The sequence below is a fragment of the Bradyrhizobium sp. JYMT SZCCT0180 genome (assembly GCF_018130165.1).
In the GTDB taxonomy this organism is placed as follows: domain Bacteria; phylum Pseudomonadota; class Alphaproteobacteria; order Rhizobiales; family Xanthobacteraceae; genus Bradyrhizobium.
The window spans coordinates 115,028-230,370 of sequence record NZ_JAFCLZ010000006.1; the positions used below are offsets into that span (position 1 = coordinate 115,028).

The 115,343-nt window shown below is 59.7% G+C and carries 98 protein-coding genes, 1 tRNA gene and 4 pseudogenes (1 of these 103 cut by a window edge); 48 read left to right on the forward strand and 55 right to left on the reverse strand.

Annotation, left to right across the window (positions count from 1 at the left end):
• Positions 1 to 64: 64 nt before the first annotated feature.
• A complete protein-coding gene (locus JQ641_RS10645) occupies positions 65 to 1,141 on the reverse strand; it encodes a LysR family transcriptional regulator (RefSeq protein ID WP_211995924.1) in 1,077 nt (358 codons plus the stop codon).
• Between the two features lie 48 nt (positions 1,142 to 1,189).
• On the opposite strand from JQ641_RS10645, the gene JQ641_RS10650 reads away from it, so the two are divergent.
• The gene (locus tag JQ641_RS10650; protein ID WP_211995925.1) at positions 1,190 to 2,167 is read left to right on the forward strand and encodes a Bug family tripartite tricarboxylate transporter substrate binding protein; all 978 of its coding nucleotides are present in this window, start codon (positions 1,190 to 1,192) and stop codon (positions 2,165 to 2,167) included.
• Between the two features lie 178 nt (positions 2,168 to 2,345).
• Here JQ641_RS10650 and JQ641_RS10655 read toward each other — a convergent pair whose 3' ends face one another.
• Both JQ641_RS10655 and JQ641_RS10660 read right to left on the reverse strand, forming a co-directional pair.
• Positions 2,346 to 3,329: an ABC transporter substrate-binding protein gene (locus tag JQ641_RS10655; RefSeq protein WP_211995926.1), complete on the reverse strand. Its 984-nt coding sequence runs from the start codon at positions 3,327 to 3,329 to the stop codon at positions 2,346 to 2,348.
• A gap of 375 nt (positions 3,330 to 3,704) precedes the next feature.
• Positions 3,705 to 5,186: an FAD-dependent monooxygenase gene (locus tag JQ641_RS10660; RefSeq protein ID WP_211995927.1), complete on the reverse strand. Its 1,482-nt coding sequence runs from the start codon at positions 5,184 to 5,186 to the stop codon at positions 3,705 to 3,707.
• 63 nt (positions 5,187 to 5,249) lie between these two features.
• Here JQ641_RS10660 and JQ641_RS10665 point away from each other — a divergent pair, with 63 nt between their 5' ends.
• Complete coding sequence (locus tag JQ641_RS10665; protein WP_312012349.1) at positions 5,250 to 5,903, forward strand: TetR/AcrR family transcriptional regulator C-terminal domain-containing protein; 654 nt, start codon at positions 5,250 to 5,252, stop codon at positions 5,901 to 5,903.
• 255 nt (positions 5,904 to 6,158) lie between these two features.
• On the opposite strand, the gene JQ641_RS10670 is transcribed toward JQ641_RS10665, so the two are convergent.
• The 3 genes from JQ641_RS10670 to pdxR all read right to left on the reverse strand — a co-directional run bounded on the left by JQ641_RS10670 (position 6,159) and on the right by pdxR (position 8,975).
• Complete coding sequence (locus tag JQ641_RS10670; RefSeq protein ID WP_211995928.1) at positions 6,159 to 6,479, reverse strand: DMT family transporter; 321 nt, start codon at positions 6,477 to 6,479, stop codon at positions 6,159 to 6,161.
• Positions 6,480 to 6,670: 191 nt separating this feature from the next.
• Positions 6,671 to 7,153 carry a carboxymuconolactone decarboxylase family protein gene (locus tag JQ641_RS10675; protein ID WP_211995929.1) on the reverse strand — a complete coding sequence of 161 codons (483 nt, stop codon included), beginning with the start codon at positions 7,151 to 7,153 and terminating at the stop codon, positions 6,671 to 6,673.
• A 403-nt stretch (positions 7,154 to 7,556) separates the two neighbouring features.
• A complete protein-coding gene (gene pdxR / locus JQ641_RS10680) occupies positions 7,557 to 8,975 on the reverse strand; it encodes a MocR-like pyridoxine biosynthesis transcription factor PdxR (protein ID WP_211995930.1) in 1,419 nt (472 codons plus the stop codon).
• Between the two features lie 183 nt (positions 8,976 to 9,158).
• On the opposite strand from pdxR, the gene JQ641_RS10685 reads away from it, so the two are divergent.
• Positions 9,159 to 9,524, forward strand: coding sequence for an SDR family oxidoreductase (locus tag JQ641_RS10685; protein ID WP_211995931.1), 366 nt, complete (start codon positions 9,159 to 9,161; stop codon positions 9,522 to 9,524).
• Positions 9,443 to 9,952 (forward strand): SDR family oxidoreductase, encoded by a 510-nt coding sequence (locus JQ641_RS10690; RefSeq protein ID WP_249150358.1) that lies wholly within the window; start codon positions 9,443 to 9,445, stop codon positions 9,950 to 9,952. Before JQ641_RS10685 ends, JQ641_RS10690 begins: the two co-directional genes overlap by 82 nt.
• Positions 9,953 to 10,246: 294 nt before the next feature.
• On the opposite strand, the gene JQ641_RS10695 is transcribed toward JQ641_RS10690, so the two are convergent.
• The 10 genes from JQ641_RS10695 to JQ641_RS10740 all read right to left on the reverse strand — a co-directional run bounded on the left by JQ641_RS10695 (position 10,247) and on the right by JQ641_RS10740 (position 20,289).
• On the reverse strand, positions 10,247 to 11,482 hold the full coding sequence (locus JQ641_RS10695; protein WP_211995932.1) for an MFS transporter: 1,236 nt from the start codon (positions 11,480 to 11,482) through the stop codon (positions 10,247 to 10,249).
• A 481-nt stretch (positions 11,483 to 11,963) separates the two neighbouring features.
• Positions 11,964 to 12,485 (reverse strand): cupin domain-containing protein, encoded by a 522-nt coding sequence (locus JQ641_RS10700; RefSeq protein ID WP_211995933.1) that lies wholly within the window; start codon positions 12,483 to 12,485, stop codon positions 11,964 to 11,966.
• 122 nt (positions 12,486 to 12,607) lie between these two features.
• Positions 12,608 to 13,216, reverse strand: coding sequence for an FMN-dependent NADH-azoreductase (locus tag JQ641_RS10705; protein ID WP_211995934.1), 609 nt, complete (start codon positions 13,214 to 13,216; stop codon positions 12,608 to 12,610).
• Between the two features lie 923 nt (positions 13,217 to 14,139).
• Entirely contained in the window at positions 14,140 to 15,402 is a 1,263-nt protein-coding gene (locus JQ641_RS10710) for an aminotransferase class I/II-fold pyridoxal phosphate-dependent enzyme (protein WP_211995935.1), read from the reverse strand.
• Positions 15,403 to 15,432: 30 nt separating this feature from the next.
• Positions 15,433 to 16,428: a threonine ammonia-lyase gene (locus tag JQ641_RS10715; RefSeq protein ID WP_211995936.1), complete on the reverse strand. Its 996-nt coding sequence runs from the start codon at positions 16,426 to 16,428 to the stop codon at positions 15,433 to 15,435.
• Positions 16,429 to 16,441: 13 nt separating this feature from the next.
• Positions 16,442 to 17,170, reverse strand: a complete 729-nt coding sequence (locus JQ641_RS10720) for an amino acid ABC transporter ATP-binding protein (protein ID WP_211996118.1) — start codon at positions 17,168 to 17,170, stop codon at positions 16,442 to 16,444.
• Between the two features lie 95 nt (positions 17,171 to 17,265).
• On the reverse strand, positions 17,266 to 17,925 hold the full coding sequence (locus tag JQ641_RS10725) for an amino acid ABC transporter permease (RefSeq protein WP_211995937.1): 660 nt from the start codon (positions 17,923 to 17,925) through the stop codon (positions 17,266 to 17,268).
• Positions 17,922 to 18,641: an amino acid ABC transporter permease gene (locus tag JQ641_RS10730; protein WP_211995938.1), complete on the reverse strand. Its 720-nt coding sequence runs from the start codon at positions 18,639 to 18,641 to the stop codon at positions 17,922 to 17,924. The genes JQ641_RS10725 and JQ641_RS10730 overlap by 4 nt, the downstream gene beginning before the upstream one ends.
• 26 nt (positions 18,642 to 18,667) lie before the next feature.
• The gene (locus JQ641_RS10735; RefSeq protein ID WP_211995939.1) at positions 18,668 to 19,531 is read right to left on the reverse strand and encodes an amino acid ABC transporter substrate-binding protein; all 864 of its coding nucleotides are present in this window, start codon (positions 19,529 to 19,531) and stop codon (positions 18,668 to 18,670) included.
• Positions 19,532 to 19,560: 29 nt separating this feature from the next.
• Positions 19,561 to 20,289, reverse strand: coding sequence for an HAD-IA family hydrolase (locus tag JQ641_RS10740; RefSeq protein ID WP_211995940.1), 729 nt, complete (start codon positions 20,287 to 20,289; stop codon positions 19,561 to 19,563).
• Positions 20,290 to 20,465: 176 nt separating this feature from the next.
• Between JQ641_RS10740 and JQ641_RS10745 the strand changes: the two genes are divergently transcribed.
• Positions 20,466 to 21,146, forward strand: a complete 681-nt coding sequence (locus JQ641_RS10745) for a GntR family transcriptional regulator (protein WP_312012351.1) — start codon at positions 20,466 to 20,468, stop codon at positions 21,144 to 21,146.
• Positions 21,147 to 21,194: 48 nt separating this feature from the next.
• Here JQ641_RS10745 and JQ641_RS10750 read toward each other — a convergent pair whose 3' ends face one another.
• Both JQ641_RS10750 and JQ641_RS10755 read right to left on the reverse strand, forming a co-directional pair.
• Positions 21,195 to 21,509, reverse strand: coding sequence for a DMT family transporter (locus JQ641_RS10750; protein WP_211996120.1), 315 nt, complete (start codon positions 21,507 to 21,509; stop codon positions 21,195 to 21,197).
• Positions 21,510 to 21,966: 457 nt separating this feature from the next.
• Positions 21,967 to 22,269, reverse strand: coding sequence for a hypothetical protein (locus JQ641_RS10755; protein WP_211995941.1), 303 nt, complete (start codon positions 22,267 to 22,269; stop codon positions 21,967 to 21,969).
• A gap of 383 nt (positions 22,270 to 22,652) precedes the next feature.
• Between JQ641_RS10755 and JQ641_RS10760 the strand changes: the two are divergent.
• A pseudogene (locus JQ641_RS10760) lies at positions 22,653 to 23,293 on the forward strand (HD domain-containing protein).
• Positions 23,294 to 23,944: 651 nt separating this feature from the next.
• Here the strand turns inward: JQ641_RS10760 and JQ641_RS10765 are convergent.
• A complete protein-coding gene (locus JQ641_RS10765) occupies positions 23,945 to 24,505 on the reverse strand; it encodes a hypothetical protein (RefSeq protein ID WP_211995942.1) in 561 nt (186 codons plus the stop codon).
• An 11-nt stretch (positions 24,506 to 24,516) separates the two neighbouring features.
• A complete protein-coding gene (locus tag JQ641_RS10770) occupies positions 24,517 to 25,782 on the reverse strand; it encodes an acetamidase/formamidase family protein (protein WP_249134926.1) in 1,266 nt (421 codons plus the stop codon).
• A 412-nt stretch (positions 25,783 to 26,194) separates the two neighbouring features.
• On the opposite strand from JQ641_RS10770, the gene JQ641_RS10775 reads away from it, so the two are divergent.
• Positions 26,195 to 26,620, forward strand: coding sequence for an OsmC family protein (locus JQ641_RS10775; protein ID WP_211995944.1), 426 nt, complete (start codon positions 26,195 to 26,197; stop codon positions 26,618 to 26,620).
• Positions 26,621 to 26,741: 121 nt separating this feature from the next.
• Here JQ641_RS10775 and JQ641_RS10780 read toward each other — a convergent pair whose 3' ends face one another.
• Entirely contained in the window at positions 26,742 to 28,145 is a 1,404-nt protein-coding gene (locus tag JQ641_RS10780; RefSeq protein WP_211995945.1) for an aldehyde dehydrogenase family protein, read from the reverse strand.
• Positions 28,146 to 28,529: 384 nt separating this feature from the next.
• Here JQ641_RS10780 and JQ641_RS10785 point away from each other — a divergent pair, with 384 nt between their 5' ends.
• Entirely contained in the window at positions 28,530 to 28,997 is a 468-nt protein-coding gene (locus JQ641_RS10785; RefSeq protein WP_211995946.1) for a carboxymuconolactone decarboxylase family protein, read from the forward strand.
• A gap of 38 nt (positions 28,998 to 29,035) precedes the next feature.
• A complete protein-coding gene (locus tag JQ641_RS10790; protein ID WP_211995947.1) occupies positions 29,036 to 29,683 on the forward strand; it encodes a cysteine hydrolase family protein in 648 nt (215 codons plus the stop codon).
• Positions 29,684 to 29,939: 256 nt separating this feature from the next.
• Here JQ641_RS10790 and JQ641_RS10795 read toward each other — a convergent pair whose 3' ends face one another.
• Together JQ641_RS10795 and JQ641_RS10800 are read right to left on the reverse strand one after the other, a co-directional pair.
• Complete coding sequence (locus tag JQ641_RS10795) at positions 29,940 to 30,668, reverse strand: helix-turn-helix domain-containing protein (protein WP_211995948.1); 729 nt, start codon at positions 30,666 to 30,668, stop codon at positions 29,940 to 29,942.
• A 396-nt stretch (positions 30,669 to 31,064) separates the two neighbouring features.
• Positions 31,065 to 31,838: a histidine kinase dimerization/phosphoacceptor domain -containing protein gene (locus tag JQ641_RS10800; RefSeq protein ID WP_211995949.1), complete on the reverse strand. Its 774-nt coding sequence runs from the start codon at positions 31,836 to 31,838 to the stop codon at positions 31,065 to 31,067.
• A 372-nt stretch (positions 31,839 to 32,210) separates the two neighbouring features.
• Here JQ641_RS10800 and JQ641_RS10805 point away from each other — a divergent pair, with 372 nt between their 5' ends.
• Positions 32,211 to 32,636 (forward strand): response regulator, encoded by a 426-nt coding sequence (locus JQ641_RS10805; RefSeq protein WP_211995950.1) that lies wholly within the window; start codon positions 32,211 to 32,213, stop codon positions 32,634 to 32,636.
• 79 nt (positions 32,637 to 32,715) lie between these two features.
• Positions 32,716 to 33,339: a response regulator transcription factor gene (locus tag JQ641_RS10810; protein WP_211995951.1), complete on the forward strand. Its 624-nt coding sequence runs from the start codon at positions 32,716 to 32,718 to the stop codon at positions 33,337 to 33,339.
• Positions 33,340 to 33,676: 337 nt separating this feature from the next.
• On the opposite strand, the gene JQ641_RS10815 is transcribed toward JQ641_RS10810, so the two are convergent.
• Positions 33,677 to 36,469 carry a PAS domain S-box protein gene (locus JQ641_RS10815; protein ID WP_211995952.1) on the reverse strand — a complete coding sequence of 931 codons (2,793 nt, stop codon included), beginning with the start codon at positions 36,467 to 36,469 and terminating at the stop codon, positions 33,677 to 33,679.
• Between the two features lie 434 nt (positions 36,470 to 36,903).
• Between JQ641_RS10815 and JQ641_RS10820 the strand changes: the two genes are divergently transcribed.
• Positions 36,904 to 38,508, forward strand: coding sequence for a GMC family oxidoreductase (locus JQ641_RS10820; RefSeq protein ID WP_211996121.1), 1,605 nt, complete (start codon positions 36,904 to 36,906; stop codon positions 38,506 to 38,508).
• 159 nt (positions 38,509 to 38,667) lie between these two features.
• Here the strand turns inward: JQ641_RS10820 and JQ641_RS10825 are convergent, their stop codons facing one another.
• From JQ641_RS10825 to JQ641_RS10835, 3 genes are all read right to left on the reverse strand, one after another.
• Complete coding sequence (locus JQ641_RS10825) at positions 38,668 to 39,603, reverse strand: HlyD family secretion protein (protein WP_502754949.1); 936 nt, start codon at positions 39,601 to 39,603, stop codon at positions 38,668 to 38,670.
• 255 nt (positions 39,604 to 39,858) lie between these two features.
• Entirely contained in the window at positions 39,859 to 40,062 is a 204-nt protein-coding gene (locus tag JQ641_RS10830; RefSeq protein WP_211995953.1) for a DUF1656 domain-containing protein, read from the reverse strand.
• Positions 40,059 to 42,011, reverse strand: a complete 1,953-nt coding sequence (locus tag JQ641_RS10835; protein ID WP_211995954.1) for an FUSC family protein — start codon at positions 42,009 to 42,011, stop codon at positions 40,059 to 40,061. Before JQ641_RS10835 ends, JQ641_RS10830 begins: the two co-directional genes overlap by 4 nt.
• 237 nt (positions 42,012 to 42,248) lie before the next feature.
• On the opposite strand from JQ641_RS10835, the pseudogene JQ641_RS37805 reads away from it, so the two are divergent.
• From JQ641_RS37805 to JQ641_RS10850, 3 genes and pseudogenes are all read left to right on the forward strand, one after another.
• A pseudogene (locus JQ641_RS37805) lies at positions 42,249 to 42,680 on the forward strand (DUF983 domain-containing protein); the annotation flags it as partial.
• 179 nt (positions 42,681 to 42,859) lie between these two features.
• Complete coding sequence (locus tag JQ641_RS10845) at positions 42,860 to 43,504, forward strand: flavodoxin family protein (RefSeq protein ID WP_211995955.1); 645 nt, start codon at positions 42,860 to 42,862, stop codon at positions 43,502 to 43,504.
• 365 nt (positions 43,505 to 43,869) lie between these two features.
• Positions 43,870 to 44,478, forward strand: coding sequence for an isochorismatase family protein (locus JQ641_RS10850; protein ID WP_211995956.1), 609 nt, complete (start codon positions 43,870 to 43,872; stop codon positions 44,476 to 44,478).
• Between the two features lie 112 nt (positions 44,479 to 44,590).
• Here the strand turns inward: JQ641_RS10850 and JQ641_RS10855 are convergent, their stop codons facing one another.
• On the reverse strand, positions 44,591 to 46,339 hold the full coding sequence (locus tag JQ641_RS10855; RefSeq protein WP_211995957.1) for a PAS domain-containing sensor histidine kinase: 1,749 nt from the start codon (positions 46,337 to 46,339) through the stop codon (positions 44,591 to 44,593).
• Between the two features lie 329 nt (positions 46,340 to 46,668).
• Here JQ641_RS10855 and JQ641_RS10860 point away from each other — a divergent pair, with 329 nt between their 5' ends.
• The 8 genes from JQ641_RS10860 (at position 46,669) to JQ641_RS10895 (ending at position 56,509) form a co-directional block, all read left to right on the forward strand.
• Positions 46,669 to 49,530, forward strand: coding sequence for an ATP-binding protein (locus tag JQ641_RS10860; protein WP_211995958.1), 2,862 nt, complete (start codon positions 46,669 to 46,671; stop codon positions 49,528 to 49,530).
• Between the two features lie 339 nt (positions 49,531 to 49,869).
• Positions 49,870 to 50,346, forward strand: coding sequence for a hypothetical protein (locus tag JQ641_RS10865; RefSeq protein ID WP_211995959.1), 477 nt, complete (start codon positions 49,870 to 49,872; stop codon positions 50,344 to 50,346).
• A 91-nt stretch (positions 50,347 to 50,437) separates the two neighbouring features.
• Entirely contained in the window at positions 50,438 to 51,895 is a 1,458-nt protein-coding gene (locus JQ641_RS10870; RefSeq protein WP_211995960.1) for a site-specific DNA-methyltransferase, read from the forward strand.
• The gene (locus tag JQ641_RS10875) at positions 51,892 to 52,305 is read left to right on the forward strand and encodes a DUF5681 domain-containing protein (protein WP_211995961.1); all 414 of its coding nucleotides are present in this window, start codon (positions 51,892 to 51,894) and stop codon (positions 52,303 to 52,305) included. Before JQ641_RS10870 ends, JQ641_RS10875 begins: the two co-directional genes overlap by 4 nt.
• A complete protein-coding gene (gene terL / locus JQ641_RS10880; protein ID WP_211995962.1) occupies positions 52,302 to 53,750 on the forward strand; it encodes a phage terminase large subunit in 1,449 nt (482 codons plus the stop codon). The genes JQ641_RS10875 and terL overlap by 4 nt, the downstream gene beginning before the upstream one ends.
• Before the next feature lie 464 nt (positions 53,751 to 54,214).
• Positions 54,215 to 54,556: a DUF3489 domain-containing protein gene (locus tag JQ641_RS10885; RefSeq protein ID WP_211995963.1), complete on the forward strand. Its 342-nt coding sequence runs from the start codon at positions 54,215 to 54,217 to the stop codon at positions 54,554 to 54,556.
• Positions 54,553 to 55,038 (forward strand): DUF2924 domain-containing protein, encoded by a 486-nt coding sequence (locus tag JQ641_RS10890; RefSeq protein ID WP_349628530.1) that lies wholly within the window; start codon positions 54,553 to 54,555, stop codon positions 55,036 to 55,038. The genes JQ641_RS10885 and JQ641_RS10890 overlap by 4 nt, the downstream gene beginning before the upstream one ends.
• The gene (locus JQ641_RS10895) at positions 55,028 to 56,509 is read left to right on the forward strand and encodes a recombinase family protein (protein WP_211995964.1); all 1,482 of its coding nucleotides are present in this window, start codon (positions 55,028 to 55,030) and stop codon (positions 56,507 to 56,509) included. Before JQ641_RS10890 ends, JQ641_RS10895 begins: the two co-directional genes overlap by 11 nt.
• 38 nt (positions 56,510 to 56,547) lie before the next feature.
• Here the strand turns inward: JQ641_RS10895 and JQ641_RS10900 are convergent, their stop codons facing one another.
• Positions 56,548 to 59,652 (reverse strand): helicase-related protein, encoded by a 3,105-nt coding sequence (locus JQ641_RS10900; protein WP_211996125.1) that lies wholly within the window; start codon positions 59,650 to 59,652, stop codon positions 56,548 to 56,550.
• A gap of 1,653 nt (positions 59,653 to 61,305) precedes the next feature.
• On the opposite strand from JQ641_RS10900, the gene JQ641_RS10905 reads away from it, so the two are divergent.
• The 4 genes from JQ641_RS10905 to JQ641_RS10920 all read left to right on the forward strand — a co-directional run bounded on the left by JQ641_RS10905 (position 61,306) and on the right by JQ641_RS10920 (position 64,057).
• The gene (locus JQ641_RS10905; protein WP_349628531.1) at positions 61,306 to 61,878 is read left to right on the forward strand and encodes an ATP-dependent DNA ligase; all 573 of its coding nucleotides are present in this window, start codon (positions 61,306 to 61,308) and stop codon (positions 61,876 to 61,878) included.
• A 602-nt stretch (positions 61,879 to 62,480) separates the two neighbouring features.
• Positions 62,481 to 62,744: a hypothetical protein gene (locus JQ641_RS10910; RefSeq protein ID WP_211995965.1), complete on the forward strand. Its 264-nt coding sequence runs from the start codon at positions 62,481 to 62,483 to the stop codon at positions 62,742 to 62,744.
• Positions 62,745 to 63,379: 635 nt separating this feature from the next.
• On the forward strand, positions 63,380 to 63,703 hold the full coding sequence (locus JQ641_RS10915) for a hypothetical protein (protein WP_211995966.1): 324 nt from the start codon (positions 63,380 to 63,382) through the stop codon (positions 63,701 to 63,703).
• A 150-nt stretch (positions 63,704 to 63,853) separates the two neighbouring features.
• Positions 63,854 to 64,057, forward strand: coding sequence for a hypothetical protein (locus tag JQ641_RS10920; RefSeq protein WP_211995967.1), 204 nt, complete (start codon positions 63,854 to 63,856; stop codon positions 64,055 to 64,057).
• Positions 64,058 to 64,735: 678 nt separating this feature from the next.
• Here JQ641_RS10920 and JQ641_RS10925 read toward each other — a convergent pair.
• The gene (locus JQ641_RS10925; RefSeq protein WP_211996141.1) at positions 64,736 to 64,945 is read right to left on the reverse strand and encodes a hypothetical protein; all 210 of its coding nucleotides are present in this window, start codon (positions 64,943 to 64,945) and stop codon (positions 64,736 to 64,738) included.
• A 1,485-nt stretch (positions 64,946 to 66,430) separates the two neighbouring features.
• Here JQ641_RS10925 and JQ641_RS10930 point away from each other — a divergent pair.
• From JQ641_RS10930 to JQ641_RS10940, 3 genes and pseudogenes are all read left to right on the forward strand, one after another.
• Positions 66,431 to 66,820, forward strand: a complete 390-nt coding sequence (locus JQ641_RS10930; RefSeq protein WP_211995968.1) for a hypothetical protein — start codon at positions 66,431 to 66,433, stop codon at positions 66,818 to 66,820.
• Positions 66,821 to 67,313: 493 nt separating this feature from the next.
• Positions 67,314 to 67,496, forward strand: a pseudogene (locus JQ641_RS38835) (hypothetical protein); the annotation flags it as partial.
• 653 nt (positions 67,497 to 68,149) lie between these two features.
• Positions 68,150 to 68,344 (forward strand): hypothetical protein, encoded by a 195-nt coding sequence (locus JQ641_RS10940; protein WP_211995969.1) that lies wholly within the window; start codon positions 68,150 to 68,152, stop codon positions 68,342 to 68,344.
• A gap of 661 nt (positions 68,345 to 69,005) precedes the next feature.
• On the opposite strand, the gene JQ641_RS10945 is transcribed toward JQ641_RS10940, so the two are convergent.
• The 12 genes and pseudogenes from JQ641_RS10945 to JQ641_RS10995 all read right to left on the reverse strand — a co-directional run bounded on the left by JQ641_RS10945 (position 69,006) and on the right by JQ641_RS10995 (position 79,069).
• Positions 69,006 to 69,668 (reverse strand): hypothetical protein, encoded by a 663-nt coding sequence (locus JQ641_RS10945; RefSeq protein ID WP_211995970.1) that lies wholly within the window; start codon positions 69,666 to 69,668, stop codon positions 69,006 to 69,008.
• A 95-nt stretch (positions 69,669 to 69,763) separates the two neighbouring features.
• Positions 69,764 to 70,099, reverse strand: a complete 336-nt coding sequence (locus JQ641_RS10950; protein WP_211995971.1) for a hypothetical protein — start codon at positions 70,097 to 70,099, stop codon at positions 69,764 to 69,766.
• Positions 70,099 to 70,296: a hypothetical protein gene (locus tag JQ641_RS10955; RefSeq protein WP_211995972.1), complete on the reverse strand. Its 198-nt coding sequence runs from the start codon at positions 70,294 to 70,296 to the stop codon at positions 70,099 to 70,101. The genes JQ641_RS10950 and JQ641_RS10955 overlap by 1 nt, the downstream gene beginning before the upstream one ends.
• A 95-nt stretch (positions 70,297 to 70,391) precedes the next feature.
• Positions 70,392 to 71,600 carry a terminase large subunit domain-containing protein gene (locus tag JQ641_RS10960; protein WP_211995973.1) on the reverse strand — a complete coding sequence of 403 codons (1,209 nt, stop codon included), beginning with the start codon at positions 71,598 to 71,600 and terminating at the stop codon, positions 70,392 to 70,394.
• Positions 71,597 to 71,944: a hypothetical protein gene (locus tag JQ641_RS10965; protein ID WP_211995974.1), complete on the reverse strand. Its 348-nt coding sequence runs from the start codon at positions 71,942 to 71,944 to the stop codon at positions 71,597 to 71,599. The genes JQ641_RS10960 and JQ641_RS10965 overlap by 4 nt, the downstream gene beginning before the upstream one ends.
• A 702-nt stretch (positions 71,945 to 72,646) precedes the next feature.
• A complete protein-coding gene (locus JQ641_RS38660; protein WP_349628540.1) occupies positions 72,647 to 72,913 on the reverse strand; it encodes a recombinase family protein in 267 nt (88 codons plus the stop codon).
• Positions 72,914 to 72,919: 6 nt separating this feature from the next.
• Positions 72,920 to 73,293, reverse strand: a pseudogene (locus JQ641_RS38665) (recombinase family protein); the annotation flags it as partial.
• 261 nt (positions 73,294 to 73,554) lie between these two features.
• Positions 73,555 to 74,700 carry a sugar ABC transporter substrate-binding protein gene (locus JQ641_RS10975; protein ID WP_249150338.1) on the reverse strand — a complete coding sequence of 382 codons (1,146 nt, stop codon included), beginning with the start codon at positions 74,698 to 74,700 and terminating at the stop codon, positions 73,555 to 73,557.
• A 5-nt stretch (positions 74,701 to 74,705) separates the two neighbouring features.
• Positions 74,706 to 76,199 (reverse strand): sensor histidine kinase, encoded by a 1,494-nt coding sequence (locus JQ641_RS10980; protein WP_211995975.1) that lies wholly within the window; start codon positions 76,197 to 76,199, stop codon positions 74,706 to 74,708.
• Between the two features lie 96 nt (positions 76,200 to 76,295).
• Positions 76,296 to 76,676, reverse strand: a complete 381-nt coding sequence (locus JQ641_RS10985) for a response regulator (protein ID WP_349628533.1) — start codon at positions 76,674 to 76,676, stop codon at positions 76,296 to 76,298.
• A complete protein-coding gene (locus JQ641_RS10990) occupies positions 76,673 to 78,493 on the reverse strand; it encodes a PAS domain S-box protein (RefSeq protein WP_211995976.1) in 1,821 nt (606 codons plus the stop codon). Before JQ641_RS10990 ends, JQ641_RS10985 begins: the two co-directional genes overlap by 4 nt.
• A 501-nt stretch (positions 78,494 to 78,994) precedes the next feature.
• A tRNA-Gln gene (locus JQ641_RS10995) sits at positions 78,995 to 79,069 on the reverse strand.
• Positions 79,070 to 79,451: 382 nt separating this feature from the next.
• Here JQ641_RS10995 and JQ641_RS11000 point away from each other — a divergent pair.
• The gene (locus JQ641_RS11000; RefSeq protein ID WP_211995977.1) at positions 79,452 to 81,233 is read left to right on the forward strand and encodes an acyl-CoA dehydrogenase family protein; all 1,782 of its coding nucleotides are present in this window, start codon (positions 79,452 to 79,454) and stop codon (positions 81,231 to 81,233) included.
• 68 nt (positions 81,234 to 81,301) lie between these two features.
• Entirely contained in the window at positions 81,302 to 82,483 is a 1,182-nt protein-coding gene (locus JQ641_RS11005) for a MalY/PatB family protein (protein WP_211995978.1), read from the forward strand.
• Positions 82,484 to 82,498: 15 nt separating this feature from the next.
• Here JQ641_RS11005 and JQ641_RS11010 read toward each other — a convergent pair whose 3' ends face one another.
• The 5 genes from JQ641_RS11010 to paoA all read right to left on the reverse strand — a co-directional run bounded on the left by JQ641_RS11010 (position 82,499) and on the right by paoA (position 88,659).
• Entirely contained in the window at positions 82,499 to 83,572 is a 1,074-nt protein-coding gene (locus tag JQ641_RS11010) for a hypothetical protein (protein ID WP_211995979.1), read from the reverse strand.
• 228 nt (positions 83,573 to 83,800) lie between these two features.
• A complete protein-coding gene (locus JQ641_RS11015) occupies positions 83,801 to 84,793 on the reverse strand; it encodes an aldo/keto reductase (protein WP_211995980.1) in 993 nt (330 codons plus the stop codon).
• Positions 84,794 to 84,841: 48 nt separating this feature from the next.
• Complete coding sequence (gene paoC / locus JQ641_RS11020) at positions 84,842 to 87,046, reverse strand: aldehyde oxidoreductase molybdenum-binding subunit PaoC (RefSeq protein ID WP_211995981.1); 2,205 nt, start codon at positions 87,044 to 87,046, stop codon at positions 84,842 to 84,844.
• Positions 87,047 to 87,049: 3 nt separating this feature from the next.
• A complete protein-coding gene (locus JQ641_RS11025; RefSeq protein WP_211995982.1) occupies positions 87,050 to 88,000 on the reverse strand; it encodes an FAD binding domain-containing protein in 951 nt (316 codons plus the stop codon).
• The gene (gene paoA / locus JQ641_RS11030) at positions 87,997 to 88,659 is read right to left on the reverse strand and encodes an aldehyde dehydrogenase iron-sulfur subunit PaoA (protein ID WP_211995983.1); all 663 of its coding nucleotides are present in this window, start codon (positions 88,657 to 88,659) and stop codon (positions 87,997 to 87,999) included. The genes JQ641_RS11025 and paoA overlap by 4 nt, the downstream gene beginning before the upstream one ends.
• A 185-nt stretch (positions 88,660 to 88,844) precedes the next feature.
• On the opposite strand from paoA, the gene JQ641_RS11035 reads away from it, so the two are divergent.
• The 3 genes from JQ641_RS11035 to JQ641_RS11045 all read left to right on the forward strand — a co-directional run bounded on the left by JQ641_RS11035 (position 88,845) and on the right by JQ641_RS11045 (position 92,792).
• Entirely contained in the window at positions 88,845 to 89,738 is an 894-nt protein-coding gene (locus JQ641_RS11035; protein WP_211995984.1) for a LysR family transcriptional regulator, read from the forward strand.
• Between the two features lie 109 nt (positions 89,739 to 89,847).
• Positions 89,848 to 92,205, forward strand: a complete 2,358-nt coding sequence (locus JQ641_RS11040) for an Orn/Lys/Arg family decarboxylase (protein WP_211995985.1) — start codon at positions 89,848 to 89,850, stop codon at positions 92,203 to 92,205.
• Complete coding sequence (locus tag JQ641_RS11045) at positions 92,202 to 92,792, forward strand: GNAT family N-acetyltransferase (protein WP_211995986.1); 591 nt, start codon at positions 92,202 to 92,204, stop codon at positions 92,790 to 92,792. The genes JQ641_RS11040 and JQ641_RS11045 overlap by 4 nt, the downstream gene beginning before the upstream one ends.
• Here JQ641_RS11045 and JQ641_RS11050 read toward each other — a convergent pair.
• Complete coding sequence (locus JQ641_RS11050) at positions 92,754 to 93,143, reverse strand: TfoX/Sxy family protein (RefSeq protein ID WP_211995987.1); 390 nt, start codon at positions 93,141 to 93,143, stop codon at positions 92,754 to 92,756. The two genes, JQ641_RS11045 and JQ641_RS11050, sit on opposite strands and share 39 nt — an antisense overlap.
• 4 nt (positions 93,144 to 93,147) lie before the next feature.
• Positions 93,148 to 94,146 (reverse strand): aldo/keto reductase, encoded by a 999-nt coding sequence (locus JQ641_RS11055; RefSeq protein ID WP_211995988.1) that lies wholly within the window; start codon positions 94,144 to 94,146, stop codon positions 93,148 to 93,150.
• Between the two features lie 167 nt (positions 94,147 to 94,313).
• Between JQ641_RS11055 and JQ641_RS11060 the strand changes: the two genes are divergently transcribed.
• Both JQ641_RS11060 and JQ641_RS11065 read left to right on the forward strand, forming a co-directional pair.
• Entirely contained in the window at positions 94,314 to 94,628 is a 315-nt protein-coding gene (locus JQ641_RS11060) for an EthD family reductase (protein WP_192735105.1), read from the forward strand.
• 438 nt (positions 94,629 to 95,066) lie between these two features.
• Positions 95,067 to 95,783, forward strand: coding sequence for a type 1 glutamine amidotransferase (locus tag JQ641_RS11065; protein ID WP_211995989.1), 717 nt, complete (start codon positions 95,067 to 95,069; stop codon positions 95,781 to 95,783).
• 431 nt (positions 95,784 to 96,214) lie between these two features.
• On the opposite strand, the gene JQ641_RS11070 is transcribed toward JQ641_RS11065, so the two are convergent.
• On the reverse strand, positions 96,215 to 96,907 hold the full coding sequence (locus tag JQ641_RS11070; protein ID WP_211995990.1) for a hypothetical protein: 693 nt from the start codon (positions 96,905 to 96,907) through the stop codon (positions 96,215 to 96,217).
• A 912-nt stretch (positions 96,908 to 97,819) separates the two neighbouring features.
• On the reverse strand, positions 97,820 to 98,497 hold the full coding sequence (locus JQ641_RS11075) for a DUF599 domain-containing protein (protein WP_211995991.1): 678 nt from the start codon (positions 98,495 to 98,497) through the stop codon (positions 97,820 to 97,822).
• Between the two features lie 161 nt (positions 98,498 to 98,658).
• Here JQ641_RS11075 and JQ641_RS11080 point away from each other — a divergent pair, with 161 nt between their 5' ends.
• From JQ641_RS11080 to JQ641_RS11095, 4 genes are all read left to right on the forward strand, one after another.
• Positions 98,659 to 99,315 (forward strand): glutathione S-transferase family protein, encoded by a 657-nt coding sequence (locus tag JQ641_RS11080; protein ID WP_211995992.1) that lies wholly within the window; start codon positions 98,659 to 98,661, stop codon positions 99,313 to 99,315.
• A 275-nt stretch (positions 99,316 to 99,590) separates the two neighbouring features.
• Positions 99,591 to 99,794: a hypothetical protein gene (locus JQ641_RS11085; RefSeq protein ID WP_192733742.1), complete on the forward strand. Its 204-nt coding sequence runs from the start codon at positions 99,591 to 99,593 to the stop codon at positions 99,792 to 99,794.
• 184 nt (positions 99,795 to 99,978) lie between these two features.
• Positions 99,979 to 101,016: a hypothetical protein gene (locus tag JQ641_RS11090; protein WP_211995993.1), complete on the forward strand. Its 1,038-nt coding sequence runs from the start codon at positions 99,979 to 99,981 to the stop codon at positions 101,014 to 101,016.
• Between the two features lie 39 nt (positions 101,017 to 101,055).
• Entirely contained in the window at positions 101,056 to 101,493 is a 438-nt protein-coding gene (locus JQ641_RS11095) for a DUF1489 family protein (RefSeq protein ID WP_211995994.1), read from the forward strand.
• A gap of 33 nt (positions 101,494 to 101,526) precedes the next feature.
• Here JQ641_RS11095 and JQ641_RS11100 read toward each other — a convergent pair whose 3' ends face one another.
• Positions 101,527 to 102,300, reverse strand: coding sequence for a hypothetical protein (locus tag JQ641_RS11100; protein WP_211995995.1), 774 nt, complete (start codon positions 102,298 to 102,300; stop codon positions 101,527 to 101,529).
• Between the two features lie 79 nt (positions 102,301 to 102,379).
• Positions 102,380 to 103,231 (reverse strand): pantoate--beta-alanine ligase, encoded by an 852-nt coding sequence (gene panC / locus JQ641_RS11105; RefSeq protein ID WP_211995996.1) that lies wholly within the window; start codon positions 103,229 to 103,231, stop codon positions 102,380 to 102,382.
• Positions 103,232 to 103,560: 329 nt separating this feature from the next.
• On the opposite strand from panC, the gene JQ641_RS11110 reads away from it, so the two are divergent.
• From JQ641_RS11110 to JQ641_RS11125, 4 genes are all read left to right on the forward strand, one after another.
• On the forward strand, positions 103,561 to 104,484 hold the full coding sequence (locus JQ641_RS11110; RefSeq protein WP_211995997.1) for a division plane positioning ATPase MipZ: 924 nt from the start codon (positions 103,561 to 103,563) through the stop codon (positions 104,482 to 104,484).
• A 575-nt stretch (positions 104,485 to 105,059) separates the two neighbouring features.
• Positions 105,060 to 105,944, forward strand: a complete 885-nt coding sequence (locus tag JQ641_RS11115; RefSeq protein ID WP_211995998.1) for an alpha/beta fold hydrolase — start codon at positions 105,060 to 105,062, stop codon at positions 105,942 to 105,944.
• Between the two features lie 109 nt (positions 105,945 to 106,053).
• Positions 106,054 to 106,818: a VWA domain-containing protein gene (locus JQ641_RS11120; RefSeq protein ID WP_192733734.1), complete on the forward strand. Its 765-nt coding sequence runs from the start codon at positions 106,054 to 106,056 to the stop codon at positions 106,816 to 106,818.
• Positions 106,819 to 106,885: 67 nt separating this feature from the next.
• A complete protein-coding gene (locus JQ641_RS11125; protein WP_211995999.1) occupies positions 106,886 to 107,614 on the forward strand; it encodes a DnaJ domain-containing protein in 729 nt (242 codons plus the stop codon).
• A 252-nt stretch (positions 107,615 to 107,866) separates the two neighbouring features.
• Here JQ641_RS11125 and JQ641_RS11130 read toward each other — a convergent pair whose 3' ends face one another.
• Positions 107,867 to 109,711 (reverse strand): D-alanyl-D-alanine carboxypeptidase, encoded by a 1,845-nt coding sequence (locus JQ641_RS11130; RefSeq protein WP_211996000.1) that lies wholly within the window; start codon positions 109,709 to 109,711, stop codon positions 107,867 to 107,869.
• A 397-nt stretch (positions 109,712 to 110,108) separates the two neighbouring features.
• On the opposite strand from JQ641_RS11130, the gene JQ641_RS11135 reads away from it, so the two are divergent.
• Positions 110,109 to 110,447, forward strand: a complete 339-nt coding sequence (locus JQ641_RS11135) for a phasin family protein (RefSeq protein ID WP_192733731.1) — start codon at positions 110,109 to 110,111, stop codon at positions 110,445 to 110,447.
• Between the two features lie 88 nt (positions 110,448 to 110,535).
• On the opposite strand, the gene JQ641_RS11140 is transcribed toward JQ641_RS11135, so the two are convergent.
• Positions 110,536 to 111,894, reverse strand: coding sequence for a TadE/TadG family type IV pilus assembly protein (locus JQ641_RS11140; RefSeq protein WP_211996001.1), 1,359 nt, complete (start codon positions 111,892 to 111,894; stop codon positions 110,536 to 110,538).
• 510 nt (positions 111,895 to 112,404) lie between these two features.
• On the opposite strand from JQ641_RS11140, the gene clpS reads away from it, so the two are divergent.
• A complete protein-coding gene (gene clpS, locus JQ641_RS11145) occupies positions 112,405 to 112,737 on the forward strand; it encodes an ATP-dependent Clp protease adapter ClpS (protein ID WP_192733729.1) in 333 nt (110 codons plus the stop codon).
• Positions 112,738 to 113,008: 271 nt separating this feature from the next.
• Positions 113,009 to 115,343 carry the 5' portion of an ATP-dependent Clp protease ATP-binding subunit ClpA gene (gene clpA / locus JQ641_RS11150; RefSeq protein WP_211996002.1) on the forward strand. The gene runs 80 nt beyond the window's last position, so only the first 2,335 of its 2,415 coding nucleotides appear in the window; the start codon lies at positions 113,009 to 113,011; its stop codon lies beyond the right edge, outside the window.

The window sequence follows — 115,343 nt, forward strand, 5'->3', positions numbered from 1 at the left end:
GCGTCAGCAGAACCCCAGAAAGTTGTCAAATTGCTGCGGTGCAGCCGGACATGCGGACCTGGGACTATTCTTTCTTCGCTGCTTCTCTAACCAGATTCAAGAAATGTCGAACCACGGCTGAAGGGTCGCCGCGGCGCGATGCGAGGTTCAGAATGGCCTTCGGTTGGTTGGGACCCTTAAGACGACAATAGACGACGCCGTCCATATGCACATGCTGCAGGGAGGCCGGAACGAGAGAAATGCCGAGTCCGACAGCGACGAGGTTAAGCGACGACGTCATGCGAGGCGCTTCCTGCCCGACGCGAGGACTGAAACCTGCCGCGCGGCATGCCGCCATCGTCAAGTCATGAAATGCCGTCCCCGGCGGGCCGTAAACAATGAAAGTTTCGCGCGCAAGGCGCTTCAACGCAAGTCCTGGCTCATTGCCGCCGCTGCCCCGAGCCAGCGGATGCGCGCGGGGTAACGCCACCAGCATCGGTTCCTCCACCAACGGCGTGACGGCAAGCCCTTCTGGATCGGCAAGGGGCGTTCGGATGAAAGCCACATCAATCCGTTCATTTCGAAGCTGTTCGATCAGTTCATTGCCGAGCCTTTCCTCCAGTCGTAAGAAAACCAGCGGATAAGCTTCGCGAAACGCGCGAATGATACGTGGCACAAACGGATGAAACGGACTCGTCGGCGTAACACCTACGCGGATTCTGCCTTGCTCGCCTCGCGCCGTACGCCGTGTTGCATCAAATGTGTGGTCGAGGTGCGCGAGCGTCGCGCGGGCATTATCGAGGAAGGCACGCCCGGCATCGGTCAGCTCAACACCGCGCGCCTTGCGGCGAAATAATTGCACATCAAGCTCGCGTTCGATGGCCTTAATCCGCTGACTAAGCGGCGGTTGCTGCATGCCAAGCCGCTCAGCGGCCCTCGTAATGTGCCCTTCCTCCGCAACGGCGATGAAATACCGAAGGTGTCTCAGCTCCATATTCATATCCCCGCTGATATGAATTTTGCCATGGCCATATAATAGATGGACTTTCTCGAAAGTGCTATACAGCAGCGTGTTCAGAGCCTCGACATCGAAGCGGCGCCTCTTCCCTAAAGAACGCAAGAGGGGAGCGAAGGTGCCGAGTTCTCGGGGGCAGAGCAGCATCCCCTAGGCCAACTGCAAGCGGTTCGATTTCAATTGGGAGGACAGCACATGAAACTTCCACGCCGTCATTTTCTGCATCTGGCAGCGAGTGCTGCTACTCTTTCGGTCTTATCGCCCATCGCATGGGCACAAACCTATCCGACGCGGCCCGTGCGGTGGATCGTGGGCTATCCTCCCGGCGGGGCAACTGACATCATTGCACGTCTGATTGCCCAATGGCTGTCTGAGCGGTTAGGCCAGCCATTTGTCATAGAGAATCGTCCGGGGGCCAGTGGAAATATCGGCACCGAGGCGGTCGTTAGGGCGGCGCCCGACGGCCATACACTCCTGCTGGTGAATGCCGGCAACACGATCAACGAGACGTTCTACGATAAGCTCAGTTTCGTGTTTCTTCGTGACATCACGGCCGTTGCAGGTATCGTCCGGGTGCCCCTAGTGATGCTGGTGAATCCCTCGGATCCAATCAAAACGGTTCCCGAATTCATAGCCTATGCCAAGACTCATCCGGGCAAGCTCAATATGGCTTCGCCCGGCAATGGAACTCCGCATCATGTTTCCGGTGAGCTATTCAAGATGATGGCTGGTATCGACATGACCCATGTCCCCTACCGTGGGTCGGCGCCTGCACTGAGCGACCTGATGGGCGGTCAGGTGCAAGTCGCGTTTGATACTACGACCGCGTCGATCGAGTACATCAGGGCTGGCAAGCTGCGGGCACTGGCGGTGACCACTGCCGCGCGCTCGGAAACGCTGCCAGATATTCCGACTATGGGCGATTTCGTACCGGGCTATGAGGCTAACGGATGGTACGGCGTCGGCGCGCCAAAGAGCACCCCACCCGAGATAGTCGACAAGCTCAACAAGGAGATCAACACGGCTCTCGCTGATCCCAATGTGAAGGCTCGCCTCGGCAACCTGGGCGCAACGGTAGTCGCGGGCTCACCTGCCGAGTTTGCAAGATTCATGGCCGAAGAAACCGAAAAATGGGCAAAGGTAGCGAAGTTCTTGCGCGCAAAGGCCGAATAATTTGTGGCTCGGCGGCTATTCCGCAGCATCGGTGAGTGCGGCCAGCCGCCGAGGTCCGCTTCGGGTCAAAAGCGTCGTTTTCACCGTCCGCCGAAGACTTCCGATGTACCCCGGTGAACGGACATCGTCAGGGCCGGTCGGCATGTCTCAAAAGTGCCAACAGCAGAAGTCCGCCGCGTCACTCAATGACTTCGTCGGCCGTGGCCAGCAGCGAAGGCGGAACGGAGAGGCCGAGGGCTTTGGCGGTCTTGAGGTTGATTACCAATTTGAAGCGCGTGGGTTGTTGGATCGGCAGATCGCCGGGCTTTGCGCCTTTCAGGATCTTGTCGACATAGCCGACCGCGCGGCGGAAATGATCGAGAAAATCCGGTCCGTAGGACAGCAGCAGGCCGTAAGGGACCTGTTCAGCATTCCCTGTAATGGTCGGCACCTTGTGCGCTATAGTTGATGCGCCCACTTGCACCCGTTCATTGTACAGTGGCGGTCCAACCACGTATGCGGCATCGAAGCCGTCACGGGCAATGTCCGAAAACGCCTTTTCGATTTCATCAGGTGTCGTGACATCGAATGTTTGGATCAAAATCCCAGCAGCTTTCGCCGCTCTTCCGTTAGCGATGACGGCAGACTTGGAAATAGCATCTCGGGGATCGAGTACGAAGGCCACGCGGGCCAGTTTCGGAACGATTTCCTTCAATAGCGCGAACCGCTTGCCTGCAAGGTCAGTGACCATCAGCGAGAGGCCTGTGACGTTGCCACCAGGGTGCGCCAGACTCTCGACAAGTCCGTTACCAACCGGGTCATTATCGGCGACAATGACAATGGGAATGGTGGCGGTGGCTCGTTTAGCCTCTTTCGCGCCAAGTCCGGTCACAGCCACGATCACATCGACTTTGCTTTCGGCAAGTTCCTCCGCCAGCGCGCGAAACCGCTCAGGTCGTTCAGCAGGAAAACGGTGGTGCAGCTCGATGTTCTTGCCTTCGAAATAACCAAGCTCCTGAAACGCCTTGGTCAGCGCGCCCAGATATTCCGCTTCCTCCTTGGCGTTGGCGGCGTGCCACAGCACGCCGACGCGCGGCATTGCTTTGCGATGTTGCGCGCGCGAGGGAAGCGGCCACGCCGCAGCGGTGCCGCCGAGAAGCATGATGAATTCGCGCCGTCTCATTGGGCCTCCAATGGAGAACGCCTCGTTCGTGTCGAAGTCTAGCACTTCAAGACGGGACGGCGAGTGAGAAAGGGAAGGGCAACAAGTTCCAGAACTGCGACCCGATGTCCGCTTTGGGTCAAACTGAGACCTCAATCCGCCAGTGCGGCATGTCCGTTCTACCCCCAGGAGCAGACATTCCTCCGAACGGCAGCTTTGCGCCAAGACCGGTCGGCCGCGGGCTGCCTTTTTGGACCTGCCAGAAAGGGTTTTGTGGCAACTACAAGCGTGGTAAGCGTCGATGATGCGTGTGTCGCATATCGATTGCACGGGCGCCGTCCTGCTGTCGCTCGGGCAGAGGCGTTTGTGATCCTGAACACGGGCTAGCGCGGGCAGTCAGGCGGCGAACTCGATGCCGCCTGCGTCGTCTACGGTGCGTACGTGGGCGACGTAGCCGTCCGGACGGACAAGCATTGAAGCGAAGTTGCCGAGCAGGCCGTCGTTGGCGCCAGGTGCCAGGCTGACGAGGTTGATTGCGTCCCTGACGGGCGTTGCGTCGCTCTCCGTAGCGACTTGCAACAGGACCCAGCGACCTTCTTGGAAATAGCGGTAGAGCGTCGTTCGCGAGCCGTCCCTCAACACAAGATCGCCGTCGGAAAGACGATGCCCGCTCACACCTTTCAGATGGTCCCAATTGTGCTCCGCCTTAAACAGCGGTTCTGGATAGGCGACACCAAAGCCGGAGAGTTGGTCCGCGAGTTGGCGGTTGACCTCCGGCACACGAAGAAAGCCGCTGAGCATACGCCGCAGAGCCAATGCCGGAGGATCAAATGCGGAGAACAGCGCGAATTGCGCAAGCGTGTCGTTCTGAAGCGCCTCGCCGATCGGTCTACGTTCCGACTGATAGCTATCGAGTATCTCATCAGACGCGGTACCGTGTATAACACTCGCCAGTTTCCAGCCGAGATTCATGGCGTCCTGGATGCCGACGTTCATGCCCTGACCGCCCATCGGCGGGTTAATGTGAGCGGCATCGCCAGCTAGGAAAATCCGCCCTTTCCGATAGCACTCGGCGAGGCGCGATTCATCTGTGAAGCGCGATATCCAAACAGGATCGCGCGGACGGAGATCCCTGCCGTAAATGCGGGCCGCGCAAGCCGCGACCTCGGCGAGCGATACCGGCGCGGAGGGTTCCAAATAAGGTGCCGATGCATCAATAACGCCAATTCTGTGATGAACGCCATCGCCACGTGGCGCGAGAACCAAACCACCAGCCTCGTTGACGAGCGTCAGGACCGGTTTCTCTGGGGGCGCATCAAGCGCGACGTCTGCCAATGTCATTGCATGCCGTGCCGGATGACCGACAAAATCGATGGCTAAGGCTTGCCTTACCATACTGCGAGCGCCATCGGCGCCAGCGGCGTAGTGAGCGGCAAAGCCGAATGGTGTCTCGCCGTTCCGGCCCCGTACGATGACGCTTTCGGCATTCTGCTCAACCTGTTCCACAAGGTGGCCACGCCTGATGTCCACACCCAACTCCAGTGCACGCTCCTCGATGAGCTTTTCAGTCGTCGCTTGCGGCAGGAACAGCGTGAAAGGAAAGCGCGATTCCAATGTCGAGAAATCAAGCAGCGTATCCAGCCCTCCGAAGAAAAACCCAGGGTTCGGACGACCTTGTGAGAGGAAGCGTTCCGCGATCCCACGCAGGGCGAACACCTCCAGAGTTCGACCGTGGAGCGTCAATGCGCGGGATTGGGTGACGCGTTCGGCGCGCCGTTCCAGAACGAGGACTTTCACTCTTGCCAGCGCCAGCTCACACGCAAGCCACAGTCCCACCGGTCCGCCGCCAATTACGACGACGTCAAATTCATTGATCATGATCATCTCACCACATATCTTACGATGTTAGACATAATCTAACGATGTTAGGGAGTTCAAGCGGTGGCAGCCGGTGTGGGCATTCAACAAGAGGTGATCGTACGGGCGGCGCTAACCTTGCTTGATGAGGTTGGGCTGGAGGGCCTCACGATGCGGCGGCTCGCCGCTGCCTTGAAGATTCAGGCGCCTTCGCTGTATTGGCATTTTCCCAACAAGCAGGCGTTGCTGGACGGCATGGCGGATGCCATCTTTGGCGCAGTGTCGCTGCCGCGGAATCTCAAGGGGAAGACCTGGGATGTGCGGCTGAAGGTGGTTTTCCGTGCCATCCGGAGGGCTTTTCTCGCCCACCGGGACGGTGCTCGTGTCTTCGCTGGCACGTATGTTCCTACCGACAACGTGCTTCGAATCGTCGAAGCCATGATGGCACTAATGCAGGAAGCTGGCGCTTCGCCAAAGCTTTCATCCGACGCAGCCTTCAGCCTCGTCTATTACGTGCTAGGTTTCACGATGGAGGAACAGGGACTGGATCCGCGAACAGGCGGCCCGCTCGATCTCGCGAACCGGCAAGCGGAGTTCGCGAACCTTGCGGCAATGAAGTACCCAAGCATCCACGCGGCTTTGCACCGTATGTTCGACAACGATCTTGACGATCGCTTCGAAGCAGGACTCGATCTGCTGATCAGCGGGTTAAAGGCCCGGATCGATACTCGATCGTAATTCCGTTCTCGCGGACCGACTGGCCATAGCTGTGCACCCCATGTTTTAGCCGGGCGCCTTCTTGCACACAAACCCAGCCGCGATAGCCGCACGGTGCACCGCTGCATGCAGGTGCGCCAGAAGCGGCTATTACCCCAAGTCAGCTTTTGCCCGTGTCGGGCATTGGGCCTACCGCCGCAGTGGGATGCCGACCAGCGGGTTTCGCGATGTTCAATGACAGAATGGGATTCCGTGTGGCTCGACCGGCAATTACCCTCAGTTTCCCGAGACCAGCCTGAGCCCGATGACGCCTCCCAAAATGAGAACAATGCAGAAAACCCTCAGCGGCGCAGCGGAGTCGCCCAGAACTGCGATTCCCAGTATCGCGGTGCCCGCCGCGCCGATACCGGTCCAGACCGCATAGCCAGTCCCGACCGGCAGCGTACGGAGCGAGAGTGAAAGAAGAAAAACACTCGACAAGCCGGTGACGACTGTAAGCAGCGCAGGTATCAATCGCGTGAAGCCTTGAGACCACTTCATGCAGAACGCGAATGCGATTTCGAGAAAGCCAGCGAGGCTCAGTAGTGTCCATGCCATGTTTGAAGATCCGTTGTTTCTTCGCCAGCCGGCACGACCGGGGCGAGGTTTGACGAGAGCTTTATTGTCAGCGAGGGACCGACGTCCAGTTCGATGCGGCGACTCGAATGCGGGACAGAACAGCTGCGAAGCCGGGCGCGCGTTTAGGAAGTGAACGTTGACGAACTGATTTCCGTGCGCAAAGCACTCGCTTATCGTGATTTCAGGCCCTGGTTCCAGCAGCGGGGAGCGTGCGGAACGCAATTCCAAATCGATTGAAGGCGTTCATCAAATCGATTGAAGGCGTTCATCAATCCGATCGCATAGGTCAGATCAGCGAGTTCTTCGTCGCCAAATTCGGCGGCAGCGGCTTCATAGTCCGCGTCAGGAACGTGGGTTTCGGCAACGCATGTTATGGTTTCCGCCCAAGCGAGCGCGACGCGTTCGCAGAATACTTCACCCGCTTCGCGCCAAACCGGAACCAGTACGAGTTTGTTGACCGCAACATCGAGCTTGAGCAGATCGCGAGAATGCATGTCGATGCAATATGCACAGCCATTTATCTGCGAAACCCGCAGATAGACGAGATAGGTCAGCTCTTTTGGAACGCTGCAGTTTTGAAGATAGAGGTGCACCCCTCCGAAAGCCTCGAAACCTGCAGACGACGCCTTGTCGTAGTCGATACGATTGCTCATGATGAGTCCTTCAGCGGCTGGAGGACTCTATGTGCTGCATGTTGGCCTACCTTAGAAGGTCCATGATCTGCCTTGTGCACTGGGCCATGACCCTTATCTCGGCGCAAAGGCCTCAACGACCGAGCGAAAAATTCAGGCCGTCCGATCTCAAGGAGGGGTACAACGCTTTGTCGCGAGGATCTCAGCTATGCAGGAATCGATTATTTGTTAGGTCCTTAGAATGCGTTCGATATTCCGGTCGCGTCTCCCGCAGGGTTCTCTACATTTCTGGGCAAGTCCTGCTGATCAACAGCGCTTGCTCGGTAACACAAACTGGAGGCGTGCCAGAAAGGTCCATCATCCGTCCGAAGTACTAGGCCATGATCGTTCCAGCTTAGTTAGAAACGGTGAGCTATCGCCACCGTTATATCAGCCTCAGGATACGCCTTCCGAGAATCTCGGCGGTGCGCTGAGAGACAATATTTGTGAAATTGAGAAGCAGGGCAGAGGCTCCATCACCACCCATCGTCCAATCCGTTAATGCTTCTCCGTACAGCCCCTCTTCCTGCATGCGCGAAACAAGCCGGCGATCTGAGCGTCGGGCTTGCGGCCGCAAGACCAAGTGCATTCCGCCCGGCTGTGAATCAATTCGCATGTGTTTCCCCAGCACGCTATCCAGACCTGCTGCTGTCGCTTCCCTACGCTCGGCATAAAGTTTCCGCATCCGCTGGATATGGCGCGCGAAGTGCCCTTCCCTGATGAAGGCAGTGACGAGAGCTTGCGTAAGCTCGGGACTGCCACCTGCAAGGGCTTGAGTGATCTGTTCAAACCGCTCGATCTCGGTTTCCGGCACGACGAGATATGCAAGCCGAATGCTCGGTAAAAGCACCTTGCTGAAGGTCCCAGCGTAGAGCACGCGCCCATCGCGATCCAGGCTCTTCAAAGCAGGCAGAGGGCGACTGACATACCGGTACTCGCCGTCGTAATCGTCCTCAATGACCCATGCGTTGTTTCGCGCGGCCCAGTCCAACAGCGCCAGGCGGCGGGCCAGGGATAAAGACACGCATAGCGGACTCTGATGCGCAGGCGTAACCACAGCTGCACGCGCGCGCAGCGCCAGCTTAATTCCATCGGAAACGTCGATGCCCTCCCGATCAACCGGCACGGGAACGGCTGCAATATTCATGTGTCCCAGCAGTTCTCGCGTCGGCGGATATCCAGGGTTTTCAAGCCAAACGCGATCTCCCGCCTTCAACAGTGCATGACCGATCAACTCGATGGTGTGGCGATATCCCGATGTGACGAATATCTGAGATGGGGAGCAGTTGATCCCGCGCGAAACCTGGAGATATGCGGCGATCTCGGCACGCAGTGCTGGCAAGCCGTATACAGAGGGATGCACCATGTCCGATGGTTGCATCGCACGCACACACCGCGCGCCCAGGCGTGCCCAGATCTTTCGGGGAAACATATCCAGGGCAGGCAAACCCATTTGGAACGGCAAAATCGAATCTGGACGAAAACTGGCCGCAGCAATGCCGCTTCTGGACTGGGGCGTCGGAATTGCAACAGGCGCTCGCGGCTTGAGGCCCGGCGTCACGATGGTCCCTGCCTGACCGCGGGCTAGAATGTACCCCTCGGCAGCCAACAAGGAATAAGCTGCTTCAATCGTGCCCCTTGCCAGACCCAATTCCTTGGTCAGCGCACGTGCCGAGGGTATGCGGTCACCTGGCTTCAACAATCCGCTCGCAATAGCGCCGCGAAACCGATCGTAGATCTGGCGATAAAAAGGTTCAGCAGCCGTTGGATCCAACGGCGAAATCTTGCTGGCCGCGACGGTCATGGTCTAGCCCACTCTGCCGGTGAGCCGAAAGTGATTATACCATAATGTCCCAGAGCGGCAGTCACTTTTGATCAACCGTTTGTGTGTGCTGCAACGCCCCGAGGTTGAAGAGTCACCACCGCAATAATGGACCAATTGCAATTTCCATTCATGGACCATGGATGTCTGTCATGAGGTTTGTAAATGATTGCTCACCGAGACGTCGAAAGTATCAAGGAACGGAAGGTTGATCATGAATTTGAATCTGAGCGGCAAGAGAGTGCTGGTGACGGGCGGCTCAAAGGCATCGGGATGGGCATCGCCACGGCGTTCGCCGCCGAGGGCGCGGAACTGATCCTTGTCTCGCGCGACATCGACGAGGGCGAGGCGAGTAAGAAGGTCGGTCGCCCGATCACGGCCGTCAATCTCGACCTGTCGCAGCAAGGTGCGGCGGAGCAGCTAGGTGGGCGTTTTCCCGAATCGACATCCTGGTCAACAACGCTGGCGCGGTTCCCAGCGGGTCGCTGTTCGACGTCGACGAAGCGCGGTGGCGCTCTGGGTGGGACCTAAAGGTGTTCGGCTACATTAACATGTGCCGCACCTTTTACCCGCTGATGGTCGGTCGCGGCGGCGGGACGATCGTCAACATCGCCGGAATCGGCGCGATAGTCAAAAGCCCGGCGGCGATCTGTATCGCGGCCGGCACTGCGGCCATCATCGTCATGAGCCAAACGCTCGGCAGTGGGAGCCACCGGGACAATATACGCGAGGTCGCGGTGAACCCCGGCCCCGTCGCAACCGAGCGGCTCAAGGCGGCCGCCAGCGTCCAGGACACTCAGAAGTTTAATGCGGCCGCGTTGCTGCCCTGGGCACGCCCCGCAAGCGTGGAGGAGATCGGCGCGACAGTCGCGTTCCTCGCCTCTCCAATGTCGTCCTACACCAGCGGTTCAGTGGTCACTGTCGACGGCGGACTGTCCGCGTCCGCCCCGGGCCTCTAACGCGTTTCTTAGAGGAGGATGCCTGCCATGGCTCTCGTCCGCTATCCCTATCCCGCGACGATGTCCGAGGGCGCGCGTTGCATCATGGCGATGGCGCCGCAAGCAAAATCCAGATACCGACCTACTCGCGGGAGATGCTAGTTGCCCCGTATCGAAACCCGGGTTTGCTCGGTGGCTGGCGCTGCGCATATGCCGCCACCCCTTAAATTGTTAGGTAGCGGACTTCTTCAATGAGATCCAAACGAACGTCCGGTTTGCGCCAGAAGCGACCCTACAGCCAGCGGTGCTGTTCAACTAAAGAACCGGTCTGTACGCGGCCGTGTGGTGGCGCTTTCGCGCGACCAGCACACTGATGATGAGCACATTGAGAATGTTGGCACCGATGCCGACGGCGAACGCGGGCTCATAATGACCGAGACGATCGTAGAGCAGGCCGGCGAGCCAGCTGCCGGCGGCCATGCCTCCGCCGCTGAACAGCAATAGTGTCGGGATTCTCCAGGAGGCTTCCGATGCTGGAAAAAGTTCACGCACTGCCAGGACATAAGCCGGTATGATGCCGGAAAAGCCGAGCCCGAAAGCGGCGGCCACCGTGAAAAGGCCGGCTTCGTTCTGTGTCAGCAGAAAGGCCGTCATCGATGCGGCCTGCCAGGCTGATCCGGTCAGGACGGTGGCGAGCCCGCCTATACGATCGGAGATCACGCCCCAGATTTGCCGGCTCAGAAACGCGGTGCCGAGCAATACCGACAGCATCAGGGCGCCCATCGATCGACTGATCCCGAGATCGCTGCAAAAGGCGACCAGGTGGCCCTGCGGCATCGCCATGGGAATGCAGCACAGTATGGCGGCGCAGCACATCAACGCGAAAACGGCATTGGGCGGCCATCCGAGGACGCGCGCCTTGTTTGAACCGGCGCCGGACGCCGCCGCCGGTAGAACCACTTCGGGTGGCGTCCGGAAGTAAATTGCGGCCAGCGGAGCGACGACAACTATCTCGAGGAGCGCATACCACAGCATCGCCTGCCGCCAGCCGTAATTGGCAATCACTTGCTCGAATATCGGCGGCCAGAACGCTCCGGCGACATAGGTGCCGCTCGAGATCAGTGCCAGCGCCGAACCGCGCCGGCGGTCGAACCAGCGGCTGACGTAAATGTACAAGGGAGCGTTGATGCCGCCCAATCCGATCAGACCGATAAACAGTCCGTGGCCGATCCACAGCGGCCAGGGCGGCCCAAAGGTCGAGATGGAGAGGCCAAGGCCGATCATTAGCGAACCGAAGATCACCGTCGGGCGCGTGCCAACCCGCTCGGCTATTCGCGACATCAGGATGCCGCCGATTCCGGATCCGAGCCACGCCAGCGCGCCGGCAAGCGCTGGAACGGAACGCGACCCGTCAACCTCGCTGGCGATGTCCTTGAGCGCCACCGCGGTGATCCATCCCGCGCCGAACGACATACCAAGGATCGCCAGCGCTACCGAGGCGACGGCCCACGAGGCCTTGGTTTCAACCGAATCTGAGGGCGATGGCAACATCAGGCAGGAAATCCGATTGGCGAATCCTTTTACAGGCCGCACAAAAAATCACCACCCATGTCCACGTGGGGTCTGCTCTACATGTTGCATTGCAGTCATGATGTGCGCGCCGAAAAAGACAGGCGTCCCAACTCGTCATGACGGCCTTTGGCAGACATGTTCTTGAACGCGTTATTGAAGGTCCGCCGCGCCTCGACGCCAGAGATTTCGTTCCTCGAAGGTTGCGGCGACCGGGACGCCGTTCAGCTTGCGGAGGCGGTGGTCAGCGCCCTCGACATCCGCCTGCGCCGAGCCGGTTCCGCCAGCGAACGCGACGCTGATGCAGGCCACCCCACATTGTGCCGCACGAAGGCGTCCGGTCCGGAACAGGTCGGAGCGGCCACTGCCGTCGTTGGTAGATTGGTGCTGCCGCCGGCGAGCGCCCAGCCAGCTCTATTGCGAGGTCAACTTCACAGGCTGCCCGCGCTTTACTTTTCAAGACCTAGAGTGGGTATTGCGGCATCACTGTGCGTATCTCATCCGCAGTTAGGAACCGTAATCCATACTGCTCAAACATCTTGATGGTCTCCGTGAGGTCCGCATTCGCATAGGTCGCGGTATCGGCATCAGACGGCACCTCCATCTTCAATGCTGGAACGTCCATCTTGCCGACTGCCTCGAAGAAACCGCCAGGAGTGATAAAGCAGACCCAGTGGCCCTCATCAGAGGTTATAGAGAACGCATGAGCTTTTCCGCGAGGAAGAAACATGTATTCTCCGGCGGTCAATTGGAAGACTTCGCTCTCGACATACACAGTCATCTCACCCGACAAGATGTAGAACAGCTCGTCTTCCCGCGAATGGACATGCGGTGGCGGCTCGGTGCCTCGTCTCATCTTGATGACACTAACGTCAAACTCTCGGTTATTATCGGAAGCGCCCGCCATCTTGCTAGTAAGAATACCTTTGTACCACGTCGAATTGGCTAACGCAGGCGACCTCTTGTAGGCGTTCGGTGTACTCAAGTGTTGTCCTTCCGGTTATGTGGCCTGGCCGCCCAAGGAGCGATCCAGCTTTTTAAATTGGAGCCGCAGGTTTATGAGCCAGCCTTAGCTGGCCTGCTTCGCTTGACACTCCGACGTCTGAGCTAGACGGCGCGAAGCGCAGCCGCGGCCTGCAAGGCGCCTTCGATCGATTTTTCGCGGTTCTCCGGACCTAGGCGGGTGCCTTCGGCAACGATAAATTCGGGGTTGGCGATGCCCATGTAGCCGAATATCCAACTCAGATAGGCTACGAGATGCTCGCCGGGAGCGTTCGGTGTGCCGCTGCCGTACAGAAGACCGCGTGCCACCGCGATGATTACGCGCTTGTTGGCTGCGAGACCTTCGAGACCCTTTTCGCCGTATTGGAATGTCTTGCCGACGACCAGAATGCGGTCGATCCAGGCCTTGAGCTGGCTTGCGATGGTGAAATTGTACATCGCCGCGCCTAACACAACGACGTCGGCGGCGAGAAATTCGTTCAATGAGGTTTGCCCGGCGGCGAGATCATGCGTAGTCGCCGCGTCAGACTCGACGTCCTGTGCTGCGGCGAGATGAGAACCTGATAGGTGCCCCAGTGGATTGGCGGCAAGGTCGCGATAGGTGATCTCGAGGCCCGGCGTCACAGTCTTCAGGCGCTGAACGATGGCAGCGGACAGCTGCCGGCTAACCGAATGCGGTCCGAGCAGGCTGGAATCGAGATGGAGCAGTTTCATTGACGTCATCCTCGTCGGCTAGCAACGGCATTTGTGCAGAGAATTTACAAATCGCCCGACACACGATCACTAAGTCACTATCAATCTCATGATTTCATCATAGGTCCATGAATGGAAATTTCCACTGGGTCATGATTGCGCTCGACCCGCCGCTACTTCACTGAAGCTGACTAGCGGGCTGCTTACCCGGCGGAAGATCGCAGAAATTCGACAACTGCTCGTGTTTCACGACCGAGGACTGGTGCTGGAGGACGAGCTTGCTCCCCGCTTCGCGCGCATGCCGCTGATCCCAGCGGCTGTTTCTGATCCCCCGTCACAGCGGCGTCCAAAGGTAAGCCGGCGCAGCTCGCCGATCAGGCATCGCGGCCGTTGATCCTCGCGCCTTCTCCTAACATAATGCGTACCGCGCTCGATCGCATTCGCGACAGCAACGCTCTCGCCGAACGTCGTGCTCGAAGCGGACGTTGTAGCAAACATCATTGCCGGCGTCGGCGGCTCGGTGCTTCCGAAGGGCGAATCTTTCCGACATGTCGGGCTACAATCTCAGCGAGCTCGACGCGATCGAGCCGCCAGTCTATCTGACCTGCTCGATGATCTCGTCCGGACATTTTTTCCTTAGCCAACCGGCAGAGGCGGTGCGCGATTACCCAGCTCGCCGAGAACACCACCAAACGCAGGCGCCAAGCTCGAATGGACCGACGCCACGCGAGCGCAATTGCGGAACCCTACCCGCACTCGCGGCGGTACTTTTTCGGTTGCCGGCTATGTGCCCTCTCCAAACTGCTTCTGGAGCGACCTACTCGTTAAGCGACGTAGGGCGCCTAACAGGGAACCGCCAGGATATATCAGAGGGTTCTCCAGATCTCTTTCGGTGACGCGTATTTGGCCACGACCACAAAGAAGGGTAGCCCCGCGGCTCTTGGTCATGCCGCCCGCTCCGGAAGGCCGTGGCGCCGCGCTAGCCTGTCGAGAACCCCAACCATCCGGTCGAGCGCGAGCGCCCACTCCGCTTCGTCGCGCGCATAGCACAGGCGGAAGTGCCCGCCGGAAGAGGGTCCAAATTGATAGCCAGGGCTCACCAGCACGCCAGCCTCGCACAATAGCGCCTCGGCGATGATGGGACCGGAAAGACCGAGTGCGGAAACATCCGGCCAGACATAGGCGGTGGCGGCCTGCGGCTGCAGCTTCAGCCAAGGAAGGCGACGAAGACTTTCGACCGTTAACGTCCTGAGCGCGGTGAATTCCGTCAATCGCTGAGCAAGCCAGTCTTGGTCATCCCGTAGCCAAGGTAGTAGAACATGCTGGGCGTAAGCGGGCGCGCGTAGCGCCATGATCGAGAGGACGTTTTCCACGCGGCTGATGATTTCTGAGGATGCCACGACGACCCCCAGCCTGTAACCGCTCAGCGATTCTGTCTTGCTTGGTCCGAGCAGCGTCACGGTGCGACCGAACATTTCGGGTTCGGCCGCGAGGTGCGGAAAGGTTCGCCCGTCATGAATGAGCCGAGCATAGAGTTCGTCGACGAGAACGGTGATGTCATAAGTATTCGCAAGCCGGGCGATCCGCGCAATGACTTCGGCCGAGAACACCGCTCCGGTTGGATTGTTCGGGTGCGAGAAAACCAGATGGCGCGCGCCTTTGCGCTTGAACTCCATCTCCAACACATCGAAATCCGGGCACGGTCCGTCCGCCGTGAAGCGCAGTGGGACATGCCCGATATCGGCCCCGAAAAAGCGCAAGATGCGTGCACTAAACAGATAATCTGGGTCAATCAGGGCGACGCGATCGCCCTCCTCGATCAGGGAAGCCAGACTCGCAAACAGACCTGCCTGGGTGCCCGGCGTCAGGATCAGATGTTGTTGAGAGTCCAGCGGCAGATCGAGAAGGCCGCCGACGGATTCAGCAAGCACAGTGAGCACTTTGCTGTTGCCGCGATAGCCGGTATAGGCCAATGCACCGTCGGCGGCGGCACGGGCGAACTGCTCGACGGCCCATGGCGGCGGCGGAAAACGCACGGTGTCGAAATGCGTGGTGTCGAGAAAATCGGGCGGCGCCTTTGCGAGCAGCGCGATGTCCGCGCGCCTAGCGCTGGTTCCGGCAATCGGAACGCGCTCGGGCAGTTCGAGACGCTGTAAGCGCGCCGGAGCCTGCGTGGATTTCGAAAAGCGAGACTGTGACATTTCCATCCTTACTTTTAAGGGTTGTGCGTATGAGACTCAGGCCGCGACACGATTGCCGGCGGATTGCAGCGCCCGCATGAACAGGCCGGTATCGACGTTGCCGCCGGACGCGACCACGACGGCAGTGCGGCCGCGCAGCGCCTCAGGGTTTGCCAGCAGTGCGGCAAGGCCGACGGCGCCACCCGGCTCCACCACCACCCGCAGTTCCTCATAGGCAAACCGCATCGCCTCCAGCACCTGCCGATCATCGGCGACCAGTACACGGGCCAATCGCTCTCGATTGATCGCGAAAGGAAGAACCGCTGGCGTCGGCGCCAGCAATGCGTCGCAGATCGAGCCGTCGAGCCGCGGGTTTTTCTCGCGTTGCCCGGAAGCGAGAGAGCGCTTCGTATCATTGAAGGCGAGCGGCTCGGCCGCCCAGACCTCCGCTCTTGAGCGGAACGCCTCGACCGCAAGGCAAGTGCCTGCGGCAAGACCGCCGCCACCGCAGGGCACCAGCACGACGTCCACATTCGTTCCCGATAGCGCCTGCAGCGCTTCGCCGGCCGCGGTGCCCTGTCCGGCAATCACGAAGGGATCGTCGCCGGGCGGGATGATCGCCACCGGGTTTGCACCGGCGATACGCGCCGCAATCTTTTCGCGTTGCTCGGTGTGCCGGTCGTAAAGTACCACCTGCGCGCCCTGCGCCCGCGCTTTTGCAATTTTCACCGAAGGCGCATCATACGGCATGACGATGGTCGAGGTTATGCCGAGCATGCGCCCAACGGTCGCGACCGCCTGTCCGTGATTCCCGGTCGAATAGGCGACCACGCCTCCCGGATAGGCCTGGCGGTCCAGCCTCGACAGGCAATTATAGGCGCCGCGAAACTTGAACGCGCCGGAACGCTGCAGGTTTTCGCATTTGACAAAGACCTTGCCGCCTGCGCGGGCATCGAGTTCGTCTGAACGAAGCAACGGCGTGCGAATGGCGATGCCCTCCAGACGTTCGTGCGCGTCGAGAACGTCTGCCGGTTCGGGGCGTCTCAAATTCATAATCGGCTCTCTTTCATTGCGAGAGAATGCGGGAGAGGAAGAGCTTTGCGCGCTCCGCCCGCGGCTCATCAAAGAACTGCTGCGTCGGCGCGGTTTCGACGATCGCCCCCTTATCCATGAAGACCACCCGATCAGCGGCCTTGCGCGCAAACCCCATTTCATGAGTGACGACGATCATGGTCATGCCGTCCCGCGCCAATTCGAGCATGACGGCAAGCACCTCCCCGATCATTTCCGGATCGAGCGCGGAAGTCGGTTCGTCGAACAGCATCGCCACCGGATCCATCGCCAGCGCCCGCGCGATTGCGACGCGTTGCTGCTGCCCACCGGAAAGCTGTGCGGGATAAGCGCCCTCCTTGTCCGGAAGACCAACCCGAGCGAGAAGCGCGCGCGCCTTGGCTTGCGCCTCCACCTTGCTACGCTTCAGAACATGAACCTGTGCGAGGCAGATGTTCTGCAACACGGTGAGATGCGGGTACAGTTCGAAATGCTGGGACACCATGCCGATGCGCGCCCGCAAACTCGTCATGTCGGAGGCGCGCTCGCCGACTCTGACCCCATCGACCACCAGCGCTCCGCGATCGAACCGCTCAAGGCCATTTACGCATTTGATCAGGGTGCTCTTGCCGGAGCCAGACGGTCCGCAAATCACCACGACCTCGCCGCGCTCCACAACGAGATCGCAGCCCTTGAGTACCTCGATTGGTCCGTAACTCTTGTAGAGCTTCGATATCTCGACCATCGGTTTGCGACCTTGGGAAATCGGAACGACGCGAACCGAGGCTGGCATTTCAACGATTTCTGCAGGCGTGCGAGAGGCTTGAATGTGCGCTTTGGTCATGCAGGCCTCCATCGTGCGCTCAGCCTGCTTGCGGATGCCGCGCCGATTGAGCAAATGACGAAATAGACAAGAGCGGCGACCAGGTAGGTTTCGATCAACCGGTTATCGCGGTTGGCGACAATGCTCGCGGAAGTCATGAAGTCGCGCAGCGAAATCACGTAGACGAGCGAGGTATCCTGGAACAGCACAACCGCCTGCGTGATCATCAGCGGCAGCATATTGCGTAGCGCCTGCGGCAGAACAACAAGTCGCAGCGTCTGGAAATAGCCGAGGCCGCAAGCATAGGCTGCCTGCCACTGACCAGGCCGGATACTTTGCAGACCGGCCCGGAATATTTCAGAGTAATAGGCGGCCTCGAACAACACGAAGGCGATGACGACCGATTGCAGCGCGCTTACGGATCGGCCGAGCGCCAGCGGCACCAGAAAGTAGAACCAGAAGATCACGAGCACGAGCGGGATGGCCCGGAAGCCGTTGACGTAGCCGGCAGCAAGGATGGATAGCGCCTTCCAGCGCGACAGGCGTATTACGGCGAGCCCGAGCCCGAGTATGACGCCACCAAGCATCGCGACAGCAGTCAGAAAGAAGCTGAGGGCAAGGCCTTCGAGCAGGAATGGCAACGCACGTTGAATGACGCCGAAATCAAGCCCCGTCATGACGCGGCTCCCATGGTATCCGGCAAGGCTACCCGTCGTTCCAACGTGCGCATGAAGAAGGTCACTAGGAGTGCGATCACGAGATAGACGATCGTTGCGGCGGTGAAGGCTTCAAATCCCTGAAACGTGAAACTCTCGATTTGCCGGGTTTGCGCGGTCAGTTCGAAGACCCCGATTGTCAGCGCCAGCGCCGAATTCTTGAAAACGGTGAGAAAATCCGACGTCAGCGGCGGCAGCACGATCCGGAAGGCCTGCGGCAACAGCACCAGCCGATAAGCTTGCGCTGGGCTCATGCCGCTGGCGACTGCCGCCATCCGTTGGCCGCTAGACACCGCCGTGATGCCAGATCCGACCTGAACCGCGACGCGGGCAGAGGTGAACAGGCCGAGCGCCAGCATCGATGTCCATAACTCTGGAAACGGCAGATCGCGCTTCAGCCAAAAGCCCCATCCGCTGGGCAGCAGTTCTGGGACGACAAAAAACCACAGAAAGAGCTGAAGCAGCAGGGGAATATTGCGAAACATGCCGACATAGGTTGCAGCCAGCATCCGTGGAATACGATGGGGCAATGTTCCGACGACCCCAACCAGGGTGCCGGCGATCAAGGCCAGGATCCATGCCGAGATCGAGATCACGAGCGTCAACTCCAGGCCGGAGGCAAGCCAGCCAAGGTAAGGCGGTTGGATCAGGATCGACCAGTTCCAGGAATAGTTCATGGCATGCACTCCGATGAACAAGGCTGCTATTCTGGTGTGGCCCCAAGCTTGAAGGCGGCGGCTAGATCCGGCGCCAGTTCCACCGAAAGCGGCGTGAACCATTTTGCATACAGCGCCTGCATCTCGCCCGAACGGATCAACCGCGCGATCGTCGCGTTGACGGTGCTGAGAAACACGGTGCTGTTCTTCTGCACCATGAGACCATAGGGATCGAATGACAGCGGGCGGCCGACCACTTCGTAGTCGGACGGATTGGGCGCGGAATTGCGCAGGCCAAACAACAAAATGTCGTCGGTGGAAAAGGCATCGGCGCGCCCGGTGGACAACGCGAGGAAGCCTTCCGAATTGTCGCGCACCGGCACGATCTTCACTTTCAGCTTCTTCTCTTCGATCAATCTCTTGATCAGCCGTTCCGGCGTAGTGTTGATCGGCAATGCAATCGCCTTGCCGTCGATATCCTCTACCTCCTGAAGGCCGGAACTTGTTTTCACCAGAAGGCGCGTGGCGGAGATGAAATGCGCTGTGCTAAAATCGGCCTGTGACTGCCTGGAGATAGTATTGACGGTCGAACCGCATTCGATATCGACCGTGCCATTTGCGACGAGAGCAATCCGGTTCTGCGGATTCACTGCAATGTAGTTGACCGCGAGATCAGGCAGTTCGAGCTTCTGCTTCACGGCGTCGACGACCTTTGTGCAGATGTCGAGCGCATATCCTACGGGCTTGCGTTCATCGTTCAGGAACGAGAACGGAATGGAGGCTTCGCGGTAACCGATCGAAATTTGCTTTTTCTGCTTGATGCGATTGAGAATAGGGTCGCTGGATTGGGCTTGCGCAGCGGTGATATTCGCCGCGAGCAGGGCCGCTGCCATCCAAAATATCTTGCGCATGATTTGCCTCCGCAGAGTTTATGGCGCGATCAGGCGACCGCCCGACCGTTCGCCGTGATGGCTGTAACGAGTTCCTGAAGACTTGAGACGGTCAGGTCCGGTTTTGCTTCGGCGGCGCCGTCACCAGAGAGGCCGAGCAGCCGGCCTGGACGATTGATCCAGGCGCATTTCAAACCCAATCGATTGGCGGGGGTGATGTCTGCCCGCAGGCTTTGTCCGACGTGGAGAATGCGTTCGCGGGGAATACCGATTGCTGCGAGATCTGCGATGCCGACCTCAAAGTGCGGCATGTCCGGCTTGTAAGCCCCGACGCGTTCAGCCGTCACGATGACATCGAAGCGGAAGCCGAGTGCGCGGCATGAACTTTCGAGCGACGCATTGTCGATGTTGCTCAACGCCCCGACCCGGGCTTGCGCCTGCAGAGCCTTCAGGCCGGCATGACTGTCGGGATAGGCCGGCCATTGATGCGGCGTGGCAGCAAAGGCCTCACGCTCCCGCGAATCAACAGCTACGCCGAAGGCAGCAGAAATACGGTCGAAACAGCGGCGCAGCACGTCGGGATAAAGGTGCGCGGGACGCTCCTTCTGGATCTCTGCTCGCGCCAAGTCGAACGCCATGAGCAGATCCTGCGCGCGCGGGGAAATGGAGTTTCGGTCCGCCCAATCGCGCAGAAAGCCGATAATGGCGGGCTCCCAATCGATCAAGGTCCCGTAAACGTCGAAGGTCACTGCGTCGAAATCAGAGAGGCTCAGCGTCATGTTTTCCTCAAATCCACGATTGCAGTATTAGCGATAATCGCTTATCGTTAGTGTGTCAATGATACCTTGATATCGGTTCCGCCAGCCGCAACTGACGCTGTCGTGCTGTTCGGCGAGAGGCCATAAGATCGGGAACGGCGCGCCGAGAATCAGTGCCCGACTGCCAGAGGAAAACCGTGCTGCGATCACCATCGAAACCAGCCTCAGACGAAGCCGTCGAAAGCCGATCCGCATCGGCGGTCGTGACCGCCGCGCTCCGCGAAGGGATCCTTCACGGCACCCTGCCGGGAGGCGAGCGCCTGCGGCAGGACGCGATCGCTACCCGTTTCGGTGTTAGTCAAATGATCGTGCGGGAGGCGTTCAGGCAGTTGGTCACCGAGGGCTTCCTAAGGGCAGAGCCACGCCGTGGCGTCAGCGTCGCCCATTTGACGGCTGACGAGGCTGAAGAAATGACCGAGCTGCGCAGCCTAATCGAAGCCAAAGCGCTTGCATGGGCCATTCCGCAGATGTCGAAATCCGATCTGGAGACGGCAGCGCGCATCCTTTCCGAGCTCGACAAGGCCAAATCGACCGACCGCATCATTGCGCTGAACGCTCGTTTCCACGAAACGCTCTACGCCCCTGCCCGCAAGGACCGGACGCTGGCAATGATTGCCAATCTGCGATTGAACTTCGAACGCTATCTGCGGTTCACATGGCAGGAAACGCACCACCTCGATCAATCGCAAAGGGAACACCGGCAGATTCTGGACTTGTGCACCGCGCGCGATGTCGAGGGGGCATGCAAGCTGCTAAACCAGCATATTCTGGGGACCGGAAATCTACTGGTCGAACGGCTGCAATCGCATCGGCTGTAAAAAGACGGGATCACGAGCATTCAATGTCAACATCGTGCGGTCTCCGTATCAGGAGACCAGTCTAAGTCCGATCACGCCTGCCAAAATGAGACCGATGCAGAGTATCCTCGTCGGCGCTACTGGGTCTCCCAGCAAGACCATTCCTAGAATCGCGGTCCCAGCGGCACCGATACCGGTCCACACCGCATAGCCAGTTCCCACCGGCAACGTGCGGAGTGAGACGGAAAGAAGAAAGACGCTCGACAGACCGGCGGCGACCGTAAGCAGTCCAGGCATCAATCTCGTAAAACCTTCAGACCACTTCATGCAGAGGGCGAAGGCAATTTCGAGAATGCCTGCGATGCCAAGTAGAGCCCATGTCATGTAATTGGTCCGTTGGTTAGCCGGACGTTTTAGCCAGGCGAGATTTGGTGATGAGCGTAAGACGACCACCGTCAACTATCTTTCAAATGTCGACTAGTATTGCAAAATCGAACACAAAGATCCGCTCAAACACCACCAATGCTCAATCATCGAAGCAAGTTCGTGATCGCGAGATTGAACGAGTGACCGTTTCCATTTTCTGTGGATCCCACCATTACGTGCAGGGGAACGGTTCGAACGAAGCTGCCTGGCGTCACGATACCTGACTATCGATACAGAAGCTCGATTAGGGGCTCGTGCCCGTTTGCTCCTCAGCATTTCGCTCTACTTTGATACGGTTGGCATCACCCAAGCAGAGAGTGGCATGAGCGCGGCCACCAAAAGTGCGACCGAACGCACGAGCAGTTCCAAGTGAAAATGCAATGGGCAGAACTGCCACACGGTTCATCTTATCCGGTCACTGCCAGAGATCACTAGAAGCAACACGATTGAGGTCCGCCAAACGCCGGTCCGCGTTAGCTCGTAGATCGAGACTTGTTAGTAGCTTCAAGAGGCAATCATAGGCGCGGTCTGCCACCGCAACTGGTAACGGTTCTTCGTCAAACTCCTGGACATAGTTATCAAGGAGCCGGTTCAGCAGACCGAACAAAGCTTTCTGCTCCGGTTCATCCTTGCACAGCTCTGCAAGCCTGAGCTGGAACGCTCGGAACGTGTGCAACCCGTGGTGCTGGCCCGAAAGCCACCTGAGCAATTCATCCATTTTTGGCCTCTCCAAGTACGATTGAAGAAGCTAGTGACGTATGTAGCCGACAAGGAGAGCCAATACTACAAGCGCGCTTCGACCGCAAAGTCCTCCGGCGAAAGTGAAAACGTCGTGCGCCCACGAAAGATTTTCTCCGCTGGATTTGTCATCCTGACTTTCGTTCAACCACTGAAGGACTTTGAGCTTCCCACGAAGACTTGATCGGGCTCGTATTGTTTCCCCCGGACAACCGAGCCCCGGGGCCGTCCCATTCCCTGTCCCTCGGACGGCCCCCCTTTATCTCGATATCCGAGGGGAATCTGCGAGTCTCTCCGTCCAGTTTCCATCTTCCATGCAGCCCATGGCGGCTCTTCGCAGGCTTCGTAAAAGAGAGCTTTGAAATGACCCAAATCATCGCTGGAATTCCAGTGCCCGACAGCGCCATCGTCAGGGCCGCCACCGAACTTGTCCGAGATACGGAGGATGACTTGCTCTATAATCACAGCCGTCGGGTGTTTTTCTGGGCAGCATTGACCGGCGAGCGACGTGGCCTGAAATACGACCCCGACTGCTTTACATGGGCGCAATGTTCCATGACATGGGTTTGACCGAGCGCTATTCAAGCACCGATCAGCGCTTCGAGGTCGACGGCGCCAACACCGCGCGCGATTTTCTCAAATCCTATGGCGTGCCCGAGCGCGATATCGAAGACGTATGGATCGCAATCGCGCTCCACACCACACCAGGCATTCCTCAGCATATGCGCCCCACCATCGCACTGGTGACAGCCGGCGTTGAGATGGACGTGCTCGGCATCGCATACGACGATTTTTCCCAGGAACATCGCCATCAGGTCTGCGCATGTCATCCGCGCGAGGCGCATTTCAAAGAAAACATAATCGATCACTTCGCCAACGGTATCATACGAAAGCCCTTGACGACCTTCGGAAACGTCAAGGCCGACGTGCTTGCCCTCAAAGATCCGACATACAGAAGGATGAATTTTTGCAGCATCATTCTTGGATCACAATGGCCCGATTAGATAGGCCAGAAGGGCGATGACGATGTCTGCTCAGCAAAGGAATGTCGATAAGCATCCACCCTCCGCAACGCAGCGCGCGGCCTCCAACAGCAAGCAGGTTTCCGCGGAGGACTATTGGCTCGACGTTGCCCTACAAGACAGCTTTCCGTGTAGCGACCCCAGTTCGTCGAGGCGGTCCGATTAAGTCGCTACGCCCTTCTTGATAGCCAAGTTTGGCGGCCCTCCGTCACCACAGCACGAGCACCCTTTGCCGCAAGTGCCTTGATCCGATCCGAGATCGGCGGCTGCTCGATATTTCCGCGACAAGCGCGCAGCAGACGGCCACCATCACGATACCCCAGATGACCGTGCGCAGTTTCACAACATCCCCTCGCCGTTCCACGTGTCTGGCGTCTCCACATGTGGCACCACTCAAACCTGTTGTTCGACAAAATGAGGTGATTTTGGTAAGGTGCCCAAAGTGGTCCTGCAGAGTTCCATCTGTTCTGGTCCAATCAGAACGCCATCACGTTCTACAATCTCATGACTTACATCAGTAGTTGCGACGCTGGACCCCATCTTCCACCAAGGTGGCCATTTTTTCCGGCATGCACGGCCAGAAATTTGGACGGGCGTAAAGGTTTGCGGCACGCTGACACCATGACTATGTCATCAATCATTGGGCGCCCCTTCGCCGGCGAAGAACGCGTACGATCCTCGGTGAGCCGGAACAATTCCGTCAGGGGCACCTGCGGGTGCGGGCAACGCGTCCTTTTGCTCAGCTAGCGTCTGCGCGAGGAGATAGGCATGGCCGGCCAGGAAATCCGGCCGGCACACCAGGACGTGGCTCCCGAATGAGACAATGAGCCTTAACGGGACGTTACGGATATCATCGAAGGGCGGCTTGGCGAGAAAGAGGGCCTCGGCGCTCTCCGCTGTCATGATAGCGACGTCCTGTTGCTGCGTGCCAATGAGCACGCCAACGCGTCGGGTGTCCACTGCGCGGGCCAGCTGGGCGCGTGAGGTGGGCAGAGAGCGAGCCAGCACATCGACAACCGCCCTGGCGAAGGCATTGGCGATTTCATCGTCGCGCTGGCCGACAATCAGAAGGCGATAGCGCCGATAGATCGACCACATACCGTCCGGCTCTAGATCGGCGATAGCCGGACTTTGCCCGGCGAGAAAAAACGCCGCGGCACTCACGCCAAATGTTAGCAGGTCACGTCGCTTCATTGTCGCCTCCGTTACTGTTCCGGCTTGAATACGTCGCGATTCAGGATCGCGGTGACACCGACGTTCGGAAAATTAACAACTTGCGAGATGTTGAGATCGACGGCCACACTGACTAGCACGTAGGCCTGCTCGCGGGTCAGCCCCTTCGTCTTGACCAGAAAATCGATCATATTGATGGTGGCGTTTCGAGCCGCCAGGGTGAGGTCTTCAGAGAGGTTAGCGAGCGGGGCAATTTTCTGTCCGCCAAGGTAGGTCGAATACAACGGCACCTCGCCTTCGGGCTTGAGCGGAAGTCCCGTGACCGCGTAAAAACTCGACGGGGCGAGCTTCTTGAGCTGCGAGCCGCCTTCGAAGTGCATGGTTGAGATGAGTGGAGCCCCACCCGGGATCACCCTGGCCTGAAGCGTCACCTTGGCGCCCGTCTCGATGGTCGTGCCGGCCACCTCGCCGCCTCCCATGGCGTAATGCACATCACCGGCGAAGAGCCCGCATCCATCAATGAAGCAAGGCAACAGCACCGTAGTACCGACGACGGTCTCCTTGGCGTCGACGTTACCGCCATTCTCACGCGGCGGAACGGTCCGCACGCATTCGGCCTTCGCTGTGCCATCGACGCCGCAAAGGTCCAATGGCAGGGCGTCCACCGGCTGGGGCGTCAGCACCGCGCCACCCGCATCAGCCAGCGCTTGCTCCCGCTTCAGCCATTTGTCGAGCTCTGATTTGTCCGGGAGCACTCCAATGGTGCCCATAAAGGCGTTGTTGGGAATCGCAATTCCCGGCATGTCTTTCGAGCGAGCTTCAAGCCGATTCAGCTCCCAGCGGACGATGTAAGGATCGGGAAACAAATCTCGCAGGAACCCAAATCCCGGCACGATAGTGGTGGAACCAAACTCGTCGGGCGCGATGTCCACCACGGTTATCGCAATGGCGTCACCACGCTTCGTCCCTTCGATGTAAACTGGCCCGGTCAGTGGATGACAAAGATTCAAATTGATCGCCGCCACATCCGCCGACGTCGAATTGAAGTCGAGCTCCGAATCCAAACCATCGCGCGTCTCGAGTATGAATTTCTGACCGGGCTTCACGCGAGCGACTGGCTTGACCGCATAATGAATCCGGTTAAAGCAATTTGGATCATCTTTGCAGTGCTTGCCGGATTTTGCCACAATCACCGGCGCTGGGCCCTTGACGTCGCTGGTATCAGCGAGTGCGATGTTTGCGCTCCCGATGAGGTACGCGGCGACCACGGGCATAATCTGAGCAAATTTTGAGTCCATTGGGTGTCTTCCTTCATAATCAAGCCGGCGTGTTAGACGCAGAATGACACCCATGACGCGCTGCATCTTTCGAAAGAGGCAGATGCTTTTCCGGAATGCACGGCTGTCAAAGCTGAAAGTCAGCGGATCCGCCGCATGGTGTCACTGCAGAGGGACGATCTACGTCTTCGATTTGTTTGAGACCGCACGGCGTGGTTTCCTACGACGGTGATCCGCAACCCAATTCCAAGAGCAATAGGAACTGTGCCTCAGTAGCAAGCGCACCAATTATGCCCGCGTGCGATTACGCAAGGGGGGGCAGATTAGAAAGACGGCGCCTATGGCTGAATGGGAATGATCTGAAACTTAGTGAAAAACATCTCTTCAAGCGTCATGAACAGTAGCGTTAATAGACAAAAGGTAGGAGAATCTGATGAAAACGCAGGGCACAGCAAGCTGGAACGGCGGCATTAAGGACGGCAAGGGCGCTATCTCGACCAAGAGCGGCGCGCTGACAAGATACCCTTACGGCTTCGGCAGTCGATTTGAAGGGAAGCCCGGCACCAACCCGGAAGAACTGATTGGGGCGGCCCACGCCGGTTGCTTTACCATGGCACTTTCGCTGATCCTGGGTGAGGCAAATTTTGTAGCAGACCAGATGGATACCACGGCCGAGGTCACGCTCGAAAAAGTCGCCGATGGTTTCGCTATCACCGCAGTACATTTGACATTGAAGGCCAAAATTCCCGGCATCGACCAAAGCACCTTCGAAGATCTCTCCGGCAAGGCAAAGATCGGTTGTCCTGTGTCAAAGCTGCTCAATGCCACAATAACACTAGATGCGACGCTTCAATCATGAACGATGATTTCGCCGCGATCGGCTCTGTCCAGCTTGCCCTCGCCCCCGACTCTCAACCCTGATCGACTCTCCCATTTGCGGCACGTGCGAAGGTTAAACCTTCCCACGTGCCAAGCGCCCGCTACTTCAGCATCGTGATGGTCTTGACCTGGGTGAATTCTTCAAGCCCTTCCGGACCCAGCTGGGTGCCGATACCCGATTGCTTGGCGGCACCAAAGGAAATATCGGGCGACACATCAAGAAACGTGTTGATCCAGACAATGCCTGAATCAATCCTGGCTGCGACGCGGAACGCCCGATCGAGATCCTTTGCCCATACCGTTCCACCGAGCCCATATTCCGAGTCGTTGGCACGCGCGATCGCGTCGTCGATGTCAGAATAGCGCAGCACCGGAACAACAGGGCCAAACTGTTCCTCGCTCACCAGCCGCGCATCGTCGGGGATATCCCGGACAATCGTTGGCCGGATGAAGTAGCCCTTGCGGTTGAGCACCTCGCCCCCCGCCACGATCTTGCCGTTCCGCCTTGCATCCTCGAGAAAGCCCTTAACCTTCTCGAACTGCGCCTTGTTCTGCAGCGGACCCATCTGCGTCCCCTGCTTCAGCCCATCATCGACCACTGACTCGCGCGCCAGGCGTCCCAGTTCATCGCAAATCTGCTCGTACTGCGAATCGTGCACGTAGATCCGCTTGGCCCCGAGGCAGATTTGTCCGGCGTTCATCATGGCGGCGCCGAACACCTTGGGGGCCACCTCGATCGGATCGACGTCATCGAGCACAATCGCGGCGTCGTTACCGCCCAGTTCCAGGGTAAGCCGCTTTAACGTGCCAGTCACACTGCCCATCACCTTCTTGCCGGTCGCGGTCGAGCCAGTGAAGGTGACCTTGGCCACGTCAACGTGGCTCGAGAGCGCATCACCCAGATCATTTTGGTCGACGATGACGTTAAACACGCCGGCGGGCAAGATCTCGCCGCAGACCTCCCCGAACAGCAGCGTCGTTAGAGGTGTCGTTGGCGCCGGTTTCGCGACCAGGGTGTCGCCGGCCAGCAGCGCCGGCGCCACCTTGATGACGAGAAGGAGCATCGGGAAATTCCACGGCACTATCGCCGCAACCACGCCAAGCGGGGTGTGCTGCCGTACGATTTTCCTCGTAGCGTCGTCCTTCAAGACTTCGAACGGCAGGTCGAGCGTTGCGTGGTAACGAATAATACCGACGGTAAAGCCGATCTCCCAGTGCGCCTCAGAAAGCGGCTTACCTTGCTCTTGAGTCAACAACCGCGCGAACTCATCCTTTCTTGCTTCGAGCGCGTCGGCTAACCTGACCAACAGCGCACCACGCTCGCGAACCGGCTTGGCCGACCAGGCGGGGAACGCTGTCTTGGCGGCCGCGACCGCTTCGTCAAGCTGCGCACGATCGGCGCGCGGGGCCTCCGCCAGCACTTCCTCGGTCGCGGGATTGATGACATCAAGCCTTGCGGCGCCCGACACCAGTTTGCCGTCGATAAGTAGCTTGAATTCTCTCATGGCTCTCTCCTTGCTGCACCAGGATCAAGCAGCCGCGAACATGGTCGGCGTGGCTGCGATGCGGGCTCGCGAGAGCCCGTTATCCTCGCACCCTGATGACAGCAAATTCGAGACCGCTCTATCAGACCTAGGTGTCGCCGATACCTTGGGATCGGTTTGCGCGAACCAATTCAGCGCCGCTAATCCGTACAGGTGAGGCCAGCCGGCAAGAGCGCCATCCGCGAAGATGCTCGATGCTGCCGGCGCTCCGACACCAAAGGACAATGGACGTCTCGTGATGGACGACCATTTCCTTTGAAGCGCCAGAGCGAACGCCTTCTGCGCTTGCAGTCGTCGTCAAAGACCGTTCAGGCGCTATCGAAACCGTCAATCCAGGGAGTCATCATGAGCAATCGCATCGACTACGCCAAGGCTTCGCCCGCAGGATACAAAGCTTTCGGCGGCGTGTACGTTCATCTTCAAAACAGCAGCCTCGAGAAAGAACTCGTCAATCTCGTCTACCTGCGGGTTTCGCATATAAACGGCTGCGCATTCTGCATCGACATGCATTCCCGCGACCTCCTCAAGCTCGGCGTTACCGTAGACAAGCTCGTACTCGTACCGGTTTGGCGGGACGCCGGCGCGCTTTTCAGTGCCCGCGAATGCGCCGCGCTTGCTTGGGCGGAAACCGTAACCCGCGTGGCCGAAACCAACATTCCCGATGCTGACTACCAAGCGGCCAAGGCCGTATTCCGCGACAAAGATCTTGCAGATCTAACATACGCAATCAGCTTGATTAACGTGTTCAATCGCTTGTCGATTGCGTTCCGTACGCCGCCCGCTGCTGCCGTCAAGGCGGAGAATGCCGCATAGGCGAAGTTACCTTTGTTTGGTTAAGCAAGGAGAGTTCGATGACGGCCACTTACGACCCGAAGATTACCGCGCTGCTGTGCATCGACTTCTACAACGACTTCCTGAGCGCAGGCGGGAAACTCTGGCCGTGGGTCAAGGACATCGCTGAGGAGGTCAACCTGCTCGACAATCTTCGCACGATCGTACGGGCAGCCCGCGAGGCGGAAATCGCAATTTATCACGTTCCGCATCATCGCTGGGAACCAGGCGACTATGTGGACTGGAAATACCCCTCTCCCTATCAGCTCGGCGCCGCAGAGCGCCAGGCCTTTGCGAAGGACACTTGGGGTGGGACGTTGCATGACGACTTCCAGGTTCAGCCGGGCGACATCATTGCCACCGAACACTGGGCATCAAGCGGTTTTCCGAATACAGACCTCGAACACAAGCTCAAGCGGTACGGCAAGGAAAAGATCATCTGCACAGGCCTGCTTGCGAACACCTGCCTTGAAGCCACAGCACGCGTCGGAATGGAACTCGGCTTCCACGTCACGCTGGTTCGAGACGGCACAGCGGCCCGCTCGCATGAAGCCCTGCATGCTGCACTCAACATCGACGGCCCGACCTTTGCTCATGAGATTTTGACGACGGCCGAGCTGGTATCGGCAATCAGACGCTCCGTGCCTGCCGACAAATCCGCGGCCTAAGCCGGTCAGTCCGAACGCCAGTTCCGATCGGAGGAGGTGGACGGAGGCCTGGCACGATTTGCGCGCCGGCCCACAAATTCCGGCGCCATCACCCGGCTATGCCAAACCGCAGACTATTGCGCCCACGTTGCGTGGGTACTCCGGCAATAGCACAGGCGATACGCGTCCCCGAGGAAATAGATAAGATGCTGCACCTAGCCATTGCCCCGCGGGTGTAGGCCACTCGGCGGGGGTCGATACTCAAATCCGAAATCATTCAGACGCCGGACCAAGATGGAGAGCACGTGGCACTTTGGGGCCGCCCCGGTTCTTCCCGGGACACGGGCGCGGCGGGAATTTGGCGTTCGCTCCTAACAACAAGCCGCCAGCGCGCTGGGCTTTGGCCAGTGAGGCGTTTGAAGACGGTCGAGAAATGAGATTGAGCCTGGAAACCGACCGTAAGCGCCACCTCTGCCAGCCCCATATCCGTGCCTAATAGTATGGACTTCGCGCGTTCGATGCGTTGATGGAGCAGATAATCGTGGGGACGCAATCCGGTCGCGGCTCGAAACTGTCCAGCGAAATACATCCGCGACAATCCAGCAACCGCGGCAAGATCCGCGAGAGTCAAGGCCTTGTCAGAGTGCGCCTCAACATAGTCCTGCACGCGCTTCAGTCGCCACTTGGGTAGCACATTTGTCGTTGGCGGCGACAATTCCATTCGAGCTATATGCATTACAAGCGTTTGGCCTACGCTATCAACATAACACTCATCGCTCGTATTGTTGTCCTCGACCAACGTGCGGCCCAGCAAATCCGCTAGGGGATCGCGAATAATAAGGTCATTCGGGTTCGACGTCGCCTTTGTTGGCTCAACCCCCGCTGCATTTTGGCGGTCTCGAAGATAGCCGCTCAATACGTGGAAATGGATGAAGTCGCATGGCTCAAAAAACTCGGCGGTCAATAACTGACCCGGACCGGTGACGTGCAGCGTCCCGGCAGGCATAATGCCGTCATATATAGTATGTGGACCTCTCATGAACTTGAGACGCGTTGTCTTCAACGCAACGCCAATAACATACCGCTCGGTGGGCGACACCGCATTCTCGCAACGACGAAGGCTCCTGCGATCGATCCAGCGCGATATCAGAATGTCCTGTTCGCGCGGCCGTTCGTCGATAGCACCCGGGCAACGCCAAACTCGCTCCTCATAAAGGCCTCGACGCGTTATGTGATGCCCTTCCGCAGCCTGTAACGCGCGATGGGTTGCGGCTCGCTGGATATCAGGTCTGACCCTAACCGTCTGGCAGGACATCTTTTTCTTCCATCGAATTGCGGCGTGAGCTGCGCGGCCCATTACCGGCTGCCCGCGCGTCTGATTGCCGAAACGCCCCCCCGAGAATCATTTAGTACTGGCTGTATCTGAAACTTGTTTCGCAGACGCAGTGGCGCCGGCTGCCTCGGCGTTTGCAGCAATCCAATCACAGCCATCCAACTGCAGATCGCTGCGCGTCTGCAGAGTGTTATCGTCGATCGGAAATATAAGTACTGAAGTGGCGCCCTCCGCCCCAAATCGATGAACGATCTCTCCATTCAACCCGCTCGCTAGGGCCGCCATGATTTTCAATCCTTGACCCGGGGTAGATGAATGCCTTGACGACCCATTGTCCATGAAGCTGCATTGCGCAAATGGTCCGAAGCTCGACAATTCGATTCTAATTGTTCCTCCTCGGTCGCCGAAAGCGTGCCGAGCAGAGTTTGTGATCAACTCGGAGATCATCATACCAAGCTTCCAGCATTTCTCGGCGTCCAGATGGAGAGCAGACTCGGACAGCACCATCTCGATCCCTCGTCGATCCAGGACGGCACGCTTGATCGATTGGCAAAGTGTACGGATGTACTTGGATGCATCGACACCTGAACTGTATGTCGGAATTTGAAGGGCCCGATGCATGTCGGCATAATTATGCAAGAGATTTATCACTTCGAGCAACGCCGCCTTCACCTCATCGCTGCTCGAGCGCGAGGCCATCCTTGACGAAACTCCAATAAGGGAGGCGTACTCATTGTTGATTCGATGTGCGAGCTCGCGAACCAGGAGATACTCGCTCGTCTTCATCGGCTCACTGGACGCAACAACGTCCGCGACTTCATTTTGTAATCGGATCGCCCGCATAGCGTAATCCTGAATAATTTGTGGGTTTGTGCGATTAGCCTGAATCTTGAACTGAACTGACCTTTTCTCACCTTGATCGACTTTCGCTTGCGATCGCACGATGCGGGAAGCGCACACGCGAATCTATTACACCATGGTGTCGTCGATACTTTTCGGTAGTCCGTGCTGTGCCGGCATCCCTGCGCTTGGAGAACGTACCCAGCCCAATCGCCGGCGTTCCTTCGAGACGGTTACCGAGGCAGCGGAGGCGGTCCCGCTACGAGTTCTCCGGTCTGAGGACCTGGAATGCGATTGGGGGCCTTCAATGAAGCCCCCCCAAACCGACACCAAGGTATGATCGACCTTGACCCGTAGATTGGCGCAGAGTCCGTGATGGTGACCGGCAACGATGGCGGCAGATACGCAGTGCGTTATGAGGAACTCGTGATTACCAAGCGCCCGCTTGTATCGGTCGTCGACGACGACGAGTCGGTCCGCGAGTCGTTGCCAGATCTGCTGAAGGAATTCGGCCTCTCCGTGCAGACGTTCTCTTCGGGCGAAGAGTTCCTCGCGTCTCAATACGTCTCCGAGACGGCGTGCCTGATCCTGGACATCGCAATGCCCGGCATGAGCGGGCCTGCCGTGCAACAGGAGTTACTGCAACGTCAGAAGAAAATACCGATCGTCTTCATTACCGCCCAGGAATGCGAAGCCATCCGTCCGCAATTACTCGAGCGAGGCGCCACCGAATGCTTGTCCAAGCCCTTCAGCGACACGGCTCTCCGGGAGGCAATCAACGCCGCGCTTGGAACGAAATAGCGGCAGGGCATACTATTGCACGGGAGGGAATCTAATGAAATTATTCAGTGCGCCTGGCCATAGCTCGGGGTCGGTACTCATGTCACTCGCCACGCCAATTGTGTTCGTTGTCGACGATGACATATCCGTTCGCGAATCGTTGGAAGCATTGATTCGATTTGCGGGTTGGGAGCCGGAGACATTCGTATCGGCGCAGGAGTTTCTGTCGCGCGCCCCGGCTGTCGTCCCGAACTGCCTGGTGCTGGACGTCAGCCTTCCGGGCCTCAACGGCCTCGACCTGCAAAAGCGCATCGCTGCCGACCGGATTGATATGCCAATCATTTTCATTACGGGTCACGGCGACGTGCCCATGACCGTCCAGGCAATGAAGGCGGGAGCGGTTGAGTTCCTGATGAAGCCATTCAGCGACGAGGTGCTGCTGAACGCTATTCGACACGCGCTCGAGCGCAGCCGCGGCGTCCTTGATCACGGCGCGAAGGTGCGAATGATCCGGGACCGTTACGCGTCACTTAGCCGCCGAGAGCGGGAGGTCATGGCCTTGGTCGTGACTGGACAATTAAACAAGCAGGTCGCGTTTGAGCTCGGCATCAGCGAGATCACGGTGAAAGCCCATCGAGGCAGGGTAATGCAAAAGATGAAGGCCGACTCTCTCGTCGACTTGGCGGCGATGGCCGCGACACTCCATCTTGCGCCGGGAGAATAATTAGGAGCGGCCGCGGCATTTCCGCCTTCAATATTTCATCGGTTGCTTCACGTAGACCGCCACCTGAGTAAGAGCCGTCAACTCGCCAATGCAAACGGCATCGTGTCTTTTTGTAAATTGCGAGAGTCGCGCGAAATACGCCATCGTCTGGATCCGATAGAAGAAGACGTCATGGAGAGATTACCGATCGGCCCCTCGCCGTCCTGGGCCTCTCCATGGACGCCTCCCCCTGAACTGGCCCGATGACTGAACAGTCATCGGGCTTTTTTTGTCCAGGCAACGACTGGTCACAATCAGCAATCAACGACCAGAAATTGCCTTCAAACGCCTCTCATGCTCAGCTTCTTATCGGGAGTGTCCGACTTGTGCTCGTTTCCTGATTGTGGTTGCTCTCTAATCCAAGCGGAATGGAAAACGAAAATGAAACGCCATGAGTTTCGTTCGGCGTCACCCAAAGGCGGCCACGATGATTCTCGACAATGGAGCGGCTAACCGACAAGCCGATCCCCATGCCGCCAGCCTTGGTCGTGTAAAAAGCATCGAACAGCCTGTTGGTATCCTGAGGATTGAATCCTGCTCCTGCGTCTTGCACAGTCACACGAACCTGATCATCAGGATCTCGCTCGGTTCTGACAACCAGCTTCCTCGGACGATCTTCAACATCTCTCATCGCGTCTGACGCATTTCGGATCAGATTCAGGATAACCTGCTGCAGCTGAACTCGATCGCCCATGACAAGCGGAAGCTCATTTGCAAATTCGGCCTGAATGTAGACGCGGTCCTTTTGAAGTTCGCCCAACAACAGCGCAATCACCTCCTGCGCGGCTTCACTCACGTCAACCGATTCGAATACGAACTTCCTCTTGCCAAAGAGCGCACGCAACCGAACGATGACATCGGATGCGCGGTTGCCGTCCCGAATCGTGCGCCGCGCGGTTTCGCGCGCTCCTTCGACATTGGGGGGCTCGGCGGCCAGCATCCGAAGGCAGGTACTGGCATTGGTGAGGATACCCGACAGAGGTTGGTTAACTTCGTGCGCGATCGACGCCGTCAATGCACCAAGGCTTGCGACCCTCACGACGTGAGCCAGCTCTGATCTGACTTCGCCGAGCGCCATTTCCGCGAGGTGGCGCTTCGTAATATCCTGGACAGCACCAATGTACTCCAGCTGGTCATGCTGGTTTCGAGTCGCGTGAGCGACCAAGTGCAGGTACTTTACCGAATGGTCCGGCATCTGGAGTCTGTGTTCGTACTCGAAACCGTCAGCTGCACTGTTCGCCCGGGCCATCATGTCGCGCAGCAAGTGCATGTCATCCGGGTGAACGCGAGTGGCAATCAGTTCGACCGTTACAGGAACCGCCTGATCAAACTCGAAGATGCGATAGACCTGATCAGACCACATGATGTCGCCTGTCGCCAAACACCATGAGAAGCTACCCGTACGACTGAGGCGCTGCCCTTCGCTGAGAAATGCCTCGCTTTGCCGTAGTTCTTCCTCCCATTGTTTTCGTTCCATAATGTCGCGCAGGTAGCCTGTGAACGATGGCGGCCCGTCCAGCGGGATACGAGAGATCGTCAACTCAACCGGAAACTCGCTTCCATCAGCGCGCACCGCGACCGTCTCAAGGCGCTTTCCGATTAACCTGGACTCACCTGTCGCCAAATGACGGGCTAGTCCCAGCTGGTGTTTCTCCCGCATTGAGGGAGGGACGATAACTTCGGCCAATTGCTTGCCAACGACGGCATTTCTTCGATAGCCAAAAGTCCGTTCCGCGGCTGGGTTGAACTCGGTAATGGATCCCTCATGATCGATGGTAATGATGCAGTCGATCGCTGAATTGAGGATCGCCGTCTTCCGTGCCTCACTTCGCTTCAGCGCCGCGTCACTCTGCGAACGTTCGATGGCGATGCTGGCGATGTGCGTAAATCGCTCAATAAGTGACTGATGTTCCACCGTGGGTGATCGCGGCTCGCGATAATAGAGCGCAAAGGTCCCCAGAGTCTTTCCGGTCAAGGACACGATCGGCGTCGACCAACACGAGATCAGACCGTGGCGTTTCGCGAGATCGCGCCATCCATTGCGCCAGCGGGTGTCGGTCGCAACGTCCGACATGATTACCTGTATCTTTTCCCGCGCGGCCGTTACGCATGGGCCGCCCCTATCCTGCAAGGACCAGCCGCGCGCTGCCTCGTTGAATTCAGCCGCGAGGCTCGGCGCTATCGCTTCCTCGAACTTGTTACCAGTGGCATCGACCAACAGGATACTGCAGTAGCAGCCATCCATGGTGTCTTCGGCCAACTGGCAGAGCACTTCAAGTATCTCCGACAATGATTGGCGTCCTGCCACCATCTCAAGAAGCCGCTTCTCGCTGGCGAGCAGCGCCTCAGCTCGCTTTCGGTCATCTATATCGGTTTGCAGCACATACCAACGAACGATATGACCGCGCGCATCCCTAAGAGGCAATCCGCGGACATGGAACCACCGATAGACGCCGTCCGCCCGTCGTATTCGATGCTCGATTTCGTAAGTTTCCCCGGTGGCTATCGCGCGTTCCCAGGCACCTGTCACAAAGCGAAGATCGTCCTGATGAACCAGATCACTCGTTTTCCATTCATTCAGAGTTTGGGGCGTTGCATCTGCACCGACGTATTCCAGATAATGGCGGTTGACATCCTCTATCTCGCCAGCCGGCGTCAAGAACGTCATCAAGGCGGGGATTGTGTCGGTGACATTGCGGTGTTGCTCATGGCGCGGTCCCAAGGGGTCTGCTGATTGTCTTTGGTCTTCAATATCGAAACCTAATCCGCACCATTTGGTTACCGTTCCAGACGCATCGACCACGGCACGCATTCGGAAAACGAACCAGCGATACTCCCCATCACGGCTACGGAGCCGCGCTTCCATTGTCCTCGGTTCGGCAACCGACAGGCCGGGTTTCCACCACGCGATCAGTTTAGGCACATCTTCGGGGTGGCTTGCCGCGCACCACCCCGTTCTGAGCAGATCATCAATGCTGAGTCCTGTGAACTCACGCCAAGACTCGCTGAGGAAATCAACATGCCCGTCAGGCAGTGTCGTCCACACCAATCCGGGAAGCGTGTGAAGAGCGGGACCAAGATCGTCTTTCATGTCGACCCTTTCTCGACGATCGCCATGATACGATAGTGTTCTAAATTGCGAAAAGAGGTCGATGATACCTTGGTGTCGGTTGAGCAGTTGACATTCTGCCAGCATACTCCGCCCAACGACCGAGCCACAACCGATTTTCACCCGACATATCCAGCACTTATGGGCAGCGTCGGACGCTCGCTGATGGACGCGAGCGGGATGATCGCTCATCCAGAAACACCGGATGCAAATCCCCACAACACCTAGGTGCAATGGATTCACGTTCGATCCTGCGTAATCACAGGTCAGCAATTTCGGTGCTTCCATTCCATGCGAGGCGGTTTCGCAACGGCATCGAAGCTCGGCAGTCCCAAGCAGCGGTCGTCGGTGAAACCGCGCGTTGGGACAGCCGATCTCTCATTGAAGAACGCATCTTATCTCGACGGGAGCGCGCCATGGACCATTGTGAATTTGACTACATCGTCGTTGGCGCCGGTTCGGCCGGGTGCGTATTGGCCTCTCGCCTGACGGAGGATCCAAACGTTACGGTCTGCCTGTTGGAAGCCGGCGGGCGGGATTCCAGCGTCTTGATTCATGCGCCGGCTGGCTTCGTCGCGATGGTGCCAACCAAAATCAATAACTATGCATATCAGACGGTACCTCAGTCCGGCCTGAATGGCCGCCGCGGATATCAACCGCGCGGCAAGACGCTTGGAGGCTCGAGCTCGATCAATGCGATGTTCTATGTGCGAGGAAACAGGTGGGATTACGACCACTGGGCATCGCTCGGCAATCCGGGCTGGTCTTATGACGAGGTATTGCCGCTGTTCAAGCGCGCTGAAAACAACGAAGAATTCAAAGATGACTTCCACGGACAGGGTGGTCCACTGAACGTTACCTATCCGCGACACCAGAGTCCGCTCACCAACCTGTTTCTAGAGGCCGCTGCCCTGCACCAGATTCGGCCAAACCCCGATTACAATGGAGCCGAACAAGAGGGCGCCTTCAAATATCAGGTCACTCACAAGGGCGGCGAGCGCTGGAGCGCTGCCAAGGCGTACATAACCCCCAACCTCTCGCGAAAAAATCTCAGGGTTTTGACCCATGCCATCTCGGCGAAGGTATTGCTTGAAAATCGCCGTGCATGTGGCGTGATGTACTACCAAGGAGGCGGATTGAAAGAAGTGCGAGCCCGACGAGAAGTGATCCTGGCGGGCGGGACCTTTGGCTCACCGCAGCTACTGCAGCTTTCCGGCATTGGGCCCGGCGAAGAGCTGAAAAAGCTCGACATTCCAGTCGAGAATGACGTGCCTGGCGTCGGCAAGAATCTACAGGACCACATTGACTACGTTCAATCGTGGCGCGTGCCGAACGATACTGAAACAGTTGGCATTTCGCACCGAGGCGCGTTGAAGCTGACACGCGCGATCTTCGAATGGCGCAAGGCGCGCACAGGCCTCGTGACGACGACCTATGGCACTTCCGGCGCATTCATCCGTTCGTCGCCCGATGCCCCAGCTCCCGATCTGCAGTTGATCTTCGTCATCGCGATAGTTGACGATCACGGACGCAAACTCCACATGGGTCATGGCATCTCCTGCCATGTGGACGTCTTGCGCCCGTACAGTCGGGGCACCGTTGGACTTGACAGCACCGACCCGCGCGATGCTCCCCGAATTGATCCCAAATTCCTTTCAGATGAGCGCGATCTGAAACTGCTGGTCAAGGGAGCCCAGATCCAGCAACGCATCATCGAATCCCGACCTTTCGATCGGCTCCGCGGCAAGATGCTGTACCCGACGCGATCCAACGATCCCGCCGGCTTGGAGAAGGATATTCGCTGCCGCGCTGACACGCAGTATCACCCGATCGGCACCTGTAAAATGGGCCCGGAAAGCGATTCGACGGCCGTGGTTGATGCAAAGCTGTGCGTGCGGGGTGTTGGCGCGTTGCGCGTGGTTGATGCGTCGATCATGCCAACCATAGTCGGCGGCAACACCAATGCCGCGACAATCATGATTGCCGAAAAGGCCTCCGACTTGATTCGAGAAAGCGCCTGACTTCGCTAGAACGTCATAGCGGAACACGGAAACGGACCCTGACTTCATACGCGAACTATCGCGATAGGCTGGTGTGACTTCCTTGGACTGTCTTCCTTGGACAAGGCATTAGCTTTCCTGTTCACTGAAGCAAGAAGGGTTGCGATCGCGCAGTTCTTGTCACCTACCGCGGGGTGCGCAGTCGGGTGAACCCTGCGGACCGTGAATGACGTTACTCAAGCGATTCGTAAGGTTATGAAAGTGCCGGTGAAGCCAGCCACCACTGTCACTCGCCCGCTCGTCGAGGATCGTCACCGTAACAGTCATTCCCGAAACGAGCGGAACCCCGGCCGGTACATTGGTGATCTTGAGGCGCACCGGCACTCGTTGCGCCAGTCGCACCCAGGTGTAGACCGGATCGACGCTGGGCAGCCCCTGGGTGCTCGGTGCGGCGTTGGAGACGCTGATGCCGCGGGTCACACTCTCGACCAGCCCCAGGATCGGGTCGCGATATCCCATCAGTGCCGCTTCGGCATGCATGCCGACGCAGACATGAGCCATCTTGGTTTCCTCGAAGTAGCCGTCAATCCAGTAACTATCCGCATCGATGACCGAAATGTTGGTCGCGCCAGCGTGAGCATAGTCTCCGACCCGCATCAGTAGATTGGTGACATAGCCATTGACGGGACTGCGCACCTGCGTCCGCTTGAGATTAATGTCGGCTTGTGCAACTTGCTGCTGGGCAGCGTCGAAGGCCGCCTGCGCCTGGTTAGCATTGCCGGCAAACACTTGCTGCTCTTCGGGTGTCGTGGCGAGGTCGGAGAGCCGCATTCGCCGTTCCGATTGGATTCGCTTGACCTGCAAATCGGTGGCTTTCTGACGCAATATCGCTTGGCTCGTGTCGAGCGCCACCTTGAAGTCGAACGTATCGATCACATAGAGCACGTCACCTTCGCGAACGAACTGGTTGTCGACGACTCGGATTTCCGTAATTTGCCCCGACACCTGAGGCGCAATGCTCGCTACCTGCACGCGGATGCGGCCGTCTCGCGTCCACGGCGCGTTGACATAAACGTCCCAGATGAGGAGAGCGGCTAACCCGGCGAGCGCAAGGATGGCCGCCGTCGTCGCGCGCTTGAACACCTCCCGAGCAAAGCGAGCCGTAGGGCCTCGAACCCCAGTCACCTGCCCTTTCAAAACGGGCCTTTCGACGCTCAGATTCCGTTCAAGGGTAACGCCAGGCTGATCTCCGCCCGGCGCGAGGCCGCCATTACTCACAGAGCGCTCAGCCACCGTGGCGCGGGTATCGGCTGTGTTATCCTTCGTCCGGTCGTCTGTGATGGTATCGTGCAGCTGCAAGACCTTCTCCCTCTAGAACACCGCAATCAAAAGCGCGAGAACCAAGACGTAGAGGCTCAACTCCGCCGCCGGCGGATTACTGAAGGCGCGTTCGAACGATACGAGGTACAGCAAGGGACGCAGCACAGCGAAGATTGCAAGGGCGGCACCTGCATAGAGGACGAAAGGCGAGACGAGCACCCCGTCGAGGACCAATTCAGAGAAGGTATGCATCATGAGGCAAAAGACCCATGCGGATGGAAGCCGAGGGCGGCGGTGGGGTCGATCAGGGAAGCAGCCCAGATCAGATCCAGGCGGGCCGCGCGAGCGAGGGCCAGGTCATCACGACTGAACCCAGCGGTCGCGCCTGCGAGATCGTCGGCAATTCGGCGAAGGCGAAGGGGATCACAGGCAGCCAGAGCCGCATTGGTCTCGACCATCAACCGTGAGCCCGTTCGAGCAACTAGTTCGGTCAGCGTTGTCCGAACCCGGCGCACAGCCGCCGCACGTCCGAACAACTCCATAGCCTGACGGAGGTCATCCCGGTGTCCATCTGACGAAGGTTGCAGCGCTGCGAGTTGCCTAATGCGGTCCGCGTCTCGGAACAGGGCCTCTTCATTTGGGCGCCGAGAGTAGCCATCGGTAAGGAGTCCGCGCATCTCTGCTTGCGCCGACATCAGGTACCAGTGCCGCCGAAGCGCATCGGACGTTGGAAGGATAACCCGGAGAAGGACGAACAGCAGGATAACCGATGCGATCGCAATAAGGCTGGAGAACAGGTAGGGTTCGGGGTCGTAACGCTGCGGATTCGTTGGCGAGAGCATCACGGGAAGGACAACCAGCACAAGGAACGCGGTCACGGCCAGTCTCGGGTTGGGCGCCGTGCATAGGAGGGCGGTGGCAATGACGCTTGGTGCTATACCGATCGCCAAGAGAGGAAACTGGTCGACCCCGTCCAGAATAAAAAATTCGGTTACACCCGCAAGCATCACAGCGATCGGTACAGCGATAACAGCTGCTGTGGCGAAAGCGCCCGAGTTCGGAACGTTGGCACTCAGGGCAATGATCACTCCTGTCAAAGCGATGCCTAGCGATGCGAACGGCCAGCCGCCAAGGGACAATAAGGCCGCGATCGTCAGCGCTACCAGAAACGCGCGCAGCCCGTTTCGTGCCGCCACTCGGCTCGAACGGTAGATGGGCGCATCAAACTCATGTGTAGGGCGACGGCCTGCTTGGAGAGCTCCAATAGCGTCTTTAGCTCTTTGGTTCTCGACCAGCAATTCTAGAGCGTAACGGACGAAAATCGCCTCGTACGGGTCGAAGTTATCGGAATTCGCATGCTGTTGCAGGCGTCCAGGCAAAACACGGTTCTCTTCCGCCAGGCCATTGTCGAGTGCCTCCCCTAGCCCGGTTCGGAGAGATCGCAACGTCGTCGGGGGGAGTGATGCCAATGCGCCTACGGCGCTGACTACACCGACCAATGCTACGGCCGCGTTACGGGCTGCCGCGCGCCGCGCCGACCCACGACCCGATTCGACCGCAAGGGCCGAGATGTCGGGACGAAGCGCTGTGATCTCACGCAGCAGATTAGCCGACCGGATCGGGTCGGCGCTCTTGCCACCGAGGATAGCAAGTGCAACGGCAATTATTCGCCGATGGATGGTTGTGAGCTTGGACAACAGACTCGCATCCAAGTTCGGAGCACCGAATACTTCGCCGATCAGAGCGAGCGCGGCGACTCCGACCACAATAGCCGCACCGCGGTTAAAGCCGGCCAGGACGATGTTCTGAGGCGAGTCGATCTGGACCACAGCCACCAGAGCAACCGTATAACCGGATAACACGGCGCCGTAGGCCCTGCTGTCCTCCAAAAGCCCGCCGACGTAAACGCAGAGTCCGAGCCAAGCCGCGAAGACGATTATGAACAGCTCACGAGTTTGCGCGAACAATCCAGCAATCACAATAGACGCGATAATCCCGATGATAGTGGCGAGAACTCGGTATAGCGCCCTTTGATAGACCTGCCCCCGCGTCTGTAAGGCGAGAATGCTGACGGTAACCGCGGCGGACGACGCGCTGTCGAGCTGCAGCCAGAAAGCCGCATACAGGGCCGTCACCATGGCGGCCCACGTCCGGAACGCAAATGCCCACGCAGAGAGGGGAAACCCGGCAATCATACGAAACATAGTCTGTCCGAGCCCCTCAATCCATTCAGAATAGCTCTCGTGAGGCCGGGGAATACCGGGACCGTGAGATAAAGGATGATGTTAAGCGAAGCGCGAATCTATTGGACCAAGGTGTCGTCAAGACTTCAGTGCCATCGGCCGACTGACCTGCGAATGTAAAAAAACAGTTCAAGGCAGGAAGAATAAATTCGATCAGAAGGCGAGGATATGGGTGCTGCCAATGAGGAGGGCATCGAGATGACGCAAACAATCCCTGTGGCGCGGGCGACAATCAGTCCAGCGCCCGCCCGCCCTGAAGAAACGACCTCGCTTTACCAGGCGATGATGCGTGGATTTCGTTGCAGATGCCCGAACTGTGGCAAAGGTCATCTGTTCGGCAAATATCTGAAGGTTGCTGATCAATGCGAAGAATGCGGCGAAGAATTTCATCACCACCGTGCCGATGACTTGCCAGCCTATCTCGTCATCATCGTGGTTGGCCATGTTATCGTTCCGGCCGTTCTGGCCGTCGAAGTTGCCTACTCGCCACCTTACTGGCTACACGCGCTGATCTGGCTACCACTAACTCTCGTGAGTTCGCTCGGCCTTCTGCAACCTACGAAGGGCGCAATCGTCGGTCTGCAGTGGCAGACAGGCATGCATGGTTTCGAAGCGGCCAGGACGCGCAGGCTGGAGCAACTTGCCATCACCGCTTCGGTAACATCCGAGCCGGCGTTGATCGGTCCAGCACAGCAGGTCGTGCATTCTCGACATTGGTCGGACAACATGAAAGACGATCGCGCATTGTTCGGACTAAGCACTGACCGAGCCCAAAAGGGGACAGAACACATTTCCGATCGGTGTCAACCATGAACCACGAAGTACCAGCCATTCCAATAACGGTTGCCGTGCTATTTCACAGCGGCTTTGGCCACACTGCTCGGCAGGCAGAAGCCGTGCGGCGTGGTGTCGAACGGGTCGCGGGCGCATCTGTCCTCTTTTTGACATCAGACGAGGCTCAGGGCCGCTTGGATGACCTTAAACTTGCAGACGCAATCATCTTCGGCGCCCCGACCTACATGGGAAGCGTGTCCGGACGGTTCAAAACCTTCATGGATTCGACGTCAAAACCCTACGCTACGGGCGCGTGGAAGGACAAGATCGCGGCAGGCTTCACAAACTCGGGGTCAAAGTCGGGTGACAAGCTCGCTACACTGACCCAATTCGCCATCTTCGCGGCGCAACACCGCATGCATTGGGTCAATCTCGGTCTTCCGTCCGGCAACAACAGTACGTACGGCTCAGATCACGACCTCAATCGGCTTGGCTTCTGGCTAGGCGCCGCGGCACAGTCGAACAACGATCAAGGGCCTGACTTTGCCCCACCCGAATCCGATCTTCTGACCGCCGAATACCTCGGCGAGCGCGTGGCAAGGGTCACGCAGCAATTTGTGCGCGGTCGTTTGCCTGCAGTCGAAGGCTTGTTGCCAGACATCCTCGAGAGCACATCATGATCGAGTCCGGCTTCGTTGGCGAGCTCCCCGCCGAAACTGAAATATCGTGCACGCATCAAAGATTTGCTTCACTAGGTTCATCATACTGCGTTCCGTACATCTCCCGCTTTCTTCGGCGCGAACCGGAGTTGCTGCATAGGCTCATCGTCGTGCCACAAGCCGACGTCGCATTCGTATCGCGACCTAGTGTGGTGCGATCGAGATGGCTTTCAACGGAAGCCTTTTTGTAAACCAGTCTTGAAAACGAAATTTGCGGGGAAAAACGTGATGCATCGATCGTGTGTTCCGCGTCATAAGCGGACTTGGCCGATAAGCCTCAGGACGTCTGCTTCGGCCACTCGACCCAAACGAAACCGGAGAATAATATGTCAAAGGCACTCAAGGCCCAGGATTGTGCCCTTATCCTGATCGATCATCAGATCATCTCGATGTCCATGATCAAAACCCAAGCCCTTGAAATCGCCAAGCACAACAACATCGCCCTGGTGAAGGCGGCTAAAATCCTCGGCATTCCCAGTGTCTGGACCAGCAGCAACGAGGACGCCAACAAGGACTGGTGGATGCCAGGTCTGGAAGAGATCAACCGCGATGCCTATGCGCGCCGGATCAAGCGCACCGGCATTGTCGATTCCTGGAACGATCCGGACTTTGTCCGTGCCGTCGAGGCAACGGGACGCCATAGCTTGATCATGGCTGGGACCACCAATGACGGCTGCCTGCTCTATACCGCCCTCAGCGCTCGGCGGGCTGGCTACGAAGTTCACGCGGTCCTCGATGCTGGCGGCTCGCCTTTTCAGATTTCCGAAGATGCCGCTCGTTTGCGCATGATGCAGGGAGGCATCGTCGTGACGGCAACTAATACCCTTCTGGGCGAGCTCGCGGATAACTGGGCACTCCCGCACGGCCAGCAAATTCGACTTGTTCTGGCCGAAACATTCCAGCACACGCTCGGCTCTTTCGGCTTGTCCACTTAGGCAAACCAACGAAACCGGTGTCGAAGGGGCTCCGTCTAAGTAGGCCCGGGCCATTGTTGCACCCGCAACAAGCAAACGAACGGACATCACGGACCCCTCACGACCTACTCCCTCACCTGAGGTCAGTAAGGCCGTCCTTCTCAAGTTTCACTGGAATCGAAAATGAAAAAGAAGCACCGTGATTCTCATTCGCAGTCGCCCACAACCGGCCACGGTGACTATCAATAATGGAACGGCTTACGGATAGGCCGATCCCCATACCGCCAGCCTTGGTGGTATAGAATGCATCAAATAGCTTGCCGGCATCCTGCGATCTAAAACCCACACCGGCATCCTGCACAGTCACGCAGATATGATCGTCACGGTCTCGCATGGTTCGGACGAACAATTGCCTCGGTCGATCCTCTATTGCGCTCATTGCATCTGACGCATTTCGGAGCAGGTTCAGGATGACCTGCTGAAGCTGTACGCGATCGCCCATAACTAGCGGAAGGCCTTCAACAAGCTCCGTCTGAAGCCTAACTCGATTTCTCTGAAGCTCGACCAACAACAGCGCAATCACTTCTCGCGTCGCATCATTCAGATCTATTGATTCGATCGCAAATCTTTTCTTGCCGAATAGCGCTCGCAATCGAACGATCACATCCGACGCTCGTTTTCCATCGCGAATCGTCCGACGCACAGTTTCGCGCGCTCCCTCAACGTTGGGAGGGTCGGCAGCCAACATTCGCAGGCAGGTGCTGGCATTGGTGAGGATACCCGACAGAGGTTGGTTAACTTCATGCGCGATCGACGCCGTCAATGCACCAAGGCTTGCGACCCTCACGACGTGAGCCAGCTCTGATCTGACTTCGCCGAGCGCCATTTCCGCGAGGCGTCGCTTCGTGATATCCTGAACAGCACCAATGTATTCTAACTGATCATGTTGGTTTCGGGTCGCGTGAGCGACGAGGTGCAGATACTTCACCGAATGGTCCGGCATCTGGAGTCTGTGTTCGTACTCGAAACCGTCAGCTGCACTGTTCGCCCGGTTCATCATGTCGCGCAACAGGTGCACGTCTTCTGGGTGAACGCGAGTGGCAATCAGTTCGGGCGTTACAGGAACCGCCTGATCAAATTCGAAAATACGATAAACTTGATCAGACCACATAATGTCGCCTGTCGCCAAACACCATGAGAAACTGCCCGTACGACTGAGGCGTTGCCCTTCGCTGAGAAACGCCTCACTTCGCCGCAGTTCTTCTTCCCATTGTTTTCGCTCGGTGATGTCACGCAGATAGCCCGTAAATGACGGCGGGCCGTCCAGCGGGATACGGGAGATTGCTAACTCCACGGGAAACTCGCTGCCGTTGGCGCGGATCGCTGTCATCTCGACGCGCCTTCCGAGGACTTTCGCCTCACCGGTCACCAAGTGGCGGGTTAACCCATGCTGGTGTTTCTCCCGCATTGAAGGCGGGACGATAATGGCGGCCAGATCTTTGCCAAGGACGTCGTCCCGGCGATAGCCGAAGGTTTGCTCGGCAGCCGGGTTGAACTCAGTGATAGATCCCTCGTGATCGATCGTAATGATACAGTCGAGCGCTGAATTCAGGATCGCTGTCTTTCGCGCCTCACTTTGCTTAACCGCGCTAATGCGCTGCCCAAGTAGCCACTGGTATGGCGGCAGACCAGTAGAAATCCGAAACGCGCGAGAGAATTGGCTGACCGAGAGGCCAAACTCGGCCGCGATCTTTCGCAATGAAAGTTTCCCGTTGAGCTCGGACTCAATCCTTTCGCAGGCGCGCTTCACCTGCCTTGGGGCGAGACCGCCTCGGGCGGGGCCGAGGATGGGCGACTTGATGTTCGCATCGGATCCAACCATGTCTTACTCCCCACAGAGAGAAGCCCGTTTATCTGTTCGCCTGCAGCCAATCCTTGGGCAGGGGCTTAAGAATTCTTAAGCGAAGCGGCCGCCTCAGAACGGCGGTGCACGGGGAACCGGCACAGCGCCTTGCACCGCCGCCTGTTGTCAGCAAAGCTGCTAAGCATTCAATCTCGGGGGCGAAATGCGCGGACGGGTCCGCAATCTGGCCGACACGGGCTAGTCGTGGCAACCGTCGACACGGGTGGGAGCTTGGCTTAACGGTGTTTTGATACCGCTTTCGAGCTTCAATTGTACGCGGCGTGAGCAGTCCCCACCAAGAGTTCAGGATGTCCGGAGTAGTTCCAAATCTGATCTACGCCTGCAAGCCATGGGAGGTCGATCTCGGCCGACGTGAGCTTCGGTCGTGCCGTGCGCCCATAGCCCTCGGCAACCGTGCGTTTGAGATCGTCGAGGTCCTGATCCGGGCGGGCGGTCAGCTCGTCACCAAAGATGATCTGATGGAGCGCATCTGGCCAGGCGCCATCGTCGGGGACAATACGCTTCAAGTTCACATATCCGCTGTCCGCAAGGCGCTCGGCAGGGATCGTGGCATGTTGAAGACGTCACACGGTCGGGGGTACCGACTGGTCGGAGATTGGACCGTTCGGCACGGCGAGACGACCGAGGCGACGCCCCTGCCCCGCCCCCAATCCGCAGAGCGCCCGTCCACCAAATTCCCAGTGATCGTCAGCCAGCTCGTCGGCCGGTCGACGGCGGTGCAGCACGTGCGTGACCTCGTCTCCGCCTATCGCGTGGTGACCTTGACCGGACCGGGGGGGATCGGAAAGACGGTGCTTGCTGTTAAGGCCGCCCGCGGTTTGCTCACCGACTTCGAGAATGGCGCGTGGCTCGTCGAACTGGCGTCGCTTTCCGACGCCGCTCTCGCGCCGTCCGCGGTGGCCGGCGTGCTGGAACTGAAGCTCGGCGGCGAGCGGGTCACGGCGGAGTCGCTCGCGCACGGCATCGGCGACAGGCAACTCTTACTCGTGCTCGATAATTGCGAGCATCTGATCGACGCGGTGGCCAACCTGGTAGAGGCCATGGTGCGCTTGTGCCCGCGCGTCACGGTTCTGACGACCAGCCGCGAAGTCATGCGGATCCAAGGTGAGGCCGTCTACCGCGTGCCGGCGCTCGACGTGCCCGCGCTTGACCAAGAGGCACCCGACATCATCTTCGGCCACAGTGCCGTGGAGCTGTTCATCACCCGGGCAAAGGCACTGGACACCGATTTTTCGCCACAGCCAGAGGATCTTCTGTCGATCGCCGAGATCTGCCGACACCTCGACGGCATTCCGCTCGCCATCGAGTTTGCTGCGGCGCGCGCAGCCTTTGTCGGAACCGAACAGGTGGCTGCCGGCCTGCGCAATCGCTTTGCGCTGCTGACCAGTGGACGTCGCACCGCGATCCCGCGGCATCGAACCTTGCGCGCCGCGCTTGACTGGAGCTACGAGCTACTCTCGGAGGAAGAGCAACGCCTGCTGCGTCGCCTTGCAGTCTTCCCAGCGGGATTTACGTTCGAGGCCGCCGAGGCCGTGGGCGTTATAGGCCGATCCGGTCAGTCGATCGTCGAGGAGTTGTCCAGCCTTGTGTCCAAGTCGCTCTGCGAGCGCGTCAATTCGACGCCGCCAATGCGATGGCGCCTGCTCGAGACGATACGCGCGTACGCGCTGGAGAAGCTCACCCAACATGGTGAGTATCCGGGCGCCGCGCGGTGCCATGCCGAATATCTCCAGGATCTCGTTTCTCCAATAGCGGCCGGCGCGAAAGCGTGGCTCAGTCGCGATGATGTAGCGCGCTGCTGTCGCGAACTCGACAATGTCCGCGCTGCGCTCGACTGGACGTTCTCGCCCGGTGGCGATGCCGAAATCGGCGCGAAGCTTACAGCTGCGTTCGCGCCCATCTGGCAGATGTTGTCGCTGATGGGAGAGTGTCGCGACCGTGTCGAAAGCATGCTGGCGACGCGGTCGCCTGGCCTCCAGTTGAGCCAGGCGACGGAGTTTCGCATGTGGATTGCCTACGAAGAGGCGCTCACAATGACATTTGCGCCGGTCGAGCGCACTCGCGCTGCGCTCATGAAGGCGATAGATCTCGCTGCGGACATCGATGACCTGGATTTACAGGCAGGCCTACTCTACTTGCAATGGTCCCTCGAGTTCACGTCTGGCCACCATAAAGCCGCACTGACTGCCGCTCAGCACCTTGCCGCCGTCACAACACGCGGCGGCGATACCATGAAGTTAGTAGGCGACCGCATTTTCGGCGCCTCTCTGCTCTTTGCAGGCAAGTTGACCGACGCACAAGACTACCTCCAGCGCGTGGTCGACTTCTATGTCGCTCCCTCGGACGGGCATCACTCGATGCTGTTCCGCCGCGACCCGCAAGTGTTAGCGCGCGTGAGACTAGCGCGCGTGCTCAGCCTTCGTGGCTACATAGATCGAGCCTACGCGGAGGCCCGGTCCAGCTTCGAGATGGCTCAATCGTCCGGTGCGGGAATCACCGTCTGCTGGGTCGTGCACGATGCGTTGTGCCCGATCGCGCTGATGACGGGTGATCTTGCAGCCGCCGAACGCGCTATCGCGGCGATGAGCGACTGGGCGGCACGCCTCGATGCAACTCTGTGGAAGATGATGGCGACCTGCTGGAAAGGACAGCTGCTGATCGAACGTGGTGAATTCGGTCGAGGCGTTGAGTTGATATCGCAGACATTGGAAGCCTGCGAGCGGTCAGGTTGGCAGATGCACTATGTCCAGTTCCTCAGTTGTCTTGCAGAAGGCTTGGCCGGGCTTGGTCGTCTTGAGGAGGCTGGCTCGACTTTGCAGCGTGCAATCGCGTGGGCAGGCAAAAACGAAGAGGGTTGGTACAAGGCGGAGCTTATGCGTATGAAGGGCGAATTAATGCTGCGGTCGAAAACTTCGCCCGCTATCGAGGCGGAAGAGTGCTTTCGGATAGCAAACGAAATCGCTCGTGAGCAGGGCGCCTTGTTTTGGGAGCTGCGGATTGCCCTTAGCCGTGCCCAGTTATGCGCGGCCGAGGGTCACCATGACGAGGTGAGGCGCACTTTGGCGCGAGTCTATAATCGCTTTACCGAAGGGTTCGATGCGCCAGATTTGCGCGCGGCAAGAGCGCTGCTAAATGGGCCATCGGCATAGCGTGGTCCTGCCGCACCGACCTTGTCAGGTTCGAGCTACGTGCACCGTTCCGTGCTTATCGTCAGCATTCCGCCAGCAACCCCGCGGCAGGGGTTATACGCCAGGTAAGTCAGCTTCGCAGCCAACTACGGACGGTAGAATCCGGCTTCGTCCAAAACTCACCCGGGTTCTCGAAACTAGGATGTCTTGTGTATTTGGCCACTCTTACCTGGGTACGTTTAGAAGACTAGGGAGTTGACGAACCGTCGCCTACGGCAGCCAACAGTTCCATAACCGCTCATTACGCGAATTTGCGGGTCCAACTTTCGACCCTATATTTGGGAGAAAGGAGACCAACCGATGCCCACGAAATCTCGCGTGAATCACGGCGTCACTTCAAAGGAGCGGATTGCTTTAAGCATCATCTCCCATTGGATGGGCGAGACTTTCGCCAACCGCTCCTCGGAAGAGTACGTACGCATTGCTGGGCGGCTGCCAAAACTGGATGCGCTGCATGCGTACGTCAACGAGACGTTGGCGGATATGGCAAGGCGCCAAGTTCCGGTTTACGAGATTTGCTATTTCAGAGCTGGTGATCGCTCAATTTGGTACGAGGAGTTTCCAACCTCTCTCTCAAAAGAGACGGTTCGGAGCGCCTTGGTTAAGTCCGGCTTCTGGCAGTTGCGCCGGCAATCCCGCGACCATTTAGCTGTGAGCACCAGCCCGATCTGGGGAGCGCGCCGCAATGTAGTGGCGCTAATGAGATTCCGGATTGCTCGACTCGGTGTGGGATATCTAACTGGGAAGCCGACATTGGACTCGGAAGCCGGTCACTAACTCACTGATATTGCTAAACTTGTTCGACTCTTGATGCGCCAGGCCAAATCTTGATGCTTATTCAGGGCTCCGTTTTCAACAGGAGCCTCAGATGCCAGGCCCAAAGTCAATCAAAGCGTCAAGCGTCGGCCTTCACAAGCGTCGCCAAGCGCGTACGTCGCCTTTGACGAAACACGCTCTCGAAGCTGAGCCGATTGCAATCGCGGCACGGCAATCGTCCGCGGCGCCCAACCTGCCTTGGTCACTGCAACACGTCCGGATTGATCGGCTGAGGCCCGCCGCGCGCCGGACGCGCAGACATTCCAAGAAAAAAATCGCGCAGCTCACCAAGAACATCCGGGAATTCAGCTTCGTTGAACCTATCATCACCGACGAAAATCTGCGGGTTCTAGGCGGACACGCGCGACTTGAAGCAGCAAAAGCGGCAGAGATGACCCGAGTTCCAGTCATCGTTCTGACCGGGCTGTCCGATACCAAAAAGCGTGTCCTAGCACTCGCTCTCAACAAGCTGGCGGAGACTGCCGCTTGGGACCGCCCCTTATTAGCGCTCGAGCTCCTGGAACTCCAGACAATACTGCCAGAGATTGATCTCTCCATTGAGCTCACGGGGTTTGAGGTTCCTGAAATTGATATCCTAATGGGCGAACTTGTGGATCCGGACGAGGATCCTGTCGACGATGCCGTCGCCGCGGAAGATTTCGCCATCAGCACCAAAGGAGACGTTTGGCGCTGCGGCGCGCATCGCATTGTTTGCGGCGATGCCACCAACTTCGGCGACTTCGAGCGACTGATGCATGACCAGGTAGCAAGCATGGTCATCACGGACCCGCCGTTCAACACGAAGATACGCAACGTCGTCGGCCGCGGAAAAACCAAGCACCGCGAATTTAAAGAAGCCTCGGGCGAAAAGTCGCGAGCATCATTCACCAAATTCCTGCAGGATTTCATGATGCACGCCGCGACATTCTCGGCCCGCGGCTCAATCCATTTTGTATTTATGGATTGGCGTCACACGATCGAGGTGGTGACCGCCGGCGAAGCCGTGTTCGGAGAGCAAAAGAACCTCATCGTCTGGACAAAGAGCAACGCCGGTCAGGGCAGCCTTTATCGCTCCCAACACGAACTGATCTTCGTCTTCAAGAACGGCGACGGTGCCCACATCAACAATGTCGAGCTTGGGAAACATGGCCGCAACCGCTCGAACGTCTGGACCTACGCCGGCGTAAACTCCTTCCGGACGGGCCGGATGGACGACCTTTCCGTCCATCCCACAGTCAAGCCCGTCGCACTCGTTGCGGATGCCATGCGCGACTGTTCGCGGCGGGGCGACATCGTGCTGGACCCGTTCATGGGCTCAGGAACTACCCTCCTCGCCGCTGAGAAGGTCAGCCGGCGCGCCTTCGGTATCGAGATTGATCCGCTGTACGTCGATGTCGCCATTCGCCGCTGGCAACAGTTTACGAAACAGGACGCAGTCCTTGAGCGTACCGGTGAGACCTTCGACGAGGTCGCAGCCCGAGTCGGCTACGCTCGACGGAGGACGTCGTGAGTGCCGATCCGAGCCCCCGCGGCCGCAAGAGGAAGGATCTGAGTGTTGGATACGGCCGGCCGCCACAACAGCACCGATTCAAGCCGGGTCAATCTGGAAATCCAAAGGGGCGGCCACGCGGTTCCAAGAACGAGTCGACCCTGGTGCGCGAGATTCTTGAGCGCAAGATCGAAAGCCGCTCGAACGGGCGGACGCGCAAGATCTCCGTGTTGGAAGGCATCATCTTGAAAATGGTTGAAGAGGCCCTCAAGGGCAACACCAAGACCGCGGCATTCGTACTCAATCGTTACGCGGCCATGGTCTCGGGCGACCTGCCACCGCAAGACCTCGGCGACGATGATCGCGCCGTCCTCGAGGCGTTTGCCGCAAGGCTGAACACTGCCGATAAGCAAAACGGAGAACCGGAATGAAACGCAAGGATCAGGATTTCTTGAACGCAGCTATGCGAACCAATTTCATGGTCTTCCTGCACCGCTGCTTTCTCACGCTAAATCCAGGTGCCGAATTCAAGCCGAACTGGCACCTTGAAGCGATCGCCCATCGTCTGAACCGTGTTCTAAGAGGTGAGGTGACACGGCTCATCATTAACATGCCGCCCCGCTCGCTAAAATCGATGAGCGTGACGGTCGCCTTCATGGCGTTTTTATTAGGTCACTTTCCACACCGCAAGACGTTTGCGATCTCTTACGGCGAAGAACTAGCTGCCGAACACGCTGCTCAATTTCGAGCTATCGTGGAATCACAATGGTATCGTCAGCTGTTCCCTGGAATGCGAGTCGCACGTGCGGCGAACTCAGACATCTACACGACGAAGCGAGGGTTCCGAAAAGCGACATCGATTGGAGCCACCCTTACAGGCTTGGGCGGGGACACTTTCGTCATCGACGATCCGCTAAAGCCAACGGATGCCTTGTCGGACTTGCAGCGAAACAAAGCCAACGAGTGGTTCCCCTCGACACTGATGTCGCGGCTGGACGACAAAAGGACCGGCGTGATCATAGTGGTGATGCAGCGGGTCCACATGCAAGACCTCACAGGATATCTGCTGGACAATTTCAATGATTGGGATGTTTTGAAGCTTCCGGCGATCGCGGACAGCGACGAACACGTGCCCATCGGCGTCGATCGCTTCCACGTTAGAAAAGCCGGCGAGGCTCTCCATCCGGAACGTGAACCACTAGAATTCCTCGAGCAGTTTCGCCATCGCATTGGATTAGATGTCTTCGCCGCTCAGTACCAGCAGACGCCGGTCCCCCCCGGTGGATCAATGATTCAGACACCATGGCTACGTTATTACGACAGCCTTCCTGATATACCTGGCCGTCCCGACATCATTCAATCATGGGACACAGCCAGCAAGACCGGCATCATGAACTCCTACAGTGTTTGCACCACATGGCTACGGCTAGGGCCGCAACACTATCTGGTCGACATGGTTCGGAGCCGCTTCGAATTTCCTGAGTTGCGCAAACAAGCTATCGAGCTTGCCAACAAGTACAACCCAAAGAGAATCCTGGTCGAAGATACTTCCACGGGCACGTCGCTGGTCCAAGAACTGCAGGCCTTTGGTATTAATAGTGCTCGAGCAATCAAACCCCGGGGCGATAAGGTCGAGCGGCTGTACGTCCAACAGGACAAATTTGCGCAGGGGTTAGTTCTATTGCCAAGGGCCGCACCTTACCTGCCTGAACTCAGGACCGAGCTGCTGAGCTTCCCGCAGGCAAAAACAGACGACATTGTCGACTCCATCACCCAGGCGCTGGCCTATCAATTCGATGACAACGAGTACGACAGTACAATGTCCTGGGTCGGTGACACAGACGTGCCCTATCGCCGTTGGTTGGCCCAGTTATAAGATGATCGATATACCGCCAAAGACGCGATCAGATTGCTCGCTTTCCACTCGACTCCGCCGGCAGTATGGGCGCCCACATGGTCACAAGCTCGAGCAAAAGGACCACCGATAAAAGCAGTCCGGCGCTCGAGTGGAAGCCCGACCAGACTTAAGTGGCTGGAGGGGTATAAGAACGCGTCGTATTCGCGAGCCGTTCTGGCAACCAGATAGGAAAAGCACCGACTTTGGTGCTTTTTTTGGGCCTCGGCTGCGCATCTTGTTATCGTTTAGCCCGCAAAAGAGCGAGAATATTGCTCGCGAATTCGCTGGACTTCAGCGTTCATTGGAGCGGTACTGTGCGCCGCTTAGGAGAACGGACACTTTTGCGAAGGTTGGTTTAGCGCAACTCGGCTCCCTGCCCCGCTCTTTGCGGGGCTCGTGTCAGTGGCAGCACTGTAATGCTGTCTCTGTAAACGGAGAGCCAGATGGCCAAGGCCAAATCCAAACCGAAAACTTTAAAGATGGCGGCGAAGAAGAAGTCCATTCTTGCCCGCACCGCCGCTGGCAAGACTCAGGGCGCGAAGCGCAACTCCAAAGCCCCTCCGAAAGGCGGTCCCCAGTCCAAGCAGGAAAAGGTTCTTGCGCTGCTTCGGCTGCCCAAGGGTACCACCATTGATGCCATCACTAAGGCCACCGGATGGCAGCCGCACTCGGTGCGCGGCTTCTTCTCCGGTGTCGTGAAGAAGAAGCTGAAGCTGAACCTCACCTCAGAGAAAGTGGACGGCAAGCGCCTCTATCGGATCGTCAAGGCGAGCGCCGCATCGTGAAATCCGCAATCCGAACGATGGGAGCCGATCCAGCCGTGGAGGCAGAGCTGGCTCAGCTGCCGACAACGTCAATAGCCGAACTGCGGACGCGCTACCGGGAGCTATTCCGGTCCGAACCACCAAAGGCGTTCGGTCCGGATCTCCTGCGCCGCAGCATCGCGCACACAATTCAGGAGAAGGCCTACGGTGGCCTTCCCTCAAACGTCCGGCGACTCCTCGGCCAGATGGTGAAAGCCGCCTTGGCAAAGCCCAAAGGCCGCCTGGAGCTGACCCAAAGGATCAAGCCGGGGTCCGAGCTTGTCAGGACTTGGAACGGTAAGACCTACCGGGTCACGGTGCTCCTTGAAGGATTTTCCCACGCGGGCAAAACCTTCACCAGCCTCTCCGAAATCGCCTTCGTGATAACCGGTACGAAATGGAATGGCCCACGATTCTTTGGACTGCGGTCTTTAGCGCGTCAGGAGGCCTCCAATGGCAAATGACACCAAGGTCATCCGTTGCGCCATCTATACCCGCAAATCAACCGAGCACGGCCTTGAGCAGGAGTTCAACTCGCTGGACGCTCAGCGCGAAGCTTGCGAGGCCTACATCAAAAGCCAGGCGTTTCTGGGGTGGAAAGTCCTACCTCAGCAGTACAACGACCCGGCGTACTCCGGGGGCAATCTCGACCGCCCTGCCCTCAAAAGACTGCTGGCGGATATTGAGGTCGGCAAGGTCGATGTGGTCGTGGTCTACAAGATCGATCGCCTCACCCGCTCGCTCGTCGATTTCGCAAAACTTGTAGAGGCCTTCGACGCCAAATCGGTTTCGTTTGTCGCTATCACCCAGCAGTTCAACACGACTACGTCCATGGGCCGGCTCACCTTGAACATACTTCTGTCGTTTGCCCAGTTCGAACGGGAGCTAGCTGCCGAGCGGGTCCGGGACAAAGTGGCTGCCAGCCGGCGCAAGGGGAAGTGGACCGGCGGGACCGTACCGCTTGGATACGGCACGAGGGATAAGAAGCTCGTCATCAACAAGACCGAGGCCGAAACCGTTCGAACGATCTACGGGCTCTATCTGGAGTTGGGATCGTTCAGCAAGCTGGTTGCCGAACTCGACCGTCGGAAGATCGTCACCAAGCGACGCAATGTAAAGGTGGCAAAGTATCGGGGCGGCATTCCCTTCACCTACGGACCCCTCGCCTATTTCTTGAAGAACAGGATTTACATCGGCGAAACCCATTACGCAGGTAAGTGGTTCAAGGGAGAGCATGAACCGATCCTGGACCGCTCAACCTTCGACCGTGTACAGGAACTGCTCAAATCCAACACTGTGAGGCGCAGGGTTACGTTTTCAGAAAGCGGCGCGCTGCTGCAAGGCAAGCTCTTCGATGACAAGGGCAATCGCATGGGACCCAGCTTTTCCAGCAAGAACGACGTTCGGTATCGATTCTACGTCAGTACTGCGATGCGCGGACGCCGACACAAGGCCGGCACTGTGACCCGAATATCAGCACCCGAGGTCGAAAATCTCGTGAAGGCGGCGGCCGAAGAGCGCGGGATAGCGATCGATCAAATCGTAAAAGTGATGGTATCAGCAGCTTGCATTCGTGTGGATGCAGGGAATATCAAGCGAAAGCACCGAACCATCGACATTCCTTGGTCACCTAAGCCGAAAGGCGTTGCCACCATCACGCGCGCGCCGGGCCAAACCGACGAAAAACTTGTGAAATCCGTCGCCCGGGCTCACGCGTGGCTCGCAGACCTAGCCGCGGGTCGGTACGCGTGCGTTGAAGACCTTGCTGCGGCGGCTAACATCAATCCGAAAGTGGTTCGCCAAGGCCTGCGATTAGCGTTCTTGCCGCCAGAATTGACGATGAGCGTCCTGAATGGCGAGGCCACAATGGCTCTGAAGGACATTCCCAAAACGCTGCCGTTACCTTGGGCCGTACAGCGGGAGATGATCGGCTGAATTCGTCGATCGAACGCTATGGAAACGGCTCTAGCCAACTACTCGTCCAGCAACTCAAGGAAGTCGCTTATTCGGTCGAACGGCTTCGCATTGCGATTGCCCAAATAGACCACACGATCGCCATCGCGCTCCAGCGACTTCGCTCTCGACTTGCGAAGCCGACCGGGGAGAAACGTCGCCGCAACAGCCTCGGGGCCGACGTCGAGCCTCATAATGCCGCGCTGCTTGCAATCGAGCCTGAGCCTTGCGGCCGCGAAAAAGTCGCGCGCTTTCGGCGGCAGCCTGCCGAAACGACGTGCGGTTTCGTCCTCCAAATCCTCGAGATCATCCTCGGTGCGACATCTGGCAATACGGCCATAGATTTCCAGGCGAACAGCGTCCGACTGTACGTAGCCCGCGGGTAGCATGTCGGCGATCGGCAGGTTCAGATCAGGTACCCACAGCTCGGCGCCACCGTCGGCGCCCTTCTCCGACGCCCGCTTGAGAAGATGGCTATAGAGCATTGGCCCGAATACCTGCAGATGGCCAGACTGCTGTTCGGAGAAGAGGTCTCCGGCGCCCCGTAGATCCAGATCACGCTCGCTGATGGCAAAGCCGGCGCCGGGCTTGCTGAACTGCTCCAGCACGGCCAAACGCTTCTCGGATTTTTCGGAGTTCGACTCGTTTAACAAATACGCGAAAGCACGCGTGCCGCCTCGTCCGACGCGGCCTCTTAGCTGATGAAGCTGCGACAGACCAAACTTCTCCGGCCAGCAGATGACGATGGTGTTCGCCCGGGGGATGTCGAGGCCGCTCTCCACGATATTGGTCGCGAGCAGCACGTCAGCTTCACCTTCGACGAAGCTCATCATTCGATCGTCGATATCCTCATCAGGCAAGCGGCCATGGAGACATACGATGCTAAGGTCTGGAGCCGTCAACTTCACTCTTGCCAGCATCGGCTCCAGATCCTGGATACGGGGGCAAATCAGAAAACTCTGCCCGTGGCGTCTCTGCTCACGCAGCAAAGCCGCGGCGATCGCGGCGTCCGACAGCGGAGCAACCCTGGTGACGATAGGCAGCCGGTGAACCGGCGGCGTTGCAATAATGCTCAGGTCCCGGAATCCTGCAAGACCCGCCGCCAGCGTGCGCGGTATCGGCGTGGCGCTCATCCAAAGGGCATGAACGCCCTTCGCAAGGCCTGAAAGTTTCCCCTTCTCCGCCGCACCAAAATGCTGCTCTTCGTCGATGATGACGAGGCCGAGGTCGGCAAATTTCACGTCGGTCGAGGCGAGAGCCTGTGTGCCGACTACGACTTTCAGTTTGCCGCGGCGGAGTTTTTCCTTCGTATCTCGCATCTCCGCTGCCGTTGCTGCCCGCGACAGATTCGCCACTTCTATCCCGAGCGGACCGAACCGCTTGCGAAACGTCTCGACATGTTGTCTGGCCAGGACGGTGGTGGGAACTGCAACAGCGACCTGTTTTCCTGACAGCGCGACAGCCGCCGCCGCCCGCAAGGCGACCTCGGTCTTGCCGAAGCCGACATCACCGCAGACCACCCGGTCCATCGGGTGACCGGCCGCCAGATCGTCCAGCACGTCCCGGATTGCGCTGGCCTGATCAGGTGTCGTGAACCAGGGAAAGCGCGCGACGAATCTTTCATAGGCCGCCCCTGGAGCGACCAGCTTGGGAGCACGCCGGCGCCGTCGTTGAGCGATATGTTTCGCAAGCTGTTTGGCCGCTGCTTCGATTTCCTGCTCGGCCTCGCCACGTCTGTTCCACCACGTGCTGCCATCGGCCTTGTCCAATGTGAGCTTACCGGGCTCAACAGCGTACGGCCAGATCAAGGCGAGATCAGCAGGCGGAACAAGCGCAGCATCACCGCCCGCGAATTCGAGCCTGATCATCTCGCGGTTTGTACCGTTCCCCATGTTGAGGGTCTGCAAACGATCCAGTAGAGCCAAGCCACGCTGGAGATGAACGACGGCCGCCCCGCGCTCGGGAATATCCGGGTGATTGAACGCAACTGTCCAAGCTTTGGCCATCGGTTGCGGATGATGGGCACGGCTACCAAGCACATCAGACGCGGTCACAACCGAGATCTGTTTTTTGCCCGGAACGAAAAAGCCCGCGTCGAAGTCGGCCAACAGCGCGCCCTCGCGTCTTCTTGCCTCCACCGCCTCGTCCCAGTTGGCGAAACGCTCCGCCCTGACCCCACTCATGCGCTCCATCGCGCGCAGATCGTCTTCGACCGCCGCGACGAAGAGCAAACGAGAACTGGCGCGTTCCGCCCTGGCCACGAACGCGCGAAACGCTTTCCTCGGTGCCGCAACCTTCGAGAAATCGGGCGTGGCCACGAACGCCGTCTTAGCAGGAAGCACGCTCATGCGCTTCTTCAGCTTCTTCCAATCCCCTCGCCCCAGATACTCGCGTTCCGAATCCCTGCGGCCGGCTGCCTCCTCGATCGTACTCAGCCAGTTGTCAGCGTGAACAGGTACTTTTGCATCCGCGATCCATCGTGCCCGACCGCAATAGTCCAGGAAGGTAGCCCGCAGCGCCCGGCTGCCGCCCAACGCAAGGCGCTCCGACATCGGATCGACAATCAGTTCCTTGAAATCGGATATGACGTCGTGCTCATTAGGATCGACGGCAACAATTCTGCGGATCGCACCACCGGCATGCTCGATCCGGTACGGCCCGAGAGCACCGGCAGGGAAGATCTCGAATGTCGCGCCGTGAAAGAGCACGGTGCCCGGATATTCTGCCTCTTCGTCGAGATCGTAACCCAATTGTTCCATGCGGTCCTTGAGGTCCCGCTCGGCATACGACGCTTGCACTTTCAGACTTAGGCTGATGCGCGACCAACTCGCCGGTAAAGGCAGCCGCTCCATGATAGCCTCTGCCGTCGAGACGAGCAGAATCGGCTTCCTTCTTCTGGCAAGACGTCGCAAGACCGAACTCCGCCTGCCTGCGATCTCGCGCGACGATTCCAGCCCATCGAACGGCAATGTATTCAATCTGGGGAATACGAGAACATCGAGCGATGGATCTAGTGCATGGACGATGCCGCCGAGCCGCTCGGCCCGGTTCTCGTCTTCCGCGAGGAACACCAAGCCGTCGCGACCGAACTTTTTCCACTGTTCGCGAAGATGGAGCGCCAACATGCCAAGAGGCGAGGACGTCGATATCGCCGAACCCGAGAACTTTTTGCCTTTCTTTGTCGGGGTTTTCTTGGTCACTCGGCTGGCGTCGGCCTTCTTGCTTTTCTTCACGAGACTTCCATCGTCATTCAAGAGCCCGGCTACTGCGAATCGTCAACAAAATTGAAGTTATCCAGTTTCTACGCTTCCTTAGATTATTGCCACTGTAGACTGTCTTGTTCTGTCATTACCTTTAGGATCGTCGTATTCGCGGTCTCTGGCGGCTCCTCTTGGGCCTCTAGCGGCAAAACATTTCTAGTATTTGGCTTGGCTGGCTGCGGCATCGGCATCTCAGGCAAAGCCCCAGAAACACGACCTGGGAGCGACTGCGAAGGGATTGCACGTGCGTTGGAGCGCCCAAGCCTGAAGGATATGATGCTCCCGGAAAGATCATCGTCCAAACGTTTCCAGCATCGGGACCAGTGCTTTGACACCAGAGACCTCTTCCGGTTTATCGCCTGAGCTTCAACAGATTGCCAACCAAGCGTACTTTCTGCGAGGCAAAGCTATTGGCGCCTACGCTCAGATCGAATTTGTGCTCGCCGACATGTGCTTGCAATTCTGGGAATGGCCGGCGTATCGAGATCTGAAAGGTCAGTTCCCCGATCAATGCCGCCGCCCGCGTCGAAGCGGTAACAGTACTATTTAAGGCGACTGGGCCGTTGGAAAAATACCGGAAAGACATTGAACCGCTGCTTGCCCAGCTCAAATCGTACGAAAAGAATCGCCATTTGTTTGTGCACGGACATTTGATGCTAACAAATGCCGACAGAACTCCATCCGTGCACTTTCGGCTGTACGCACTGAGCAAGGATTGCGTCAAATTACACAGGGAGAGTTGGACACTCGAGCAGATGGAATCCATCGCATCTGACATTGAAGCCTATGCTAGGCGCTTTGGTCGGCTGCTCGACCGCGTCTATATTGAGCAAGGGCTAAACTAATATCGACAGACCGCGTGTATCGAATGTTATGGAACACCCGGGACGCAATTTGACCGACCCCGCCTTGGATCGAGTAACGGATTTCTACTCCGTGGGTTGCAGGTTCGAATCCTGCTGGGATCGCCACCAAAAACCCTTGCAAATAAAGGGTTTATCGCCAATTCCGGTTTGTTCTTTTGGCAAAAACCGTGCTGCTAAACGCTGCTAAACGGTGCAAGTGAAATCAAGCAGTTACGGGTGACTACCAACGGTTCCGAGCAGCACGGAAACAGCATGGCGCCTTCAGGCTTTGTTCTCGCTGGCGGCACTGTGAATAGCCGGGAGAAGCGCAACTATCCTCGATAGGCCCCACACGACCGTGGCACCGTATAGGTGCGCGCCGATTCGCGGCGCCATCTATTACGCTCAAGAACGGCAACCTCGCTCCGGATGTGCTGGAAAAACTAGGGAGGATGCAGGAGCGTGCTGGGCAGGCACTGGGCGAGCCAAAAAATGAAGCAGCTCTTGTCGAGAGCATGAACTTGGCAACCGAACTACTTCCGCTGATGCACTTCCTTGTCGATGACGTCGAATGGGACCTGAGCTAGCTGAAGATTTGGGCCCGCCGGCATTCCGGCGGCTAGACGATCGGGGAGCCTTAGTTGGTCCAAGTCGCGGTAGACTCGCGTTTTCAATGACCCTCGCCTATCTAACCCGCATGCGTACCAGTGCTTTCGAACCCTGCATCCCGACCCGCGCCAGTAAGGTTCCTATCTCCAAAAGCTGGATCCACGAGGTCAAGCACGATGGCTACCGGCTGATCGTGCACCGCGAGGGCAAGCGGGTTCGGCTGTTCACCCGGAATGGCTATGACTGGAGCGACAAATATCCGCTGATCACCGAGGCTGCGCTGCGCATCCGGTCGACGTCCTTCGTCCTGGATGGTGAAGCGGTGTTGCTCGGTGTCGACGGGATCTCCGACTTCGACGGCCTGCACAGCCGCAAGCACAATGACGAGGTACAGTTCTACGCCTTCGACATGCTGGCGACCGATGGGGACGATATACGGAAGCTGCCTCTCACACTGCGGAAGACCAACCTCGCCCGGTTGCTGGCGCGGCGTGTTGACGGCATCTTCATTTCCGATTTCGAGCGGGGCGAGATCGGGCCGGAACTCTTCCGGCACGCCTGCCTTATGGGCTCGAGGGCTTGGTGTCGAAGCTCGCCGATCGACCCTACCGGCCCGGCCGGTCACCTAACTGGGTAAAGATCAAAAACCCCGCCTCTCCCGCCATGTTGCGGGCCAAGGACCGATCTTGGTGACGGACGAGGCATTAAAATTAAGCCAGCCGACCATGATCGACGATCTCGCTCTTTCGATCCATCTCGCGCTCATATGCGGCTTCAGCCGCGGTCAGAGGAAGTTCATAGTCAGTATATGTGCGGGCCTCTTCCACCGGCATGCCCATCTCACGCCCCCGCTTGAATGTGCGAGCCCGCCACGCAATTCTGAGTTTCAGTAACATCTTCCTGAGCGCGTGTTCCAATTCAGGCTCATTTGACGGACTTCGCGTTCCAAACTGAAAACCCGTTATCCGCAGCAAATCCACAGGATACCAACAGCGTCGATTTGCCTATATATATAGCCGCGCCAACGACTTGCTGCAGTCGAATTCACAGGCAGGAAAAAAGCCGCCGCTGAGGGACTCTGCCCGCAGGTGGTTAATGGTAAATTCCAACGGGGGTCGGTGGGGCCTAGATGACCGTCTTCTTACGGGGTCGCAACTGGCAAGCCGCTTGCGATGGATGCTTCAACTGTTCGGCAAGAAATTCCTAGATGTGCCGAACTCAGACATCCGGAGCACGCCCATGAACATGCAGCCCCATTTTGACACAACGCGCGAGGTCACGGTAATTCGTAAGATACTCGCTGATCTCGTTCGCACGGTTCAACTGATCGAATCCGACATCTTAGCCGAAGAAGAGCGCACCGGAATTTCCGACCAAGCTAACGCCAAGTATCCGATACTGGCGAGGTCGCTGATCGAGCGGCGAGACAATCTCAAGATGACGATTGGCGGCCTTGAAGGGCGTCTCATCCAGCAGCACGAACAGGTACGGACCGCGGCTTAACGCAGGTTTTCGGCACTTTGGCCTTGAATCGGCCGATGTGCCCCAAGCAGCAAAAAGCCGCCACCGGGGTTGAGAGTGGTGACGGCTTTCCGTGTGCCCCCTCGCACGAAAGGTCTAGGCCCAATCTGGCAACTCCCCGTTAACGCGTCGTTACCGTAAAGCCCGCCGGGCGACGAGCGGCCCTTACGCGCCCATACTGTTGAGCGCCGCGACCGCGCTCCTGAGCGCCGTCATATGCCACCACCGTTCATCGGTACTTAAGTCCTCGTCGAGGGCATGCTGAATAAGCGCAGCTGCGCCGGCTGGCGTGGCCGGGATTGTATTGGCCAGCCGCTGCACATGCTGTGCACTTAGTGGCGGTCTCGTCGCGGAGTTCCATGCTGTACGCCCATAGATCATCGAAACTGCCCCGTCAGGCGCACTGTAACTCGATGTGCTGCGGAATTGGGAGATCCAGGCTAAACCCCTCGTCGCCAAGCAACGTATTTCAAGCTTGGCGGGGGGGGCGCCGTCGTGCGGAGGATCTAAAAACAACAGATCTGAGGAACATTGCCCCTGCCGGCATCTTTTCCTCGTAATCTTCTGAGTGGGGCCGATGGATACCACTGTTGAGGATGATCCCAAGGAGAGGAAAAATGATCACAAGGGTTCTCGTTCTAGCCACCTGCGCTGCAATGGTGTTGAATATTGCAACCGCGCAAGCCGGTCCCTGCAATACCAGTGGCAAATCCCCTCAGGATGCTGGCTCTGGACCGACGCCAGGTAATACCGGGCAGACGATCGGCAGTGCCAGCTCGACTACCGCCGAGCACCCGCCGACAGGTTCAATGAACCGTGCGGCAGGAGACGTAGCGACGTCATCCCAGGACAGTCAAAAACAAATGCAAGGACAGCCGACGGCAGCTCAGCAAGGCCATGGCGCTGACCCTTTAGCAAAAAAGGCTGATCAGAACTGCTGAAAATAAGGTTGTGGAACCAATGCGACGCGCCAAGATTTGGTCAGCGCACCCAGCCCGCCCCAGGGGTGCAAAACTTTCAAGGCGGCCTCAGCTTGCCCCAGCTGGGGCCGTTGGAATCCTCCTTGACGACTTGATTGCGGGAGACAGTCCTTGTCCGACGCCCCACTGAAACCGCAGACCGGCGATCGTCTTAAGCTGAGCGCGCTCGGCGCGGAGCGCTGCCCGGGGCTTGCAGGCAAGGTCGGAGCGGTCGTCAAACGACGGCTCGACAGCGGCATCGTAATTGTTCGTTTCGATGGCAATCGACAATCGACTTCGCTCCACCGCGACTATATCGAACCGACCGACTCCTAGACAAAACGATCGGCCCGGCGCGCAGCGAAGCGCAAGGAAAAACCCGTTCATGTCCCCGTATCCGGCCGTATCGCTCCATACTTCCCCGTCCGGTGGCAATGGTTGCCGGGGGCTTTCGGACACTTTCTTGTGCGGGAACGATGTCCAGCGACAAAGGTCATTCATCAGCTTCGCTGGTTCATCTGCAGGCCCCCCCCACCCGAGAGTAAAACCCTCGAAGGAATGCGGATGTTTGAGTTTGAGCTTCTGACGAAGTGGGATTGGGCTCTCGTCGCCGCCGTTGTGGGGGTTGGCTTGCTCCTGATCTGGTCAAGCGTGCATTGGCTTGCCAACTAAGGCGGCCTCATCGTAACCAATGGTGAGCCGCCTTACCCCGGTGAGCCTGTGCCCGGCTGCTGTCACGGCGTGCGGACGGGATCTTCTCCGACATCGAGCGGGCGAGATTGGTCCCGAATTTTTCCGACACGCCTGCTTGATGGGCCTGGAGGGCTTGGTATCCAAGCTGGACGATCGGCCATACCGGCCCGGCCGGTCACCTAGCTGGGTAAAGGTCAAAAACCCCGCCTCTCCCGCCATTCTGCGGGCAAAGGAATTGGCCCCAGCTCGTCGAGGGGCGGGCTGGGGCCATGGGGCTCGACCCCGCCTAGATTGAATTGTACGGGCCTGCCGCGTAGTCTGTTAGCGACGAGCGCGATGCGCAGTCAAATCGACGACCTGCGGCGCGCTGTCGCCGCGCAGTTTCTCAACAAACCAAAATGCCCAAATGGCTACAAACGAGCAAACGAATAACAGTGCGCAGAAAAGAAATACATTCATGGGGTCCTTCCAGACTGCGCTTGCTTTGTTTCGATTTACGCGCAGCAACCCTGAGCTAAATGCTTTAGGCATCGAAGGTTCCCCAACCCGTGTTTGCGAGGAGACAGGGGCGTCCACATGCGCTCCTTGCTTTTATACCTTCGACAGTTGTCTTACGGGGAATGCCGAAGTTAATCGTCTAATCGCGGCCGCGGATTCCCTCCTTTTCGGAGTCATCTGGTATTTTCACAAAGTGAGCTGTTTTGACCAGCGCGGAGGCGACCGAAATGCCAGATTGTCCCAATCACCGCCCCGCCATCGGCATATCGGTGACTGAGAGTGTTGTGCTCCCGCCCAATCCCAGGGATGCACCCCGTGCCTTCAACACAAACCGAGACTGCATTCAGCGTTTCCGAGATCGGCATTTTCAATTGCGCCAAATGCAGCAAGCCAATGAGGCTTGTCTGTATTGAGCCCGGCGAACCGGGATTCGATAACCGCACGTTCGAATGCGAGAAATGTCACGACACCGCGCGGTTTGTTGTCTCGGGCTGAAAATGGCATGGATCGATTGGATTCAGGTTCTGGGAGTGTCCACGCTGGCCCTATCGGCTGGGACCTTCTTAATGCTGCTGTTTGCTATGTAGCCATGCACGCATTTGCTGACGGGCCGCCTGTTTGGCACATCGATTGCTAGTGATTACTTGCTGGGGATTAGAGGGCCCAGTCTGATACAGGGCGCCGCCGGGACAGTGATTTCGAGCCCGGCGGCGTATCTTTTGGGGCACCGCGTGCGCACGCGATGCGCCGAGGCCGACTTTATCGAACATCGCCGTCAGCGCGCCTGGACGGCCTGGAAACACGCTATGCAGCAAGCCGGCCTCCAGCTGCCGACGCAATCAACCAGTGGACAGGCGCGGTGTTTGTGGGGCTACGATCACCAACGCAGGCGTTGACCAGCACATAAGGAAGCACACCTGGCGGAGCTGCAACCGCGTGAACCTCTGGCAATTACTCGTTTAGACGGGCCGCCGCTTTTGCTAGTGACTTTGCCTTGTTCGCCTGCTTGATAAGTTTGTCTCGTGCGGGGCCCGGTCCAATTCGCTGCGCCTCCTTGAATGCCTGTCTGGCAGATTCAAGCAGTCGCTGCTGCAGCGATGTCGGGTGCGTCGTATTCCTGCTTACCGCCATGTACAGCCGCCCCCGTTTGAGCCTATCCGGGGTTTGCCGCGCCTGTGGCAGTGTCTCGACCAGGGGCAGTGATCCGCACGTCGTGCCCTTGACGGAGCGCTAACGATGCCGCGGCAACAGCTGCCTCAAACGCAGATTCCTTGGTTTGATAAACGTTCTCGGCCTTGCCATCATGGCTAATCCTCCACTCACCCGCGTCGCCAATGATCTCATATGAAGCCATGCCCATCGTCTATCCTCCCCTAACTTGCTGGCCTCAGTCGGCCGCTTAGAACGGGACCTGTGAGGATCATCCAACTTCGCGGACACCGGGCTGGTTCCGTCTTGAGGAACGAATCACTAACAATTAAACTGAATCCGCCGTATGTGGTTGCGTGGAGTTGCTTTATGCGTACGTCCAATTGGACGCCGTCGATCGTGCCCGACGATCAGGATCAGACCATCTATCTGGTCGCCAATGACTTCGGCAAAATTGGCCGCGCATGGGTCGAGGCCGACTATGAGACGACCGATTTTGAAACGGTCATCCAGGACCTGCTCACCGGCCAATACAGCAACCCGATCCGGGTCGTGGCCTTTAACACTGCCGAGCGTTGGTCCGAAGACGTTTCAGAAGATGTCGCTCATGAGTTGCGCCGACGCTGCGATTTGCAGATGCGCGATCTCCCCTCCGCGCTCTCTGATTTTGTTGAGCGTCATGAGGGCGCGGATCGGCGGCAGTTGACGTTGCGACTGGTCTGCTTGCCTGTTCCCTGTGGGCGGCTTTCGCGCGTCTAATCGCTTGCTGCCCCGGGAGGGTTGCGAAAGGATTCAGTTCGGCCGCAAGCAGACTGGGGGCTGAGGGCGAGAAATAAGACCTGCCACCATGGATCAAGCCGCGCTACTCCAACTGGTGCCCGTCGGCGAAGAACACGCCATATCCGCCCGTTCGATCTGGGAAATAGAAGGGGTGTGGGCGCCCGCGTCGATCAAGACAAAATTAGACCAACTCGCCAATGAAGGGCTAATCCAACGAAGGTTCGTCCCTTTGGGCCAGAATAGGAAAACGCTATACTCAGGAAGGCAACCGAGGCGGGATCGTAAAATCACCAGTAACGTTTGGACAGACGCAGACAAGGAATTGCTCAAAAGTCTCTGATGGCGCGTCGGGATCCACATCGAGAAGATAAACGCGCCGATGCTGTACCAGGAGCGCGCCACTCCGGCCGAGTACAAACGGTGGTTGCGGAGCACTCTTGCTGGTCGAGAATCTTGGCGGAAGGCTAAGAAAATGACGAAGACACCGGGCAAAGTTGAACCACAGAAGCCGATCAGCAAAGCCGAGCGCGAAGCGCGTAAGGCATTCCGCCAAGTTGATGCCGAAAAGGCAATAACCGATCACGAGATCGCGCAAGAGGCGTTCTCAAAAAACCGAGAGCGTCTCAAGGCCGAGCGGCTGGAGCGCGAGGCTGCAGCGCCACCGCCCCCAAAAGTCCAGCCCAAAGCGAACAAAATGACAGCTCCGAGTCCAGCGATACGGCGTTGGAGCTCTGAAGAAGAGCAGAAGCTTGATGAGCTCCTCGATGCCGGAAAGGAAGCCGCCGAGATAGCTGTTGAACTGAACCGAACACGCCAAGCTGTTTATGCTCGATTGCAACGGCGTTACAGAAAACGAGCAAAGCAGCCGGGGCAAGAAGAGCTGGGGCTGAAGGCGAAGGGGAAATGAGCGATCGAACACTCTTGATTGTTGGCCTGCTAATCGTTTGCGGCGGGATAGCATATCTGATGGCGATGATTGTTTGGCCCGTCTGATAGCCTCTCGCGCCGCTATTTCCTTGGTGGCTTTAGGGTGGCGCGAAAACCGGAGCGTTGAATCGACTCTTGGGGAGTTGAGAAGTTTCAAAAAAGCGGCCTCAGCGCTTGGGGAAGAAGCGCGGAGGCCGGAAGTTTGTACCAACATGTCGTCCTTTCGGACGACCCATCAATTCCGGTTATTGCCACTTGTTCCCGAAAATCCCCTGTCACTTTAGTAATAGGCGGTTTGAGCCATTCCCGGTTTGTGCAGTGGCCTGAAGCCAGAAACGGCTCCAGCAATGGGGAGAGCTGGGGCCGCTTGGCTATCCGCGCATGCTGCGGGTTGTCGCCTTCAATCCGGCAGAGGGCTGGTCGCGCGACGCCAGCGAAGACATCGCCCGCGAACTCGAGCGACGCGTTGCATCGGAGGGACGCGAGCTTTCCGATGGCCTGCAGGATTTTATTGGGCCAGTTCGGCCGGAAGATCGGCGTGCAGCTGGCGCTACCGCTGCAGATTTAGAAGATTGACCCAACCAGCCGTTCAGCCTCTGGAAATGTCACTACGCATGCTGCGGGGCCAAACGATGTGGCTCAAATGGACAATACCCCTTGTGTTTTCGGGCGCCGCAGTAGCGATTGCCAGTGCCGCCGAAAACGTATCGCACTCGTCCACTAACTTTCCGAGGCCACCGCCGTCGGGCACCACGGTATAAATTCGATAAGGTGCGGGGGCGTCCATTCAAGACCTTTACCCGTGCTCGCGGCGATACTCTGTACCAAATGTAACATAAACCCCAGCTTAAAACACAGGATGCGTGGGCAATCTGGATTCAGCGGAGACCCAACCCACGGCGGCGCGTCGTTGGATTGCTGTGGACAACCGACCTTCGTCTTTAGACTTTGCAAGACTTGTTGCCCATTTGCGCCTCACGAAACTGACGCTCGGGACCCTACCCTTTTTGGAGGGAGGGGGTCATGGAGCTATTTCGAGCTGAGAAGATTGCCACTGCTCAGGACCGATCAAACCATGACTGCCGCTTCTGCGGAGGAAGGCTCATGCTTCTTAAAACGATCATGGAAGCTGAAAGCGGAGTTGTCATTCATTTGTTCGACTGTCAGCAGTGCGGAGAACGCGTCTGGACCGATTAGGCCAAAAGGTACAGTCCGAGCTGCCCCTGCCCCTGCAGATCTAGCGCTCGTCCATCACGTTGCTGACATCAGGTTGCTCAAGGCCATGGGCGATACCATCGGCCTTTGGCTTCCGCCTTGTGTACTTCCTCTTCGGCTTCGGCGGCGGTGGCGGCGGTGGCGGCGGCTCGAGGATCTTCCTGAGTTTGTTGCTGAGGACCAGCGATAGGTGGTGCGCCAGCGACGTCTCCTGAAACAGATCCAGGCCGCGCATTGTCTCGAGAATGGCGAGCAGCGGGATGGCGTCATGGGCCTCGAGCCAAGCTAGCCCTTTGTCAGTCCAATCCCGCCGGCGCACCATCACCCAAGACACGGCATTGATGATCGGCTCGATAAGCGCGTCTTCATTTCCTTCGGACTCGGTGATTGTGCGGATCAGCAGCGTGACGTGCTCCGGTCCGTGCAAATAAATTAGCCTTTGCAGCCTCTGCCGGACCGCCTCATCGATCGGGGGCACCTCCATCTCCGCCAGTAGCCCTGCCAACTGCTTAACTGCCCAGCGCTCGCGCTCCGACTTGTGTTCTTTAGTCCACGATGGGCCCCAGGGCGCCGCTGGCACGCCCGGCTTTGTGACGGCCTTGCGTACCCGCTGGCTTGGGAAACGCATCACGGCTTCGCTCTGGGGCGGGGTAGCGACCCTCGATTTGGCTGCGAGGCCTGACATTCAATTCTTCCGTCCCGCCTGCGCCGCCTCGATCTCGATATCGGGCATCAGGCGCCCGCGGATGGCGTCAAAAATCTCATCGACCCTTGCCACGATCAGCGCGCGCATTTCTTCGGCATTATCGTCACCCTCACCAACTCGCAAGAAGGCGCAGCTCGAACGGATGTTGGCAATCCATGTTTCTTGCGCAACTCGTCCCGCTTTCTCGCGGTCATCTTGCCGTGGGCGCTGGGTGTGATTTCGTCTAAGCGCTCGTAGAGCGAGATATTCTGCTCGTCGACATAATCCGCAGATTTCATCGCCTGTAGCGACGCGTTCCTTGGCGTCGGCGTTCGGTCAATCGGTTTGAGAATCCAGGGACTAACGCGTTTCGCGCCGGCTCTTGCGACGGCGAGCGATTTTGCGAGGAATGGATTTTTACTCCCGGCCATCACTTACCTCGGCCCGTCTCCAACGCGATCGCCGCTCGGATGTTGTTTCTCGTGACGCGCGAGATTTCGCCGCGCTCGATCATTTTTGTTAGTCGCGAAACGACGCCCGCTTCAAGCGCTTGCACGCCGGCCGTGTCGAGGTCGCCGGCGCCGGCGCGAATCATCGCGCGGTCGTCCTTGCTCAGTTCAATGGACATGCTGCTTCTCCGTTGTATGAGTTGCCGGACGACAGCAGGGATCACTGTCGCCCGGCTCGCGCTCGGTCCGTTGGATGCCGGAGAGCGCGCGTTCTTTAAGCCGTTCGAACCAATTGCGGCCGTTGCGGCGGTTCCTCCCGCAGCTCGAGGGCGATATCGTCCGCAGCGACCTGCGCCGCGCGGGCTGCCGTCGTCAGCGCGCTTTCAATTTCGGTCAGTTCCTCAATTTCAGGTCCATGATGCTTCTGGAGTGCGCCCCGCTCGAGTTCGGCGCGAAGTGCCGGGCTGATCTTGAGCAACTGCTGCCTGCTCTCGAGCACGGCTTCGACGAACAGCGGATCCGGCTCGGTACCGGCGAGAAGCGAGACCATCTCTTTGTGCGGCATCGTCCGCAACACCGCACGTGCCTCTGCCCTCTGAATCTCGGAGAACTTCGGTTCGGTGGTCCCCGGCTTGATGCTGGATCGCCGCGCGGCTAGAGCCTCGTTTGCGGCTTGAAGTTCGGTTTTCGCCTTCTCCAGCACCGGTGCCACCAGCGTGGCATTGAATTTCTTGAGTTCCTCGCGGATGCCTGCCGCCGTGTAGCGCCCGCTCGATTCCAGTTCTTGCTTCCGGGCCTGGAATGCGTCGCTGGCGGCCAACGATGCATCATAGACTTCGCTTTCGAATCCGGCTTTGCGATATGGGCTGCTGATCCCAATAATCATCGAGCCCGGCATCGTGGCCGTTCCTGGCTTCAGGGCTTTGTAGGTTTCAACGTCCGGAGTTGCGCTGCTGTCGTCGCGCCAGAAGGCGATCTCGTCCAGGATGGCGCAGAGCACCGGTCGACCTCGGACAGCCCGGAAGCTGTTGGTTGCAACCGCGATGTCGATTTTGTTGCCGAGTTCGAACCCGTAGGCGGTCTCTCGCTCGATCATCCCCTGCAGAAGGGGAATGTCGGTGAAGTACGATCGACAATAATTCAGGACGATTTGCCCCTGACTCCGGTCATTTGCGAGGCACATAACGAGGGCCCGCTCGCCCGGCCGCAGTTGCCCGCTTTCCCGAAATAGCGCGGCTGCGTGGGCTGCAATGACGCTGGCGATGGAATCCTTGCCACCTCTTCGGCCGGCGATGATCCACAGCTCCTGCACCCGTTCCGCGGGCGGGTCGCGATCGGCCACTGAACGAAAGAACCCGACCTCCTCGGGGGACATTGGAAGGGCGAACGCGGCCTTCAGGATGGCGCGCCAGGCGTTCCACGTCTTCCCGGGAAACCAGGGTGCGAACAAGTTCTGATCGTCCAGGGCCTCGATAATGTTCACGCAGCACGACCCTCGCGCTGCGCGATATAGCTCTGCAAATCCGGCGCCGCGGGTTTTCGATCTGCACCCTTGGCAATGATTGGCGCCAGTATGCGCCTGATCTCGCTGGAAAGCCGGATGGCCTCGTCACCATCGACCCGCTCTCCAAGCACTTGTGCGGTCTGCAACGCTTCACAGCGCAATGTCAGGAGGGCTGCTTGCCTAACCTGCGCTCTCTCGGCCTCGCTGAGAGCGGTGATGCCACCGGCCTCCTCGGCAAACTGCTTGCACAGGTCGCGGAAGCGCCTGGCCTGGGGCAGCCGATTATCGACGCCCGGTAGCGCCCATGGCTTGTTCGTCACCATCGAACGATTGGTGATCGAGCCGGGAGCCCGCTTGTGCGGTGCTGGCTGTGATGTGGTCGTGAACGCGTTGCGAATGTCGTGCATTCACCACAGATGAATGCGTTTCCGCGCGCGTGCAACGTGGCGACTGTTGCCGGATGCGCAGCCAAATCATGATCAACGGTGAAGTGCGTTCAGCGCAGTTTAAGTGACGGGCAAAAATATTTACAGCTTAGGACCTCTTTCGCGCCGGATCACGTAAGCGTGGTGCGAAAACAGATCCCCATAATGCTGAAAGCGTCCCGCAAGCTGCCAGACTTCGCCGACGTCCACGATCCCAAAAACCTCTTGCGGCACCCTCGAGCGGGTCAAACCTCTGGTCCCTATCTGGGGGATCTCCAGCGGGCTTGGATACCACTCATCATGGATTAGCCGGTTGCGCGTTGCTTTGTCGCTCCAAAACGATTCAATCGCGGTCAGCAATTCTTGAAGGTCGAAACCGCTCAGACCCGCGACTGTGCGAGGGCCAAAACCTGATCCTTGGCATCGTGCGATTTGAGAAGGGCGACGGCCTCTCGTTCGCTATCCCCCAGCATCTCAGAAACCATCTCGAGCACCCTCGCTTCCGCCAAGGCGAACGTAATCACCAGGTTGCCAAGAGCCCTGACGAAGGGACGAAATACTCGTCGACCAGATCGGGCTGCTCGTCGTCGGCGGGGTTGTTCATTCCATTCCGAGGCGCTGTTGGACGCGGATGACGGTCGCTGCATACCACGGCCTGCCCGATGGCGTCGGCACCTTGCGATCGTTTAGCGCCGCGGCGATGGCTCGAGCCGAGTTGCCGGCTAGCTCCGTGAAGATAGGCCGCAGGGCCTCAGCGCGCTCCCTGGCTTCGTCCCGGTTCTGTATGCCCTTGGCGTTCAGCCCACCCAGCTTCACGCCCTGAGCCTTCTTGGCGGCCAGAGCGTCCTTTGTGCGGCGAGAGATCATCGCCCGCTCTTTCTCCGCGAGAGCGGCATATAGGTGCAGCATGAACGGATCCGCATCAGCGCCCAGCTCTGCCACGATGAATGGCGTCTTGTGGGCCATCAGGCCGCTGATGAAGTGGACGTCGCGGCTAAGGCGATCCAGCTTGGCTACGATGATCGGCGCCCTGTGCTTGCGTGCGGCCTGAGTGCTGCGGACAGCTGCGGCCGGCGATCGAGCGCATCGGCGCCCTTGCCCGTCTCGACCTCTTGGAAGGTCTCAATGAGTCGATAGCCTTCAGCCTCAACGAACCGCGCCAGTGCCGCCTGCTGCGCTTCCATACCCAGGCCTGAATTGCCCTGCTGTGCGGTCGACACCCGGGTGTATGCGATGGCGGCTTTCATGACTGGCCCCTGATCTGGAACGAAAACGAATTGTGGCCGTTTTTCGAGCACTGCGTGGCACACGTGGCAGTCAGCTTCCGTTTGTTAGCACCACGCTTCTGATCGGATGCGAAGTTGAGGTCGCTTTCCTCGGCGGAGGACCGTTTTAGCACCTGCGTTTTCGAGACGGTGACCCGCCATTGGCGCGTCAGCGCCAAACAGGCAAAGCGGACGTTTGCCATTTGTGCCGAAGCAAATTGCGCCCACGTTCGATATTCACAATTACTTTCGCTCAGACGACCAAGGAAAATTCACATATTGATCTCGACTATCATAACAAATGTTTCCATACATCTTGAGATAGGTGTCGCGACGGACGGGATCTCTGTAAACTTCACCGGGATTTTCCAGGTCGCTTTCGTACCGCGCGATATTTGAATTTGTTAGTGCGCTTGGCAAAATATCCATTGCCTGCGGAATGCTCTTTCCGTCAAGCCAATCCGCCGCATGCTGCCCCATCGCATACCCAAAAACAGACGATGCCAAGCTGACGCTTACTTTGTAGGGACCGCCGTTTTTTATCTCTGCGACCGCCTCCGTCTCGCCGTCGATGCCGCCGAAAAATTGAGCTGGCCGGACCTTGCCGGCTGCCCTTACGGCGTCTAGCGCACCAAGGACGACCGTATCCGCGCCGAGTACCACGTCAATTTCAGGATGAGCGAGCAGAATGGTTTGCATCATCGCAAAACCACCTTCTTTATTCACGGTAGTCGGCGAGATATCAGCAACGATGGCGGCTCCAGGAATATCCCTCAGTGAATCGCGCATTGCGACGAAGCGTGGCGAAAGGAACTGAAGGCTATCGTGCGTCAACAACACGACATTCGCTTTGCCTCCCAGTTTATCGCGTATGTAATTTGCAGCAGCGTCGCCCAAGGTCTTGCCCGTCAGGTATTGCGGGGCATTGAGCAGTGAGGTGGCAGGAGGCGGCACGACCGCACCAACATAAGTTCCTTGCCAAATAGTCTTGCGCAGAACGGGCGCTAGTGACGCTGGATCGACCGGCGCAACCACGAGCGCGCCAACTCTCATCGATCGAAAACTCTCGACCTGTTCGATCATCCTTTTTCCCTGACTTTGGGCAACCGAGATCGAAAAGGCCAAACCACGATCCTTTGCCGCCATCGCCAGCCCTCTTCCAATCCCCTGAATGAACTCGCGCTCATTGTCCTGTGAAAACGCGAGGATTTTCTTCAGCGAAGGTGGTGGATTGCAAGTGGGTGCATTGCTATCGAACATCGGAAAGACACGAGGCACAGTGATGCCGCTGGGCTCTTCCTCTGCGGACGCATGCCGCTGGTTCAAAGACAGCAAAAGCGCGAGCGCTGCGAGAGTTGTTAACTTTAGTCGTTGGATTTTCATGTTCATACGCGTTACGCCGCAGAAGACAATTGAAGGTTAAGCTCTCTGGGTAGAGTCATGCGAAAGGTCGTTCCCGTGTTCAACTCCGATTGAACAGTAATGTCACCTCCGAGATTCCCGACTAAAGTCCGCACATAAGCGAGCCCAATCCCCTCCCCTGGTTGATCGATCTTGCCGACTCGTCGGAACAGCTCGAAGATCGTGCTAATGTCGCACGGAGCGATACCTCGGCCATTGTCAGCAATTTCGATTGCAATCCGATCATTCGGCAAAACGAGACCTCGAACTTGAAGCCGTAAGGGGCGTTCGACATCTCGGTACTTTACAGCATTGTCCAATAGGTTACCTATAATTTGCTCAAGCGAGAGCCGATCCGTCACAATACTGGGAATACTCATCTTGATGTCGATTTGGCCATTAGCCTCCGACAACTGATGATAGATTGCGGCCGAACTAGACGATATGAGTTCGTTTAGATCAACAACTTCCGCCCGAAGCTCTCGCCTGCCTTCTCGGGATATTTTGAGAACGGCATTGAGTAGTTTGTCCATTTTCTCCGCTGATTTACGGATGTATCCGATGGCCTCCGGCATTTCCTCGTCTGTAACGATGCGAACCTTCTGAGAGGTCGGATCAGCTGGTGCTGGATTGGAGTTGTCAAAATAGTTCCGAAGTTGTTGGACATTGGCCTCCAATTCGCCTGTAAACCCGACGATACTAACCAGGGGCGCTCGCATGTCATGCGACAATAGATGAGTGAAACGCTGAATCTCCTCATTTGCGCTTGCAAGAGCCGCTGTACGCGTACGCACCCTTGCCTCTAGTGAGGCGTTGAGGGCCGTTACTTTACTTTGAGCTTGATTGAGCTCTCGGGTGTAAGTCAGCAGCGTTGCGGCCACAACACCAACGACCAAAATGATCAGTATGGCTGCGATTATGGATGCCCACCGCAGATTGGCGGCGTTCGCTCGTTGCTCGGCTACGCCGGCCGTCAACCGATTATCCATCGTTCGAACGATGCCAGACACAAATAGATTCACTTCATCCATCAGCGCCTTTCCGCGATTGGTATTTATGATAGCCAAGGCCTCGAGCTCTTTTCGCTCACTCTTCAGAGCGATGGTACTGTCCATTTCTTGAAATTTTTCTGAAAGCAAAGCCGTTAATCGCTGCAGAACAAGCTTGAATTGGGCATCACCACCAAGTGTGCGTTTCATATTTTCGAGTTGTCTGATGGCTAACGCCTTTGCGGCATCATATGGTGACAGATAGATCTCATTGCCCGTGAGCAACAATCCCCGCTGGCTCGATTCTGCGGACTGCACGGCGTTTTGGATTTCGACGGCCGATATCCTGACATCGCGTGTTTTAATCACATCATCGAAATGTTGGTTGGCACGGTCTCCAAGCCTGACTGTCATTCCGACAACAGCTAGCAAAGTAACGAAACCAACAATGAGCAAAAGTAAAGACAATGGAACAATGAAACGCTTCGAAATGAACATTGAGTTGGCACCTAAGCTGGATAGCCCATTAATCCGTTGCCGCGGCAACACAAGCCGCCTTCAGCTCTCGAAGACGCACCGAACAATCTCTCCGGCCTACTTGGCAACAGCCGAATGCCTACCGCCAAGCGCGATAGTCAAAGCGCCTAAAAGTCTATCCGACGTATACGGCTTCTCGAGGATCAACTCGTCCTGCTTCGCACTCGATGCGCTGGCGCCATAGCCGGTGGCGAACACAAATGGAATGCGCCGGGCGCGCAAAAGCTCTGCGATTGGATCGATGCGATCAGAACGGATGTTGACGTCGAGTACGGCTGCATCAATTGACTCTGTTTCGACGAGGTTGCGAGCTATAGGGATCGATTGTGCAGGACCGACAACGGAGGCGCCCAGATCTATAAGCATCTCTTCCACCATGATGGCGATGATGGCCTCGTCTTCGACGACGAGAATGCGTTTGCCCCACAAAGCGCTCACGTTGCCTCTCCTAGGAGAACGAGCGGGATACTGATACAGCACACGAGACCTTCCGGCTTAAAATTGATCATCACTTCACCCTCGAGATCGTGAGCGAGAGTACGTTCGAGGAGGGTAGATCCAAAGCCGCGTCGTGTGGGGGGCGAGACAGCGGGGCCACCGCTCTCGTGCCAATGTATGCAGAGCTGCTGCTGGGCATCGTCGGTCTGCGACCAGTCTAATCTGACCTGCCCCTCCTCCTTTGATAGTGCTCCGTATTTTCTCGCGTTGGTGCATAGCTCATGCAAAGCCATTGCAATTGACACGGCTTGTTTAGGGGAGAGCAGAATCCGGGGGCCATTAAGTGATATGATGCCCGCGTTAGAGCCCTTGGTGTCAAGCGTGAGTTCGGCGAGCCCCTCGAGCGACGCATTCTCCCAATTCGCATGCGTGAGCAGATTGTGAGCATGGCCGAGTGCCCCCAACCGCCCCTCAAATGCTCGGCGCGCTTCAACAGGATCCGCATTGTTTCTGAAGGTCTGATGCGCGATGCCCTGAACGATCGAGAGCGTATTTTTTACGCGGTGATTGAGCTCATCCACCAGCAACTCGCGGGCCTTCTCGGCTTCCTCGCGTTCGGTTATGTCGACATTTGCTCCGATCATTCCGATGAATTCGCCGGCGCGAGAAAAACGCGGATGAGCGCGCGTCTCAAGCACGCGGTAGCGTCCCTGGGCGTCCAGATAGCGGGCTTTCATCGCGAAGTCGCTATGGTCCTTAAGGGACTGGGCCACTTGCTTGCCGACGCTCGAAGCGTCCTCTGGATGCAGGGTAGCGCCCCAATTGAATTCTTCGACGTGCTCCTCCGCGACACCCCAGAAAGCGCGGAGCATCTGGTTGAGATGGACACACTTACCATCTTGGTCACTGATCCAAATCATCACGGGCGCGTTCTCAGCCATCAGCCGGAAGCGCTCTTCGGAGGCCCGAAGTTCGATCTCCGCTTGTTTGGCCGCAGTGATATCATGCGCTACGCCAATAAAGCCGACGTGCTCTCCTCGCTCATTAAACCTGAGTTGAGATACGGCCCTTATCCACCGCCAATCATCCCTCACTCGCAGAATTCTGATCTCAAGCGTTAGATTGCTCGATGATGTGCTCCCCGGGACAAGGCTTCGAAGTTGCTCGGCCTTCAAAATCCGATCGGCATCCTCCGGGTGAACGCGACCACGCCAATCAAGCTTTAGCGCTTCCTCGTAACTTAATTCGAAGAAATCCAGATACGCTTGATTTGCGAACAAACGCTCGCCATCGAGCTTGGTCAACCACATCGGAATTGGCGCGTTGTTGGCAACAATCCGAAACCGTTCCTCGCTTTCCCGGAGAGCCTGTTCTGCCAGCTTCGAATCCGTTACGTCGAAATGTGCGCCGATCAAGCGGATGGGCCGATTGTCGGAATCACGTTCGATTCTTGAAGCGACGCGGACCCAGCGCGTCTGTCCGTCGCTGGGCCGAATGATGCGGTATTCAGCGGAGTAGTCGCGGGTTGTGCCGTCCACAGCATCGAGAAATTGACGCTCTATCCTAACTCGATCATCCGGATGGATTCGCGCAACCCAATCATCATGAGACTCGTTGACCGCTGTTGGAGGCAAACCGTGGATCATCAGATATTCGGGCGACCTGCGATTTCGAAACCCGGCCCGAAAGTCGACCTCCACTCCACCAACGCCCGCGATACGATGAATCAGCGCGAGCTCCGCCTCACGCGCCTGCAGCTGCCGGATCAGTTCGTCCACACCTTGTGTGGACCCCGCTTCTTGTTTGAAAGCGCTCAACTACGGGTGCTCTTTGTTCCTGCAGGAAATAAACTGGATCCGGAGTTTCGCGCGGCAATTCCAAACCCGCGGCAAGCCAACTAGTTCCCATGCTAACAGCTCGGGTGGCGATGGTAAGGTCTTCTCTCAAGGTACTGGGGACGATGCCCTACCAAAGCGGACTAGGAGGCAAGCCGCCGCTCCTTCTATCCTCGCTCACGCGCTCATGGCGACGATAGTTCCGGGAAATTTGTGTCCTAACAGTTGCGGAGACTGCTTTGGATTTGCCAAAAGCTGTGCTGCACCTGCCAACCCTACCACTCAGTGGTGCTCGAACCTGTCTCCGCCAATCGTCTCCACGAAAACGGTAATTTCTGCGGTTTGGGCTGGAGACTTTCGGCAAATTCTCGCCAGGGTTGCCGCTTTCTGAAGACCAGAGACTTTAGACAACTGCACGAAAACCCTATTAATTGCGGCACTTTCAACCAAAAATGGAACACTCTCTCAGGTTGAGTGACTGCTTGGCTGGGGCGGGAGGGATCGAACCTCCGAATGGCGGAATCAAAATCCGCTGCCTTACCGCTTGGCTACGCCCCAACAGGCCGGGAACACGGCAGGAAACCTGCGGCGGATTCCCTCCGGCAACGTGGGTCTATAGGGAGAGGTGAGCCATTTCAACCGGCTAGAGCATGATCCGAAAGGGCATGCCCGGCACGGGATGCGGGTTGGGCGCCAGTTTTCCGGAAAGATCACGCTCAAACAGAAGGATAGGCTTTGGATTCCGGCCAAAATCGGCTCCGGAAACACGACTCTCTATAATAGGCCTGAGGGTTCGTCCGATGTGGACGCCCCGGGCTCGCGATGGCCTCAAACCGCCCGGCCTCGCCCCGCCGCCCCTCCCGCCCATCGGAGAGTTGAGAGAAGGCCGGTTTCGTGGGAAGACGGCCCCCCGCTTTCCCGACTGAGGCGAGTAACCGACATGACCTACCGCGCGCCGATCAACGACATCCTGCTTGCCCTCAACCATGGCGCCGGCCTCAAGGCCGCCGTGCAGGCCGGTCACTACGGCGATTTCGACGGCGATATTACCGCGGCCGTGCTGGAGGAAGCCGGCAAATTCGCTTCCGACGTGCTGGCGCCCCTGAACACGGTGGGCGACGAACACGGCATCAAGCTCGCCGACAACAAGGTGACGACCGCGCCCGGCTGGCCGGATGCGTACCAGCGCTGGATCGCGGGCGGATGGAACGCGGTGTCGGGCCCGGAAGATTTCGGCGGCCAGGGCCTGCCGATGGCGATCAACGCCGCCTGCACCGAAATCTGGAGCGCGTCGAACATCGCCTTCGGCCTCTGCCCGCTGCTGACGCTCTCGGCGATCGAGGCGCTCGACGCCCATGGCAGCGAGGAGCTGAAAAAGATCTATCTGGAAAAACTGGTGTCGGGTGAATGGACCGGCACCATGCAGCTCACCGAACCCCAAGCGGGCTCCGACGTCGGCGCGCTGCGCACCCGCGCCGAGCGCGCACCAGACGGCAGCTATCGCATCAAAGGCACAAAGATCTTCATCACCTATGGTGACCACGACATGACCGATAACATCGTGCATTTCGTGCTGGCACGTTTGCCCGATGCCCCCGCAGGCACCAAAGGCATCTCTCTCTTTCTTATTCCAAAATTCCTCGTCAATGCCGACGGCTCGCTCGGCGCGCAGAACGACATCTACCCGAGCGGCGTCGAGCACAAGCTCGGCATGCATGCTTCGCCAACCTGCACCATGACGATGGGCGATAAGGGCGGCGCGATCGGTTATTTGATCGGCGAAGAAAACCGCGGCATGCTCTGCATGTTCACGATGATGAACCAGGCCCGCCTCGGCGTCGGCCTCGAGGGCGTCGGCATCGCTGACCGCGCCTATCAGCAGGCGCTGGCCTATGCGCAGGAGCGTCGCCAGGGCCGTGCCGTCGGCGCCAAGGGCGACGGGATGGACGCGATTATTGTGCATCCCGACGTCAAGCGCATGTTGCTGCAAATGCGCGCCATGACGGCCGCCGCGCGCACCATTTGCTACGCCACCGCGGTGGCGCTCGATGTCTCAGTGCGCGCCAAGGACGCCAAGGTGCGCAGCGACGCCGCCGCCCGCGGCGCGCTGCTGACGCCGATTGCAAAAGCCTTCTCCACCGATATCGGCAATGAGGTGGCCTATCTCGGCGTGCAGGTTCACGGCGGCATGGGCTTCATCGAGGAGACCGGCGCCGCCCAGCACTATCGCGACGCGCGCATCACCTCGATCTATGAGGGCACCAACGGCATCCAGTCGATCGACCTCGTGACGCGAAAACTCGCCGCCAATGGCGGCGCGTCGGTCTGGGCCCTGATCGACGAGCTCTCCGGCATCGTCAAGCAGGTCGAGCTTTCGAACGATCCGGCCTTCGGCACCACGGGCGCAAAACTGCGCGACGCGCTCGGCTCGCTGGAGCGCTCCAGCAAATGGCTGCTGGGGAAGGTCGCCTCCGCGCCGAACGACGCGCTCGCGGGTGCGACACCCTATTTGCGGCTGTTCGGCTCGACGCTCGGCGGCTGCATGCTGGCCGGCGAGGCGCTCGCCGCCAAGAGCAATGGCGAGAGCGGCGATCCGCAGCGCTACGTCACGCTGGCGAGGTTCTTTGCCGAAAACATTTCGGTGCAGGCCACCTCGCTGGAAAAGACCGTCATCGACAGCGCCGACGCCGTCAACGGCGCCGATGCGGTGTTGCTGGCATAGGCCATCCCACCATCCAACCAGGCGCATCAGGCGCCGCAAGAGCTACCAACGCAGGAGCCACAGTCCCGATGTCTGATTTCGATCGCGTTATTAATCGCCGCGGCACGCACGCGTCGAAATGGGACATGATGGCCAAGAATTCGGGGATCACGGCAGCGGACGGAATTCCGATGTGGGTCGCCGACATGGATTTTGCGGCGCCTCCCGGCGTCACGGAAGCACTGTCCACGCTCGTTATCCGCGGCGTCCATGGTTATTATGCCGACACCGGCAGCTGGGCGGCAGCGCTCGCCGAATGGATGGCGCGCCGGCATGATCTCGCGATCGACCCGGCCTGGGTCAGCCCGACGCCCGGCGTCGTCTCGGGCCTCGGTCTGATCCTGCAGGCTGTCACCGAAGTGGGCGATGAGGTCGTGCTGTTTCCACCGGCCTATCATGCCTTCCGCAAGATCATTCTCGCCAATGAGCGACGCATCCTCGATGCGCAGCTGGTCCTGCGTCAGGGCCGCTACGAGATGGACCTCGATGCGCTGGGAAAACAACTCACGCCGCGAACCAAAATTGTCTTCTTCTGCAGCCCGCACAATCCGGGCGGCACCGTGTGGTCATCGGAGGAGATCCGTGCCCTCGCCGCCTTCTGCGCCGAACGCAATCTGATTCTGGTTTCCGACGAGATCCATTGCGACCTGTTGCTGGGCGGCGTCAAACACACGCCGACGCTGTCAGCCGCCCCCGAGATCGCCGATCGCCTGATCACCTGCCTTGCCGCGACCAAGACCTTCAATCTCGCCGGCGCCCATGTCGGCGCCTGCGTCACGTCGAACCCGGTTTTGAAGCAGCGGATCGACGCGCGGATCGCGGCAAGCGGGCTCGCCTCCTACAACGCCTTCGGCATGATCGCGACCGAGGCGGCCTGGCGAACCGGCGAGGCCTGGCTCGATGCGCTGCTGCCCTATCTCGCCGGCAATCGCGATACGCTCACCACACGAATAGAAAAAGCCGCGCCCGGCGCACGTTCGATGCGGCTCGATGCGACCTATCTCGCCTGGGTCGATTTCTCCGGAACGGGACTAGCGGCTGCGGACGTTGCCGCGCGGGTCAAGGACCGGGCACGCATTTTTGCCAGCCCCGGCGAGCAGTTTGGGCCCGGCGGTGAAACCTGGCTGCGCTTCAACTTCGCCACGCCGCGTCCGATTCTCACCGAGGCGCTTGATCGGCTCGACGACGCCTTTCGAGACCTCCGAGCTTAGGCTGCGGATGCGGTCTTAACGCAGCGGCATCGGCGGCCTCGGCACCGACGCCAGCTCCGGATCGCTCAGCGTTTCAGCGCTGGTTGGTGATTGCGCCTCAAGCTGTCGCGGCACGTAGGGTGCCGAAGTCGCTGACAACGGCGCGGCAGCGGCCGACGGCATGGCCTGCTGCCGGACCGGCCGCGGCGGCACGGGCGGCGGAGCCGGCGTCCTTGGTGGCGCTATCGCGGCGACTGGCCGCGGCGGCGCCGGCGGCTTTTTGGCTTGCACATTTTGCGCGGCAGATTTCTCCGAAACCATCGCGACGAGCTGCTGCTGGCTGGCCTTGAGCTGCTCGATGCTGGCCTTGAGCTGTTCGATCTCCCGGCTTGCACTGGCCAGATCGCGCGCCATCGTCTCGAGCGATTGCGACTGATCAGGCGCGGCGGCGGCCGGCGGGGCTGCAGCGGCTGGCGCCGCTGTCGCAGCGACCTCCGCTGCAGCCGGCGCAGCAGCAGCTTGCGCTGCAGCTGGCGCCTGGGGCGCCGGTTGTGCCGGTGAAGTATTCGACGTGTCGACATCAGCAGCAGCCAGAACTGGCTGCGCGGTGAGGCCGGTTTTTTCCGGCGCCTGCGATGATTTCTGCGTAAACAGCGGCGTCCATTCCGCGATTATCCGTTGGGCCGCCTCGGCATGGTAATGCCAGGCCATGGCGGCGCCGCCGATACAGCCCGCCAGCAGCAACGCCGTGACGGCACGCATCGCGCGCCTCGCTATCGACGACCTCGGCCGGCGGCGGCTCTTGATCAGGGCATCTTCGACGGCGGCGGCGCGAAACGTGATTTCATCCACGGCGGTTGCGCGAAACGCGGCGTTGACCGGCGGCACCGCTGCTCCGCCCTGGAATACCGGTTCGATGTGAGGATGCGGGCCCGAAGGCGCGCGTACGGCATCCGGCGCCGGGCTGGAAAACTCTTCCTCCGCTGGCGCTACCTTGACGGGATCAGGTGTGACCCTGACGGGATCAGGTGTGACCCTGACGGAATCAGGTGCGACCACGAGGATATCGTGCGGATCATCGGTTGGCTTCGGTTTCTGCATCAATTGCATCGGCGCTCCGTACTCGATCCGCCCCAAGACTTTGCCTCGAGACTTTGCCCAAGGGTGCCGGCGGATTTGCGTGAGATCGACGACTTCCAGCCCCGGACTTCCCCAACACGTCCGTTCCCTTACCTCATTCCGGTTTGACCAAAGCAAGGCAGTACCATGGAGAGGTTGCGGCCGCGGGAACTCGGCCCGCGGCGCCACGCCCGTTTCGATCCGCGCAACCGCGCCCGCTTAGCGGCCTACCAGCTGCTGCAGATGTTCCGGGTACCGCGCGCCCTGCACCGCGACGGCAGAGATCGCACGCTCGATCTTGCCAAGATCGGCTGAAGTGAGCGTCACCGCCGCCGCGCCGATGTTCTCTTCCAGGCGGTGCGGCTTGGTGGTGCCAGGGATCGGAACGATCCACGGCTTCTGCGCCAGCAGCCAGGCGAGCGCGATCTGCGCCGACGTCGCCTTTTTGCCCCTGGCGATATTGCCGAGCAGATCGACCAACGCCTGGTTGGCTTTGCGCGCTTCCGGCGAGAACCGCGGCACCACGTTACGGAAGTCTGATTTGTCGAACGTCGTCGTCTCGCTGATCGCGCCGGTGAGGAACCCCTTGCCGAGCGGGCTGAAGGGAACGAAGCCGATGCCGAGTTCTTCGAGCGTCGGCAGGATCACCTCTTCGGGTTCGCGCCACCACAGCGAATACTCGCTCTGCAGGGCTGCGACCGGCTGCACGGCATGGGCACGCCGGATCGTCGGCGCGGCGGCCTCGGAGAGTCCAAAGTGCCTGACCTTGCCTTCGCGAATGAGATCCTTGACCGCACCCGCGACATCCTCGATCGGCACGTTGGGATCGACGCGGTGCTGATAGAACAGATCGATGACGTTGGTCTTCAGCCGCTTCAGCGAAGCCTCGGCCACTTGCTTGATGTGCTCCGGCCGGCTGCTCAGACCGCTCTGCGCGCCCGTCTCCGGATCGATGTCGAAACCGAATTTGGTGGCGATCACGACCTGGTCGCGGACCGGCGCCAGCGCCTCGCCGACCAGTTCCTCCGACGTGAACGGCCCATACACTTCGGCGGTGTCGAAAAACGTCACGCCACGCTCGACGGCGGCGCGGATCAGCGCGATTCCCGCCTGCTTTTCGACCGCCGGGCCATAGCCGAAGCTGAGTCCCATGCAGCCGAGCCCGATCGCCGAAACTTCGAGGCCGCTCTTACCAAGTTTACGCTTCTGCAATTCTTCTTCTCCAGTTGTTCAGCAGCTCATCGCGCCGAATATTGTCGCTCATGCCACTTCCGGCAGCCGGGCGAGTAGCTTGTCGAGCGTGATCGGATAATCGCGCACCCGCACACCGGTCGCGTTGTAGATCGCGTTGGCGATGGCGGCACCGACGCCGCAGATGCCGAGTTCGCCGACGCCCTTCGCCTTCATCGGCGACGACATCGGATCGGTCTCGTCGAGGAAGATCACGTCCTGATGCGGAATGTCGGCATGCACGGGCACTTCGTAGCCGGCGAGGTCATGGTTGACGAAGAAACCGGCGCGCTTGTCAACCGCCAGTTCTTCCATCAGCGCGGCGCCGGCGCCCATCGTCATCGCGCCGATCACCTGGCTGCGCGCCGATTTGGGGTTGAGGATCCGGCCCGCGGCACACACCGCCAGCATGCGCCGGATCCGCACCTCGGCGGTTGCGGCATCGACGCCAACCTCGACGAAATGCGCGCCGAAGGTCGATTGCTGATATTTTTTGCCGAGGTCGCCGAATTCCATCACATCCTCGGCGACGATGCCGCTCTCGCCCGCGGCCTGCGCCAGCGGCACGCTGCGGTTGCCCGAACGGACCTGCCCGTCGGCGAAATCTACCTCGGTGGAATTGAAACCCAGCTTCTGCGCCACGGCCTCGCGCAGCTTGACGCACGCCGCATAGACGCCGGACGTCGAGCTGTTGGCGCCCCATTGCCCGCCCGATCCGGCCGAAACCGGAAAGGTCGAATCGCCGAGGCGTACGATGATCTTGTCGAGCGGCAGGCCCATCATCTCGGCAGCGGTCTGTGCGATGATGGTGTAGGTGCCGGTGCCGATATCGGTCATGTCGGTCTCGACGACAACGACGCCGCGGTTGTCGAGCCGCACGCGCGCCGCCGATTTCATCACCGGATTGTTGCGGAAGGCAGCCGCCATGCCGATGCCGACCAGCCATCGCCCGTCACGAACCCGGCCGGGTGCGGGATTGCGCTTGCTCCAGTCGAAGCGGTTGGCGCCGAGCCCCATGCACGCGATCAGCGGCCGATGCGAATACGCCCGCTCCGGCTTTTCGGGATCAACCTGGGTGTCGTTAAGGATACGGAACTCGATCGGATCGAGGCCGAGCTTTTCCGCCATCTCGTCGATCGCGATCTCCAGCGCCATCATGCCGGGCGCCTCGCCCGGCGCGCGCATCGCATTGCCTTCCGGCAGATCGAGCACCGCAAGCCGCGTCGCCGTCATGCGGTTGGCGCCGGCATAGAGCAGCCGCGTCGCCTGCACCGCAGCCTCCGGCTTGCCGCCGGGCAGGTTGCCGGACCAGCCCTCATGGCCGATGGCCGTGATCTTGCCATCCCTGGTCGCGCCGATACGGATGCGCTGGATCGTGGCCGGCCGATGCACGGTGTTGTTGAACATCATCGGGCGCGTCAGCGCCACCTTGACCGGCCGCCCGGCCGCGCGGGCGCCCAATGCCGCGAGCAACGCATCGGCCCGCACCCACAGCTTGCCGCCGAACCCGCCGCCGATGAAGGGCGATATCAGGCGGACTTTATCCTTGGGCATGCCGAGCGTCTTGGCCAATTCGCCAACGCTCCAGTCGATCATCTGGTTTGAGGTCCACACGATCAGCTTGTCGCCGTCCCAGGCGGCCATCGAGGCGTGCGGTTCCATCATCGCATGGGCGTGATCGGGCGTGGTGTAGGTTGCGTCGAGCTGAACCGGTGCCACGGCGAACGCGCCGGCGAAATCGCCGACCGCGGTATCGGCCGGACCGCCGGTGATGCGCGCGGGCTTGCCGGAATCCTTGACCGCTGCGAGATCGAACGCCCCCTCAGCCTTCACGTAATCGACGCGGACCAGTTGCGCGGCGGCGCGGGCCTGCTCGAAGGTCTCCGCCACCACGAGCGCGATCGCCTGGTGATAATGCTCGATCTCGGGGCCACCGAGCAGCGTGGCGAAGTTGAAGTTGCCTTTGGCGAGCTTGCCGGCATTGTCGGCCGTGACGATGGCAAGCACGCCGGATGCTGTTTTGGCGGCCGTCAGGTCCATCGAGGCGATCCGGCCCTTGGCAATCGCCGAACCGACGACATAGCCGCAGGCCGGATTCGCGATGTTGTCGTGCCGCTCATAGGCATAGGGCGCCGTGCCCGTGGTCTTGAACGGACCATCGATGCGGTCCGCGGGCTTGCCGATGATCTTCAACTGGTCGATCGGGTTGGTGGTCGCCGGGGTTTCGAATTTCATGGTCTATCCCCTCGCCTCTGCCAGCACCGCGCCGAGCGTCCGCTCGGCCAGCAGCAGCTTGAAGGCGTTCTCATGTGTAGGTTTGGCGTCGGTGAGCAGTTTTGCCGTCACGGCTTTCGCGCCGCGCGGCAGTTCGACCTCGGCGGCTTCGACGCGCCACGGCTTGTGGGCGACGCCGCCGAGCGCGACGCACCCGCTTCCGTCGCGCTGCACGATGGCGGCGACCGAGACCAGGGCGAACGCATAAGACGCGCGGTCACGCACCTTGCGATAGATCTGCTTGCCGCCAACGGGTTTCGGCAACGTCACGGCGGTGATCAGTTCGCCCGGCGCCAGTGAGGTCTCAACCTCGGGCGTACTGCCGGGCAGCCGGTGGAATTCCGCGATCGGAATTTTCCGCGCCGCTCCATCGGGCTGAATCGTTTCCACCGTGGCGTCGAGCGCGCGCATGGCCACCGCCATGTCGCTCGGATGGGTCGCGATGCACGCTTCGCTGGCGCCGATCACGGCGTGCTGACGGCTGAAGCCGCCGATCGCCGAACAGCCGCTGCCGGGCTGGCGTTTGTTGCAGGGCTGGTTGGTGTCGTAGAAATAGGGGCAGCGGGTCCGCTGCAGCATATTGCCCGCGGTCGTCGCCTTGTTGCGCAACTGGCCCGAAGCGCCGGCGAGCAGCGCGCGCGACAGCACGCCGTAATCGCGCCGCACCCGTTCGTGCGCGGCAAGATCGGTGTTGCGCACCAGTGCGCCCACCCGCAGTCCGCCATCGGCGGTCGGCTCGATCCTGTCGAGCCCGAGACGGTTGACGTCGATCAGATGCGCCGGCGTCTCGATTTCGAGCTTCATCAGGTCGAGCAGGTTGGTACCACCAGCGATGAATTTGGCGCCCTGCTTGCGTGCAGCCGCGGCGGCGGCCTCGGCCGGCGAATTGGCGCGCTCATAGGTAAAGGATCTCATGCCTGTCTCCCGGCGACTTCGCTGATGGCTTCGGCGATGTTGGAATAGGCGCCGCAGCGGCAGATGTTGCCGCTCATGCGCTCGCGCAACTCGGCATTGGTGAGCTGCGGGACTGCGTTCAGATCGGCGCTGACATGGCTCGGAATACCCGCCTTGATCTCGTCGAGCACAGCGACCGCCGAGCAGATCTGCCCGGGCGTGCAATAGCCGCATTGATAGCCGTCATGCTTGACGAAGGCCGTCTGCATCGGATGCATGTTCTCGGGCGTGCCGAGGCCCTCGATGGTGGTGACGCTCTCGCCCTCGTGCATCACCGCCAGCGTCAGGCATGAATTGATCCTGCGACCACCGACGATCACCGTGCATGCGCCGCACTGGCCGTGATCGCAGCCCTTCTTGGTGCCGGTAAAATGCAAATTCTCGCGCAACGCATCGAGCAGCGTGGTCCGCGTATCGACCTCGAGCTCGCGCATCCTGCCGTTCAGGTTGAAGGACACTTTCGACATCACCGGGGCTCCGGAAACCGCAGGCTTCAGGGCGATCTCGGCCTTGGCCACAAAGGTCGACGTCGTCACCCCGAGGGCCGGCGCCGTGAGAGAAGCGGCGCCGACCACCAACAGGTCGCGCCGAGAGAATCTGAAATCACCGGGGCTTCGCATGCCATCAATCCCTTTTTGCCGCTTCGCTCGTTCGCCCGCCTCGTCCACCAACGCCGATCATGATCCGGGGTTGCGCGCAGCCGACATCGCGCAGGTCACGACCGCGTGCCTTCAGGGATTTAACGGGTGCAACGCCGCCGGATTAGGCCTAATAATCGGCATGGACTTATGAAACAGGCTCATGAATGCTCGGCAAAAACACCAACGACCTCATGGCGTTCCTGGCCGTGGCGCGCGAACGCAGCTTTACGCGGGCGGCAGCACAGCTCGGGGTTTCGCAATCGGCGCTCAGTCACACCATTCGAGGACTGGAAGAGCGGCTCGGCTTGCGCTTGTTGACCCGCACCACCCGCAGCGTGGCGCCGACCGAAGCCGGCGAGCGGTTGATTCGAACCGTCGGTCCCAAATTTGAACAGATCGACTCGGAACTATCGGCGCTGACCGAATTGCGGGAAAAACCCGCCGGCACCATCCGGATCACAACCGGCGAACATGCCGCGCAGGCCATTCTTTGGCCGGCGCTAACGACGCTGCTGCCGAATTATCCCGATATCAAGGTCGAACTGATGATCGACTACGGCCTCACCGATATCGTCGCGGAACGATACGATGCCGGCGTCCGTCTCGGCGAACAGGTGGCCAAGGACATGATCGCGGTGCGGATCGGGCCGGACTTCTGCATGGCGGTGGTCGGCGCGCCCGCCTATTTCGAGCGAAAGCCCGTGCCGAAGAAGCCGCAGGACCTCACCGCCCACGACTGCATCAACATCCGCCTGCCGACCTATGGCGGGATCTACGCCTGGGAATTCGAAAAACGCGGCCGAGAACTGAAGGTGCGGGTCGATGGTCCCTTGGTGTTCAACAACATCGCGCTGCGCACGAACGCGGTACTGGCGGGGCACGGCCTCGCCTATCTGCCGGAAGACCAGGTGAAGCCGTACCTTGCCGACGGGCGGCTGGTCCGCGTGCTCGACGACTGGTGCGCGCCGTTTCCGGGCTATCATCTTTATTACCCGAGCCGCCGCCAGCAATCGCCGGCGTTTGCGGTGCTGGTGGAAGCGTTGCGTTACCGGGGCTGAAGGGCAGCCCGTCCAGCGGCAGGGCTTTGGGCGGCCGCCCTGAATTCACCGTCATCCAGATGTCATCGAATGCGCCAACAGCTTGCTGAACACACATTCGAGGGCACCGATGGACTATTTCCGACGCTTCACCTTTCTGTTCGCCGCACCGGTCTTTGATACCGACGACCTGGAAGGCCTCCGTTTCAACCAGATCATCACCGAGATCGAGAGATCCGGCTTTGAAGTGGTCCGGGCGCGCAAGCTCGAGGATGCGGAAATCCAGGTGCAGACCGACGCCGCGATCGGCTGCATGGTGGTCGACTGGGGCAAAAAGGGCCTCGAGGGCAAGACCATGGCCCTGATCAATCTGATGCGGCGGCGCGGCCTCGATTTTCCGATCATCCTTTTGATCCGCCGCAAGCGGTTCGAGGACCTGCCGGTCGAGGTGCTGGATTTCATCGACGGCTATGTTTTCCTGTCCGAGGAGACCCCGCCCTTCATCGCCAAGAACCTGATCAGCCGCCTGAAGCAATATGCCGAGACCCTGAAGACACCGTTCTTCGGCGCCCTCGTCGACTATGCCGAAGAGGGCAACCAGCTATGGACCTGCCCGGGCCACAATGGCGGCGTGTTCTACAGCCGCAGCCCGATCGGCCGGGTGTTCGTCGAACATCTCGGCGAAGCGGTCTTTCGCGACGACCTCGACAATTCCGTGCTCGACCTCGGCGATCTCCTTACTCACGAAGGCCCGGCGCTGAAGGCGCAAAAGGAAGCGGCGCAAATCTTCGGCGCCGAGAAGACCTATTTCGTGCTCAACGGCACCTCGACCTCCAACAAGGTGGTGCTGGGGGCGCTGGTCACCGACGGTGATCTCGTGCTGTTCGACCGCAACAACCACAAGGCGGCCCATCATGGCGCGCTGATGATGGCCGGCGGCATTCCGGTTTACATCCCCACCGTCCGCAACGCCTGGGGCTTGATCGGTCCGATGCGCTGGGACGCCATTGACGAGACGAGTTTGCGCGAACGCATCCGCAGCCATCCGTTGGTCAAGGACCCGGAAGCCTGGCGCAAGCCGCGCCCGTTCCGCGTCGCCGTGGTCGAGCAGTGCACCTATGACGGCACGATCCACAGTGCCGAGATGATCCTCAAAGCGATCGGCCATCTCTGCGATTACATCCTGTTCGACGAGGCCTGGGCCGGCTTCATGAAATTTCATCCGCTCTATGCGGGACGTTTCGCGATGGGATTGTCCAGTCTCGGCCCCGACGCGCCCGGCATCATCGCGACCCAGTCGACCCACAAGCAGCTGGCGAGCTTCTCGCAGGCCTCGCAGATCCACATCAAGGACCGCCACATCACCGGCCAGAAGCGTCGCATCGAACACCGGCGCTTCAACGAAAGCTTCATGCAGCACGCCTCGACCTCGCCGTTCTATCCGATCTTCGCCTCGCTCGATGTCGGCGCGCAGATGATGAAGGGCCGCTCCGGCGAGGTCTTGTGGGACGACACGATCCGGCTCGGCATCGAACTGCGCAAGAAGATGCGCGCGGTCCGCCGCGAGTTCGAGGAGAAGGAAGCGCGGCCCGAACGCCGCTGGTTCTTCGAGCCCTTCGTGCCCGACCGTGTCGCGATCCCGGACGCCTCGCGCGAGGGCGCCGTGCACAATGTGGCCTGGGAAACCATCTCCACCGACCTCCTGGTCACCGACCCCACCTATTGGCAGCTTTCGCCGGACCAGCTTTGGCACGGATTCCCCGGGCTGACCGCGGGCTTCGCCATGACCGACCCGAACAAGCTGACGGTCCTGACCCCCGGCTTCGACCATGCCACCGGCCGCTATGCCGAGCACGGCATCCCCGCCCCCGTCGTCGCGCAATATTTGCGCGAGAACCGCATCGTGGCGGAAAAGAACGACCTCAACTCGCTGCTGTTCCTGCTCACCCCGGGCGTCGAGGCCAGCAAGGCCGGCACGCTGATCTCGGGTCTCGTCGCCTTCAAGAAACTGCACGACGACAACGCGCTGCTGGAAGAGGTGATCCCGGAATTCTACCAGCGTCGGCCGAAGCGCTATGCCGGCGTGCGCTTACGCGATCTCTGTGGCGACATGCATCGCTTCTTCCGCGACGCCGGCGTCAGCACGCTGCAGGCCAGGCAATTCCAGGCCGAGCATCTGCCTGACATCGCCATGTCGCCGCGCGACGCCGCGCGCTATCTGGTTCGCAACGACGTCGACTATCTGCCGATCGACGCCATCGCCGGCCGCATTGCCACGACGCCGTTCGTGGTCTATCCCCCCGGCATCGCCACCATCGTGCCCGGCGAACGATTGACCGAGCGGGCGCAGCCGATGATCGACTACCTCAAAATGTTCGAAACCTGCTTCAACACCTTCCCCGGCTTCGACGTCGAGATTCAGGGCGTCTACAAGGAAGTCGATCCGTCCGGCCGCATCCGGCTGCATACCTATGTGGTCTGCGAATGAACCGCCCCGTCGAAACAACGGACCCGGCCGTGACCAGCCAGCAGCCGGTGCTGGTCAGGGCCTCGCGCGACGGCGATGTCGAGGCGATGCTGGCGATCTACCGGCATCATATCCGCCGCGGCATCGAGGAAGGCGTCGACGACAGCGGCACGCCGGAGCCGGAGGACCTGCGCGACCGGCGCAAGAATTTGCGCAGCCAGCGCCTGCCGCATCTGGTGGCTGTTTGCGCCGGCGATGTGGTCGGCTACGCTTACGTCGTGCTGTTTCGCAAGCGGCCGGCCTATCGCTACGCCGTCAAGCATTCGATCTATGTGCATCGCGAGCATCAGGGCCGCGGCGTCGGACGGCTGTTGTTGCGGGAGCTGATCGATGTCTGCGCCGCGGCCGGGTTCCGGCAGATGATCGGCTATATCGATTCCGACAACACGGCCTCGCTCGCGCTGCACGAAAAATTCGGCTTCATCCGGGCCGGCCTGCTGCCCGGCGTCGCCTATCGCTACGGCCGCTGGGCCGACACCGTCATGGTGCAACGTTCGCTCGCCGCCGGTTCAACCGCGCCGCCGCTGATTTCCAGCCCGGGGCGGTGAATCGTCCCGCCCCCGCTTCGCCGCAACCCGATGCGCCGCCGCCAGCGCAGCTCGCGCCCAGACGATCAGCTCATCGGGTTCGTCGAACAGCCGCTCCGGCACGCGCCAGAACGAAAGGTCGATCATGGCGCCCTTCTTCGCATAGTTGAGCGGTGGAAACGCCTCGGCTTCCTTGAAGATCTCCCGGTTCTCGTCATCGACCCGGAAATACAGCGTGTTGTCAGTCACCATGGCGAACATCACGCCGTCGCAGAACACGCCGGTCTTGCCGAACATCCGCCGCATGCTGACGCGGCCGAGCGGTGCCAGCTGCTCGCGCAGAAATTCGGCATAGGTGGCGCTGGCGACCATCCAGTCACCGCGCCTCGCCGTCGAACGCCTGCCGCAGCGCTGACAGCCGGTCGAGCGCCGCCTGCGGCAGCGGGCCTTTCTCGACCGCGGCGAATGCGCCCTCGAATTCCTGCGGCGTCGCCATGCCGACCAGGATGGTGCCCATCGCCGGGTGCGACAGCGCAAACCGCGTCGCGGCTTCGGTCAGGCTGGAAGCAAACCCCTCCTCCACCAGCGGCATCAGACGGCGGGCGCGCTCGATATCGGCATCGTAGCTCATGGCTGAGCCGATCGGCTCGGGCGCCGGGCTTGCGATCGGATGCCGCGCGGCCGAGCCCGACAGGGCGCCGCCGGCCAGCACGCGGATGCCGACGACGCCGACGCCGGCCGCCCGTGTGCGATCAAACAAGCGCGCATAATCCTGCGCCGGATAATTTTTCGGCAATTCTTCGGCGGCGGATGGATTGAGCATGTTGTAGACGATCTGCGCGCTGTCGAAGACGCCGGCATCGATCACCTGATGCAGCGCCGCGGTGTCGCCGACCGCCGAAATCCCCAAATATCGAATCTTGCCTTGCTGACGCAGCTGCTCGAACGCCGGCACCACCTCGTCCAGCACCTGCCGCGCGCTCAGCGCCGACCCGCCGCCGGAAACGGTAATCGGATTGTGCAGGTGAAAGATGTCGACGCGATCAAGACCAAGCCGCGCCAGACTGCCTTCGAGCGACGTGGTAATGGCGTCAGCAATGCGGCCGAACGCATCGGGCGGTATTCGGACCTTGGTGCCGACGATGGCGCCCGCCGGCTTCAGCTTTTGCAGAACACGGCCAAGGTTCTTTTCCGATTCACCGTCGCCGTACAGCACCGCGGTGTCGAAATAATTCACGCCGACATCGATCGCGCGCGCGACGGCGCGCTCCTGGTCGGCCGGTTCGCCGCGCACCATCACGCCGCCGACGGCGCCGCACCCAAAGCCCAGCACCGAGAGCTGCATTCCCGTGCGCCCAAAAACCCGCAATTGCATCGCTGTTCCTCCGGCTGCTCGCACAATACTCGAAATTTGCGCCCCGGGGTAATTGGCGGCCGACACAATGCAAGTTTGCGTTTCGGAGTTGCGGGATCGGCAAAACTGACGCAGAGTTTGGGCCTGAGCCGGAAATCAACCGGCGAGTATCAAACGAGGAGCACGCCATGATCAAGGTAAGCGTCATGTATCCAAACACGCCGGGGGCGCGCTTCGACCACGATTATTACCGCGACAAGCACATGCCGCTCGTCAAGGCGCGCATGGGCGATGCCTGCAAGTCCTACACGGTGGACAAGGGCCTCGGCGGCGGTGCGCCCGGTGCGCCCGCAACCTATGTCGGGATGTGTCACATCTTCGCCGACTCGGTCGAGGCCTTCCAGGCCGGCTTTGGGCCTCACGCCAAGGAGATCATGGGCGACATCAAGAACTACACCGACATCGCCCCGGTCATGCAGATCAGCGAAGTCGTCGTCGGCTGACGGCGGCTGCGCAACTGCGTGGGGTGGGTCAGGTGACTTATTCGCCGTAGCTCGCAAAGAGAAGGCGTAAGCCGTAACCCACCGCCGACGCGAGTACGAACAGCGGTGGGTTACGCGGAGTTTATCACCGGGGCGCCTTGCACGGCTCCGGTGGCAACCCACTCTAAGCATTAACCTTATTTGTGCCTGGTCAAGCGCTGAAGCGTGTGATGGGAAAGCCAATTCGGACTACCCCCAAAGAAGCAGGTTCGCTCCACGATGTTCATTGCGGAAACCCCGATGTCTCGGCATCATTTTCAAACGCTGCCGGACATCGCCCCCCAGTAAAACATCTGGCAGCGCACCCCAAGAAGCCGCGTCGGGCCTCAGCTCTTTCCCCAAGGAGCTGGGGCTCTTTATGTTGTGGTGCCTCATGTTGAAGTGCCCTGGAAAACCTTCATGCCTAAAATCACGATCATCGAAACCGGCGTCGTCTCGCCTGCCAATCGCGCGCGGCACGGCTCCTTCCCCCAGATGTTCGAACGGCTGCTTGGCGAGGCGGATGCGTCGGCGAGCTTTGCGACGGTCCGGCTTGCCGACGGCGAAGCGCTGCCCGATCCCGCCGGCCTCGAAGCCATTCTGCTCACGGGATCGTCAGCCGGCGTCTACGACGATCTCGACTGGATCGCACCGCTCGAGCGCTTTGTATGCGCGGCGTATGAGGCGAGAATTCCAATGGCCGGAATCTGCTTCGGCCATCAATTGATCGCGCAGGCGCTCGGCGGAACGGTGCGCAAATCGGAAAAGGGCTGGGGCATCGGGCGCCACGTCTATGACGTCGTGCCCGGCAACGGCGTGGTCGACGGCGATAGGCTAGCGATTCCCGCCTCGCATCAGGACCAGGTCATCGCGCCGCCCACGGGGGCGACAACCATATTCCATTCGCAGTTTACGCCGCACGCGGGCCTTCTCTATGCGAACGGCGTAACGCTGTCCGTGCAGCCGCATCCCGAATTCACCACGGCCTTTGCGCATGTCTGTTGCGAAAAAGCCGGTCAGAACAGCGCTCCCGAACCGCTGGTCGCGGCGGCCAAGGCTTCGCTCGAGCAGCCCCTCGACAGCCCCGACCTCGGCCGCGCCATCGCGCGCCTTCTGGCGAGGCCGCGCACAGCGTGATCGATTGTGGTGCTATGTATCCCCGCCAGGACCGCCTATCGAATTCTCGGGATTGCCGTCTGCATTCGGCTTCACCTTCGTCCCCTGACGAACGGCGAAGGCGATAAATCCCACCAGCGCGCACAACGCCAGCAGGGGTCCCAACCAATTCGGCATCATCGTCCTCCGCCTCGTTTTGCACCAAGCACTCACACGACGCATGTTTCGTGCCCGTAGAGCGCCGCGAAACCCACCAGACCCAAGACCTATGGGCTTGGCTTCGTGAGGATCACCGCATCGTTGGACTCGCTATTGGGCATATGGGTTCAACCTGGGAAGTCCCTGTTTCCAATTGACCCATTCCTCAGCGTCCCGCAGCGACACAAAATCCGCGATCGGAATGTCCACAATGTCGGCGCGACGCTCCGTCACACGCCAGCCGCTCCACCATCCTACGTCTGTCGCCCGACCGACCCCGCGAAACGGTGAACCCACATTCGCACCGCCCGCAACTTCAACGTAAATCGATGGACCCAGTCTGGTGCTCCCAGATAGCGCAGTGCTTCAACTTGTCCCTGAACCTCGCGCTGCTCAAAGCTCGCATCGGAAAAGTAGTCATGGTTCCCGGCGTACCACTCCAATGTCCGTGCGACCTCTTCCCGCAAGACTTCGGCATGCGGCAACTTGGTAACAAAGTTGAGTTCTCGCCGCATACAGATCGCTTCGATTCGGGCGCGCTTCTTTTCATCATCATAGCCGATGCCCCATCCTTCTAACCTTGCGTGGGTGGCTTCGTGGATGATTGTGGTTGCGATCCGTTCGGGTGTCGTTGTTTCAAGGAGGACATAACGCTCGTCAAACACGCAAGCCTTCAGCGACCGGTCATAAGATGCAAGACCGCTTGGGAGTAAGTTTACCCATATTCGTTCCAGGTTATCGATGACGCGGGAATAGTGCAGCGAATCGTGACGTTCGATCAGTCGGAGTGCATCCTCGACGCGGGCTAGGCCGGGCCAGGGCTCACTTTCCATCGTCCCCACCCAAAGTCCGTCAACATCTCGGCTCTTTGAAAACCATAGCCCGAGCCTGTCGATGACGGCGGGCTTTCTGGCCCGCAAATCCCGCCGCTTCTTCCGTTGCTCCAAGCGTCGACCCTTCTTCGTGGCTCTACCGCGTTTGACGATTGATAGGCGAACCTGCCTTTCGGGATGCTTAGAAGCTTATTTCAAATCGTATCGAATATCGGGGTCCTATCGGTAGACCGTCGACTACCCCGCCGGCCCGACGGGCAAATCACTTCCGATTGTCAGAAGTCATGTCAAGTCAAAAGTTTCTGAAAATCAACAATATTTCTGTTGTCGTCCGACCCAAATCAGTGCGCATCTATCGCCATCCCGTCCCACTCAGAGGGGCGTCGGCCGTCGTCACGACGAGGGGCGGGTTGCGGTGGACGTTGAGGTTGCGATGGACGGTCGTGGCTGAAGCGTACGGCAAAAGCGTGTGGTCCTGGCGCCCGTAACGGCGTCAAGTCTTTCGGGAGCCAACGCTTCCGAGGGGCGACGGTGGCAATAGAGGCCGTCTCACCGGGGAGAGCGCGTCATAAGCCGTAAAGCCATTGCGCAGGGAATGTCGGATGTTCTCCGCTGCCCTGTATGCTCATGTGCAGCATTCTTATGCACAATCGCACATGAGACCGCGGGTGCAGCGCGCATCCGGCATTCCCTGCGCCCTCTGATTGGAGGGCAAGGAAATTACTGGCATAGCTCGGGCGCAATGCGTCGCGAGATCGCTAACACATATTCAGGTGTCGTCACCCGCCCGAGTGCGCAATTGCGCACGGGGGGCGGGTGACCCAGTATTCCAGAGACAACGATGATTGAACCGAGAAGCCGCGGCGTAATGGATCCCCGCCTGCGCGGGGATGACAGTATTGGGCGGAGCCGCTCTGTCAGCGTCATTGCGAGGAGCGAAGCGACGAAGCAATCCATCCCTCTGCAGGCGGCGCGATGGATTGCTTCGCTTCGCTCGCAATGACGTGGAGAGAGCTCCTGTTCCCCTCAGCTCCCCATCGCCTTCCACGCATTGGACGCAAACTGCCGGCGCCAGGTGACAATCACGACCATCGCTGTCGTGACGAACAACACCCATGGGCTGACGAACCAGCCGAGATAGCCGAGCGCAAAGAAGAACGAGCGCTGGCCGCGATTGAAATGCTGGCCGGCGGATTCGAACAATCGGGTGGTGCGGATGACATGGGCTTCCGCCTCGGGGGTGCCTTTTTCCGAGGCTGGCGGCATCGCGCCGAGCAGGATGGCGACATAGTTGAACAGGCGATAGGACCAGGAAAACTTGAAGAAGGCGTAGATGAAGATCAGGATCAGCCCGACGCATTTAATTTCCCACAAAGCGGGCGAGGGGCTGAGATCGATCGGCAGCGCGCCCAGCACCGCCAGCGCATCATTGGTGGCGCGCAGCAGCGCCAGCCCGCCGCCGATCGCGATCAGGCTGCTGGAGGCAAAAAACGCCGTGCCGTTCTGCAACGAGGCCATGATCTGCATGTCGACCATGCGGGTTTCGCGATCGAGCAGGTTTCGTATCCAGACCTCGCGATAGATATGCATGCGGGCGGACAGGCTGTCCCGGCCGTAGGCGGTACGTTCAAGGGTGAAGGCATAAACCGTCCACTCCACGACGAAGAACGTGATGGCCGCGATATCGACCCAGTATCCGGTCATGCTGCATTCCCCGTCGTCGTCGCTTGGTCACGGCATCTAGGTTTGACGCGTTTTCTTGACGCGAACCGGTGCCCACTTCGCTGGAAAACGCGCCAGATGTACAGGTTGAATGTGCGCGGCGCACTATGCCATGATGGCGTCCCCAACAGGATTTCCCGCAAATGTTGAAGCTCGTCATCGGCAACAAGAACTATTCGTCATGGTCGATGCGGCCGTGGCTGGCGCTGCGCGCCAACAACATTCCGTTCGAGGAGGTGGTGATTCCCCTGTACACGGACAACCCGGCCGACAAGGCGCGCATCCTGAGCTTCAGCGAAGCGGGAAAGGTGCCGGCGCTGATCGACGGCGACGTCACGGTGTGGGATTCGCTGTCGATCATCGAATATCTCGCCGAAAAATTTCCGCAAACCAAACTGTGGCCGGAAGACCGCGCGGCCCGCGCCCATGCGCGCTCGATCTCGGCGGAGATGCATTCGGGCTTCATGGCGCTGCGCAACGAATGCGGCATGAACCTGCATCGCCCGATCCGTGCGGTTGCGCTGTCGGATGACGCGCAGGCCAATGTGGCGCGGATCCAGGCGATCTGGGCCGAGTGCCATCAGCGCTATGGCAAAGCGGGGCCGTTCCTGTTCGGCGCCTTCTCCGGCGCGGACGCGATGTTCGCACCTGTCGTGCATCGCTTCCGTACCTATGCGATTCCGATCTCGGCCGGGTCGCTGTACTATGTCGATGCGATGGAGGCGCTGCCGGCGTTCCAGGAGTGGACCCGCGACGGGCTGGCCGAAACCATGCTGATCGACCGGCTGGAGGCGATCTGAGGCGGGCGGCGTTCGGCTCGTCCGGTTCAAACAGTTCTGACCGCACCGCCTTGGCTGTGGCGGGGCCCGGGCGAGGGGAACTTGCGGCCGGAATAGCGGCTATGCAAATTCCCCCAAATGGGCATTTAACGTACTGAAATATCTATAAAATATCCGTTTTCGTGAGGTCCCGATGTTGCTGGCTTTTTGGGCCTTTGGTGTGCTAGGTTGACGCAGGGTTCTCAAGTCGGCCGATCGCTAGCGGGACAACTAAGCGCCGCCGACAATCTTGCGTGATGGAGAGGGCGTTGAAGCACAAGTTCACCGTTGGAGAGACTGTCTATTTCACTGCCAGCAACGTTGCCCGACCGGCCGCCAGCGGCACCTATGAGGTGATCCGGCTGCTTCCGACCGACGGTGACGACTGCCAGTATCGCATCAAAAGCTCGACGGAAGCCTTCGAACGGGTAGCCAAGGAAAGCCAGCTTGCGGTCTCCTGAGCCGCGTGCGGTCTCCCGAGCCGCGCTTGCGGTCTCCTGAGAGAGCTGTGTGCAAACCAGCGGTTGACGCGGTTCCTTATCGCTCGCCGTCAAAAGGCCCGGTTCGCAGGACCATTCTGTCGGAAGTGAATGCGGGCAAACACGCATTCACTGATCGCGTTATGCTGCGTGAGGGACACCGCGCATGAGCTGGGACTGGGCTGCTTCGCTGGATCAAATCTGGCGCACACCGACCTTTCCGATGTGGCTGACGCTGGCCGCGGCGGGATTTTTGGGAATCATCGTTCTGATCACGCTGCTGCGCGCGGAGAAATCCGTGGCCAATGGCGTGCTGACGGTCATGACGCTGCTCGCGATCGTCGCTGTCGCAGCGACCATCCGCAGCTTCGGGCCGGATGGCGCCGTCTCGTCCGCCGGGACCCGTGTGGCTTCGGTCAGCGCAGCGTTGCCGCAGCTCTCTTGTATCGACGATCTCGCCGGCGATGCGGTCCTCAACGCCTGCGAGAAGACGCTGTTCGGGTCCGCCGACTCGGTCGCTGCCGCGGTCACCTATGCGGCGTCCCAGATCACCCGCCTGACCGGGCTCGGCGATGCTGCCACGGCCGACAGAGCGACGAGTTCCGATCTGCAGGCACTGCGCCGCGCCGTCGAGCGCGACCGCTACGGGCTGATGGCCTATGTGCTGATGGCGCGCGACCATTGCACGCCGGCTGCATGCGCGGCGTTCGCCGCGCTGGCCGACAAGCGCCAGGTCGTCGCCAATATGGATGAGCGTCTCTACGAGAGCCTGATCACGCGCTATGCGCCGTCATGGAACGCGCCGCCCCTGGCTGCGACATCCCCGGGGCTGCTCGCGGGGCTGCCGCCGTCGGTGCCCACCGGCAAACCGACCAATGCCGAGTTCCCGAGTGCGGCCAATACTCCGGCGGTCAACATCATGACGCCGGAGCCCACCAGCGCCCCGGCGATCCGGTCGGCACCTGCGGCTAACGGCGCAGCGGCGCCGCGGCCGGCCGCGGCCGCAGCACCAGCCGCCGCTGCCCCAACGGCCGCGGCACCAGCCACACCAACCGCGGCAGCCTCGCCAGCGCTGGCGGCAGCCAAAAAACAACCGCCGGCGCCGAAACGCACACCGGCCGCGCCGGTCCAGCTGTCGCCGGCACCGGGGGCGCCGGGAGCACCGACGGTGTCATCCACAGCTGCGGCGCCCGCCAACGAATGATCGTTTTCAAACGGCGCGGAGCCCGCTAAACCCGGATCCATGCCGCTTCATCTCATCAAGCTCGCCGTTGGCTGCGAGTCGGTCAAAGAACTCAAGGGCTGGGTTGCCGAACGGATGGCAACCGCCAAGAAAAAGGGTTTGCCGCTCCGCCATATCCACGTCACCCGGATGACACCGAAACGCGACGAGGAACTGCTTGCCGGCGGTTCGCTCTACTGGGTGATCAAGGGAGAGATCGCGGCGCGCGAAAAGCTGATCGCGATCGAGCCGTTCCGCGACAAGGACGGTATCGGACGCTGCCGCCTGGTGATGCAGCCCAAGGTCATACCGGTATCGCCGCGGCCGATGCGCCCGTTCCAGGGCTGGCGCTACCTGACCGAGGACGGCGCGCCGGCCGATCTCGGCAAGTCCGCTGCGGTCGTGGCGTCGATGCCGGAACCGATGCGGCGCGAATTGCGTGACCTCGGGCTGCTTTGAGGCGGGATCAATTCGGCCGTCCGCCGACACGCGTCACAGGGACGCTGCGGTGACGAGATGCAGCCGCATCCAATCGGACGGCGGCAGTTCGATCCGGCGGCGGACGGAAGAGGTCTTGTCGACGATGTCCATCAACTCGGTCTCAATGCCCATCTGGCGCATGTAGACGCGGAACATCTCATCATACCGTGTGGTCAGGCCGACGCGTTCGTCCTTGGAAAGGTTGGGCGCCATCCGGTTATAAACGTAATAACCGGTCAGCATGATCCGGGCACCGGCCGGTAGCGTGCGATGGACATCGCCGGCCAGGATCAGCACGCAAGAAAAATCGCAGGAATCCTGGGGGAGCTTGAGCTTCGCATCGAGCGGCCCGCCGAGGCGCTTGAGCGCAAAACAGTCGGCCTCCGGTTTGCCCCGGCACGCTTCGACCTCGGTCGGCCCCATCGTGGCATCGATGCCGCGGCTGCGCAGGATCCTGCCGAGACTCATCGCGACAATGACATCGGAATCACCCCGGGTGTGGATCACGACAGGCAGCTTGCGCCCGGCGGTCCTGTCCAGAATGTTGATCAGCCGCTTGTGGGTATCCCACAGCACGGTGCCTTCGGCGGCGATCCATTCCGAGCAGCCCGGCCCACAAGCGCCGACCGTGCCGCGCGCGACGTAGAAGATCATGGCATCGGGCAGTTGGCCGATGCCGCCGACCGGCGGTCGATCTGGTGTCGGCGCCTGAGCCTGGGCGAAACCGGCTGCGATCATCGTCAGCAGTCCGCCCAATATCGCCGTAGCTATCGATCGCGCACCCATGCTGGCAGTCCCCCCGCTATCCCCATGGACATATTTCACGCAGAGGTTGCTCCGCGCAAGTGGGGCGGGGTTCGGCGGCCTAAACCGCGATATTGTCGATCAACCGCGTGGTTCCGATCTTGGCGGCGACCAGCATCCGCATCGGACCGTCCTTGAGCGAAGCGATCGGCGCCAGCGTTTCGGCGTGGCGCACCTCGAAATAGTCCAGCGCAAAACCCGCGTTCTCGATCAGCTCGGCGCCGGCCTGCATGACGGCGTCGACAGGCTCGCCGGCGCGCAGGCGCGCCGCGCTTTGCTTCATCGCGCGGTAGAGCTCGGGCGCCGCCTGGCGCTGTTCGGGCGCGAGGTAGACGTTGCGCGAGGACATCGCCAGCCCGTCGCGTTCCCGCACCGTGCGCGATCCGATCACCTTGACGGCGAGATCGAGATCGCGCGCCATCTGCGTCACCACCCGCAATTGCTGAAAGTCCTTTTCGCCGAAGATCGCGACATCCGGCCGGCACTGGGTGAACAGCTTGCCGACCACGGTGGCGACGCCGCCGAAGAAATGAGGGCGGAAGCGATCTTCCAGCCCGGCGGTGGCCGGACCTTCGGGCACGATCCTTGTGGCGAAGCCCTCCGGATACATCGCCTTGACGTCCGGGTTCCAGATCAGGTCGACCTTCTCGGCCGCGAGCTTGGCGACGTCGGACTTCCAGGTGCGCGGGTAGGAGCCGAAATCCTCCGTTGGCGCGAACTGGGTCGGATTAACGAAGATCGAGACGACGACTTTCTGTGCGCGGCGCTTGGCGAGCCGAACCAGCGACACATGACCGTCATGCAGCGCTCCCATGGTTGGCACCAGCGCGATATCAGCCTTTCTGGCGCGAAGGCCATCAAGGGCGCGGCGCAATGCGGGGACGGTACGGACGACCATGGGGCTTCGCGGCATCTGTTCGATCTCTTGCACGATGTCTTGGGATGAGGGGGCTGTTGGCCGCAGCCTCTTGGCGGGCGATGCGACCTTATAAGGCCGAGGCATCGCCGCCAAGGTGATCAACCTGTGCAACTCATCACGGCAGTCCGACGTAGCTGCATGGGTCATGTATCGCAGAGGGGTCGGCGCGTGGAAGCGTGCGCTCGATCACAGATGAACGCGACGTCGCCAAGCGGATTCATGATTAAGGCAGGCACACAGTGATTTAAAAGTGTTATCGCGCATTTTGCTTGACCACAGTCGCGCGTGATTTGAAGATATCAAACGGGGGGTGGGGTTGAGTCATGTTGGTTCAGGCTAGTCAGGGTCAGTCCGGTTCGGCGCACGTCGTCGTGCTCGGCAACGAGAAGGGCGGTTCGGGGAAATCCACCACCGCGCTGCATATCGCTGTCGCCCTGATGAAAGCCGGTCAGCGCGTCGCCACCATCGACCTCGATTGCCGCCAGCAGAGCTTCACCCGGTACGTCGGCAACCGCACCGCCTGGGCTCGCCGCACCGGCCTAGGCCTCGAAATTCCCGTGCACTTTTGCATCAAGCTCGGCGAGACGATGCAGATCGCCGACAATGAAAATTCCGAGTTCCAGCAGTTCATGGAAGCGGTAAGCACGGTCGAGCGCGCCTTCGACTTCATCGTCATCGATACGCCGGGGTCGGACTCCTATCTGATGCGCCTGGCCCATTCGATGGCCGATACGCTGGTGACGCCGATCAACGACAGCTTCCTGGATTTCGACGTGCTCGGCACCGTCGACCCCGCCACCTACTCGGTGACCGGCGAAAGCCACTATGCCGAGATGGTGCGCGACACCAGGCGCAAGCGCCGCCAGCTCGACGGCGCTTCGACCGATTGGATCGTGGTGCGCAACCGGCTGTCGATGATCGGTTCGCGCAACAAGCAGCTCGTCGCCGACAGCCTGAAGGATCTGTCGTTGCGGCTGGGCTTCCGTTCGATCGACGGCCTTGCCGAGCGGGTGGTCTACCGCGAATTCTTCCCGCGCGGGCTGACTGCGCTCGACGACATCGATGAGGCCACCCTCGGCACGCGGCCGAGCATGGGCCATGTGACGGCGCGCGAGGAGGTGACGAGCCTGCTCCGCCAGTTGAAGCTGCCGCTCGACGAGCGCGGCCGGCGGCGGGCCGCCAACCGCGCCGAATGGTTCAGCCAGGTCGACAAGCCGCTCGAAGTCCACGACATCCTCGGCGCCTGATCAAGGCACTTGATCCTCGGCACCTGATCGCCGCGGCCTCAGCGCGATCTCGGCGGCTCGATCACCGTCATCCGGAACGGACCAACCGCGCGACGTGAAAGTTCTTCGGCGCTTCATGGGAAGAAGAGGCGCGGCGGCGTCTCGGCCGGCCAGAAATCCCTGAGCTATCCGAGGAAGGGGCGGCTGAAGCTGGAATATGCGAGCTTCCAGGCCAATGACGATCCGGCGCCGAAGCTGATCATCTATACCGCGGGCTGAATCCAGTGGTTTTCCGGGATTTCCAGGGCAGACGCGGCGTGCGAAACAAGGGAACCAATTGCCTACAACACCGTTTTCATTAGACTTTTATCGATCAGTCGAACCGAAGCCTGGTTGGGGCCGTCATATATAGGCAAATAGGAAGTGATCGCCGGCTAGTGAGCAGCTGCACAATGGATGGGTGCATCGCACAACGATCAGGCGGTCAATTCACAACATTTGGACTTTATGTCACGCCGCTGTGACATATATCATCAAGAACGAGGCCGAAGAGTCTCGAACCGACATCGCCCCTACAGGGGGCCCCGAGGACGCCGATGAAACGTGGAATTGCCGTTCTGCTTTCACTTACCGTACTGGTTGCGGTCGCGTACTTTACCGCGAGCAAGTGGGCGATCCGTCACGAGACCATCGCCTTCCATGATCCGGCGCGGGACAATCGTTTGGTCGCGGTGAATATCGCCGTTCGGCGCGACAAGGAAATGCAGGCCAATGCCGGCATGATCACGCTGCCGGTTGCGATCATCAATCACGGCAACACCGTCAAGCATACCGAGTACTCGTTCCTCTCCAACGCGTTCGCTGCGCGCGGTTATCTTGCGGTCAGCCCGCAGCATGATCTGCCGACCGATCCGCCGATGGTGACCAAGGTCGGCGAACTCTATGTCGGCCGTCTGCCGCAAATTCAGCGCGGCGTCGCCAACATCCATTTCGCCATCGAGGAAATGAAGAAGGTGCTGCCCAACGCCGACTACGCCAGGGTGACGATGGTGGGGCATTCGATGGGCGGCGATATCTCGATGTATTTCGCCAAGCAATATCCCGACGAGATCAAGAAAGTGGTGACGCTGGACAATCTGCGCGTGCCATTCCTGACCGACGGCAAGTTCAAGATCCTGTCGTTCCGTTCAAAGGACACGCAGTTCAAGCCGGATCCGGGCGTCGTGCCGGATGACGACCAGTGCGAGAAGGCGGGTATTACGGTCGTGAACACCGGCTATCAGCACAACGATATGCGCGATACCGGGCCCGACGCGGCAAAGTCGTCGATCCAGACGATGCTCGACAAGTTCATCGCTGACAACACCGACAGCAGCGTGCTGAAGCCGGTGCCGACCAAGGTGCCGGATCCGCTCGTGAGCAATCCGGGACCGGTGCCGCTGGCGAGCAACCCACCGACCATCAAGTCGGCGACCAACTAACGGTTCAGCTGTCAAGCTGCCGCTGCCTGATCCCGGCCGATCACGACCGGGTGCATTGACGCCCCGTATGGACAGTCCCACATAGAGCTTGCTTTAATTGCGAGCGCTCATGGCCGGCGAACCTACCAAACCGAAATCTTCCGCCGACGTCTTTGCGGCGCAAAAACCTCAATCGCGCAGCTCTCCGTTGCCGGAAGCCCGGCCCTCGGCGGCCGAGGACATCGCTGCCTTTGTCGCCAAGGCTCGCGCCATGTCGCCGCACCGGACCGGCGCGAAGGGCAGGCTGGTGTTCGCGCTCGACGCCACCATGAGCCGGCAACCGACCTGGGACATGGCCTGCGCGCTGCAGGCCGATATGTTTCGCGAAGCGGCGTCGCTCGGAAGTCTCGACATTCGCCTGGTCTACTACCGCGGCCTCAATGAGTGCCGCGCAACGGGATGGATCTCCGACTCGGCGCAACTCGCCAAACTGATGACCAAGATCGATTGCCAGGGCGGCAATACCCAGATCGGCAAGGTGCTCTCGGAAGCCCGCCGCGAGGCGGTCGCTTCTGCCGTGCGCGCCGTGGTGTTCGTCGGCGACGCCATGGAAGAGTCGGTCGACGACCTCTGCGCCAAGGCCGGTGAACTCGGCCTGCTCAAGGTGCCCGTGTTCATGTTCCAGGAAGGCCACGACGTTGCGGCCGAGCACGCCTTCCGTGAGATCGCGCGCCTCACCGGCGGGGCATGGTGCAGGTTCGATCCCGGCGCCGCGGCCCAGTTGCGCGAGCTGTTGCGAGCTGCGGCGGCCTATGCCGCCGGCGGACGCGAAGCGCTGCTGCGGCTGTCGAAGACCGGAAGCGGCGCGGCCAAGCTGATCGGCCAGATGAAATGATCGCCAGCTGGGTTCTTCAGGTGCGGATCGCCATGCTTTTTGCCGCCGGGGCGACTATATTGGGCCCATGCCAACCCTGATTGCCGGTGTCGTCGCCGTTGTCCTGCTTTATTTGCTGCTGCAGATGTTTCGTGCAGCCAATCCGGTCGTGCTTGCGCGGCTGCTCAAGATCGGCGGTGGCATCATCGCGCTGGCGGTCGCGGCCTTCACTGGGCTCAGGGGCGAACTGGCGGTGGCGATCCCGCTCGGCATCTTCGGAGCGGGACTGCTCGGCTGGTCGCCGTTCGGCCCGTCGGGCTTCAGCAGTATCGGCGGGATCTTCGGCGGCGGCGCGCAGCGCTCGCCCGGACAGACCTCGCGCGTGCGATCGCAGTTTCTCGACATGAGCCTCGATCACGACAGCGGCGGCCTGTCGGGCCAGATCGTCGACGGGCCCTATGCCGGCCGTTCGCTCGACGAGTTCGACCTGGTGCAGCTGACGACGATCATGTCCGGCTTTGACGCCGAGAGCGTAGCCTTACTTGAAAGCTATCTGGACCGCCGGTTTCCCGCCTGGCGTCAGAACGCGCAGGGCGACGCGGCAGGGGGGCAGCGACGCGCGCCGCCGAGCGGCAAAATGACGGACGAGGAGGCCTATCAGATCCTTGGCCTGCAGCCGGGGGCGGGGCGTGACGACATCAGCCGGGCGCACCGCGCCCTGATGAAGAAACTGCATCCCGATCAGGGGGGCTCGACGTACCTCGCCGCCCGTGTAAACGAGGCCAAGGATACTCTGCTTCGCGCGCATCTCAGCTAACTCCGGCAAACGCTACCAAACGCTACAAACCGAGAGCTGCCGCTGCCCTATTCTCTGGTTGATGCCCCGTGTCGCCCGCCGTTTTCCGGCGTGGTCGATCCTTCATTCCGGAAAACTTAACCGTAAATTCTTGACGAGAAGTTTGCGCAGGTTCGATTTGCCGCCAGCGACCGAACGACGTCTGCAACTGTGCTCTGGAAACAACAAAGCCGGCGCTTGCGGCGCCGGCTTTGCGAACCAGAGAGAAATGGGTCAGTTACGAACGGTGATGCAGGAGATGTCGGCGCGCTTCAGCGCCTTGCAGACCGCCTCGGCCTGCTCGCGCTCGAGGCCGGCGAAGCGGGCGCGGAACAGCTTGCGATTATCCTTGGCAACGACCTCGGTAAAGGAGTCAGCCTTGCCGAGCAGGCCACGGGCCTGATTGCGTGCCTGGTCGAGGCGGGCGCGGGCTTCGCTTTCGCTTTCCAGCGCGCCCACCTGGATGATCCAGCCGGTATGGGTAACGGCGGCCACGGGCTTGATGGCGCCGTTCTGCTGGACGGTCTGTGGCTGGACATAGGCGAGTGTCTGCGCGGGGGCAGACGGCACGCTGGAGGCGGGCAGCACGCCGAGCACGCCATGCCCGGTACCGTGATTGGCGGGCTGCGGCGGCAGTTCTGCACGGGCCATTTCGGGCCTGATCGCCTCGGGCTTGACGGCCTCAGATCGAGGCTCGGCCCGCGCCACGACGGCGCTGGAGGTCTCCGCCACTTCCGGGCGGGAGGGCGCAATCGTGCTGGTGATCGGCGGGGCAACAGGCTGGGAGGGGCCGGCGGAAGCCAGCTTCATCGCGCCGGCCTTGACCTGAACCGTCTTGACCTTGACCGGCTTCATCGGCTCGGCCGAGCCGGGGATCGCCGATATCGCCTGGGTCTGAATCACACCGCTGGTCAGCGGGGCCGGTTCGGGCTTGGCCTGCGCCGTGAACTTGGACTGTTCGGGTTTCGGTTGCGGCGCCGGCAGGGCGGCTGCGGCTGCAGCCATCAGCGACGGCTTGGCCGGGGCAACGCTGCGCGTCACCTGCATTGCGGCCATGCTGGGCTCGGAGGCGGCGGCGGCGTTGTTGGCCTGGACCGCCTCGGTCGGGCGCGGCGTGCTGGCGACTTCGGCCACCTCGACGCTGGCCTCAGCGGAATTGCGTTCGGTGATGGCGGCGGCAGTGCGGGTGGTCGCACCCTTGTCGAGGTTTTCCGCGAGCAGGGTGCGCATGGTGGCGTCGCGCGATCCGCCGCTGCGGCCGCCAAGCACCACGCCGATCAGATGGCGGTTGCCGCGCCGCATCGAGCTGACGAGATTGAAGCCCGACGCGCGGGTGTAGCCGGTCTTGATGCCGTCGACGCCTTCGACATTGCCGAGCAGGCGATTGTGATTGCGGATCGACTGGCCGCGATAGGTGAATGAGGTGGTCGCGAAATAGCGATAGTAGCGCGGGAAGCGCTCCTGGACCGCGCGGCCCAGCGTTGCCTGATCGCGCGCGGTCGTGAGTTGCTCATCGTTGGGCAAGCCGTTGGCGTTGCGATAGACGGTCTTGCTCATGCCGAGCGAACGCGCCTTGCGCGTCATCAGCTTGGCGAATTCGTCTTCGTCGCCGGCAATGGCTTCCGCGATCACGACCGAGGCGTCGTTGGCGGAGCGCGTCACCAGTCCCTTGATGGCATCTTCGACCTTGATGGTCTGGCCGGGCTTCAGGCCGAGTTTGGTCGGGGCCTGCTGGGAAGCATACGCGGACACTTCCATTTCGGTGTCGAGTTTCATCTTGCCGCGCTCGAGCTGCTCGAACAGCAGATAGAGCGTCATGATCTTGGTCAGCGAGGCCGGACGACGGAGGGCGTCGGGATTGTTGGAGGAGAGCGTGGCGCCGGAATTGCCGTCGACGATGATGGAGGCGAATTGCGGGCTATAGCTCGCGCGCGCCACGTGGTGCGCGGTATGGTGCTTTTTGCGGTAGCGGCGGGCTTCCGCGCTGTCGCTGGTGTAGATGACCGCAGAGGTGAGAGTGACCAGCCCGAGAACGCAAACTCGCAATGTGCGCGAGGAAGCTAAGGTTGTACGAAGCATTTACTTCCCCGTCCCAATTTCTATCTTGATCACCGGTTCGTGAGGCGAAATTGTGCCCATCGGCCCGGTGACGCTGCCTGTTCGAAGCGGTTAGCCTGGTTGCAATGTGGCCCCGGCTGGCCGATCAGGTCGCTGTTCTAGCTAAGGTGTTGTTCACAAACAGCTTTCAGGCTGTCTGTCGGAAGGCGAACACGTCCGGGAATCAGGTTAGGCGGCGCGAGTTTCCAAAAGGTTAAGTAACCGTTGCGTAACACTCCGGTGTTTGGCGTTAATCGTCGATATTTGTGCGACGCACAAGATTCCTTGACAGTCATTGTGCGGTGCACTATAAGGGAGGGGTGGTCAGGGAGCCGGGACCTCCCGGCGATTTACATTCAGTCTGGGAAAGGACTCCAAGATGGTCAAGGTTGAAGACATTCAGAGCTACGGAAAAGAGCATCTCGAAACGGTCGCCGCGTCCGCGAGCAACCTGCAGAGCGGTGTTCAGGCGATTGCGACCGCCTATGGCGACTACGCCAAGAAGTCGTTCGAAGACACCAAGTCGTTTGTTGAAAAGCTGTCCGGCGTGAAGTCGGTGGACAAGGCGATCGAAGCCCAGACCGAATTCGCCCGCTCGTCCTACGAGACCTTTGTCGCCGAGTCGCAGAAGATTGCCGGCCTCTATACCGATCTGGCCAAGCAGACCTTCAAGCCGTACGAAGGCCTGGTCGCGAAGTTCGCTCCCGCCACGAACTAATTTTTGCGCTGTAGCAAGACAAAAAGCCCGGCCGTTACGGCCGGGCTTTTTTCGTTTTGCGTTGCTGTCCTGCCGGTTGTGGCGGCGATTATTTCGCGACGCGCAGCTTGGAGAGCGACGTGCCGATCGCACTAAAGGCCGTCGCGATCTGGCTCGAGGACGTCACGGTAGAGAACTTGTCCAAGCCGCTGGCGCAATACTGCAGGACGGAGGAGGTCGGATCGCCGCGGGTGTTGACATGCATCGTGTAGATAATGACGCCGTTAGCCTTGGCGTTGTCGCATTGGATACGCTGGCGGGCGTCGATGGCGCCATTGTATTGAACTTGGCCGTTGCCGTATGACGGCCAGCGATCCTGGGTGTTCAGACCGTCGGACATCACGATCAGCACCCTCTTGTATTCGTAATTGGGATCCTCAGCTGGAGCATTGAGCGGCACGCCCTGGCTCAAGGACTGCCATCCCCAGGCGATGCCGATCGGCTGGTTGGTGCCGCCGTTCGGGGTCAGCGCGTCAACCTTGGATTTGGCGGAGGCGAAGTCGGTCGTCAGAGGCAGCAACTGCGCGGGGCAGGCATCGTACTGCTCGGCGTAAAACTTGGTTGCGGGATCGGAAGTCGGCGTCGTGTTCTTGGTGTCGTAGTCCTGGTCACGGTCGGTCACGCAGCCGTTCCAGGTATCGTGGTTCTTCGCCGTCCAGGTCCTGCCGGCCGATTCACAGGAGCTTTTTGTAGGGTAGTTCCCGGAGTTCTTGCCGCTGCACTTGCCGTTCGCAGCCTCCCACTCCGACCAGTTGATCCACGACTGCTCGTAGTTGCTGGCACCGACATTGACGTCCTTGGCGAAGGGAACGACCGAGATGTAGACGTCGCCTGTGTTCTTGGCGAGGGCGCCGATCTGGTCGATCAGGGCCTTTGCGGCCGGCTTCATCGCCGTCATCTTGCCGTCTTGGTCCATCGACCCCGTGACGTCGAGCGCGAGCGCCACGCGCATGCGCACGTTGCCCCAGAGCGAGGTTGAACTGGTGTCGAAGCCGATTTGCGGGAAGCCGGCGACCTTCATGAACTCCGTCGGCACGTTGCCGGAGCCAATGATCTTGATGGTCGAGCCTTTGCCGGTGTTGGCGGTATATTCCGCCTTGACCGTCACCTCCCTGGCATCGGGGTAGGTGTAGAGCGCCTTGAAATAGTCCTGCGCCTTGGTGTTGATGTCCGAGGCCTTGATGGTTCCGTCCGACAGGTCTTTCGCCACCATCAGGGCGGTCGAATCGAGGGCAGCCTGCATCGACGACCGGGCGCTGTTGGCACGGGTATAGTCGATCGCGGCGCCGACGAAGCTGATGATCGGGACGGCGGCGATGGCAAACAGAACCGCGATGTTGCCCTGATCGGCCCTGGCAAAACGCCCGGCGGCCGTACGCACCCGACTGAAAATGGCTGTATTGAGCATGGCTCTCACCGAAATAGTGGTTTCTAGCGGTATTTCGGCCTGGGCCGCTAAACAGGTGGTAAATTGGTTCCCGCAAAAACGGGTCAAAGCCCATGTATCGGGAAACCGGCGGCCAGAAGTGCCTCCTATGCTCAAGGACCGCTAAACGGGCAGGGGCCTTCCTTTGTCAAATCCGCCAGAAACGATTAACCTTGCCTGGATTGCCGGACCGGGATTCGGGGCCGGTTGCGGGCGCGGCAGGGCAGCGTTGATGCGCTTGCGGTGGTCTGCAACTGGACCCATATTCCAATAGCCGATCCGCCGCTGGATCGGACCGGGAGCGGCGATCTGGAAAGCGTTGCTGGGTGCCTTGTGGTGGTCGTCTTGGGGCCTACGCGAGCGTGCGACGACGCGCTGTCCGGTTTCCCATAAGGATTTTGGTCCGGAATGTCGAACGCCTGAGCCATGTTGCAGTTGAACTCCAAAGCCTGTTTGTACGCGCCGGCCGCGACCGCCGTCTCTGCTCCCCGGATGAGCAATGACGAAAACCGCAATGCGGGGACGAACGGTCCGTCGACGTCGGTCATCACCAAGGTCAAGCCGAAGACCAAGCGCCCGAATCTCTATCGTGTCCTGATCCTGAACGACGATTACACGCCGATGGAGTTCGTGGTTCATGTGCTGGAGAAGTTCTTCCAGAAGGACGCGGAAGCCGCCACCAAGATCATGCTTCATGTCCATCACCACGGGATCGGTGAGTGCGGCGTGTTCACTTACGAAATCGCCGAGACCAAAGTGACGCAGGTGATGGATTTTGCACGCAAGCATCAGCATCCCCTGCAATGCGTGATGGAAAAGAAATAGCCGCTGCACCAGCCTCGACCGGCTAAAAGGCGACCGGCTAAAAGGAACGGGTCTTGCATTGTTCCGCCCCGGAGGAAGCAGGCGGCAACCCAGTAGTTTTTCGGGTTGGTACTCGTGTCGCGGTGGTGCGAAAGTTTAGAGAAAAACCACTGTTCACGGGACCTGTCTTTCGCCACGATCGTGCGTAACTATATGACGCGGGACGACGAAGGTTGTTGTTGCCTGACCGGGTAATGGCGATCATGATGACCGGGGGCCACAGAGGACGAGAATGCCAACTTTTTCCCAAAGCCTTGAACAATCCCTGCATCGTGCGCTGGCGATTGCAAACGAGCGGCATCATCAATACGCGACGCTCGAACATCTGCTGTTGTCGCTGATCGATGACTCGGATGCTGCCGCGGTCATGCGTGCCTGCAGCGTCGATCTCGACAAGCTGCGCACCAGCCTCGTCAATTATCTCGAGACCGAATTCGAAAATCTGGTGACGGACGGAGCCGACGACGCCAAGCCGACCGCCGGTTTCCAGCGCGTGATCCAGCGCGCGGTGATTCACGTCCAGTCGTCCGGTCGCGAAGAAGTGACCGGCGCCAACGTGCTGATCGCGATCTTCGCGGAGCGCGAAAGCCACGCCGCCTATTTCCTGCAGGAGCAGGACATGACGCGGTACGACGCGGTCAATTACATCAGCCATGGCATTGCCAAGCGTCCCGGTGTTTCCGAAGCGCGGCCGGTTCGCGGCGTCGACGAGGAGACCGAGACCAAGGGCAACGAGGACGCCAAGAAAAAGGGCGAGGCGCTCGATACCTACTGCGTCAACCTCAACAAGAAGGCGCGCGACGGCAAGATCGATCCCGTCATCGGACGCAATTCCGAAATCAACCGGGCGATCCAGGTGTTGTGCCGCCGGCAGAAGAACAATCCGCTGTTCGTCGGCGAAGCCGGCGTCGGCAAGACCGCGATCGCCGAAGGCCTTGCCAAGCGCATCGTCGACTCGGAAGTGCCGGAAGTGCTGGCCGCGGCGACCGTGTTCTCGCTCGACATGGGCACGCTGCTCGCGGGCACGCGCTATCGCGGCGATTTTGAAGAGCGGCTCAAACAGGTTTTGAAGGAACTGGAAGCGCATCCGAACGCGATCCTGTTCATCGACGAGATCCACACCGTGATCGGCGCCGGCGCCACCTCCGGCGGCGCGATGGATGCATCCAACCTGCTCAAGCCGGCGCTGGCATCGGGCACGATCCGCTGCATGGGCTCGACCACCTACAAGGAATACCGCCAGCATTTCGAAAAGGATCGCGCGCTGGTGCGAAGGTTCCAGAAGATCGACGTCAACGAGCCGACGGTGGAAGACGCCATCGCGATCCTCAAGGGCCTGAAGCCCTATTTCGAGGACTACCACCGGCTGAAATACACCAACGAGGCGATCGAAGCCGCGGTGCAATTGTCCTCGCGCTACATCCACGACCGCAAGCTGCCGGACAAGGCGATCGACGTGATCGACGAGTCGGGCGCGGCGCAGATGCTGGTGGCCGAGAACAAGCGCAAGAAGACCATCGGCATCAAGGAGATCGAGACCACGATCGCGACCATGGCGCGGATTCCGCCCAAGAGCGTATCGAATGACGATGCCGAGGTGCTCAAGCATCTCGAGCAGACCCTGAAGCGCGTGGTGTTCGGCCAGGACAAGGCGATCGACGCGCTGTCGGCGTCGATCAAGCTGGCGCGTGCCGGGCTGCGCGAACCGGAAAAGCCGATCGGCTCCTACCTGTTCTCCGGTCCGACCGGCGTCGGCAAGACCGAAGTGGCAAAGCAGCTCGCGGCGTCGCTCGGCGTCGAGCTGATCCGCTTCGACATGTCCGAATATATGGAGCGGCACACGGTGTCGCGCCTGATCGGCGCGCCTCCGGGCTATGTCGGCTTCGACCAGGGCGGGCTGCTGACCGACGGCGTGGACCAGCATCCGCATTGCGTGGTGCTGCTCGACGAAATCGAGAAGGCGCATCCGGATCTGTACAACGTGTTGCTGCAGATCATGGATCATGGCCGGCTCACCGATCACAACGGCAAGCAGGTCAATTTCCGCAACGTGATCCTGATCATGACCACCAACGCGGGTGCAGCCGACCTCGCGCGCCAGGCCTTCGGCTTCACGCGCAGCAAGCGGGAAGGCGACGACCACGAAGCGATCAACCGGCAGTTCGCGCCGGAATTCCGCAACCGCCTCGATGCCATCGTCTCGTTCGCCCATCTCAATGCCGATGTCATCGGCATGGTGGTCGAGAAGTTCGTGTTGCAGCTCGAGGCCCAGCTGGCCGATCGCGACGTCACCATCGAATTGTCGGAGCCCGCCAAGGCCTGGCTGATCGAACATGGTTACGACGAGCAGATGGGCGCGCGTCCGATGGCGCGGGTCATCCAGGAGCACATCAAGAAGCCGCTCGCCGATGAAGTGCTGTTCGGCCGGTTGAAGGGTGGCGGTCATGTCCGCGTCGTGCTGATCAAGGACGAGGCGGAAGACAAGGACAAGATCGGCTTCGAGTTCGTCGAAGGACCGGTGACGCCGAAGCCGGAGAAGCTGCCCGGTGCGCGCAAGCGCGCCACGC

What these genes read in the sequence shown, in the direction of transcription:
- JQ641_RS10645 (WP_211995924.1), bottom strand. Translation starts at nt 1,141, where the DNA reads ATGCTGCTCTGCCCCCGAGAACTCGGCACCTTCGCTCCCCTCTTGCGT.
- JQ641_RS10650 (WP_211995925.1), top strand. Translation starts at nt 1,190, where the DNA reads ATGAAACTTCCACGCCGTCATTTTCTGCATCTGGCAGCGAGTGCTGCT.
- JQ641_RS10655 (WP_211995926.1), bottom strand. Translation starts at nt 3,329, where the DNA reads ATGAGACGGCGCGAATTCATCATGCTTCTCGGCGGCACCGCTGCGGCG.
- JQ641_RS10660 (WP_211995927.1), bottom strand. Translation starts at nt 5,186, where the DNA reads ATGATCAATGAATTTGACGTCGTCGTAATTGGCGGCGGACCGGTGGGA.
- JQ641_RS10670 (WP_211995928.1), bottom strand. Translation starts at nt 6,479, where the DNA reads ATGGCATGGACACTACTGAGCCTCGCTGGCTTTCTCGAAATCGCATTC.
- JQ641_RS10675 (WP_211995929.1), bottom strand. Translation starts at nt 7,153, where the DNA reads ATGAGCAATCGTATCGACTACGACAAGGCGTCGTCTGCAGGTTTCGAG.
- pdxR (WP_211995930.1), bottom strand. Translation starts at nt 8,975, where the DNA reads ATGACCGTCGCGGCCAGCAAGATTTCGCCGTTGGATCCAACGGCTGCT.
- JQ641_RS10685 (WP_211995931.1), top strand. Translation starts at nt 9,159, where the DNA reads ATGATTGCTCACCGAGACGTCGAAAGTATCAAGGAACGGAAGGTTGAT.
- JQ641_RS10695 (WP_211995932.1), bottom strand. Translation starts at nt 11,482, where the DNA reads ATGTTGCCATCGCCCTCAGATTCGGTTGAAACCAAGGCCTCGTGGGCC.
- JQ641_RS10705 (WP_211995934.1), bottom strand. Translation starts at nt 13,216, where the DNA reads ATGAAACTGCTCCATCTCGATTCCAGCCTGCTCGGACCGCATTCGGTT.
- JQ641_RS10710 (WP_211995935.1), bottom strand. Translation starts at nt 15,402, where the DNA reads ATGGAAATGTCACAGTCTCGCTTTTCGAAATCCACGCAGGCTCCGGCG.
- JQ641_RS10715 (WP_211995936.1), bottom strand. Translation starts at nt 16,428, where the DNA reads ATGAATTTGAGACGCCCCGAACCGGCAGACGTTCTCGACGCGCACGAA.
- JQ641_RS10720 (WP_211996118.1), bottom strand. Translation starts at nt 17,170, where the DNA reads ATGGTCGAGATATCGAAGCTCTACAAGAGTTACGGACCAATCGAGGTA.
- JQ641_RS10725 (WP_211995937.1), bottom strand. Translation starts at nt 17,925, where the DNA reads ATGACGGGGCTTGATTTCGGCGTCATTCAACGTGCGTTGCCATTCCTG.
- JQ641_RS10730 (WP_211995938.1), bottom strand. Translation starts at nt 18,641, where the DNA reads ATGAACTATTCCTGGAACTGGTCGATCCTGATCCAACCGCCTTACCTT.
- JQ641_RS10735 (WP_211995939.1), bottom strand. Translation starts at nt 19,531, where the DNA reads ATGCGCAAGATATTTTGGATGGCAGCGGCCCTGCTCGCGGCGAATATC.
- JQ641_RS10740 (WP_211995940.1), bottom strand. Translation starts at nt 20,289, where the DNA reads ATGACGCTGAGCCTCTCTGATTTCGACGCAGTGACCTTCGACGTTTAC.
- JQ641_RS10750 (WP_211996120.1), bottom strand. Translation starts at nt 21,509, where the DNA reads ATGACATGGGCTCTACTTGGCATCGCAGGCATTCTCGAAATTGCCTTC.
- JQ641_RS10755 (WP_211995941.1), bottom strand. Translation starts at nt 22,269, where the DNA reads ATGGATGAATTGCTCAGGTGGCTTTCGGGCCAGCACCACGGGTTGCAC.
- JQ641_RS10765 (WP_211995942.1), bottom strand. Translation starts at nt 24,505, where the DNA reads ATGAAGCGACGTGACCTGCTAACATTTGGCGTGAGTGCCGCGGCGTTT.
- JQ641_RS10770 (WP_249134926.1), bottom strand. Translation starts at nt 25,782, where the DNA reads ATGGACTCAAAATTTGCTCAGATTATGCCCGTGGTCGCCGCGTACCTC.
- JQ641_RS10775 (WP_211995944.1), top strand. Translation starts at nt 26,195, where the DNA reads ATGAAAACGCAGGGCACAGCAAGCTGGAACGGCGGCATTAAGGACGGC.
- JQ641_RS10780 (WP_211995945.1), bottom strand. Translation starts at nt 28,145, where the DNA reads ATGAGAGAATTCAAGCTACTTATCGACGGCAAACTGGTGTCGGGCGCC.
- JQ641_RS10785 (WP_211995946.1), top strand. Translation starts at nt 28,530, where the DNA reads ATGAGCAATCGCATCGACTACGCCAAGGCTTCGCCCGCAGGATACAAA.
- JQ641_RS10790 (WP_211995947.1), top strand. Translation starts at nt 29,036, where the DNA reads ATGACGGCCACTTACGACCCGAAGATTACCGCGCTGCTGTGCATCGAC.
- JQ641_RS10795 (WP_211995948.1), bottom strand. Translation starts at nt 30,668, where the DNA reads ATGCCTGCCGGGACGCTGCACGTCACCGGTCCGGGTCAGTTATTGACC.
- JQ641_RS10800 (WP_211995949.1), bottom strand. Translation starts at nt 31,838, where the DNA reads ATGCGGGCGATCCGATTACAAAATGAAGTCGCGGACGTTGTTGCGTCC.
- JQ641_RS10805 (WP_211995950.1), top strand. Translation starts at nt 32,211, where the DNA reads ATGGTGACCGGCAACGATGGCGGCAGATACGCAGTGCGTTATGAGGAA.
- JQ641_RS10810 (WP_211995951.1), top strand. Translation starts at nt 32,716, where the DNA reads ATGTCACTCGCCACGCCAATTGTGTTCGTTGTCGACGATGACATATCC.
- JQ641_RS10815 (WP_211995952.1), bottom strand. Translation starts at nt 36,469, where the DNA reads ATGAAAGACGATCTTGGTCCCGCTCTTCACACGCTTCCCGGATTGGTG.
- JQ641_RS10820 (WP_211996121.1), top strand. Translation starts at nt 36,904, where the DNA reads ATGGACCATTGTGAATTTGACTACATCGTCGTTGGCGCCGGTTCGGCC.
- JQ641_RS10830 (WP_211995953.1), bottom strand. Translation starts at nt 40,062, where the DNA reads ATGATGCATACCTTCTCTGAATTGGTCCTCGACGGGGTGCTCGTCTCG.
- JQ641_RS10835 (WP_211995954.1), bottom strand. Translation starts at nt 42,011, where the DNA reads ATGTTTCGTATGATTGCCGGGTTTCCCCTCTCTGCGTGGGCATTTGCG.
- JQ641_RS10845 (WP_211995955.1), top strand. Translation starts at nt 42,860, where the DNA reads ATGAACCACGAAGTACCAGCCATTCCAATAACGGTTGCCGTGCTATTT.
- JQ641_RS10850 (WP_211995956.1), top strand. Translation starts at nt 43,870, where the DNA reads ATGTCAAAGGCACTCAAGGCCCAGGATTGTGCCCTTATCCTGATCGAT.
- JQ641_RS10855 (WP_211995957.1), bottom strand. Translation starts at nt 46,339, where the DNA reads ATGGTTGGATCCGATGCGAACATCAAGTCGCCCATCCTCGGCCCCGCC.
- JQ641_RS10860 (WP_211995958.1), top strand. Translation starts at nt 46,669, where the DNA reads ATGTCCGGAGTAGTTCCAAATCTGATCTACGCCTGCAAGCCATGGGAG.
- JQ641_RS10865 (WP_211995959.1), top strand. Translation starts at nt 49,870, where the DNA reads ATGCCCACGAAATCTCGCGTGAATCACGGCGTCACTTCAAAGGAGCGG.
- JQ641_RS10870 (WP_211995960.1), top strand. Translation starts at nt 50,438, where the DNA reads ATGCCAGGCCCAAAGTCAATCAAAGCGTCAAGCGTCGGCCTTCACAAG.
- terL (WP_211995962.1), top strand. Translation starts at nt 52,302, where the DNA reads ATGAAACGCAAGGATCAGGATTTCTTGAACGCAGCTATGCGAACCAAT.
- JQ641_RS10885 (WP_211995963.1), top strand. Translation starts at nt 54,215, where the DNA reads ATGGCCAAGGCCAAATCCAAACCGAAAACTTTAAAGATGGCGGCGAAG.
- JQ641_RS10895 (WP_211995964.1), top strand. Translation starts at nt 55,028, where the DNA reads ATGGCAAATGACACCAAGGTCATCCGTTGCGCCATCTATACCCGCAAA.
- JQ641_RS10900 (WP_211996125.1), bottom strand. Translation starts at nt 59,652, where the DNA reads ATGTTGGCGCTCCATCTTCGCGAACAGTGGAAAAAGTTCGGTCGCGAC.
- JQ641_RS10905 (WP_349628531.1), top strand. Translation starts at nt 61,306, where the DNA reads ATGACCCTCGCCTATCTAACCCGCATGCGTACCAGTGCTTTCGAACCC.
- JQ641_RS10910 (WP_211995965.1), top strand. Translation starts at nt 62,481, where the DNA reads ATGAACATGCAGCCCCATTTTGACACAACGCGCGAGGTCACGGTAATT.
- JQ641_RS10915 (WP_211995966.1), top strand. Translation starts at nt 63,380, where the DNA reads ATGATCACAAGGGTTCTCGTTCTAGCCACCTGCGCTGCAATGGTGTTG.
- JQ641_RS10925 (WP_211996141.1), bottom strand. Translation starts at nt 64,945, where the DNA reads ATGCCTAAAGCATTTAGCTCAGGGTTGCTGCGCGTAAATCGAAACAAA.
- JQ641_RS10930 (WP_211995968.1), top strand. Translation starts at nt 66,431, where the DNA reads ATGCGTACGTCCAATTGGACGCCGTCGATCGTGCCCGACGATCAGGAT.
- JQ641_RS10940 (WP_211995969.1), top strand. Translation starts at nt 68,150, where the DNA reads ATGCTGCGGGTTGTCGCCTTCAATCCGGCAGAGGGCTGGTCGCGCGAC.
- JQ641_RS10945 (WP_211995970.1), bottom strand. Translation starts at nt 69,668, where the DNA reads ATGTCAGGCCTCGCAGCCAAATCGAGGGTCGCTACCCCGCCCCAGAGC.
- JQ641_RS10950 (WP_211995971.1), bottom strand. Translation starts at nt 70,099, where the DNA reads ATGGCCGGGAGTAAAAATCCATTCCTCGCAAAATCGCTCGCCGTCGCA.
- JQ641_RS10955 (WP_211995972.1), bottom strand. Translation starts at nt 70,296, where the DNA reads ATGTCCATTGAACTGAGCAAGGACGACCGCGCGATGATTCGCGCCGGC.
- JQ641_RS10965 (WP_211995974.1), bottom strand. Translation starts at nt 71,944, where the DNA reads ATGGTGACGAACAAGCCATGGGCGCTACCGGGCGTCGATAATCGGCTG.
- JQ641_RS38660 (WP_349628540.1), bottom strand. Translation starts at nt 72,913, where the DNA reads ATGATCTCTCGCCGCACAAAGGACGCTCTGGCCGCCAAGAAGGCTCAG.
- JQ641_RS10975 (WP_249150338.1), bottom strand. Translation starts at nt 74,700, where the DNA reads ATGAACATGAAAATCCAACGACTAAAGTTAACAACTCTCGCAGCGCTC.
- JQ641_RS10980 (WP_211995975.1), bottom strand. Translation starts at nt 76,199, where the DNA reads ATGTTCATTTCGAAGCGTTTCATTGTTCCATTGTCTTTACTTTTGCTC.
- JQ641_RS11000 (WP_211995977.1), top strand. Translation starts at nt 79,452, where the DNA reads ATGACCTACCGCGCGCCGATCAACGACATCCTGCTTGCCCTCAACCAT.
- JQ641_RS11005 (WP_211995978.1), top strand. Translation starts at nt 81,302, where the DNA reads ATGTCTGATTTCGATCGCGTTATTAATCGCCGCGGCACGCACGCGTCG.
- JQ641_RS11010 (WP_211995979.1), bottom strand. Translation starts at nt 83,572, where the DNA reads ATGCAATTGATGCAGAAACCGAAGCCAACCGATGATCCGCACGATATC.
- paoC (WP_211995981.1), bottom strand. Translation starts at nt 87,046, where the DNA reads ATGAAATTCGAAACCCCGGCGACCACCAACCCGATCGACCAGTTGAAG.
- JQ641_RS11025 (WP_211995982.1), bottom strand. Translation starts at nt 88,000, where the DNA reads ATGAGATCCTTTACCTATGAGCGCGCCAATTCGCCGGCCGAGGCCGCC.
- paoA (WP_211995983.1), bottom strand. Translation starts at nt 88,659, where the DNA reads ATGCGAAGCCCCGGTGATTTCAGATTCTCTCGGCGCGACCTGTTGGTG.
- JQ641_RS11035 (WP_211995984.1), top strand. Translation starts at nt 88,845, where the DNA reads ATGCTCGGCAAAAACACCAACGACCTCATGGCGTTCCTGGCCGTGGCG.
- JQ641_RS11040 (WP_211995985.1), top strand. Translation starts at nt 89,848, where the DNA reads ATGGACTATTTCCGACGCTTCACCTTTCTGTTCGCCGCACCGGTCTTT.
- JQ641_RS11045 (WP_211995986.1), top strand. Translation starts at nt 92,202, where the DNA reads ATGAACCGCCCCGTCGAAACAACGGACCCGGCCGTGACCAGCCAGCAG.
- JQ641_RS11050 (WP_211995987.1), bottom strand. Translation starts at nt 93,143, where the DNA reads ATGGTCGCCAGCGCCACCTATGCCGAATTTCTGCGCGAGCAGCTGGCA.
- JQ641_RS11055 (WP_211995988.1), bottom strand. Translation starts at nt 94,146, where the DNA reads ATGCAATTGCGGGTTTTTGGGCGCACGGGAATGCAGCTCTCGGTGCTG.
- JQ641_RS11060 (WP_192735105.1), top strand. Translation starts at nt 94,314, where the DNA reads ATGATCAAGGTAAGCGTCATGTATCCAAACACGCCGGGGGCGCGCTTC.
- JQ641_RS11065 (WP_211995989.1), top strand. Translation starts at nt 95,067, where the DNA reads ATGCCTAAAATCACGATCATCGAAACCGGCGTCGTCTCGCCTGCCAAT.
- JQ641_RS11075 (WP_211995991.1), bottom strand. Translation starts at nt 98,497, where the DNA reads ATGACCGGATACTGGGTCGATATCGCGGCCATCACGTTCTTCGTCGTG.
- JQ641_RS11080 (WP_211995992.1), top strand. Translation starts at nt 98,659, where the DNA reads ATGTTGAAGCTCGTCATCGGCAACAAGAACTATTCGTCATGGTCGATG.
- JQ641_RS11085 (WP_192733742.1), top strand. Translation starts at nt 99,591, where the DNA reads ATGGAGAGGGCGTTGAAGCACAAGTTCACCGTTGGAGAGACTGTCTAT.
- JQ641_RS11090 (WP_211995993.1), top strand. Translation starts at nt 99,979, where the DNA reads ATGAGCTGGGACTGGGCTGCTTCGCTGGATCAAATCTGGCGCACACCG.
- JQ641_RS11095 (WP_211995994.1), top strand. Translation starts at nt 101,056, where the DNA reads ATGCCGCTTCATCTCATCAAGCTCGCCGTTGGCTGCGAGTCGGTCAAA.
- JQ641_RS11100 (WP_211995995.1), bottom strand. Translation starts at nt 102,300, where the DNA reads ATGGGTGCGCGATCGATAGCTACGGCGATATTGGGCGGACTGCTGACG.
- panC (WP_211995996.1), bottom strand. Translation starts at nt 103,231, where the DNA reads ATGCCGCGAAGCCCCATGGTCGTCCGTACCGTCCCCGCATTGCGCCGC.
- JQ641_RS11110 (WP_211995997.1), top strand. Translation starts at nt 103,561, where the DNA reads ATGTTGGTTCAGGCTAGTCAGGGTCAGTCCGGTTCGGCGCACGTCGTC.
- JQ641_RS11115 (WP_211995998.1), top strand. Translation starts at nt 105,060, where the DNA reads ATGAAACGTGGAATTGCCGTTCTGCTTTCACTTACCGTACTGGTTGCG.
- JQ641_RS11120 (WP_192733734.1), top strand. Translation starts at nt 106,054, where the DNA reads ATGGCCGGCGAACCTACCAAACCGAAATCTTCCGCCGACGTCTTTGCG.
- JQ641_RS11125 (WP_211995999.1), top strand. Translation starts at nt 106,886, where the DNA reads ATGCCAACCCTGATTGCCGGTGTCGTCGCCGTTGTCCTGCTTTATTTG.
- JQ641_RS11130 (WP_211996000.1), bottom strand. Translation starts at nt 109,711, where the DNA reads ATGCTTCGTACAACCTTAGCTTCCTCGCGCACATTGCGAGTTTGCGTT.
- JQ641_RS11135 (WP_192733731.1), top strand. Translation starts at nt 110,109, where the DNA reads ATGGTCAAGGTTGAAGACATTCAGAGCTACGGAAAAGAGCATCTCGAA.
- JQ641_RS11140 (WP_211996001.1), bottom strand. Translation starts at nt 111,894, where the DNA reads ATGCTCAATACAGCCATTTTCAGTCGGGTGCGTACGGCCGCCGGGCGT.
- clpS (WP_192733729.1), top strand. Translation starts at nt 112,405, where the DNA reads ATGAGCAATGACGAAAACCGCAATGCGGGGACGAACGGTCCGTCGACG.